Below are 115,343 nucleotides of genomic sequence, written 5' to 3' on the forward strand. Positions count from 1 at the left end.
ATCGTTGATAACTGTATGATGAGCATGAGCAAATCTGACTTTGTAATTACCGCCCATTTGGCAAATGATAAAGAGTTTGGCGCCTTTTGGACACAATTGCACAATGAGTTTGAACTTACCAAGAAAATGCTCCTTAAATTATCAGGTCAGGATGTTTTAATGGCCAACTATCCGGTTGATAAAAAATCTATAGCCACACGCGAGCGCATTATCCTTCCATTGGTTTTAATTCAGCATTTTGCACTGGAAAAATTGCAGCATGATCAAACCGAGAAAGATCAAACCGCTTTAGAAAAATTGGCGGTTCGTACCGTTTTTGGAATTGTAAATGCCGGAAGAAACCTGGCATAAAAATTTTAAAGATTTGTAAAAGGCTGTATCATAAACTTGGTACAGACTTTTTTATTTCGAGAACAAGGTGCCAGTAAAGAAGTTCTGCCAAATTATTTTTTTAATCCAAACTTTCTGGGGTAATAAGAGAATGTAACCATAAAATACTGTTGTAAAACATTCCTCGAACTTGTAGTAAAACTGTTTACACTAGCATAATTAGATATACTTCGATTTTGCCTTAGCAAATCCAGGGCAGAGAATTTTACTTCAGCATTGTTGCCTTTTGTAAATCGATAGGTAGCACTGGCATTCCAAATCGTAAAAGCTACCGTTTCGCCAAGAGAGGGGTTATTGTTATTGAATTTAAGGTTACTACTTAGCGATATCTTTCTAGTAAAATTGTAGTTTCCACTGAATGAGGTAGTTAAATTTATATTCTTGTAACTGGTTCCTAAAGCCTCTTGTTTTGCCGAACTGGTGTTAATGTGTTGACTGGTTTCGATGCCTAGCTTATCTTTATAAGTATAGGTGGCGCTTATAGCATTATTTGTATAAAAATTTTTTGAAAAAATAAACAACGAATTGGTATATGTTGGATTTGTAGTGTAACTCGAATAATGATTGTAAGCTAACTGCAATTCGCTCGTTTTCAGTTTGAAAGATTTGCGAATACTCCCATTTGCATTCACATATTTACTGCCATTTGCATTAGTTAAAAACACCGTTCTCCTGTTCTGCTCATCTATAAACGTGCTATCTACAATGTCGTTTTCGATTACCCCGGCCGAACTGCTTATATTGAAATTCAGTGTGTTTTTACTTTTCATATCGTCATGAGAAAAATAAAAATTCACCGATCGGGTTGATTCCGCTTTTAAATTGAAATTACCTCTTTGAATGTAATATTGGTTTGTACTATCTACCAAGGGCGCTAGTTGATAAATAGTTGGTGGTGTTACCTGGACTCGAAAATTTAAACTTAATTGTTCTTGATAACTCCCCGTTTGTGAGTTTACAAAATTTATATTGATAAAGGGTAAGAAGCTACTGTAGTCACGCTTAAAATTTTGAAAGGAGCGGTCTGATTTATTGTTCTGCGTAATAAGTTGCTGTGCTGCGGTAATGGAAATGTTTAAAGATTTATTATAGCGATTGCTTAGTCTTTTGTAAAAAGATTTGCTTAATGTAATAGCGGGCTTAAAGAAGACATCCTCAGTTTCTAAGCGATTGGTGAGATAACCATTTGGCTGGTACTTACCATTTACAAAATCTTCTACAATGTTCTCATCGTTCTTATTAACAAAGTCTAAATCCCCCCCAATTTCGAGGGCGAATCCTGTTAAGTTATCGTTACCAAAGAGTAGCGTTTTAAGGTTTGGAAATGCTAAAGACGCTCTTTGAGTTAAATTTTTGCTATTGGTTTGGTATTTACGATTGAAATCCTTGTTGTTGGCGGCATTTAATAGATCTCGAAATTCAGTAGATTCAATCCGATCATTATCACGCTCGGATACATTTAGGCTATATCTAGCACGCAATGAGTTGAAACGCTGTTTCCAGTTTTCGTAGTTATGGAGGTCGTAAGACGTGTTGAGTGTAAAATTCGAACCGATGTAATTACTCTGCGAAATACTGTTATTTGTACTTGTAAGTTTAAAGTCGTTATCTTGCGCATTCCTAATATTTGCATTAACATTTCCCCCGTCTTCAAACGAAAGAAGCTGGATAAAACTGAGCGTATGCTGTTTGTTTTGATAATTGTAAATGGAATTAAAACTATGCCTATTACTCGTATTGGATGAGTTGCTATTGCTATTAGAATAAACTTGTATATTATCTGCAATAGTGGTTGCGGTTTGCGAATCGTTAATGTTGGTCGACGCAATATTCCTGAAGTAATAATCTGCTGTTAAAGAACTTTTATTATTCCACTCTTTACTATCAGGTTTAAAATTGTAAGTCATCTGTGCGCCCGCTACATTAGCTTTATTCACTCCGGCCTGGCTAAAATCTGATTGGTATTCTACAGAAGTTCCAACGCCTTTATAGGTACTGTTCCTAATCAAAGTATTAATATCGTTCGAGATTTTATTGATATCATTAACTGCTGCAATAGCAGAAAGCTGCAGTTTCGGCGTAGTAAAGTTGAGGTTGCCATCAAGCTGATAATGATTATCTGTGCCATATCCAGCACTTATTTTGCCGAAATAAGATCGGTCTTTACCTTTTTTCAACTTTAAGTTGGCAACCAAATTACTATCTAAAGGCTTATTTCTATCGGCCGTATTAAATATCTGAATCTTCTCAAGGGCATTTTTGGGGATATTTTGAAGCGCAATCTTGTTGTCGCCACCAAAAAAACTTTTCCCATTTACGGTTAGTTGTTTTACTTCCTTTCCGTTTACCGTTATAATTCCATCACCCCAAACCGTAATATTTGGAACCTTTTTCAAAAGTTCTTCAACGGTAGCATTCGTATCAAGCTTAAATGCAATGGCATTTATTTCCAAGGTATCATTATTGTATGATATAGGCGGAACAGTAATAGTTACCTCTTTTAAATTAACGTCTTGTGGATTAATGATAATAGTCTTCAGATCCAACAATGTTTCTCCTTTTGGAATAATAATATTCTTTTGAATGGTTTGATAACCAACATTGCTAATATCTAAGCGAAGTGGTTTGTCTATTGGCAAGTTGCTAAATTTAAATTCGCCATAGTTATTGCTTAACTGGTAGTTGATAACGGTATTATCCGCTTTGTAAATAGAAACCGTTGCCGATTTGAGTACATATTTGTGTACGGTATCCCTAACAATTCCTTTAACCGATCCTAATGGGGTTGGCGCTTGGGTTTGGGCAAAAGAATAGCTTGTTCCTAAGCAAATAATGCTTAAAATGAGATAGAGGTGAGTGCGCATGGATTTAGTTTTTTCTTGGCTTCAGAATAATAATAATGGGATTGCTTTTTCTATCGTTAGTTTTAAAATAATTTTCAAGCAAAGCTGGATAATGTATGTTTTTATCCGCATTTCTTTCCTTAAATGTAAATAGCGCTAATGCAGAGTAGCTGGTATAAAATTGGTCGTTTTCATAGGCAAGAAATCCATGGTTGGCAAAATCGTACGAAAGGCCAGAGTCTATGATCGGTAGAAAGTTCGAAAGGCTATCCGGCTCCAGATCTTGAAGAGACAACAGCTCAGTTGTTTTAGTATTGTATATTAAATTTTTCTTCTGGTCTTTATCATAATTAACATTTAGTAGTCTTAGATATAGACAGTCTCCAACAAGATAACTGCTACCAATGCCATGTAAAATCTTTTGGTTGTTTCTAAAGAATTCAAATCTCTTTTTGACATAGATTGGATTAGTAATAAAATCCTTTGGAAGCGTATTTATGGCAGGAAAAATAAATTTGTAAGCTAATTCCATTTTATTTGGCATAAGCTTGTAAAGTTTGTAATCATAATACTTCGTGTAGAAAGCTTCAGTGTCCGAATATTTATTCACGTCCTCTTCGCCATACCAATCATCATCATCAAAGAATTTAGGCGGAAGTTTAAAGTAAGATAAAGTGTCTTTTGTTTTTTTATTAATGGTAGAGATACTATACATGGTACTATCTTTTCCGGTTTTAATAAAAGCAAAATGTTTAATTATTACCTCGCCTTTAGCCAAAGATTCTTCAGAACGAAAATCCTCAAACTTTTTACTCTTTTTTACGAATTTGCCATCTAGTGTAAATAATTGTATGTTGTTAGCCGTATAGATGGCAATGTATTCTATTTGGTTCTCTTTAAAAAGAGAAAATCCATGGTTTACAGCTTTCTCTTTATCATTTTCATCTGTCTGTAATTTAGTTGCATCGATCTTTGTTAGATATTTTCCATTGTCCGTAAAAACCAAAACCGATCGGGTATCATGATCATAAATTAAAAACTTGCTGCCCAAAATTTTCAGTTGAGAAATATTCCCGAACAAACTTTGTTTAGTTGTCTCTAGAGGAACAAATTTAACCTCGTCAAAAACTTGTGATACTGATGCACCACGGGCACTTTGAGGATCTATACGTAACGTTACGGTTTTTGAGCTATCAATTACACCGGTCTGCGAGAATGCGAAAGATGTAGTGAGAGAGAGAAGGCCTGAAAATGCCAGAGAGCGTGAGATTAGCATGAAAACGTATTCGATTTTTAGTTTCTATTGTAATTACTTTATCGTTAAGGTTTTAAAAATAGCAAAATTAGATTAAAAGTCATATAGACATTTATTTCGCTACCGTCTATTTCTTTGCAATCATTTATAAATGCGCTCAGATTATGCAATACGTTAATCACATTGCTTAGAATTATAATCGGCAGGTGCGCCTTCATTTTACCAAAGCAGTGGTTAAACGCACTTTTTCATTTCCCCCCGCTTCCAATTCAACAGGGATTTCTTTAACTTTGAGGTTCTTAAAAAAGTATTCAAATAGAAAATGGCAAAAGCATCTGAAGTAAAAAGCGGAAATGTTCTTCGTTTTAACGGAGAGTTGGTTAGTGTTGAAGAATATATTCACCGCACCCCTGGTAATTTAAGGGCATTTTACCAAGCCCGCATGCGCAACGTAAAAACAGGGAAAATTGTAGAGTATCGTTTCCGTACCGATGAAGAAGTAACCATTTGCCGTGTAGAAACAAACGATTACCAGTATCTCTACGAAGATGGCGATTATTTGGTTGTGATGGACAACAATACATTTGAACAATACAACATCCCAAAAATGTTATTTGGTAATAGCCTTAAGTTTTTAAAAGAGGGAATGAATGTTACCATTGCATTCGAGAGCGACGAGCCCATTGTAGCGCAACTCCCAAACAGCGTGGAGCTCGAAATTACCTATACAGAGCCGGCGGTTAAAGGCGACACTTCTACCAGCGCACAAAAATATGCCACTGTAGAAACCGGTGCAGAAATTAGAGTGCCCCTGTTTATCAATCAAGGCGATAAGGTAAAAATAGATACCAAAACAGGCGATTATATGGAGCGTGTAAAGTAGGCTCAATAGCGGTTGGCTTTATAGGTTTTTATCAAAATAATTTTACCTTTGCCAACACAAAAATCAGAATCAAAAATCCAACTTAGGATAACACAATATGGCAAAAGCATCAGAAATTAAAACAGGTAACATCCTGCGTGTAAACGGCGAGTTGGTTACTGTAGACGAATGGAATCACCGTACACCAGGTAAAGGTGGCGCTTTTTATACAGGCAAGTTTCGTAACATCAAATCGGGAAGAATTGTAGAAGCCCGTATGAATACAGATGAAGCAGTAGAAATTTGCCGCGTAGAAACCAACGATTACCAGTACCTGTACGAAGATGGCGACTATTTAGTGGTGATGGATAATAACACCTATGAACAATATAACGTAGATAAAGCATTATTTGGTTCGGCCATCAAATTCCTAAAAGAAGGCATGAGCGTAATCGTTTCTATGGAAAGCGAAGAAGCCATTATGGGCCAGTTGCCAAACTTTGCTGAGTTCGAAATTACTTATTCAGAGCCAGCTGTTAAAGGCGATACCTCTACAAATGCTTTGAAAGCGGCAACTTTAGAGAATGGAGTTGAGGTTAAAGTGCCCATGTTTGTAAACCAAGGCGATAAAATTAAAATAGATACACGTACCGGCGAATATGTTGAGCGTGTAAAATAAGCTATTTATATAGTTAAAAAGGCCTCTAGAGTTAAACTTTAGAGGTTTTTTTTGTTTTAAAAGGTATGGCAAAGTAGCAAGCTGACTAATTTTTTTGGAAATGAAAGTTTGTAATGCTTCGCTTACTGTAGCCCCGCTATTCGTTGCTGCCAATTGGATTTTTGCGTATTTTTAGCAACTTCGGTAACTGTCCAATTGGCATACACTGCTATCGGGTTTATTAATCAAGTTCCTGCAGCTATGTTCCATTCCTCAGCAAAAAGCCAAGCTAAAATCTATTGTTTATCTTTACAAAAACTTTAAAAAATGCTAAAAGCCGACGCTAGAAAACATGCCTTAAAGCAACGATTGCAGATTAATAATGTGGAATATGCATCGCTAAACAATGAACTTCTGCATCAATTTTCGACGTTGGATTTTAATAACATCTATGCTATTCATACCTTTCTACCCATCATCGAGAAAAAAGAACCCAATACTTTTCTGTTAATAAACTGGCTTCATATCAATTATCCAAATATTAAAATCATCCTGCCAAAAGCCGATTTCAAAACATCGTCGATCACAAACCACGAATATTTTGGCGTAGAAGCGCTCCAAGAAAGTGGCTATGGTATTCTAGAACCTCAAACCGATCAAATCTATCACGGAGAGGTGAATCTGGTACTAGTGCCACTTTTAGCGTTTGATAGACGTGGTTACCGCGTAGGTTACGGAAAGGGCTTTTACGATCGATTTCTTGGAAATTTAAATGCTAAAAAAATAGGCTTATCTTTGTTGCAAGCAATAGATTCAATAGATGATGTTGACCAGCACGATATTAAACTAAACTGTTGCATTACCCCAACACAAATTATTAAATTTTAATTTTGCAATCATGCCAGAAGAAATTGTAATCAAAACAGAAAAACAATACGAAGACAATATGATTGCCGTGTTCGAGTTGCAAGAGAAAGAAGAACCAACCGCTGCAGATTTAAAGCAAATTGAAATGATGCTTAAAGCCGGCGAGAAATATGAGGCAGAGCATTTATAACACCAACCTGTTGTAACCTAGGCACAACGAAACCTAGCTTATCTCTAGCAAAACAGGGCAGTGGTCAGAATGTATAGCGTCTGGTAAAATACGAACGCTTCTCAAGCGGTTTTCTAACGGTCGGGTAACCAAATGGTAATCAATACGCCAGCCTAAATTTTTACCCCGGGCACCGGCACGGTAACTCCACCAGGTGTAATGGTGCGGGTCTTTATTAAAATGGCGGAAAGCATCGATAAATCCGTTCTCTAAAAATAACTGCATCCATTCCCGCTCCTCCGGTAAAAACCCCGATGAATTTGCATTCGATTTCGGGTTATGAATATCCATCGGTGTGTGGCAGATATTGTAATCTCCGCTAACAATTAAATTCGGAATTTCCTGTCGCAATTGGCCAATGTACTGATCAAAAAAACGCATGAAGGCATACTTTTTTAGCTGCCTTTCATCGCCGCTAGAACCCGATGGCATGTACAGGCTCATTAAAGAAAAATCACCAAAATCTGCTCTTAATATTCTACCTTCCTGGTCAATCCATGATTCACCACACCCATAAACAACGTTATTGGGTTTAATTTTGGTTAATATTGCTACACCACTATATCCTTTCTTCTCTGCCGGGAACCAATAATGGTGGTAGCCTAATTGCTCAATTAAGGCAATAATCTCAGGGATTTGAACTGGTAATGCTTTTACTTCCTGCAGGCAAACCATATCTGCATTGGTAGCTTGGAGCCAACCAAAAAAATTCTTAGTGCTTGCCGCACGAATACCATTAACGTTATAAGAGATAATTTTCATTACGACTTCATTACCATATTATCTTTCAGCCCACCATTTTTAAGTTGCTTTTCCAACTTTCTGGCTGCACCTCTTTTTAATACTTTAATTTCCATTTTTACGTCCTCTTTCGGACGGTTGTTTTTATCTGTCGCCAACTCGGCAATTTTATCAACCATAGCCAAACCCACTACAATCTCGCCATAAACAGTATAGTTACGGTCTAAATGTGGCGCACCACCTATGGTTTTATACACTTCACGCTGCCATACCGGAATCTTAAAGTTAAGCCGGTTTTGTTCCACACTGTTCAACTGCTCATCAGTAAATATTTTTCCTTGCACCAGGTAAAACTGACTTCCACTCGATGCCTTTTCAGGGTTATTATCTCTCGCTGCGGCTAAAACCCCTTTTTTATGAAATAGGCTATCTCTAAATTCTGCAGGGATGGTATATTTTGGTCCGCCGTTTCCCAACAATGAATCGGGCTTCGCCTGCCTCGAATCCGGATCGCCACCCTGTATCATAAATGCTTTAATCACCCGATGAAATAATGTGCCATTGTAATACCCTGCTTTGGCCAATTTCAAGAAATTATCTCGGTGTAATGGTGTCTCGTTATAAAGCTTCACAATACAGGTTCCAAATGATGTTTTAATTTCAACATACTGGTTTTTTGGCTTGGCCGCGAAAACAGTAAGTGCAGAAAAAGTGCATAGAAAAAACAGTAATTTCTTCATTGTTGATAGTGTTTCGGGCTAAATTAACTTAAAAAATGAAATTGAATAAATATTGACTACTTATTCTTTAATTTTTTTTAACCTACCTTTGTGCTGATGAAGTTCAGACAAAAGATAGCACTTTCTTTGGCCGCATTCTATGCGGTTAGTGTGATGGGTTTGGCTTTAAGTCTGCACTTCTGTGGTGGTAAACTGGCAAACGTAAAGTTGTTTAGCAACGAAATTGCCTGCTCGCTGTGTAAAGATATCCCTGCAGAAAAAATTAAGGATGATGGCTGTTGTAAAAACACCCAAGTAACCGTAAAGGTTAAAGATAGCCACCAAACCGCAGCAAAAACAGAGATGCCAAAGTTATTTGCTATTCAGCTTTTTGTACATCCTCCTGTTTCCGCTTTTTTTGGCGATACCAGCTTAGCTTTTCCAAGTCAAATTCCCAATAAAGCACCCCCGCAATATATAAAGGTTGCCCTCCACGTTTTCAACTGTATTTTTCGGAATTAGGATTAATTATCGGCTTTGTTCGCGTTCTCTTGCGTGTAACAGAAGCTTGATAGTACATTTTTTCTTACACTCTAATTCAAAAAAATAATGAAAACCATTAATATATTCAGCATTATCATGCTTTTATTTGCCGTTCAGGTATCTGCGCAACAAATCTCAACTGCAGATTTACAGGTAACAGGTTTAACCTGCTCCATGTGTTCAAACGCAACTCAAAAATCACTAGAAACCCTTGGCTTTATCAATAAAGTTAAACCAGATTTAAATAAAAATTTATTTGTACTAACTTTTAAAAAAGGAGCCGACATTAATATAGATCTGATCCGTAAAAAGGTACAGGATGCTGGTTTTTCGGTAGGAGGACTTACCGCCGATTTCACGTTTAATCAGGTGAAGATCGATGATAAAGGGCAGGCCATTGTAGATGGAAAAGTATATCGGTTCGTAAACGCAAAAAACAAAACGTTAACAGGAACGGTAAAGGCAGCTGTGGTAGATAAGAACTTTGTATCTGGGGCTGTATTTAAAAAGCAAGCCGGGTCTATTAATTCTGATGCCTATGCCAGCGGTACAGCAATGGTAAATGGCAAAAAAATGCGTGTTTACCATCTAGTGCTTTCTTAAGATGAAACGGTTTCTAATACTAATGCTGGTTCTAGCCAGTATTTTTGGCCGTGTTTATGGACAAGAGCTTTACGTTTTTACCGAGCCTGCAAGTAATATGCCGACCAAGTCTATCGGGGTGCGCATTACCAATGAGGGTATGTTCAACAACCCGGGTTTTGTAAGTAGAACCATTCCCGAGGTAATGTTCGGGTTTAATAAAAACTTAATGATGCATGCGCAGGCATTTCTCTCTGATATGGATGGAACTTACCGTTTGGAAGGCGGTAGCCTATATGCTAAATACCGGTTTCTTTCTATTGATGATGCGCAAAGTCATTTCAGGGCTGCTGCATTTGGAAGGCTCAGCACAAGTAAGCGATCTACCTTTTTCAGGGATATTAATCTCGAAGGGGATAATAGTGGCATTCAGGGTGGTTTGGTTTTTACCCAGCTCTTGCACAAGTTGGCACTTTCAGCAACGTTAAGCTATGCACATGCATTTAAGGATTTAGATAAACAAATTATCGGTGCACCGCAGCCAAACAACATGCTATCTTATAGCCTTTCTTCTGGTTACCTGGTTTTACCAGTGGTTTATAAAAATTATACCGACCCTAATTTTAACCTGTATTTTGAAATGCTAGGCAAGACCGATCCAGGAACTGGTCAGAGTTATCTAGATTTAGCCCCGGCAGTGCAAGTCATCTTAAATAGCACCACACGCATTGATTTGGGTTACCGTTTTCAGGCATTTGGCAATATGGCCAATCGGTACACCAAAAACATGTACCTGTTAAGGGCAGAATTTAACTTTTTTAATGTTTTAAAATAATAAATAAAATGAAAAGAACACTATTGATGATGGTTTTAACCATTATAACCACAAACATTACCTTCGCTCAAAACAACACCAATAAGGCGTTTAATCAACTATTAGGCACTTATTATGATGTAAAAAATGCTTTAGCAGCAGATGATGCAGTTGCTGCCAAGGCGAAAGTAAAAACACTTTCGGCTAAAGTTGATGCCGTTCCGCATAAAAGTTTACCTGAAAACCAACACGCATTGTGGATGGAGCAGGCAAAAATAATGAAGGCAAAAGCAACTGAATTGGCTGCCGGGAAAGATCTAAAAGCACAGCGAAAATCTTTCGAGGGTATTTCTTATGCTATGATTAAAACCGTCAAAAACATCAAGTTTAACAACGCAACAGTTTACATACAGCATTGCCCTATGGCTAAGGCAAGTTGGCTAAATGAAAAGGAAGCAATTGAAAACCCATATTATGGAAGTATGATGTTCGATTGTGGGGATGTTTCGGAAACAATAACTTCGAAATAATGGAACTGCATATCAAAAATATGGTATGCAACCGCTGCAAAATGGTGGTTAAGGCCGAGCTCGAGAGGCTTGGCTTTAACCCTGTTTTAGTGGAACTAGGAGTAGTGTCGTTAAGTGAAGATTTATCTTTCCAAGAAAAGCGGCAAATAGCTGAGCAACTTAAATCATTTGGATTTGAACTTCTGGAAGATCGGAAAACGCAAATAGCAGAACAGGTTAAGACAACGATTATCAATTTAGTTCATTATTCCACCGGACAATTAAACGTTAATCTTTCAACATACCTCAGCCAACAGCTGCATATCGAATATCCCCAACTTAGTGCTGTGTTTTCTGATCTAGAAGGACAAACTATTGAGAAATATTTCATCGCTCAGAAAATAGAAAAGACCAAAGAAATGCTTACATATGGGGAATTAACGTTAAGCGAAATAGCATATCAGCTTCATTATAGTAGTGTGGCGCACCTCTCTGCTCAATTTAAAAAGATTACGGGTTTTACACCTTCGGCATATAAAATGCAGGCGATAGAAAAGCGTAAAACCTTGGATGAAATCTAAGCGAGTAGCTCAGCAATAGCTATCTAGAGGTTTCTTACCATACATCAATACAATGCCTTTCTAGATAATTGTACTTTTGAATTAAATAGACCAATGCTTTAGCTAAAGTGTGGTTACATTCTAATGTTTGTTTTATTCTTAAAATTTATAATATCATGAAAAAATTATTCCTATTTCTAGTTGTTTCTTCAATTAGTATTGCATCGTTTGCACAAACCAGCTGGAAGATAGATCCAATGCATTCCTTTGTTAACTTTTCGGTAAAGCACATGGGTATTTCTTTTGTAGATGGCTCTTTCAAAAAGTTTGATGGAACGATTACCGCAAGCAAACCAGATTTAACTGATGCCAAAATTAATTTTATGGTTGATGTAAACAGCATTACAACTGGCGTGGATATGAGAGATAACCACCTAAAAACCGATGACTTCTTTAACGCAAATTCATATCCTACAATGAAATTTGAAAGCACCTCTTTCAAAAAAGTAGCAGGAAAAGCCAATAACAACTATGTACTAACAGGAAAGCTTACCATTAGGGATGTAACGAAGGAAGTAAAATTCGACGTAGTTTATGGGGGCACAGCTAAAGACCAACAAGGAAATACAAAAGCAGGTTTTGGCGCAACTACCACCATTAATCGTTTAGATTATAACATTAAGTACGATCCAACTGGTGCGGGTGTGGCTAAAGATGTTACCATTAAATTAAACCTTGAATTTGTACAATCTAAATAATTTATAGGGTTAGGCCCAACATGTCAACATTATTTCAATTTAGAAACTTTACCCAGCATTTGCCGCAAACGGATTTAATGCCTACGGTTTTTATTGGGCATGGATCGCCGATGAATGGCATAGAAAATAATGCTTTTAGCCAAAGTTGGGTAGACTTGGCTAAACACATTCCTGTACCGAAAGCCGTTCTTGTTGTTTCTGCACACTGGTATACACACGGTACTTTTGTTACAGCGATGGATTTTCCAAGCACCATTCACGATTTTGGTGGCTTTCCACAGGCACTTTTTGATGTGCAGTACCCGGCACCTGGAGATGCAGTACTTGCGGCAACCATTCCTGCATTGGTGCACAGTACCGATGTAGGTTTAGACCACGATTGGGGCCTCGATCATGGAACATGGACGATTGTTCGCCACATGTACCCTCATGCTGATATCCCTGTACTGCAGTTGAGCATTGATTATACAAAATCGCCGAAGGCCCACTATGAACTAGCAAAAGAAATTTATGCCCTGCGCAAAAGGGGCGTTTTGGTTATTGGAAGCGGTAATATGGTGCATAACTTAAGGATGGTAAACTGGGATATGATTAACGGAGGCGGTTACGACTGGGCACACGAGATTAATGATCAATTTAAAAACCTAATTCTAAACGGCGACCATAAGCCGCTAATTGATTACCGAAACCTTGGACCGGCCGCAATGCTGGCTATTCCAACACCAGAGCACTACCTGCCACTAATTTACACTTTAGGGTTGACCACCGAACGAGATGAGGTATCGTTTTTTAATGATAATGCGGTTGGTGGTTCCTTAACCATGACCTCGGTTTTGGTCGGTTAACTTGGCCAAAACCTGCAAGCTGATGTTTCTAAACCCGATAGTACGGAAATCCTTTTTTATTACTGCCGCGTTTACGCCCCACACAGCATAGCCAACATAGCGATAGTAATAACGGCACACCAACTGCAAAAAAAGATTGGAGGAAAAGCGGGGCTACAATTGCCGAAGCGATATGAACCTTCATTTTCAAGAAAACATGCTGTAAAGTTTAAAATTTTACAACATTTAATGGTTATTCTGTAAGAAACATAGCAGGTTTAACACCTACATTTGTTTATGATGACACACCAATATCAGCTTACAGGGATGACTTGTGGCGGCTGCGAAAGCGCTGTTAAAAGCAAACTTTTGGTTTTGCCGGAGGTAACTGCCGTTGAGGTATCTAAAGAAAATCAAGCTGCCACAATTAGTATGAACAAACATATTGAGACGGCCGAGTTACAACGGGCGCTTGGCGGCGAGGAAAGCAAATACCAGATTTCTGCATTTTTAAAAGAGCAAGTAGTTGATGATTCGCAGACCTGGATAAGTACATATAAGCCCATTTTACTCATTTTTGGTTACGTAACGATGGTTTCACTCATCGTATCGTGGCAGAATGGGTCGATAAGTTTGATGCTTTTTATGCGGATTTTCATGGCAGGCTTTTTCTTAACTTTTTCTTTTTTTAAGCTCCTGAATTTGAAAGCCTTTGCAGAGAGCTACGCTATGTATGATGTGATAGCCAAGAAATTTGGTGCGTGGGGCTATGTTTACGCTTTTATTGAGCTTTGTTTAGGGATAAGTTTTGCGCTTAATTTGATGCCCGCCTTGGTAAACTGGATCACTTTAATTGTGATGTTTATCAGTATTATCGGCGTAATTGAAAGTGTTTTAAACAAGAAAAAAATTCAATGTGCATGTTTGGGGGCGGTTTTTAATCTCCCCATGAGTACGGTAACCATAGTAGAAGATTCGGTAATGATTGCCATGAGCGCTGCAATGTTGTTGTTAATGTAGCGCCTGCCGAAGTTGCGTCTGCTAACGTTTGGAAAGCGTTTGCGTAATGTGCGCCAGGTGGTGCTTACCGTGCCACGCGTACATACCCAACAGATATGCAAAACTAAAACTTTTGCCCGCCGCCGGATGAAAATAAGTGCGGGAATAGTCTTCCAGGGGGAGGTTTTTCAAAAACATTACCCAGCGGTTATGAATGCTTTTTAACAGTTCCACCGACATTTGGATATCGCCGGTTTTGGCCTCTTTTGTCTCTGCCCATAATGCTTCGTTATATGGCCTTATTGTTGGATGATCTTCTGTAACAATTAACTTTGAGCGTATATATGCGTTCATGTGGCTATCGGCAAGGTGATGTACTACTTGCCTCAAGGTCCAACCGCCTGGCCTGTAAACCTGGTTAAGGGCCTCCGCATTTTGGCTACCAGTCGCCTGGGCGATTTGAGCCGGCAACTCGGCAATTTCACCTATCCATTGCAAGGCCTGATGCATGTCGAAATGATCGGGCATGCTGAACTGACCAATTGGGTATTTGAGTTTTTCGATATCCATGGCACTAAAATACTTATTACAACAAAATCACTTGATCATTTACATGACTTTTTTTAGCCATTTTAACAAGGCCATGTTATACGGGGGATAAATTAGCTTAGTTAAGCCAAATTTAGACTGAAACATTACCGATCGTTCGTGGGTAAAATTTTTAAAGCCATAAATGCCGTGGCAACTGCCCATACCGCTACTATTTACCCCTCCAAAAGGTAGGTTAGGGTTGCTAATATGCACCAGTACATCATTTACACATGTACCACCGGCGCTGGTATGGGTTAAAATCTCATCTACATTCCCATTGTCTTCAGAAAAAATGTAAAGCGATAGCGGCTTATTTTTTGTGTTGATGAAATGAATGGCTTCATCCAAATGGTTATAGGTAATGATGGGTAATATCGGGCCGAAAATTTCTTCCTGCATCACGGCGTTGTTACCGTTAACTTGGGTTAAAACGGTAGGGTTAATCGTTAGCGTATCGGAATTGCGTTCGCCGCCAAAGGTAATCTTGGCGCCGTCTGCAATAGCGTTATTGATCAAATGATCGAGTCGCTGAAATTGTTTTTCGTTGATGATTTTGCCATAAACCGAAAGATTAATATCGCTCCCGTTGAAAAACATTTTCAATACTGCTATTTGGTAATGTTCAATAAATTGTTGCTCCAGTTCGGCGGGAATTAAAACATAATCTGGGGCAATGCAGGTTTGGCCAGCATTAACCAGCTTTCCCCAGGCAATTTTCTCTGCTGCTTTTTTTAAGTTGGCACTTCGATCGATCATGGCCGGCGATTTACCACCGAGCTCTAAGGTTACTGAAGAGAGGTTTTTAGCAGCCGCTTCCATTACAACTTTACCAATTGCAATACTGCCTGTAAAAAAAATATGGTCGAACGGCAGTTTAAGCAATGCGGTAGAAACTTCTGCATCGCCTTCAAAACAGGCTACCTCTTCTGGTTCAAAGGCTTTTTTAATTAATTTAGCAATTATCGCTGCGGTATGCAGACTAAGCTCTGAAGGTTTTATTATGGCACAATTTCCTGCGGCAATTGCAGAGATGAGCGGACTCATAATCAACTGGAAGGGATAGTTCCAGGGTGCTACAATCAGGCAAACACCTTTCGGCTCGGAGTAGATTCTGTTCCTGGCAAACAGATTTGTCATGGTTCTGCCGGCCGACTTAGGTTTCATCCAAGTCTTTACATTTTTAATTGCATGATCTAACTCTGCGTAGATAAAGTATAATTCGGTGACAGCAGTTTCAAACTTACTTTTCCGCAAGTCTTTCTCTAATGCCGCAAATATTTCCTCTTCGGCTGCAACTAAAACATGCTTCAGTTTTTTTAATTTACCTGCACGGATTTTAGCATCGGTTTCACGCAAGGTAAACTGATGTTGCTGTTGTAAGTTGAAAACAGATTTTATCGTATTTTCCATGTCAATTTATTTGCCAACCGTAACAGTCTCACTGGCGATCAGAAAACCCGGCTGGGTTGTGGCATTTAAATTTAGTTAAAATACGCTCAATTCATTAAAAATTCATTGAATTAAAGCATATTGCAATTTATTTTAACTTACAGTGATGAAGAAATTGTTTTTAGTTTTCGCATTCTTAATTCCATCGATTATTTATGCCCAAACCATTAAAACAGATGTATTGGTTATTGGGAACTCAGCGGCCGCTTTTTCGGCAGGTATGCAGGCTTCAGAATCGGGTGTAAAATGTATTGTATTAACACAGGGTGATGGATTTGATATACCAAATATTGAGCAACTGCCCAAAACCGGCCTGCAGAAAATTTTTGATAAGCGAGCTCGGAAAGCATTGAAACTTTCAGATAGTGCAGCGCTACCAAATATGAATAAACAGGTGCTTAATGCCGTTGTTAAAAAATGGTCAGACAGCTCCAAGCTTTTCAATGTAATCAATAACGCAAATTACGAGGAAATCAAGCGTTCTGGCAGTGGCTGGGAGGCAAGGCTAACTAAAGACAAGAGTATTAAAGCAAAAGTACTGATCATTACCGGGCAGTCTGCAAAAATACTTGCTGCATTGAAAACAACAACGTTGAATGCCGCTAAAAGTAGTCTGCTAAATTACGATGAAAACTCCTATCGTACCAGTATTGCGGGGATAGCTGGAACTACCAATTTTCTGTCTATGTACAACTTATTAATTCCCGACCAGGAGAATTTCTTGTATGTTAATGCTCAGGATTACGAAATTGGGCAGGCAGCAGGTGCTACTGCAGCTTATGCAGCATTTTTCGATACAAAAACCAGTCTATCTAACCTTAAGCGCATTCAAGGTGAATTATTGAGCTATAAATTGCCTTTGGTGCCTTTTCAGGATGTAAACCTGGCAGATTCGAATTGGCTTGCTATCCAGAAGATTGGTAACACTGGTTTACTAAAAGGAGACGTAAAAGATGGTAAATTGTTCTTTAATCCGGCACAGGCCGTAAGTTACAATGAGATAAAACAACCTATAAAAGACTATTACTATAAGGCACAAATCTGGTTTGATGATCATCAAAATGTTCCGATCAATTTGGAAAATACCATTTCTTTGGTTTCCTACGTGGGCAATAAAGCGATAGATGCTACACGGCTGGAATTGGAAAAGAAATGGAAGAAAAATTATGGGTTTTCTACAAGCTTCGATTTAAAACGCGTGTTAAGCCGCAGAGAATTTGCCGTAATCATCAATGAATATTTGAAGCCTTTTGACGTAGTGAATGTTGATAAAAGCGGCAAAGTAATTCGTTAGATTTATAATTACAATTAGCCTCTCAATAGGAAGTTGCGATAGCTATTAAAGTTTATTTGTCACTTAAATTGCTTTCTGGAAGAATATCAGTTGTAACATTTCCATTTCCTACGCCTTTTAGTTTATGCATTAACTAAATTGCAGCAAACAAACTCATTTTCATGAAGAAATATTTACTTTTCCTTTTGCTCTGCACAGGCGAATATGCCTTTGCGCAACAATTAGAACCCCTTACGGTTGAAAAGATTATGCGTGATCCGAAATGGATGGGCAGCTCGCCCGCAAATTTCCGATGGACGGCTGACAGTAAAACCTTGTACTTCGACTGGAACCCAGAAAATAAAGCCAAAGAATCACTATATAAAGTTACGCAAGGCGCAAATAAGCCCCTAAAGGCCGTTGATAAAGAAGACAAAAAGTTGCTAAGTGTAAACTATGTATATAATGCCGATAAGTCTGCCGGGCTTATGGAGAAAAGCGGCGATATCTACCTGCAAAACTTTAAAACTAATAAATCTACCAGGCTTACCAATACGCTAGAACGAGAGAGCAATCCGATTTTTTTAGGTAATGGCGACGTTGTTTACCAGTTAGCCGATAACCTTTTTCAGCTCAATTTAAAAACTGCCGAAACGAAGCAGATTACAAATTTTGTGAAAGGAAAAGGTGCGGGACGGACATCTGGTGGTGCTGTTTCTGAGCAAGACAATTGGTTAAAAGCGCAGCAAACGGATCTTTTCGATATCATAAAAAAAAGAAATACAGAAACACGCGGCGGCGAGCGACGAGGAAGGTTTAATGCCGCTGCCAGCGATGCTAAACCATTAAAGCCTTTGTACACCGATGATAGATTCTTGAATAGCGTAGCAATTAGTCCGGATGGACGTTTTGTAACCTACAAACTTACGGCACCAGCTCAAAACAACCACAACACAATTGTACCAAATTATGTTACCGCTTCTGGTTATACTGAAGATATTCCCGGTAGAACAAAGGTTGGTGAACGGGAAAACGTTGCCCAGGGATTTGTTTATGACACCCAAAAAGATTCTTTATATGCTATTCAAACGGCTTCTATTCCGGGAATAAAAGATCTTCCGGCATTCTATAATGATTACCCAAAAGCTTTAGACACCCTGAAAAAGAAGAATGCAGACAGGTTGGTTAACTTTTTTGGTCCCGTGTGGAATGAAAATGGTTCCACGGGGATTATGGTGGCTACTTCTGCCGATAACAAAGACCGTTGGATTTTAAAGCTGGATGCAACCACCGGTAAATTTACGCTTGTAGATCGGCAACATGATGAAGCCTGGATTGGCGGCCCAGGAATCAGCGGGTTCTTTCAGGGCAGCACCGGGTGGATTGACAATAACCATTTCTACTATCAAAGTGAGGCCACAGGTTATTCCCACCTATACGTAGCCGATATTAAAACTGGAGAGAAAAAGCAACTTACCACCGGTAACTGGGAAGTACAGTCGGTTCAGCTTTCTAAAGATAAGAGCGTATTTTACCTCAAAACCAATAAAGAGCATCCGGGTATAACCAATCTCTTCAAAATTAATGTAAATGGTGGTGCGCTGGTGCAAATCACCAACATGAAAGGCTTAAATGATTTCACCTTATCACCAGATGAAAAAAATATTGCCATTAGTTATTCGTATTTAAACAAACCTGGCGAATTATATCTACAAGCCAATAAGGTCGGTGCTAAAGCTGTTAAGGTAACTCAATCTACCACAACAGAATTTAACAGCTACAAATGGCGTGAGCCGGATATGGTTTCGTTTAAAAATAGATATGGTGCAGATGTATATGCCCGGGTTTACAAGTCTGAAAACCCACATCCAAACCATCCTGCAGTTGTATTTGTACACGGCGCCGGTTATTTGCAAAATGTTCATTTTGGTTGGAGCACTTATTTCCGTGAGTACATGTTTAATAATTTGCTAGCTGATAACGGGTATACCGTGATTGACATTGATTACACAGGAAGCTCTGGTTATGGTAGAGACCACAGAACTGGAATTTATCGCCATATGGGCGGAAAAGATCTAACCGACCAGGTGGATGGCGTTAAGTTTTTGGTAGAAAAATATGGTGTTAATCCTAAACATGTAGGTTTGTACGGAGGTTCTTATGGCGGTTTTATTACCTTAATGGCGATGTTTAATGAGGCTGATGTTTTTGCTAGCGGTGCGGCATTGCGTTCGGTTACCGATTGGGCACATTATAACCATGGTTATACCTCTAATATTCTTAATGAGCCTTTTAACGACCCGATTGCATATAAGCAAAGTTCGCCAATTTATTTTGCCGATAAACTCAAAGGCAAATTACTTATGGCACACGGAATGGTTGATGTAAATGTGCATTTCCAGGATATTGTGCGCCTTACACAGCGTTTTATAGAACTAGGGAAAAACAATTGGGAGTTGGCGGTTTACCCCGTGGAGGACCATGGCTTTGTTGAGCCAAGTAGCTGGACGGACGAATATAAACGCATATTTAAGCTATACGAAACTACATTAAAGAAATAGCCGCTAATATGGTTTCATCTGTATAGTTCAATTCATCAGATTTGGGTATTATCAGCCTGAGCTTGTCGCACGGCCTTCAAAGTCTCCGACAAGCTCAATGTGGCTTAACACATCTTTTAACTCGCTTTTGAAAAGCAACCTAGTTGAGTTGCAACTTAAAAGTAAGTCTTAAACTAGTCGGATCTCGTTTACGCGATAATTTTGTCTGTACAACAGGTATGGGTAAAATAAACCCGACAAGAGCGAAAATACTTTTGTAGCACATCCTTATTTATTAGCAATGCTTTTACGGGTTTGCCACCAACTTCCAAGCTCTGCAAAAAAGTATTCAAAAGATTGCAGCGTATGGCGGGACTGGACGCCGCCAAGCGGAACTTCAGTACGTTTTCTTGAAGATAGCTAACGGTGATATTGCGCAAAATGATTATAGTTTTTAACTATATCGTTATCGACAAATACGATTAACAATTAGTTAGTGTGGGTTGATAAAGCATTGATTTAGCCTTACCTTGTGCACCACAAAATCAAAAGACAAAAAATTATGGCAATAGTAGGTAAAAAATTCCCAAGTGTAAGTATTGATGCAATGTCTGACATAGGCGATGACATGAAGATCAATGTATTTGAAGAGGCTGTAAACAAGAATAGCAAAGTGTTATTATTCTGGTATCCAAAAGATTTTACTTTCGTTTGCCCCACAGAATTACATGCTTTCCAGGCCGCATTGCCTGAGTTTGAGCAAAGAAATACCATCGTTATTGGTGCATCTTGTGATACAAATGAGGTACATTTTGCTTGGTTAAACACACCCAAAGATAATGGTGGTATTGAAGGTGTTACATATCCAATCTTGGCTGACACACATAGACAATTATCTGGAATATTAGATATTTTAGACCAGGAAGTTAGTTACGATGAGGAAGGAAATGAATCATTCTCTGGTTCTAATGTGTCTTTCAGAGCAACATATTTAATTGATGAAACCGGCAAAGTTTTTCACGAAAGTGTTAACGACATGCCAGTTGGTAGAAATGTTAAAGAGTATTTGCGTTTAATTGATGCATATGCACACGTTCAAAAACATGGTGAGGTTTGTCCGGCAAACTGGGAAGAGGGAAAAGAGGCAATGAATGCAAACAGAACTGGTGTAGCTGAATACTTAGCCGCTAATTAATTTAATATAGCTATGTTTTTAGAGTTAACAGAGGATAATCTTCAGCAATATTTAGCAGACAACACAAAGGTTATGGTGCAATATGCAGCATCGTGGTGTGGTAACTGCCGTATTATGAAGCCTAAATTTAAAAAATTGGCAGCGGAAAATGAAGACGTTGCTTTCCTGATCGTGGATGCTGAAAAGTTTCCAGGTTCGAGGAAATTTGCCAACGTGGATAACTTGCCAACTTTTGCGGCATTTGAAGGTGGTAACTTGGTTGACCAAGTGCAGACTAACAAAGCAGAAGGGTTAATTGAACTTTTTAATAAAATTAAATAATGAAAATTCCTGTTATAAGACAATTGTTCCAAAACACAACGCCAGCACAGTTAGAAGCTACGCTCGAAGTGTTAGAAGCATTTTGTGAGTTTAGGGGTGTGAGCGAGCACGAAGTAGATGTGGCGGGCGAGATGATTACCAATATTTGCGGAGCGCTGGAAGTGCACCAGATGGTAAGCGACGGAGCTGTTGAGAAAGATGCACTCAATGCATTTGGACAAAAAGTGATGGGATCAATTGATCGATAATTAGTAAAATCATCCGTATTGACAGAGGCCCCTTGTGATTTTATTGCAAGGGGTTTTTTGTGCTAAAAAGTTGGATAGGGTCTATCAAGTTTAGTGATGGCAATTATTTAAAAGTTGATAAAAAAGAAATGCCTTTGGGAACCACTCCAAAGGCATAATCAACCTAAACCTCAAACTAAACTATGAAAAAATCTCTTGCCTAAATGGCGATATATTATTATCCTGATGAAAGGACTTTGTTTCTATTTCTTCCGCTGAAAAAAACAATATTTGTTTCTCTTTTTGGTGGTGCAAAGGTAATAACTATCTGTTAAATATAAAGTATTTATTTGAAAATATTTTTTTAATACATTTTCGTGACAATGTATGGCTGATTGTATGAAATTGACTCATGATCAACTTACTTATAGTCAGAGATTTGGACATGAGATGTGCAGAACTCATATTCTTGGATTTGGTTGGAACCAATTATGGTAAGTCGATCATGAGTATACTTTTCAATCAATTCTTGATACCAGTTTACCCCTTGAACGTCCAGATTGCTGGTGGGTTCATCTAAAAAAAGGATTGGGGAATTGGAACAGCAGGCCAATGCAAGTTTAGTTCGTTGCTTCATTCCTGAAGAAAAATATTTAATTTCTTTGTTGGCAGATTTTTCAAGTCCGAGAATGGATATTAAAGATTTTGAATCTACCCCAGGTGCAAAGCCCTTAAATTTAAAATGAAAATGGATGAGTTCTTTTAAGGTGAATGTTTCAACCAACTCTAAGTATGGCGCTGCTAGACTAACGTATTTATATATTTCCTCTACAGGGATATCTTTTTCATTGTGAAAAGAAATATTCCCTTCTGATGGAGAAAGGCTGCCCGTTAATACACTAAGTAGCGTAGACTTTCCAGAGCCATTCGGACCCAGGATTGCATAGCTGTTGCCAGATATAAATTCGGCGCTTAAGTTTCTGAAGATCCATTCCTTATTAAACCTGCGGCCGATATCGTTCAATACAATCTTCATCTCTATGTATTAGTCCTTAGGCCAGATTATGCTAATGTAGGCAACGATTTTGCCATACATACACTGTTTGTTACACCGATATATTGCCCATAGTTTGGCGTGATTTGATAACCTATTTTCTGGTAAAGGGATATGGCTTCAGGTTGTTTATTCCCAGTTTCTAAAACTGCCCGATTAAAATTAAGCGCTTTCGCCCAGTTTTCAAGCGCTGCAAGCACCTTTGCTGCAATTCCTTGTTTACGGTAGTTTGGTAGTACAAACATGCGCTTAATTTCAACGGTATCAGCTGCGAAAGGTTTAAATGCACCACATGCAACTGGTGTATCACCATCGTATGCGACGATCACTTCCTTAATAGTTTCTACCTTGTTAAACTGTGAATAAAAAGCATGGTCTTCACCATCCCTTATAGCTAAATCCTGGTCTAGCAACACTATCAGTTCTTTAAAGTCGGTGTCTTGGGCATTTGTTCTAACAAGCCTTACTTCACTCATCATATTATTTCTTGGTGTATAGTAATGCGCTTAAACATTTATTTCGAACTTAGCTTCCCATGCCAAAACCCTTCATTACGCCGCGGTTAGAATTACGGATGAAGTCTACAATTTCATCCCGAATTTCTGTTGGTTTAAATTCCGCTTCGATCATATCCAACGCTTTGGTTACGTTATTATGTTTTACAAAGAGTACTCGGTAAATTTCCTGAATTTCGTCTATCTGCTCGTTGGTGAAACCTCTTCTTCTTAATCCAACGGAGTTGATCCCTGCATAAGAAAGTGGTTCGCGTGCCGCTTTAACATAAGGCGGTACATCTTTACGCACCAAAGAACCTCCTGTTACAAATGCGTACGAGCCAACTTTTACAAATTGGTGTATGGCCACTAAACCAGCCAAAACAACATTATTGCCTATGGTAATATGGCCGGCTAAAGTGGTACTGTTAGAGAAGATACAGTTATTTCCTACTTCACAATCATGCGCAATATGCGAATAAGCCTGGATTAAGCAATTGCTGCCAATTACAGTTTTCCATTTATCTTTTGTACCACGATTTATGGTTACACACTCGCGGATGGTTGTATTATCGCCAATTTCTGCCGTTGTTACTTCACCAGCAAATTTTAAATCCTGAGGTTCGCCAGAAATAACGGCCCCAGGAAAAATGCGACAATTTTTTCCAATACGTGCACCATCCATAATGGTAACATTAGAACCAATCCAGGTTCCTTCTCCAATAACAACATCTTTATGTATCACTACAAAAGGTTCAATTACCACATTTTCGGCAATTTTTGCTTGGGGATGGATATATGCTAGAGGTTGTATCATAACTGAGCAGGTTCTGTTTGTTTAACTTTTGAAATTTGAGCCATCATTTCGGCTTCGACAACTATCTTTTCGCCAACCATGCCAACACCTTTCATTTGGGCAATGCCCCTTCTTATCGGCTCCAGTAAATCGCATCGGAACACGATGGTATCGCCAGGAAGAACCTGCGCCCTAAACCTAACATTATCTATCTTTAAGAAGTAGGTAAGGTAGTTACTAGGATCTGGAACGGTGCTTAATACCAGAATTCCTCCAACTTGTGCCATTGCCTCAATTTGGATTACACCCGGGAAAACAGGAGCACCCGGGAAATGGCCTTTAAAAAACTCTTCGTTCATGGTTACGTTTTTAACGCCCACAACATGGTTTTTAGATAATTCTAAAATTTTATCTACAAATAAAAATGGTTGACGATGAGGCAAAATGTCCATAATCTGAACAACGTCGTATAATGGCTTAGCGCTTGGATCGTACACCTTTTGTATTTTCTTATTTTTCTCTTTCTTTATTGCTGCTTTAATTTTTTTGGCAAAAGCAACATTGGCTGCATGGCCCGGACGAGCAGCCATGATATGCCCTTTCAGGTGCATACCTACAAGGGCCAAATCGCCAATCATATCTAACAATTTGTGGCGTGCAGGTTCATTCTGGTAACGCAACTCCATATTATTGAGGATGCCTTGCGGGGCCACATCAATATCTTTGCGGTTAAATAGTTTGGCCAAATGGCTTAACTCGTCTTTGGTTACCTCTTTATCTACAATAACGATGGCATTATTTAAATCGCCCCCTTTAATTAAATTATGTTGAAGCTGATATTCCAGTTCGTGCAGGAAGCAAAAGGTGCGGCAGGAAGCAATTTCTTTTTTAAACTCTGCAATGGTATTGATACCAGCATGTTGGCTACCTAAAACCGGAGAGTTATAATCAATCATGCAAGTAAAACGATAATCGTCTAACGGCATAGCCACGATTTCTACTTTTCGATCTGCTTCAGTGTAAGTAATGTTATGTGGAATGGTGAAATATTCTCGATCTGCATTTTGCTCTACTGAACCCACTTCCTCCAAAAGGTCGATAAAAAGAATTGAGCTTCCGTCCATGATAGGTGTTTCCGGGCCATCTAACTGGATCAAAACATTGTCTAAATCCATTCCAATCAATGAGGCCATCACATGCTCTACCGTGCTAACGCTCGCTCCATTTTGCGTAATGGTTGTACCACGGGAGGTGTCGGTTACATTATCTGCATCTGCATCGATAATCGGTTGCCCTTCTAAATCAATTCGCTGAAATTTAAAGCCATGATTTTCTGGGGCGGGGCAAAATGTTAGTGTAACATTTGCTCCGGTGTGCAAGCCAACGCCCGAGGCAGATATTTCTTTTTTAATCGTTTTTTGTCTAACGTTCATTGTGTATTGTATTCTTTTCCAATTCAGCGGTAAGCTTTTTCAATTCGTCTTCAAGCACGTTAATTCTTTTTTCTACATCAGGTAGATGCTTAAAAATTACCGATGCCCGCATCCAATTGCGCAAAGGTTGCGCCGGACTGCCATGCCACTGTTTATTTTCTTCTGTAATGTTAAAGTTTATGCCCGCTTGCGCACCAATCTGTGTGCCTTTAGCGAGTGTTAAGTGACCCGCTATGCCAACCTGGCCGCCAACAACACTGTTAGGGCCTATTTTCGTGCTACCAGATATGCCTGATTGTGCCGCAAGTACGGTATTTTCGCCAATTTCCACGTTATGTGCAATCTGTATCAGGTTGTCGATTTTAGCACCTTTTTTAACCACAGTAGATCCCATGGTTGCCCTATCTACAGTAGTATTTGCGCCAATTTCCACATCATCTTCAATAATCACATTTCCAATTTGCGGAATTTTATTGTAGGTACCATCTTTCTGTGGTGCGAAGCCAAAGCCATCGCTGCCGATAACAGTGTTGGCATGAATGACAACCTTATTACCGATAACAGAGTTATGGTATATTTTTACTCCAGGGAAAAAGGTGCAATTTTCACCAATTTTTGAGTTTGCACCCACAAAAGTTTGAGCGTTAAGTTTAGATCCATCGCCGATTATCACATTCGCTGATACGTAGGCAAAGGCATCGATAAAAACGTTTTTGCCAATTTTTGCGGTTGGATGTACAAATGCCAATTTATCAACGCCAGACTGTTGTGCCTGGGCATTAACGGCCTCATTGTACTTATCTAATAAGATTGTAAAGCCGCTATAAGGGTTATCAACACGGATTAATGTGCTGGTATAAGCTTGGGTAGGTACAAAATCTTTAGAAACAATTACAACCGATGCAAGTGTAGAGTACAAAAAGTTTTCGTACTTCGGGTTTGATAGGAAAGATAAGGATCCTTGTTTACCGTCTTCTATTTTAGAAAGCTCAGTAACTGCCACATCGGGGTTGCCGTCAATGGAACCATTTAGAAACTCGCTTATCTGCTTTGCAGTAAATTGCATCGTACAAAGGTATATGTTAAATTGATATGAACAAAAAAACCTGTCCAGGTTAACTCGTGTATATTTTTACACAATAGTAAGATTTAAAACGGCAGTAAAAGTTTAATATTTTGTTTACTAAGCTTAAATCCCCCTGGGGTAGCAGAGAATATGCTTCTCTACTGTTTTCTGCAACGATTCTAGATTGGATAAATCTGAGGCCTTTGCAATATCGACAATATCGTTATTTTTCATTAAAATCTTTATGTTGCCAACGCCGGCATTGTAAGCCCGGTTTTGAATAGCATCTGTAAAAACAAAGTATCTGGCTTCTGCCGGCCTAAGCCCCAGCAAATCTACCGCTGCATCTTTTAAAAATGTAACGCGATCTGGGTTTGCGGGCTCATTGCTCATCTCTACTTTATATAAATTTCTTGAAGTAAGCATTTCACACAGTGTTGCCAGTATTTTATCTGGGTGTTTAACCCAAACCTTTACGGCAGCGTAAATATCTTGATCGTCTAAGTTGGTAAAATGTGCTAAATTTTCCTGGCTGGAAAAAAAGTTACGCTGGTTAATGTCGTTCTTAAGAAAATGCGCTAGAGAAGGTGCAGCAAACAAATCATCGCCAGCTGCAGATAATTCTTTCGCCCTTTCTAGTATTTTCACCAGGATCATCTCTCCAGCTATAACAGTTTTGTGAAGGTAAACCTGCCAGTACATCAGCCGGCGGGCAATTAAAAACTTTTCTATCGAGTAGATGCCCTTCTCTTCTATAACGAGGTTATCATCAAAAACATTAAACATTTTGATGATGCGATCAAAACTGATTACGCCCTCGCTTACACCGGTAAAAAAGCTATCGCGGTTAAGGTAATCCATCCGGTCTAAATCTAACTGACCTGAAATAAGCTGATGCAAAAACTTTTTCGGGTACGTTCCATTAAATACCTCAATGGCATGTGTTAATTTTCCTTGGAAATGATGATTTAGATTCTGCATTAACCTGGCAGAGATATCTTCGTGCATGATTCCTGAAACCAGCGAATGCTCTAATGCATGAGAGAATGGCCCATGGCCAATATCGTGCAGTAAAATGGCCAGTATTGCTGCTTCTTCTTCACCTTCGGTGATGATGTGCCCTTTGCTCCTCAAAATTTCGATTGCCAAGCCCATGAGGTGCATAGCGCCGAGGGCATGATGAAACCGGGTGTGTAAGGCGCCAGGGTAAACCAAATGTGTCATCCCCAGCTGCTTAATATAACGCAGGCGCTGGAAATACGAATGTGAAATCACATCGTAAACTAGCGCCGAGGGAATACTAATGAAGCCGTATACGGGATCATTTATTATTTTCTTCTTGTTCAATCGTTAAAAATAGTTAAATGGATAGATACGGTACAAAAATTGCTATTTTTATTTATAGTTTGATTTACTGGTCTTAATTAAAAGACTGTACACATCTATTTTTACAAAAACATGCAAGAAACTAAAATATTGTGGGCCGATGACGAAATCGACTTGCTAAAACCTCATATACTATTATTAAATGATAAGGGTTACGATGTAACAACATTTACAAACGGAAACGATGCTTTGGAAGCCTTTGGCAAAGCACATTTCGATTTGGTTTTTTTAGATGAAAATATGCCGGGTATGAGTGGGATAGAAACACTGTCTGCCATTAAAAACCTGAATCCCGATGTGCCTGTGGTATTGATTACAAAAAGCGAAGAAGAAAACTTAATGGAAGATGCCATCGGCAGCAAAATAGATGATTATTTAATCAAGCCTGTAAACCCGAAACAGGTATTGCTAACGATAAAAAAGCTTATAGACAATAAGAGATTGGTAAGTGAAAAAACCTCTATGGCCTATCAGCAGGATTTTCGCCGCTTAGGGATGACTTTGAGCGACAGGCTTAGCTATGATGAGTGGATAGATGTTTATAAGAAAATTGTTTTTTGGGAGTTAGAACTCGAGAAATTAGACGATCCGCAGATGCATGAAATTTTAACCATGCAAAAACAAGAAGCAAATACCCAATTCTCTAAATTTATACAGGAAAATTATCTAGATTGGATCAAGAACAAAGACCAATCGCCGTTGTTGTCAAACGACTTGCTAAAGAAAAAAGCCTTCCCACATATCAACGATAATACACCAGTATTTTTCATTTTGATTGATAACCTGCGTTATGATCAGTGGAAAATTATTAATCCTTTAATTTCAGAATACTTCAGGGTTGATGAGGAAGACATGTATACGAGTATCTTGCCTACAGCTACACAATATGCCCGGAATTCAATTTTTTCTGGTTTAATGCCTCTTGAAATGGAAAAACGTTTTCCACAGCTCTGGCAAAATGATGATGATGAGGGAGGGAAAAATTTACATGAGGAGGCTTTCTTAGCAGATAACATTAAGCGAAGCTTAAGAAAGGATTGTAAATTTAGTTACCATAAAATTTTAACTTTCGAACAAGGCAAGGATTTGGTTGACCAGACCAACAATCTCCTGCAAAATGATTTCAATGCCATAGTTTTTAACTTTGTAGACATGCTCAGTCATGCTCGTACAGATATGCAAATGATTAGAGAGTTAGCCAATGATGATGCAGCTTACCGTTCGCTTACCCTATCTTGGTTTGAGCATTCACCACTTTGGGATTTGTTGAAGAAAATTGCACAGAAAAAAGTTAAGGTGGTAATTACAACCGATCACGGAACAATTAGGGTGAAAAAACCGGTGAAAGTAATCGGCGACAGGGCAACAAACACCAACTTAAGATACAAACAAGGAAGAAACTTGAATTTTAACGCGAAAGATGTTTTTCTGATTAAGAATCCTCACGATGCCATGCTGCCTAAGATCAATATCAGCAGTAGCTATATTTTTGCTCAGGAAGATAGTTATTTTGTATATCCGAATAACTACAATCAGTTTGTAAACTATTATAACGAAACTTTCCAACACGGCGGAATTTCTTTGGAAGAAATGATTATCCCGGTGGTAACCTATTCGCCAAGGTAGGTAGCGAATTTAAATACGGCCTATGTAAATGAACCAATGGTTCTCTTAGGCGTAATACAGCTGGTCGCTCCCAACCTGCAAAATAGAAGTAACTAATTTAAAGGCAAAAGCAATGCAATTATGTATTACTTTTGCCTTTATTTATTTAAGATGGATATAGCCGTTAACAATTTAACAGATTTACCTGAGGTAGCAAAACAGCTTTTAGCATTTGCAGGTGAGGAAAAAATTTTCATTTTCGATGGCGACATGGGTGCCGGAAAAACCACCTTCATTAAAGTATTTTGTAGCATTATGGGTATTGAAGATGTGGTATCTAGTCCAACGTATTCCATTGTTAACGAATATGGAAGTGCAAATGATTTGGTTTATCATTTCGATTTTTATCGCATTAAAAATATCCAGGAGGCATATGATTTAGGTTACGAGGAATATTTTTATGGAGGGGGCATTTGCCTGATTGAATGGCCGGAAAGAGTGGCAGAATTATTGCCGGATAGATATGTAAAGGTGGCGATAACCGTGGTTGATGAAAACAGGCGATTATTCCGCTTTTCGAAGGCAGAGAATTAGCATTCAATTAATTAACAGAATTTCCCTATCTTGAACAACCTAAAACTAAGACATTTTTAACATCATGGCTACAGGATTACGCGAAGGAATGGCCGATATTGCCCGTCAGGGTTTGTTGCAAACGCAAGAGGCAACTTTAGAAACCAGAAACAGGAAAAATAGCCTGAATATTGGAATACCAAAAGAGATTTCATTCCAGGAAAATAGAATTGCGCTAACCCCCTTATCTGTAGCGTTGCTTGTAAATAACGGCCATCGGGTTGTATTGGAAAGCGGAGCGGGTATTGCCGCTAACTTTTCTGATTCGGAATATGCAGAGCAGGGTGCTAAAATAGCCTATGATAAAAAGGAAGTATTTGATTCCGATATCCTGGTAAAAATTGCTCCTCCGATGTTAGAGGAAATTGAGTTAATGCACAAAGGACAAACCTTAATTTCTTCGCTTCAAACCGGAACCCTAAAGCAAGATTACCTCAAAGCTTTAATGCAACGCAAGATAAACGCACTATGTTTTGAAAATCTTCGTGATGAGGGAAACGTGTTAAGCGTGGTAAGGGCCATGAGCGAGATTGTAGGTTCTACCTCTATTTTGATTGCTGCAGAATATTTAAGTAATGTAACCGGTGGAAAAGGCTTAATGCTGGGCGGCTTTACCGGTGTACCGCCCACAGAAATCGTAATTTTAGGAGCCGGGACAGTAGGAGAATACGCCGCCAGAACGGCTTTAGCGTTAGGTGCAGAAGTTAAAGTTTTTGATAGTTCGATCTATCGTTTACGTCGTTTACAAAATAACTTGGGCAGCCGCGTGTTTACTTCTGTGATGCAACCCATTGTTCTAAATAAAGCCATCGTAACCTGTGATGTTGTAATTGGCGCTATTCGTGCCAGCCATGGCAGAAGTCCATGCATTGTTATGGAAGAAACGGTAGCAAAGATGAAGCCCCATTCAGTAGTTATTGATATTAGCATAGACCAGGGCGGTTGTTTTGAAACTTCTGAAGTGACCAACCATACCAATCCTATTTTTAGGAAATATGATGTGATTCATTATTGTGTGCCCAATATTGCCTCGCGTGTTCCACGAACAGCATCTTACGCCTTAACAAATATTTTTGCGCCGATTTTGTTAGATATTGGAGAATTTGGCGGGTTGATGAATATGGTTTGGAATAACCCAGGAATCCGCGAAGCGCTCTATATTTATCAAGGCAATTGTACAAATAAGGATTTGGCCGATATGTTTAATCTGCCATTTAAAGATTTGGAGTTGTTGGTGGTTTCAAACCAGTAATCAGTAACGACAAATATCCCTTAATTCTCTACTACAAATCGCTGCTTAATGAAAAATTTGTATTTCATTTTACTGTTGATATACAGTTTGCCTGCCTCTGCTCAAAAGAGTCCTTCTCCAATTAAGAAGCTGGAGGTCATCAGCTCCTATGCCGGATATTTACAAACCGTAAAAGATAATCGCAATAACGAGCTGGTTGAGTTGAAAAAGGAGATTCCAAACATTAAGCTTGATATTAAGTATGCTACGACACAGAACTTTATGCATCAGGTAATGTATCAGCAAGCAAGGGCCTTTGCCCGCCGTCCTGTAGTAGAAGCTTTAAAGAAAATTCAAAAAGAGCTTAGTAAGAAAGGATTAGGGTTGAAGATTTTTGATGCTTATCGGCCATACGCCATTACGGTAGCCTTTTATAAGAAGGCGAGTGATAAAAATTTTGTGGCGAATCCGGCTAAAGGATCTAAACATAACCGTGGTTGTGCAGTAGATCTTACCCTCATCAATCTAAAAACAGGAAAGGAGCTAGAGATGGCTACACCTTATGATAGCTTCTCTGCTGCTGCGGCAGCAAACTACGAGCCTGTAAATCCTACCGTTCGAAAGAATAGAGCATTTCTAATGGCAACTATGCAAAAATACGGTCTTCATGTTCTGGCAAATGAGTGGTGGCATTACGATTTCGTAGGTTGGGAGAATTATAAGCTGATGGATATCCCGTTTCAGCGGCTATAAGTTGCGGCGGAATATTTTTGGATGGATGGAACCCTGCCCATTAATTCAATGATCAACGCGAAGTTAAATTCGTTATTAGCGAATCACATCATTTAACTACCTATAAATGATGTGGCCTCCCAAACTGATCCATCTTTACCCGGGCTTTATCATCCTTTACTGTCAATCGAAAAATATAGTCGTAATCATCATCTGTTAGCAATTCCTTAGGCCTCTTGCCACCAAATGCCTCTATAATTTCGAGCACGGTATTAGAATGGCCTGCAACAATAATGGTTTGGCCTATATAATTCTTCTTTACTGAATCAACCAGGCTTTTAGTATCGCTATAATTGATAATCTTCGCAATAATTAGGGAGTCTAAAGTTTGATGTGTGCGTTTGTAAGGCGTGGAAAAACCCACGTCTATTTTTACTTTTTTGAGATAAGAAGCTAAATCTCCAGCTCTAATTCTTCCCTCGTCGGTAAGATTGGGGTCTTTATCTTGTGGATCTGATTTATCTTTTTCTGCATGTCTCACCACCCAAATTTCAGTTGTTTGGGAAAATGCATGTGCGAGGGTTAATGTACACAGTGCAACAAGCAGGATTATTCTTTTCATCCCATAAAGATTGAAAAATAAACTGTTAATTAAAAACATGATGTTGCACAACTGCACAGTACAGCCAAGAGGTTAACATGCGATTTGGAGTAATGAAGAAAATTTATACTTCCTCGTCGCTGTGATCTATCCCTTTAATTTTAGCAAGACAATCAATAAAAAGATCGAGATCTGCTGTTGTATGCCAGCTACTTAAAACAATTCGATTTATTGGTGGGCTATCTTTAGTAGGATATGGGAATGATGAAATAAGCATTTGATAGCTGCTCAGTTTTTGAGCAATATTTTCCTGCTTCGTTAAGAAGGCTGGAAAGTTGGGCGCACCATGCCACGAAGAACTTAAATTTTGTTTCAGGTGGCTGATGTTCTGTTGAAGCTTAACCCAAGCTGTGTTATAAATTTCCGCTGCATGAATAAATGCAAATAACCCAGCCGCTGTGGGAGGAGATGCGCCAACAAATATATTTGTATTTTTTAATTGTGCTATAACGGCCTTATCAGCTAAAACTAAACCTGCATCAATTCCTAACGCTTTAGCCATCGATGCCACAACAACAGTTTCTACGTTTTTGAGCTTAGGTAGTTCGCTAAACGCACCTAATCCATTATTGTTTACGCCAATTCCGTGTGAGTCATCAACAATAAGTACAATGTTTTTGTCTGGTTTAATTTCTTCCAGGAAATCGAAATCATAAACTTCTGGAAAGAGATTATTCATCGAGTTGCTGATTAGCACATAGTTTTGCTCCTGCGATGAATTTATAGTTTCAATGGTGTGATGCTTCCATTGGCTAAATGAATTACTGAAGGTATCAGGTTGTCCGTTTAACCAGAGTGCCGGATGCGTTGCTGGCGCATAGATCACCTTTCCAAATGCCGACAGTGATTTAACAGTGAGCTGTGCTGCTAAATAACCGCTTGAGGTAATCAATGCATCATTGGCTAGAAACCTTGTTGCCGCTTCTTGTTCTGCTGCATCATAAATGCCCAGCTGAATATTATTGCTTCGACTGGTTCCATTATTTAGGCCAAATTTCTTTATTCCTTCAAGGTATAAATGAATGAACGCCTCATTTTGTGGGATGCCTAAATAGGCTGTTCCGCCAAAATAGAGGTAAGTTTTTCCATCAACGATAACTGTATTTGAAAAAGGTTGATTAATCGATCTAAAATCGGTATTCATTTTTAATTGTAATTTCGGCCCAGCTCGTCATTTGCCGCCCTTATGATTGATTTACTGCCATTATCATCATGATAAAATTCCCAGAACATCACGCCATTGGCGGTTTCTTTTGCAAGTTTAGATTTTTTCTTCGTGGTTAAAATACCATTAAAATAATATTGGACGCCATCAATGATACCATAATCCAGATTCACATCTGCATTCGCTGCAACGAAATCGCGGTAGGCTTTCGATGCATTTGCCGCACTTTTACCATATGCAGGAATTCCTAATACCGCCTTCTGCTTAGGCATGCCGCGGGTACCTATCCAATAATTTAAACTTGCAACCGCCATGTTATAAGAAGCATGTTGAATTGGTTCATCTTTGTCCCAGCCAATGCCATCGTAAACCATAATGTTAAAAAAATCAACTGAAGGAAAAACTTCAGATTTTAAGCCATCACGAATACTTCCGGCGTAAACACCCGGTGTGATGGCGGCACTTAAAAATTTATTGTATTTGTGCAGCGAATCAGATAGTTCTTTCATCAATAAAACATAATTGTCTGCAGAACCATCGGCCGTGCTAGGATATTCCCAATCCATATCAACACCATCTAAATTATTGGTTCGGGCGAAGCCAAGCACATTTTTAACAAATAATTTTCTTGCTGATGCTGAGGCTGCCATTTCAACGAAAATGCTACGTGTACCCGAAACTGAAATACCCGTTTTAACACCATTAGCCCTCGCCTTTTGCATTACAGCCGCAAAGCGGGAAGGTTGTTCTAAATTGGCTAATGAACCGTCGGTGTTTGGATTAAGAAAAGCATAAAACAGATGGGTAACCATCTTAAATTTTGCGTCGGCAATGCCATTCGGATCGCGATAGCTTGGAAAGTACGCTATAACTTTGAAACTATTGTCTGGCACATAAGGTTTTGGTGATTCAACCGGAATTGGTAGATCAGTGATGCCATCGTTTTTTTTACAGGAAGAAATTCCGATTACCAAAATTGCAGCGAACAGAAAGTAAATTTTTTTCATAGGATTAGGAGTTACCGTAGGTTTACAGAATATCGCTATTAAAATTATTATGCTTTGCTAGAAATTCTCGTGTATGTAAGTCATAATCCTAACCATTTCTGCCCGTACCTCTGAAGTGGGATTAACATAGTTATTATTCATAAACGAATAGATATAAGTTTTGCCTTTCTTCGTAATTACGTAACCGCTTTGGTTATGCACCCCGCCCAGGGAACCAGTCTTTCCAAATACAAAAGGCTGATCTGTTTTAGGATAAGCATTTCTAAGCGTTCCCGTTTTTCCGCCTGCTGGCAGCATATCAAATAAGGCCACCCTGTTATTCACTAGTTTGTACAAAGAATCGAGTAAGTAGATATTATCCCTTGGGGTGAATAAATTTTGACGAGATAGGCCAGAACCATCAGCCCATTTCACTTTGTCTGGTAAGAATGAAAGATAATTTTTTACAACATAATCAATGGCTTTGGTTGTGCTCAATGTGTCGCTAATTTGATTAGCGCATACCAGCAATAAGTGTTCTGCTATAAAATTGTCGCTAGGTAACAACATGTGTTTCAATACCGAGTCTCTTTTGGCGCCAGGTAGGGTCTTCGCATTAGAAGGGATTTTCATACTTACCACACCTACGCTTTTGTGTAAGGTATCGGTTAATACTTCAACGGTAGTTCTTATGCTTGTTTTATAAGGGTTTTGCTGATTGTAACCTGGCTTAATCGCTACTGCCGGATATTTGAAATGATTGGTTAAAAAATCTCTTTTTACTTGAAAATTGCCAGTTGTTATATTCGAATCGATTTCAAAGCAGGGTGCAAAAACTTTTGGTTCGATATTAATCTTACTTGTACTGGCATAGGTGGAAGTTACCATGTTATCCATAATTGGCATCTCTGTAATTTCCGGTTGATAGTAATAATCGTAGTCATCCCAGCTCCACCCATCACCGAAAAATGTACCACTATACCTTCCAGGAGCAAAAAACAGCTTTTTGTTAGATGCTTTTAGAAAGTTGTAAGCAGATTTGTCTTTTACTCCAAACTGTAGAAAAGATGGATCGCCTGTTCCCCAAAATATAAGTGAGTCGTTTCTTTCAATGTATTTTAATGCAGGCATAAATTCGGGGATCATCTTTAAACTTGCATAAAAAGTATAGAGCTTAGTGTTGGAGGCGGGTGTAAAATACTTATCTGCATCCTTACTATAAATCATTTTACCGGCTTCCATATCGTAAAGTGCAAAACCAACTTGGTATTGCTTAATAACGGCAGATTGTTTAAACACACTAGCTACCTTTTTGGCTATTGTTTTATTAGTAGAACAACTTGTTAAACCAGCGATGATTATAATTGCAAGGGCGCAGACGAGGGATTGGGCTTTTTGATAAAACATGGTTCGGAAATAGAATGGTAATTGCCAACTAATTTATTAAATTTAATTTAATGTTAACCAAATATGCTACCGTAACAATTCAGGTTTGCTCCAAAATGCTTATCTACCTGGTTTTATGTTTGAGTTTTTCTGAAGTGCATGCACAAGATTTCGAGTTTCCAGGTAAGCGGAAAAAACAATCGCTGCAGTTTAAATGCATTAAGAATCTGATCATCATCCCAATGTTGGTTAATGGTAAGGGCCCTTATGATTTTGTACTAGATACCGGTGTAGGGCCACTAATTATTACTGAACCCAGCATTATAGATTCTTTAAATTTTGCCCAGATGAGGAAGATTACCCTCACTGGTTTGGGTGTAGAAAATGTAGAGGCTTTCGTGTCTCAAAATGTAAACGTACAAATTGGCAGAGCTAAAATAAAGTATATCCCCACGGCCATCTTAAAAGAAGATCTTTTTAACCTTTCAGGGCACCTTGGCGTTAAAATATATGGGTTAATCGGATTTGATTTCTTCAATAGCTTCCTGGTTGATATCCGTTATAGCGAAAACAGGCTGCTGTTTACCAGTATGGAAACGAAAATAAAGTACAGAGGTAAAAAAATCCCAATTTTTTTAGAGAAACAGAAGCCCTATGTAGAGGCAATTGTGATGCTAAATGATTCTTCCAGAATTAAAACCCGCCTCTTGATGGATACAGGCGCTAGCCACGCATTATCTATGGAGATGTTCGATGGTGGGGCCTTCCCCTTACCAGCCCAAAAAATTAAAGCCAATTTAGGCATGAGCATCAGTGGCCAAATTAAGGGATACATTGGCAGAGTAGCCCAGTTTTATTTGGGAGATTACCACTTTAAAGAGGTTGTTAGTGGTTTTCCCGAATATGAAACGATCTCCAAAAAAATAGATCTGACAGCCAGAAACGGCAACTTAGGCGCAGAAATTTTGCGAAAATTTGATGTTCAGCTTAATTACCAAGAAGGCTTTATGTACCTTAAGCCCAATGTAAATATTAAAAAACCATTTCAACATGATATGGTAGGTATGGTTGTATTTCTAGATCAAAACGAATACAAACGTGTAATTGTAGGGGAAGTTGACGAAAACTCTCCGGCAGAAAAAGCAGGGATAAGATCTCAAGATGAAATCATCGCAATCGATTTTAAACCGGTTAGTTTTTATTCTTTGAATGATATTAACGAGATGTTTAAATCTCGCCCAGACAGAACAATCATTTTTGAAATCTACCGGGATGACCAGGTTTTTTTTAAAATCGTTCGCCTGGAAAAAAGAATTTGAAAAAGCTGCGTAATTTTCTAGTTACAACGGCTTTATGCAGTAACAAGGTAATAACTTCGGGCTCTTATTACTCATAAAACCATATAAACAAATACATGAAGAATCAAGTGAAGGTACTTGCATTGGCGGGTATTGTAATGCTAGGTCTGGCAGGATCGACGGCTTCCTATGCACAAAAAAAACCGAAAAAGGGATCAACTAACCCAACAACACCTGCGGCAACGCCAGCAGCTGCGCCAAAAAAAGAGGGCATCAAACCTTTTTCTGAAGTGATAACGGCCAAAGCTAAAACCACAAATGGTTTATTTAAAACGCATAAGGTAGATGATAAATGGTATTTTGAAATCCCCGATAGCTTAATAAACCGTGAAATGCTGGTCGTTACCCGTCTTGCAAAGGCGCCCGTAGGTATAAAAGTAGGCAACCAGCAGTACGGTGGTGAAGAATTGAATGAACAAGTATGGAAATGGGAACGTAAAGGAAAGCAAGTTTATATCCGCGTACCTAGTTTTGCAACAAGGGCAGAGGCAAATAGCGATATGTACGAATCAGTACAAAATTCTAATCTTGCACAAATTCTAGCTGGATTCGAAATCAAAGCTTATAATAAAGATACTACAGGTGTAGTGATTGATGTTACTGATTTTTATAATGGCGACATTATGGCCATTGGCGCAACAGATCAGATCCGTAAAGCATACAAAGTAACCGCTTATGATGCCGGCCGTTCTTACATCGATACTGTCAAAACATTTCCTATCAATATCGAAGTTAAAACAGCAAAAACTTATCGTGCAGCAGAATCACCAACAGATAGCAGCAATGGGGCGGTAACATTAGAATTCAATACTTCAATGTTGTTATTGCCAAAAACACCTGTTAAAGCCAGAATTATGGATAACCGAGTTGGTTTTTTTGGTCAATCGCAAATTGACTACGGTACCGATGCACAGAAAGCAGAGCGCACAGCATATATTCACCGTTGGAATTTGGTTCCGAAAGATACCAATGCTTATAAACGCGGCGAATTGGTAGAGCCAGTAAAACCAATTATTATCTACATTGATCCGGCTACGCCAAAAAAATGGGTCCCATATTTAATTCAGGGTATTAATGATTGGCAAGTTGCATTTGAGGCAGCAGGATTCAAGAATGCCATTATGGGCAAACAAGCACCCACTGCCCAAGAAGATCCCCAATTTAGCGTAGAAGATTCCAGGTATTCGGTAGTGCGTTATTTCGCTTCCGATATTGCCAACGCTTATGGACCACACGTGAGCGACCCACGCACAGGCCAGATATTGGAAACACATATTGGCTGGTACCACAACGTTATGAACTTATTACGCAACTGGTACTTCGTTCAAACTGCTGCAACTAACCCAGAGGTACGTAAGGCGAAGTTTTCTGATACACAAATGGGTGAATTGATCCGTTTTGTGTCATCACATGAAATTGGCCACACTTTAGGTTTACCACACAATTTTGGTTCTAGCTATGCTTATCCGGTAGATTCTTTGCGGTCTAAATCTTTTACAGACAAACACGGTACAGCACCTTCTATTATGGATTATGCCCGTTTCAATTACATCGCACAGCCTGGCGATGGTGTTACCAAACTACACCCTCAAATTGGCGAATATGATAAATGGGCTGTTAAATGGGGATACTCTTGGATTCCGGGTAATAAAACAGCAGAGCAGGAAAGGGAAATCTTAAATCAATGGACATTAAAGAACGCCGGTAAACCTTTATACTTCTACGGCCGCCAGGGTACCAGTTTAGATCCTCGCTTACAAAGTGAAGATTTAGGTGATAATGCAATGAAAGCTAGTACTTATGGTATTGCCAACTTAAAACGCATTTTACCAAATGTAGAAAAATGGACTTACCAAAAAGGGAAAGACTATAGCGATTTGAAAGAAATCTATAATGAAATAGTTGGTCAGTTCAATCGCTATATGGGCCATGTTACCGCAAATGTTGGTGGCTTAAGCGAAAATTTCAAAACTTATGATCAAGCAGGAGCAGTATACAGCTATTTGCCAAAAACAAAACAGAAAGAAGCCATCTCATTTTTTAACCAGCAGTTATTTACTACGCCACTTTGGTTAATTAACAATGAGCAGTTGAATAAATTTGATAATGGCGTTTTATTGAACCGCATTAAAGCTGTACAAACCAATACACTAAATAATTTGTTGGCAGCACCGCGTATTGCCCGTTTGTTGGATAATGAAACTAAAAACGGCACCGCTAAAGCCTATACCTTGCCAGAACTTTTTAAAGATTTAAGATCTAATGTTTTTGTAGCAAGCAGGCCAGATGCTTTCAAACGTAACTTACAGCGTGCTTATGTAGATCAGTTATCAGATTTAATGACTAAAGAGAATGATCTTCCAGCAGGTTTCCCGGTTGATTATGCAGCGAGTTATGGCTTAACGCCGATAAATGTTTCTTTATCTGATATCAGACCGTTAGTAAGGGCCGAACTTAAAACTTTGTTAGCTACTACTAAAGCCAGAGCAGCAGCAGGAGATGCCATTACAAAAGCGCACTACGACGATTTAAATATCAGAATTAAGGATATTCTAGATCCGAAAAAATAGGATTTTCGGTATTCTTTACTTCTTACCAAGCGGAGCAATTCATTCAACGAATTGCTCCTTTTTTTTGTTCAATTTTCAATGGTCCGGTTTTGTATAATTCTTGTGGGGTTAGCGCTGAAATTAAATCGTTTACTAATTTTAGCATCAAAATAATTTCGATGTTTAAAAAATCAATTTCGGCACTGTTGCTTTCATGCCTTACAGTGCTGTGTTATGCACAACAAACCGATTCTTTAACGGTCGTAAAAGCACGGTGGAAGAAAACGAAAATCTCTAACCAGGTAGCGCTTTTTCAGCATCATTTCGACCAAAAAAATCTGTTTGGTGCAAATGAAAATATCTCATTTGTAGAAGTAAAGAACACTGGCAGAAAAGCCATTTTTGCTTTTGATGCCGAACCACAAAAGCTGATTACTACGAGCGATTTTGGTAAGAGAAATACGGCAATTGTAGCCATAAACGGGAACTTTTTCGACGTTAAAGATGGGGGTTCGGTAGATTTTGTTCGGGTTGATGGACAAGTGATCAATACCAACAGGCTGGCAGAAGACGGATCGAGAGCAAGACACCAGCAAGCTGCTGTTGTTATAGACGGTGGTAAATTGGCTATTAAAAAATGGAATGGTTCTGCTACCTGGGAAAGCGATTTGCCCGAAAAACATGTATTGCTCAACGGACCCTTGCTAACTTTCGAAAATACTAACGAAATTTTAGATACAACATCTTTTACCAGATTACGCCATCCACGCACTTGCATTGGCATGAAACCTAACGGAAAAATAATTATGCTTACTGCCGATGGAAGGAATGACAATGCTGCCGGCATGAGTTTGTTGGAGCTAACGAAAGTAATGCGGTGGCTGGGTTGCAGCAGTGCCATTAATTTTGATGGAGGTGGTTCTACTACGCTGTGGGTAGATGGACAGCCAGACGGAGGAGTGATTAATTATCCCACAGATAATAAGCTGTGGGACCACAATGGGCAGCGCAAAGTTGCCAATGTGCTGTTGGTAAAAAAGAAATAATTATTTTAGCCACAAATGATTAAACATATTATAAAGCTTTTCTTTTTGGTATTAATGCTATCTGCATGTAATTCCCGGTCGAAAAAGGACGATGCTACCTTAAGGGATTTTACTTTTGCGCCAGTTAAGGGAATCAGGTATGAGGAGGTAAAACGGCGGTTTAGCAATAACCTGTCTTTTAACCCAGAAGGATTTATGCAGCAACCCTCGTGGATTATTGAAGTGGCCGCCGAAGATACCATGATGGCCTGGAGTCCGCAGAAACAAATGATGCAGAAGTTTTATTTGCAATACGACCATGGCAATGTGTACAATTTTGCGGAAGAGTTTTTTAAGGTGAAGCACATCAGTAAGGACAGTTTGGTTTTTCAACGGATTCAGGTTGATGGAAAAGTAATTGCAGATGATATCCGCTCGGATGTTAACATGACTTTTTATGCCCAGCGCTATATTAAGGATAAACTAAAAACAACTGCCCAGAAGTTGCAAGCACCAACCCAGGCAGATACTTTGTTTATTAAGAAAAGATCTGCGGAAGTGAATAGGAATGACACCACAGCCTTTGCAGCGAGGGTACCTGTGCAGTTTATTCCGAAAAGTAAAATAGTAAAAGTAGAAAAATTCAGCACAGTAGATAAATTACAGAAACGAACTTCGGCTTACGATTATATGTTTCCGCAATACCGCATTGAAATAGACAGGGCTTATAAGGACTTTGCCTATGAATGTGCTGCCATTGTAGACTACAGCGGAAACATGCATATTTTAGCGGTAAATGGTGTATTGCCAGAAAGTGCCGAAGGTAAAAAACGCATGATGCAAGGCGTTGCCGATATTTACGTTAGGAACCTGTTCACTATTGTACCAGGTACCACATTGGGGATTCCCCACAATAGCCAAATAACTGTGAATATTGTAGGCAAGGCAATTAAAAAGCCTTAGTAATCTGCTATTTACAAATTTTTAACGTTAAAAAAATGTTAAAAATTTATTTTGATTTTAAAAATTAAAACTTACCTTGCACACTTAATTTTAATATTTAATACAATGCAAGAAGGCACAGTAAAATTCTTCAATGTAACTAAAGGTTTTGGCTTTATCATCCCAGCGAACGGCGATAGCGAAATTTTTGTTCATTCAACAGGTCTTATCGACGAAATCCGTGAAAACGACAAAGTACAGTACGAAGTTGCTAACGGTAAAAAAGGCTTAAACGCCGTTAATGTGAAAGTAATTTAATTAACTATCATATTTACAACAAAGCCCCGGTTGCATAAATCGGGGCTTTTTATTTGGAAAAATTTATGGGTTTTGAGATCATCAGACGAATACCTGCATCATGCTCATATTCATCCGATGATTGAAAGTTTAATAGTTATAGTTAAGAATTATTTAATCATAAACATTCAGATCATGAATCGAGATAAAAGGGTATAAATAAATCATTTCGTAAGATTTAGGTACAATATCTCTTTTCCAATCTGGAACTTGCAGGGCAGCAGCACTTTTGTCTTTTTGATTGTAAAATAGGCTTTTAATCTTTTCTATAACCGCTAAGCTCTCCATTTCTTTATTATGTATAGATCCATAAGTACCTATTAATATCGGGATAATTAAGTCTATTTCTTTTCTATTGCCAACAAAAAGTGAATTGTAATTTATAGAATAAAGTGACTTAATTTTAGGAAACCATATAAATGCAAGACTATCATTAGATGATATATCAACAAGAGTTTTATTTTTCAGCTTTTTGATATGTAGTTTAAAGGCAAATGAATACAGTGTTGTGGTGTCTTTAAACTTAATAAGCTTAATTGATTTAGATAAAAAATCATCAATTTTAGCCTTCTCATCTTGGAAAGAACTAGGTTGACCAAATGAATTGCCTGCCAACATTATTAAAATAAAAAGTATTATTATTCTCATTTGTAAATTAGTTACAAGGTTTTTTTCCAACATTGTCAAGACGCAAATAATATTCAGTCCCACGGAAAGATAAGTCTGATTTGGTTACAGAAATTTTATTCACACCAGAACCAATATCGAAAGTTGTAGAGTTTTTATATGCATTAGTTTCTTTAAGCCCTTCCCATACAATAGCTGTTGCATCATAGAGAGTAATATTAAAGAGATCTCTTAAATATTCAGCCATAGGTAATACGTAGTTGTTTGCCATCTGGTTGTGATCCATCTCGTTGATTGCTTCTGCTTTTCCTTCTTTATCCCTAAAATAAGCGTGTAGTACTTCATGGATAATTGTACATACTATAAACTCTTTGCTTGCATTTAGTAAAATATTTTTGTTTAATGTAATATCTGTTGAAAATATTCCGTTCTCCCAGTGCCCTCCAGAAGTTTGCCCTGGTTTATTACCAGATAGGGTTTCAGCATCATATACATTGATTTGAACACTAACATCTTTATTAAGTTTCTTTAATATAGAGTCCATTTTACCAGTTATATTTTTTACTTTTAATAGAGAGTCTACAATTTTGGTTAGGCAAGGGTCGATCGTTTTATTGTGTATGTCTTTTTTAACATATGTTGTTCCCGAACCACTTCCCCAAGGAAGTCCCTGCCAAGGATCGGTTTGATATCCTGTTCCACAAATGGTTTGGCTACCAACATAGTTGCTGTAGGTACTTTCACAGTAGGTAAAATTAGAGCCTACATCAACACAATTGTAACCCATAATCTGATAAATATAGATCTCCCTACAATTATCAGGCACGGCGATGCTAACCTTCCGATCTTTTACAGGTGATAATGACAGTTGTTTATCAAGTTCATTTTGCATTTTTCCGAATTTTTTACCTGCAACATAATCGCCGTTAAGATTATGATAAATAATCAGTCCTTCAAAATTGGCTTGTTGTTTAAGGTAGGTATTGTTTTCTGGTTTGGCGTCGGTGTTAGCCAAATAATCGGCTGACGATATTATTGTCATAAAACAAGCTTCTTTATAATCATTCGTTTCCGAAATCAGAAGTCTGGTTATACTTTTATCTTTTTTAATTTGATTATTCTCTTTCGTGAGTGGCTCGGTATCAAACATAAAAATACCCGCTGTTAATACCGGTACTTCAATAATGGTTCTATCCTTACTTTCATAACTTTTGGCATTTGCCCAATCAATCTTTAATTCCTGTTCTGCTGCTGTCGGAATCTTTGCGTCAGATGTGGATCCCTTCCTAAAGATGGCAGAGGTAATTGGATTTTCTCCAATTTGCACTTCATACCAAGCCTGTAGATGAGCAATCGTATCAGATTCATCTTTAATTGGGTTTCTATCCTTTTTACAAGAATAAATAATAACCGATGTTGCAACTAATAAAGTGAAAGCCAAAGTATAGGCTTTCAACTGAGCATAAAAATTTCTCAATGTTAATTTAGATTAAAAATGTTAATGATTGTTGTGAGAGATGATAAGGCAAAAATATAATTAATATTTAATGCTACAAATTTATTTTACAGAAGATAAAGTTTTCAACTACATTATAGATACGCAAAAATCATTAGTTAATCATACCTAGGCCTAGATAATTCAATCATCGGATGAATATCTGCATCACGCTCATCCAATGACTAAAAAATTTATTTATGTGTCAATGTTTTCCTTAACAAGTAATCAAGGAAAACCAATCCAATAACTAAATCAGCAAAAAGGAAACTATAAAGAATGGTTGGGGTAATGTATTTATTCAGATTAAAATCCGTGTTCGATTTTATATAAAAGTTGACAGAGTTAAAATCTATATGGAAAAGCGCATAGCCAAATAATGCCAATAATGAAATGATAAAAAAACCACCAATACCATAAATAATACGGGTATTTACTCTTGTTTTTAAGGCAACAGGAGCTGGTGCATGTGCTACGCTTTCCATGATGTTCCTGGTGAAAGACATAGATGGTGCATCTATCTCGAGCTTGCCAAAAAAACCATCAAGCTGCAATATTTGTTCGTATAGTAACTTAACGCTTCTATCGGCTGCTATTTTTTCTTCGATGGTTTTTGCCTGTTTGGCAGTTAAATTTCCATCGATGTAATCCCAAAGTTGTTGTTCTATTGTATTCATAGTAACTCCTTTACTTCATCTTTTAACAAATATTGTAATTTTTCTTTAAGCCTCTGTCTTGCCCGGTGCAGTTTAACCTTAATGGTATTGGCTTCCATATTTAATGTTTGGGCTATTTCTTCTAAACTTTGTTCGCCTTGGTAAAATAAGGTGATGATTGCGGCATCATCTGGCTGAAGTTGTCCAATAGCTATATTTAAATGTTTATGGCCGTCTTTTTTCTCATATCCGTTTGCGTTAAACCCTGAAATGTGGTTTTCTAACTGTAACGCGGCATCCTCATCATTTAAAGAAGAGGTAATTAAACGGTTTTTGCGTAAAAAAGTCATGGCGGTGGTATAGGTAATGGTATATAGCCAGGTGCTAAATTTCGAGTTTTGCTTAAAAGTTCCGAGTGCTTTGTAAGCTTTAATAAAACAATCTTGTGCTACTTCTTCGGCATCTTCTCTGTTTTTGGCAAAGCGCATGGCCAGCGTAAAAACAAACCGTTGATGCCGCCTTACGAGCAATGCATACTGATCGGTTTGCCCGTTCAATACATTTTGGATCAGTGCTATATCCGTAAGTTTTTCCTGCATGCTTAGGCATAAGACTACGGATGCCATAAACAGGTTACATCAAGAAGAAATTTAGCATTTTTTTCGCCTGCCGGATTTGTTGCACTAACCATCGGTTTAGCCCCGGGTGAAGCGGCTACCCTGCAGGGGCAAGGCACGCTGCCCCGAAGCGTAATAGCGTAACACGGGAAGAAATTTGTTGTGGTGTAGTGCCTTTGCGCTTCTAATTAATTAGTGAGAAGCAAAGAATTTTAAACCGGCAATAGAACCAATTAGTGTGCAGATAAAAAAGATGCGCCAAAAGGTTGCGGGTTCGTTAAAGTAAACTATGCCTATAATAACAGTTCCGACGGCACCAATGCCGGTCCACACGGCGTATGCCGTACCCATGGGTAATGTTTGCGCCGCTTTGTTAAGCAAGATGAAACTTAACGAAATACAGATAAAAAAGGCTACACTCCATTTTAAGTTGGTAAAATTGTTCGATAACTTAAGGCAAGTGGTAAAACCAACTTCGAAAAGGCCGGCAACAATTAAGATGATCCAGTTCATATTGGCAAAGGTATAAATCTATTGTAACCTGCGGGAAGATAAAATATTTAGATTACCCTGTAACCTGGTTTTGAAATGCATCGTCATAGCTTGTAGAACACGGTTCGAGTGATTACAATTTAAGAAATTTATAAAAAATTTAATATTATGGAAGGTGTATTAGTTCCAATTTCGCTCTTTTTGGGCGCATTTGCAATGGTTTTTGGCATTCGTTATTTATCTAACAAAGAAAAAATGGCGATGATAGAACGCGGGATAGACCCGGGGATAAACAAGGCAACGCCAAAGCCTTTTTTAAGCTTGAAGTTTGGCCTTTTACTGGTTGGCCTAGGGTTAGGATTAATTGTGGCCTTATTTACGGTGAGGAGTATATTTGGTGATGATATGACCCACAATGAGGAATCGCAATCGGTAGCGGTATATTTTGGTTGCCTGGGTATTTTCGGCGGCTTAGGTTTGATCATTTCTTATGTTATAGAGAAGAAATGGCTAGACCAAGATAATAAAAGTTAACCATTGGAGTAAAGGCATCCTGCAGATATTTGTGTTTAAGACACAGAGATTTGCAGGTTTCTTTACATCGGTTTGTTAATTACCGCAACTGTTAAGCGACTGATGCAGCTCATTTTTCCTCGATCATCGTAAAGTTTAATATCCCAGATATGGGTTTTCGCACCACGATGAATTACGGTACAGATGCCCTTTACCAAACCATTTTTAACGGGGCGTAAGTGGTTTGCGTTTACTTCCAAACCTACAGCTACATACTTCTCTGGGTCGATGCACATATAAGAAGCGATGCTGCCGAGTGTTTCGGCTAGAACCACCGATGCACCGCCATGCAAAATTCCTGCAGGCTGATGAGTGCGCTCATCTACAGGCATAGTGCCTACAATATAATCGGCACCAATTTCGGTAAAGCGAATATCTAGCAATCCACCAATGTGGTTCTTAGGCCGATTGTTTAACTCATCTACCGTGAAATTTTTAAACCACATGGTAACGCTCTTTTAAGATGGAAACATGGTGGTTAACGTGGCCTGCCGAAATGAAAAGAATCGCCTTAACACTAATTTCCCTTTCAGATGCGGTGCCTTTACGGTTTAATTCTGCATCGTTTAGAGATTTATAAAAGTAAAGGTTAGCTTTCCTTAGGGTGGAGAATTCTTGAATCATGTCTTCGTAATTCCTTTCGCCAAAGTGTGCATTGGCAACATAGGCATCTTCATCGAATCCAGGCAGGTGTTGCATTTCGTTGCGTGCAAAACACATCATACGGAACGCAAATACGCGTTCGCAATCGATAATATGGCCGAGCATTTCTTTCAGCGTCCATTTTTCTGGCGCATAGGCATAATTTTCTTTTTCTTTATTGGTTTCGAACAGCGCAGGGATGCTGAAAACTTGCTCTTCTAAGATTTCCAGGATATCGCCATCAACTTTGCTGATGTACGTTTCTGCCCAGGCAGGATATTCGTTAGGCTGTGGTCGGTTCATAGGTTAAACTACTTTTTAATATAATTCTAAAGGTTGTGCCTTTACCAAGTTCAGAATCTTTTACAAAAATTTCTCCGCTATGGTAATTTTCTACAATACGCTTGGTAAGTGACAAACCCAAGCCCCAGCCGCGTTTGCGTGTGGTATAGCCTGGTTGGAAAACAGCATCGAATTTCGATCTGGGAATGCCTTTGCCGCTATCAGTAACATCGATAAACACCTGCTCTTTGGCTAAGTTTTCGATGATGTTGATGGAGATGGAACCTTCGTTTTCAATAGCATTTGCAGCATTTTTTAATAGGTTTTCAATCACCCAGTCGAACAAAGGGATATTTAACATGGCCCTAACTTGTTCATCGCCGGAAATGCTAAACTTTACTTTATCTGAAGTGCGGACTTTAAAATATCGAATAAAATCGCTGATAACGATGTAAACGGTATGGTCTTCCAGGATAGGTTTGGAGCCAATTTTAGAGAAGCGGTCGGTAATAATTTCCAAGCGTTTAATGTCGTTTTCCATCTCGGCGATGAGTGGATCGTCTTCTGCATCGAACTTGGATTTCATGAGCTCTGTCCATGCCATGAGCGAAGATATTGGCGTGCCAAGTTGGTGTGCAGTTTCTTTCGCTAAACCTACCCAAACATGATCTTGTTCGTCTCTTCGAGCAGAACTAAAAGCGGCATAGGCTGTTAGCAGGAAGAGAAAAATCACACCCATTTGTATGTAAGGAAAATAACGGAGTTGGGTAAGGATAAAGGAATCCTTGTAGTAGGCTAGCTTTTGTTGACCCATGATATTCATCATTACCGGAAGATGTTGTTTCTTCATCATACTCAATTCCCTCACGAAATATAGACTATCGTAAACTAATTTATCATTGTCTGGATACCATGTTTTAGTGCTGTCTAAACCACTCGAAGATAAAATTGTACCATCATTGTTAACTACGATAACCGGCATTTTTGTGTTTTCGCGAACATCTTCTACAACACTGGTAAAATTATCATTGTCATACAGCAGCATTGATCGTTCCGTGATTTTCACCCAAAGTTGAAATTGATTGGCCTCTTCTCGTTCCATTTTTTTCACGAAAGAATCGGTATAAAATACCGATGCAATGCCGATAAGGATGGCGAAGATGAGAAGAAAAAACTTCCAGCGGCGTTTCTTTTGATAAGGGTTCATGCTTTACAGAGGCAAATTACAACAACAAAACGGAAAAAAACCAAAACGATTATGCTTTTTCGCAAAACCATAAATGAGTTCTCTAAAAAAACGCAGGTCTTCATCACATCAAATCATATAAAACAGATGAAAAACATATCTTTGTGGCGTCTTGTGTAAGCTAGGCCATAGTTATGCTCGAAAGGCAAAAATGGCATACAGCGCCATAAACAGACCAATTATGGATAGAAAAGTTAGAGTAAGATTTGCGCCAAGTCCAACTGGTGGATTGCATTTAGGCGGTGTGCGTACCGCCTTGTTTAATTATTTGTTCGCTAAAAAAAATAACGGAACGTTTGTTTTGCGTGTAGAAGATACCGATCAGAACCGTTTTGTAGCAGGCGCCGAAGAATACATTGTAGATTGCCTAAACTGGTGCGGAATTATGCCAGACGAAAGTCCGGGTAACCCAGGTGCTTATGGTCCTTACCGCCAAAGCGAACGCAAGCCGAGTTATAGAAAATTTGCCGAGCAATTAATTGGCGATGGCTATGCTTATTATGCTTTTGATACGCCAGAGGAACTAGACGCTAAACGTAAGGAAATTTCCAACTTTCAATACGGGCAGGCAACACGTATGCAAATGCGCAACTCACTTACGCTAACCATTAGTGAGGTGGAAGATCTTTTGGCAGCAAAAACGCCTCATGTTATCCGTATTAAAGTGCCTGAAGATGAAATCGTTCATTTTAATGATCTAATCCGCGGCGATGTGAGTTTTGAAACAAGCTTGGTTGATGATAAAGTTTTATTAAAGGCGGATGGCATGCCCACTTATCATTTAGCGGTTGTAGTTGACGATAAGGCCATGGAAATTTCTCACGCTTTTCGTGGTGAAGAATGGTTACCATCTGCACCTGTACATATCTTGTTGTGGAAATATTTGGGTTGGGAAACTGATATGCCGCAATGGGCCCATTTACCATTAATACTAAAACCTGATGGGCACGGAAAATTGAGCAAACGCGATGGCGATCGCTTAGGTTTTCCAGTTTACGCTATGAATTGGACAGATCCAAAAACCGGAGACATTACCAAAGGGTTCAAGGAAATGGGTTTCATGCCAGATGCTTTCATCAATATGCTGGCATTACTAGGTTGGAATGATGGTACCGACCAGGAGTTATTCTCGCTGTTAGAATTGGAAGATAAATTCTCGATAGAAAGGATTAGCAAGGCTGGTGCAAAGTTCGATTTCGAAAAAGCAAAATGGTATAACCATGAGTGGATCAAACAATCGACCGCAGATACATTACAGCAATTGGTTAGCACTGAATTACATAAAGCGAGTATCGAAGCGGGCGACGTACAGTTTTTAAAAACCATAATCGATTTGATAAAAGACAGGTGCACCCTATTGCCAGATTTTGTAGCCCAAAGCAGTTACTTTTTTGCACCACCGGCTGAATATGATATAAATTCGGTTAAACCCAAATGGACTGCAGAAAAAGCTGCTTTCTTTAATGATTATGCAGATAAGCTTAGACTAGTTGATGCCGTAAGCGAGGAAGCTGCTTTTAAAGCCTTAGCAGAAGAAAAGGGTTTCAAGCCTGGAGAACTTATGTTGCCTTTTCGCATTATACTGGTTGGTGGCAAGTTTGGTCCTGGTGTTTTTGATATCGCTGTTCTACTGGGCGTAGCGGAGACCAAAGCTAGGATCGAGAAAGCGGTGATGTTGTTTAATAGCTAACATTTTATAATGACTATTACAAGCTAGGATATTTATCCTGGCTTTTTTTATGGCTATAAAACCTAAAAGAATAAATCAGGAAAAATATTTCTACTTTAGTCTAACAATTGTCCCATGATTATAGTTATCCATTCAGTTTAAAAATTTAGAATTATGCAGTGGTTTGGTAAAGGCAGTAATAATGTAGAAGATGGTAGAAGTGGAGGTGGCGGCAGAACCGCAATAGGCGGTGGCATCGGAATTATCGTAGTGGTATTGGGTTTAATTTTTGGAAAAGATTTAACCGGAGTCGTTAGTCAGTTGCCCACAAATGCAGGTACCGAAGAAGTTAAACAAGGCGTCCCGGCCAACGACCCTCAGGCTGTTTTTGTTTCAGGCGTATTGGAGTCTACAGAACAAGTTTGGGATAAAGAATTTGAAACCATGGGCAAACAATACGAATATCCAAAAATGCGTTTGTTCAGAGAAGGTGTACAAACCGCTTGTGGTTACGCACAATCTTCAGTTGGGCCATTTTATTGCCCAGGTGATCAGAAAGTGTACATCGATTTATCTTTTTATGATGAATTAAAAAACCGATTTGGTGCAGCAGGCGACTTCGCTCAGGCCTATGTAATAGCGCATGAAGTTGGTCATCACGTCCAAAATTTATTGGGTATTTCTGAAAAACTAGACCAAGCCCGGGGGCAGGTTAGTGAAAAAGAATATAACCGTTTATCTGTCAAATTAGAGTTACAGGCAGATTTTTTTGCAGGCTTGTGGGCTCACCACGCACAAAACTTGAAAGATTTTAAGTTAGAGGCTGGTGATATTGAAGAGGCTTTAACAGCTGCAAATGCCATTGGCGATGATAAATTACAGAAACAAGCTACCGGAGAAGTACAACCAGACTCTTTTACCCATGGTACATCTCAACAGCGGATGTACTGGTTTAAGAAAGGCTTCGAAACAGGAGACATCAGTCAGGGCGATACCTTTAACGCCAACAATTTGTAAAAAATTAAAACTTTTTTAAAACCGCTTTGTTTGTATACACCTAAGGGATATTTTGTATCCCTAACCAAACACAATTATCTCAAGCTTCTCATTTGTACAATAAAAAATGATCCTTATAGTTGATGATAGGCCTGAAAACCTGATTTCGTTGCAAAAAGTTCTACAAGCACACAATTTTGAGGTTGATACTGCATCATCAGGAGAAGAGGCGCTAAAAAAAGTCTTAAAAAATAATTATGTGCTCATCATTCTGGATGTTCAAATGCCAGATATGGATGGGTTTGAAGTTGCCGAAGCCATATCGGGGTTTAGTAAAGCAAAAGACACAGCCATTATCTTCCTATCAGCCGTTAATACAGAACTAAAATTTATTACCAAAGGCTATCTGAGTGGAGGTTTGGATTACATTACAAAACCAGTAGACATTCATGTACTGCTGCTGAAAATTAAAACCTTTTATCGCATTTATGAGCAAAGCAGGAAACTAAATGAGGTACAAGAAAAATTATTGGAAGAAATAGAGTACAGAAAGCTAGCCGAGAATAAAAAGGATGAGTTTATCAGTATTGCAAGTCATGAGCTGAAAACGCCATTAACAAGTGTAAAAGGATATTTGCAATTGTTGCAACGGAGCTTAACCAAAGACGATAAAATTACCGCACAAAACCACCTTGCCAAAGCAAGTGTACAGTTAGACAAACTAAACGAACTTATTGTAGACCTTCTTGATATTTCGAAAATTGAGAGTGGCAAAATGAAGTTCAACATGAAGCATTTTTGTGCCGATGAGATGGTAAACAATGCCATTGAAATGCTGCAACAGTCCAATCCCGATTTTCAGATTAATAAACTGGGCAAAACAGAAGAAACCATTTATGGTGATGAGATGCGGTTAGAGCAGGTAGTGATCAACTTTATTACCAACGCCATAAAATATGCACCCGGAACCAACCAGGTAAATGTAACCATTAGCCTAAGGGATGGTAAGCTTTACCTGGCAGTTAAAGATTTTGGTATCGGAATTTCCAAAGAACAACAAGCTAAAATCTTCGATAAATTTTATCGGGTTGAAGAGCATAGCAATAGATTTAACGGACTGGGTATTGGCCTGTACATTTGTGCTGAAATTATTAAAAGGCATGGAGGCTCCATTGGCGTAAATAGTGTTCCGGATGAAGGTTCGGAGTTTTATTTCATCGTACCCATTACCGAAGAAGAGATAGCCATCAATCAAGCATAATATCCCTAAAAAATATTAATGAAAACAACACTAAAAAATAATTTGCGTTTGGGCTTAGGCTTATCGCTAATTATTCTCATTATCAGCTCGCTTGCCTCTTATGTAAGCATCACTAACTTAATAAAAAGTACAGAACTTGTAAAGCATAGCGATGAAGTTATTCTTAAGGCTGAAAAAGTAATTTCTACGCTTAAGGATGCGGAAACCGGGCAAAGGGGATTTCTTTTAACGGGTAATAAATTGTTTTTAACACCCTATAACGGTGCAACAGAGTTGGCCCTAAAAACTTTAGACAGTGTATCGGCTTTAACCCGCGATAATCCTGCACAGCAAAAAAATGCCAGTCAACTTAAAGAAGTATTGGTTAAACGGTTCGGTATTATCACTTCCACCATTGAAATTAAATCGCTGGGCGGAATGATAGATCCAACAGTATTAATTCAGGGAAAAACCTACATGGATCAGGCTCGTGCAGCTGTTAATGCCATTGTAAAGGAAGAAAAGCGCCTGTTAGAAGAACGTACGGCGGCCTTAAATAAACTCATATCTTACACGCCGATACTTATTTTAATCGCAGCCTTTCTGGCTATTCTTATCACCCTTTTCTTCTATAGAAAGGTGTCTGTAGATTTTGATGAACGCGTAAAACTTCAGCAAGAAATTGAAGATAAAAAGCTGGAAATGGAAAAACGCATTACGGCTATCAAAGAAATTGCTTATCAGATTTCGAAAGGTAATTACGGCGTTACGCTTGATAGCCAATCGAGAGACGATATCGGAGAACTATCCGGATCGTTGAACGCCATGTCCTTATCACTGAAAAAATCTTTTGATACGTTAGCCGATAATGAGTGGTTGCAAACAGGTGTTGCCAATTTAAATGTGAAAATGGTAGGTGAAAAAGATGTTTTTCACCTTGCTGATGATATTATTGAATTTTTGGTAACCTATACCAAAAGCCAAATTGGCGCCATTTATTTATTTAAAGATGATGGATACCTGCATTTAAAAGGAAAGTTCGCTTTAGAAGGACAGAATTTATCGCCGGTATTAGAATTAGGACAAGGTTTAGTTGGCCAGGCAGTTAAATCGGGGAAAACTATTATTATTGATGATGTACCGCAAAACGGTTTAACCATTACCCATGCAACCGGAAATATAAAACCCGCTCAATTGGTGGTAATGCCGATAGTTAGAAACGGCATTTCTATTGGAGGGTTAGAGATGGGCGCTGTTAGAGCACTTACAGATCTACAACTTCATTTCTTGAATTTGGTTATTTCTGATGTGGGTACTGCCCTTTTGGGTGCACAGAATAGGCTTAAGTTGCAGCAACTGTTAGAAGAAACGCAGGCGCAATCTGAAGAATTACAAGTGCAACATAACGAGCTCGAGGGAATGAATGCGGAGCTTGAAGCTCAAGCACAGAAGCTACAGGCTTCTGAAGAAGAACTTCGTGTACAGCAAGAAGAGTTGCTGCAAAGTAACCAGGAGCTAGAAGAGCGAAGTAGTTTATTGGAAGAAAAAAATGAACTTATTGAAGAAAGAAATGTCGAAATTCAACAGAAAGCCGAAGCACTTGAACTAAGCACCAGATATAAGTCGGAATTTTTGGCAAACATGTCTCACGAATTGCGCACACCGCTAAATTCCATTTTGTTACTGTCTAGATTAATGGCAGAAAATGAGGATATGGATAAAGAGCACCAGGAATACGCTGAAGTAATTCAGAGCTCGGGCCAGGGTCTACTTAGTTTAATCGATGAAATTCTCGACCTATCGAAAATAGAGGCGGGTAAGATGGAGCTTGACAGAACCAATGTTAAGATTAGCGATATCGCATTAAATATGCGTTCATTATTTAATCCATTAGCGAAAGATAAAAACCTGGAGTTGATTATCGCGAAAGGGGATGATGTACCCGAATATTTTCATACTGATAACATGCGGTTGGAACAAATCCTGAAGAATTTGCTATCCAATGCGCTGAAATTTACTTCAAAAGGTTCAGTAAAATTTGATATCACTAAAGATGAGAAGCTTAAAGCCCTCATATTTAAGGTTACCGATACGGGTGTTGGTATCGCACCAGATAAGCAGGCAATGGTTTTTGAAGCGTTCCAACAAGCGGATGGATCTACGCGTAGGAAATTTGGTGGTACCGGTTTGGGCTTATCTATCAGCAGAGAATTAGCTAAACTATTGGGTGGATACATCGATCTAAAAAGTAAAGAAGGTGAAGGAAGTGTGTTTACCTTAACACTGCCGATAGATAAGAACAAAAGTTTGGAAAACGGGGCAGATCCAGAGGAGAAACCCATCACAATAGTTGCCGAACCGGTGGCAAAAGTGAGCCCATTAACTGTTACCAACATTCCACAAGAAATCGAGGATGATCGGGATAACATCACTGCCGATGATAAGGTGATTTTAATTGTTGAAGACGATACGCCCTTTGCAAAAACGTTATTAGATTTTACACGTAAAAGAAACTATAAGGGCCTTGTGGCTGTACGTGGAGATGTTGGCATTGAAATGGCAAAAACCTTTAAGCCACTGGCTATCCTTCTGGATATACAGTTGCCAGTTAAGGATGGTTGGCAGGTTATGGAAGAGCTTAAGGCCGATCCAGGCACCCGGCCAATTCCTGTACACATCATGTCGTCTTTGCAGGTAAAAAAAGAAAGTTTGCTAAAAGGAGCAATCGACTTTATTAACAAGCCCTTTGCTTTCGAGCACATGCAAGAGATTTTTGCGAAACTGGAACATGCCCTTAGCAGGCATCCAAAGAAGGTGCTCATTGTAGAAGAAAACGAACAGCATGCCAAAGCGCTCAGCTATTTTTTAAGCAACTTTAATATCCAGACCGAAATTGTAAACCAGGTTAATGAAAGTGTTTCTGCGTTGCACAGGCCAGAAGTTAACTGTGTTATTTTAGATATGGGGATTCCTGATAAACATGCTTATGAAACGTTAGAAGTGGTTAAGAAAACCCCGGGGTTAGAAAACCTACCTATCATTATCTTCACTGGAAAGAACCTTTCTAAAGGTGAAGAAAACAGAATTAAGCAATACGCAGATTCGATCGTTGTTAAAACTGCGCACTCTTACCAAAGAATTTTAGATGAAGCTGGTCTATTTCTTCACCTTGTAGAAGAGAAAAGCAAAGACAAACCCAAGGTTTCTAAGAAATTTTCTGAACTGCAGGATGTGCTTAAAGGTAAAACAGTACTGGTGGCAGATGACGATGTAAGGAATATCTTTTCGCTAACAAAAATGTTAGAGCAACATCAAATGAAAGTTCTTGCAGCAACAGATGGTAAAGAAGCATTAAAGTTGCTAGATGAGCAAGCAAAAGTTGATGTTGTACTCATGGACATGATGATGCCTGAACTGGACGGATACGAGACGACGACTGCGATAAGGCAAAACCCCAAATATCGATCGCTTCCTATACTGGCAGTAACCGCCAAAGCCATGATGGGCGATCGCGAAAAATGTATCGCAGCAGGAGCATCAGATTACATTAGCAAGCCGGTAGATATGGATCAGCTGGTGTCGCTGCTACGCGTTTGGTTATACGAAAATCACTATAAATCTTAGCCCATTTTATTTTATATGCCTCAAAAATTAATTCTTATAATTGATGATGATAACCGAAACATTTTCGCTTTAAAAGCTGTTCTAAAGGCGAAAGGTTTTGAATGTTTATCTGCAATTAGTGCCCGCGATGGTTTTTCTATTATGGAAGAAAAGGAAAAAGTCGACGTGGTATTAATGGATATGATGATGCCAGACATGGATGGTTACCAAGCCATGGCAGCGATGAAAAAATCGCCAAAAATGCAGAATATTCCTGTACTTGCCGTAACGGCACAAGCCATGGTTGGCGATAAAGAACGCTGCCTGAGTGCAGGTGCTTCCGGTTATGTATCTAAGCCTATTAATGTAGATGAATTATTGGTTCAAATTGAAGAAGTAACAGCATAAAGTGATAATCGATGCCATTGATAATGAACAGGTAACAACGCTCCTAAACGACGTGCTGGAAGTGCATGGTTACGACTTTCTGGAGTATTCTGAAGCATCTATCAAACGACGAATTTTACGTTTGTATATGCTCGATAATTTTGTAAGTTTCGCTGAATTTAGATACGCAATCAGAAATGATAAGGCGTATTTTAAGCGGTTCTTAGAAGAAATCACGGTCAATGTTACAGAAATGTTTCGCGATCCGACTTTCTATTCTTCATTGAGAAACGATGTTTTACCAGTGTTGGGTACCTACCCGTTCATCAGAATTTGGGTGGCAGGTTGCTCTACGGGAGAAGAAGCATATTCTTTAGCTATTGTTTTAAAGGAGTTAAATTTGCTCCACAAATCACTTATTTACGCTACCGATATCAATCCCTCGGTTCTAGAAAAAGCCAAAAGAGGCATGTTCCCTTTACATTATCTAAAGGGATATTCAGAAAACTACGTTCAAGCGGGCGGCACAAAAGATTTCTCTTCATATTATGCTGCAAACTATTCTCTTGCAAAGTTTGATGAATCATTAAGTAGCAAAATGATTTTTTCTACCCATAACCTGGTGTCTGATCATTCTTTTAATGAATTCCAGCTGATTCTGTGCCGCAATGTTTTAATCTATTTCGATAAAGAATTGCAACACAAGGTTTTCCATCTTTTTGATAGCAGCTTAGAAAAATTAGGCTATTTAGCATTAGGCAGTAAAGAAAGCTTAGATTTTTGGAGCAACGCCAAATACTATAAACGCATTAAAAGCGAAAAGATATGGCGGAAGATTTAGCATTTGGAAAGTGTGGAGCACTCGTAATTGGAGGCTCAGCAGGGAGTTTAGATGTGCTTCTGGAAATGTTTCCGAACCTAGATAAAAACATTAACTTTCCAATCATCGTAGTTACGCATCGAAAAGCAGGTAATGATTCATTATTGAGCGATCTTTTACAAGGCAGAACACCTTTAAAAGTGATGGAAGCTGAAGAGAAAGTTGCTTTGAAACCAGGTTGTGTATACATCGCACCAGCAGATTACCACTTGTTGGTAGAGCAAAACCATACCATTTCGTTAGATTATTCAGAAAAAATAAATTACTCACGGCCTTCAATAGACGTAACCTTCCAATCAGCAGCAGAGGTGTTTAAGGAACAATTGGTGTGCATTTTGCTTTCGGGGTCTAATGCAGATGGTGTAGAAGGATTAAAAATGGTAAACAAATATGGGGGTTTGGTGGTTATACAAAACCCGGATACCGCCATTATGCCTTACATGCCGCAACAAGCAATTGAGCATGTTAAAGTTCACATTTCGGTAGACAGTTTTAAGATGGCCGGTTTTGTAAATAAATTAATTAAAAATAGTTATTAAATTTGCCTTTGGGAGATAGACTTATGGCCGATGTGAAAAAAGTTTTCGTTTTTGATGATAACAGGGATATTTTAGACCTCTGCACTTTCATTCTGGAAGATGCTGGTTATGAAATTAAAACATCAGAAAGTGCCAATGAAATCGAAGATCAGGTTTCTGCTTATATGCCCGACCTTATTTTTATGGACAATTGGCTGCCAGACTTGGGCGGAATCCAGGCTACCAGGGCCATTAAAAGCAATCCCCATTTAAAGCACATCCCTGTAATCTACTTTTCTGCTAATAATGATATCTCATCACTCGCCGATCAGGCCGGTGCAGACAGCTACCTTTCTAAACCTTTTGACATTGCGGCCCTAGAAGATATCGTAAAAAAACACTTAAGTTAGCTCTTGCCCCAAATGCGGGTGTTTAAATCTAATTCCTGAACAATATCGCACATAAAGTTTATCGCATTGATATCGTCATTTAAGTTTTCCATTTTAAGTAGAGATTTAAATACTGGCGCTTCGAAATAGTTCCTGTCAAGCGGGAAGGCGATATACATCCTTGAATCTAGAAAAGATAGCGAAATTTGATATTTCGAATTATCGTTCAGCTTTAAAATTCTTTCCATTAACATCGGCGTTAAAATGTAACGCGATCCAACCTGGTCGTTGCCGTAGGTAATAAAGGCTTTGTCAAAATCTGGGTTTTCTAATTTCACTACGCTTCCACCATCAGAAGAGAACACGTTAGTCAGCCATGATCCAAGTGCGCTGCCAAAATATTTTGGGCGAATAATCATCTTATTGGTGAAATTTTTGTTGAAATCTGCCGCAAAAATAATTCCTTTAAAAATATCGTGCCATTGCGTTTGAGTTCCGTTTTTTGTTTGAGTAGTTGTTTTGTATTCCGCATGTACCTCGGCAAAGAAAAAAGCCGTTTTATCTATCTTACCTTTTACTAAGTCTTCAGAATGATAACGATCTGGCGTAGTTTGAAAAAGCTGCGTATACGCAAATTCAGTTTCGTAGATGCCATTGCCAGGGCTTATGGTTAGGCTTTCGTTAATTGATTTCAGTGAAGCACCTATTACATCTCTTTTATAGGCCTGTTTGTAGGCTTGTAGGTCGTCGTCTATTTTATATAGAACAATACCGCCATAAATTATCGGTCCTAAAGCTGCAATTACAGCCGGCACCACCATGTTAAATGAAGCACCTAATATAAACAATAAGATGCCTGACCCTAAAAACAAATAACCATTGGTTTGTGTAGACGCAATTTTTTTGCGCTTCTCTTCCATAGCAGCCAAAACACTTTGTAGGGCTGCCTGGTTGCTCAAATTTAACGGTGGCATTAGCTATTAAAAAGTGCTTTAGCACTGATGTTTTGTCTTTCTGCTTCTGCTGCAGCTAATACAGGCATGGGTTGAAAATTAAGCATTCCGGCAAATAGATTTCCTGGGAACATCATGATGCTGTTGTTGTAGTCTGTTACTGTAGAATTATACGTCCTTCTCGCTGCGGCAATTTGTTCTTCGCTTTCGGTCCAGGTAGTTTGTAAATTTATAAAGCTACTATTGGCTTTCAAATCGGGGTAATTCTCGATATTAACCATTAAACCCTTCACAGTGCTGCTTAACTCGGTGTCTAAAGCAGCTTTCTCAGTATCAGAGATAGTTCCAGATGCGGCCTGTGCTCTCAAACCTACAATTTTGGTTAAGGTTTCTTGCTCATAAGTCGTATACTGCTTAACAACTTCAACCAGGTTCGGTATCAGGTCGAAACGTTTCTTAAGCATTACATCAATGGCAGAAAAAGCATTAGTAACCTGGTTTTTCTTACCAATAATGCTGTTGTAGAAAAATAGGGCAAAGAGTGCGATGGCGATAACAATAATTGCAATAATCATATAGCGTGGTTTAATTTAGTCTTTTAAATATAGCAAAAGATATCAAAAAGCGCTATTTCCTTTCGTTTGATCTTTCTTGCCGCTCTTTTAGTGCTCGTCTTTCTTGCCGTTTTTGCTTTCTAAGACGATGGCTCTCTTGCATTTCTTTAAACTGGCTTATATGTTGTTTAATTTCGTTTTGTTTTTCTTCCGTTATGCCTACACTATGCTTAATGCCTAAAAATAATGCACGCCAGATTAGGCTAAAAAAAGAAGTGTTTTCTGGTTTTTCATAAACCACATGAGCAGATGTAAATTTCCCTGCCGGATTTGGATTTTCTGAATTAATGATTAAAGCGTTCGCTAGGATGGAAATTAATCCACGGGTAACCAAATGGTCCTTATCTGGATCATTACGCATTAATGCCACTGATAGGTCGTAGTAGTAGAAATCTACATTGCCCTCTGCACCGCTTTCGTTCGCTTTGAAATTAAATTTAAGCTGATCTACGATGCCACGATTTATCCTAACCAGCCCTAACGGTTTGGTAATTTGATTTAATACCCGGGCATTAAAACTATGCAACTTACCGTTGTAATTAAAATCACCTTTAGGTGCGGTGAGGTCGAACTTAAAATTTAAATCGAGCTTGCCCTGGCCGAGTAGGTATGTATTTAGGCTAATCTCCATATTTGGATTTATGGCTTTGATTTTTGGAAGATTAGTTACATTTTTAAAAACACCCGAGGTATGTTCAAAAGAGATTCTACCTCTTTGCTGGCTTTCGCTGTTGTAAACGCCATAACTCACATCAACATCTTTAATATGAATTTTTTCTATCAATACAGGCGGGGCAACTTTTTGTAGTAATTGGTGCGGAAAGCGGCCAATCTTTTTCTCGCTAACATTGCCCGCAATTGCTCCGTTACTAAAAACCGAAACCAAACCGTTGGCAATGTTCATCTCTTTGGCCATGAGTACCTGTTTACTAATGTATACCGGTAGATCGATCCCATTCATTGTAATGTCACTCATTTGAATGTGAAACCGATCTGTGGCATGGCCAGCTACGGCTGCAAACTTCATCTCATCATAGCGAGGTGCTAACTGAAATTTATTTACCCTCAGTTTACCTGTAGATGCCCTAAAATCTAGCTGATTCAGCTTAATATTATACATCTTATTGGGCGTAGTATACTGGTAGTCTTTTAAATTGATGATTACATCCTTAAGCAAATAAAAGCGGGTTGGATCGTCTGAAGATGTAGAATCTACCAATAAATCTGTTAAGGTAATGTTGAGATCATCGATGCTGAAAGCCGTAGCTTTTGAAACATTATTATTGATGTATTTGAACCCTATATCCTTAAAGCGAATAGTGTTAATTCTAAATTCCTTTAAGCTTTTTGATATAAATGCGTACGGCGATTTAATTGGCCGAGGTGGGCGACCTTCATTAAAAGCAAATTGTCTATTCACCATTACCACTTTCGGTTTATCGAATACCAGTTCTTCAATTTGAAGCTTTCTTTCCCGATATAGTGTAATTGGATGAAAGTGTTTAATCACTAACTTATTTAATGAAACTGTATAAAGGTTATTGGGGGCTCGTTCGAGCTTGATAAGTTCTTTAAAACGTGTGCTATCCGGTATAATTTTTACATTCTCAAGCGTTGCACTTCCCGTAAGGATGTTTGTAGAGACTTTAGAGAAAGTAATTTTGTACAAGCTATCGGTAGACGTATAGAGCAGTGTTTTTATTTGTGAAGTAAGCAGTGGACGAGATTTTACATTTAAAACCCAGGCTACAATCACCAAAACTGTTAAGATAAAAAAGATGATTGATGATATCCATTTTAAGGTCTTGTATTTGCTTGTCTTGATTGTAGGCATTTAGCAGGAACGGCTTGATTTTACAGCAATATACATAATTATAAAAAAGATGTATTAATTTTTCTCTTTACGTGCAGCTTTCCGGTCGGCCCGCTTTTGCTCGCGAATTTTTTTAGCAATAACCTTTTGTTGCTTAACCGGATTTTTTTCTGGTACAATGCCAACACCTACAATATCTTTAATACCAACAAAAAGTGTTTTCCACATCAGGTTGAAGAAAGACGCAGATGCGATACGGTTATTGGTCATGGTTGCTGTACGTGGTGCATCGCCCTTGGTAGGGTTCTCATCTTTAACCAAAAGCGTATTCGCCAGGAAGGAAAGTAATCCTTTTTGCTTTGTTCCTTCGCCATCAATGTTATCTGAAAGCAAATTAACCTTCAAATTGTTATAAAGCATATTCATCGAACCATTTGCTCCCCTCAAATTTCCTGTAGCCTTAAAATCAATGTGCTGTAAGTTTCCACTTTCTATTTCTACCAATCCAAGTGCTTTAGATAGCGGATTAAGATTCCGAAGATCAAACTTGCCCAGACTACCATTATAGGCAAACGCACCCGTGCTGCTGGTGAGGTTAAAATCAATAGACAGGTTCAGTTTGCCAGAGCCCATTAACAAAGTGTTTAGGTTAGCCAATGCATGGCTCTTTTTAGAAAGCTGAGTGCTGTCATTAGTCACATTTAAAATATTTCCGCCGAGCGAATTAAATGTGATGCGACCCGTTTTCTTGCTTGCGGGATTGTACTCTGCATATTTAATATCGATGTTCTTAAGCTTGATGGTATCTATAAGGGTGCTTATTTTTAGCCGCTGCAAGGCCATATGCGGAAAGTTTTTTCCTTTATCAAGACCTGCCGGAGGTCCAGATTCCCTGCTCATAAATACTTCTACCGTGGCCCGACCAATTTTCAATGATTTGGAGTGAAGTTTTTCATCGCTGTTGAGCTTATTAAAATCTACGCCATTGAAGATAACCTCGTTAAAAATGAGATTGTAACGATCTTTTTGGGAATTGTACTTTCTGGCAAATGTTAATTCGGGGTAGAGGGGCGTAAGCTTGAAACCCTTAATGGCAATTTTTTTTGATGCTGTTGAACCACTCAGAGTATCTACACGCATGGTATACATTTTATCTTTGGTAGTCGATTTGTAGCCCGCAATGTTGAAGGCAATATCTTTCGTGTAATAAAACCGGCTGGTATCGGCACCGGAAAGCGAATCTAACAGAAAATCATTTACAGTAATATCGAGGTGCTTAATTGCATTCTTAGTTTTTACTGAAGTGCTTTTGTTGACGTAATCGAAATCTGCATCGATCACTTTTATAGAACGTACCCTGGCCGATTTAAAAGTTTCGGAAATTTGATCGTAAAGCGATTTTTTAACGGCGGAAGTATCTGCCTTTTTTGGCACTTTATAATAAGTTACGTTAATCGATGGCCTGTCGAGGATGATTTCCCTTATGTTTAGCTGCTTTTTAAAATAGGCAGTAAGAATCCCTGCACGTGTAATCTGCAGTTTTTTCAGTTTGAGCTCGAATACATGAGCAGGGGCAAGGCTTTGTTGTTTTAAACTGTCAAAAACAGCGGTATCTGCCTTCAACGTTACATCTCTCAAGGCCAGGCTCCCCGTAATTAAATTTAAGTTGATACTTTTAAAATCTATTTGATACAGGTGGTTCGAACCATTGTATACGCCCTGCTTAATTTTCTCGGTAAGTATAGGTTTCCATTTTGCACTCAAAAACATGGCAGCAAAGGATACAACTAAGATTAGTCCGCCAAGAATACTTCCAATCCAAATCCATATTTTATTTTTATGCTGTGCTGTCATTTTTAGGGCTTATCGGTATAGAACAGATAAGTGATAGAAAGGTTTTTTAAGGCATTATGCATTAGGGCACAGCCCTTTGTGTTTAAACCGGATATTAGCGGGCACGACGCCCCAAAATTTTTCGGTTTAGAGTGCTATGTAGTAATTTGGGTGAAGCAATTGCTGTTGGGGCGGAGTAAAGCGGTTAGCCGGACTATACTTAAACAATGTTGCCGGCTTTGCTTTCCAAATTAGTTTACAAGTCATTAAGATCAAGGTTTATATCACTAAGCAACTGATGATTTAAGCATAATATGCGCTTAATAATAATTTGTGAATTAACATTAACTTAACATTGAGCTTGTAGCTTTGTAGCATATTAAGAATTAACATGAACAATATTTTTAAGTTCTTTACCCCACAAGATAGAAAGTTTCATCCGCTTTTTGAGCAAGCTGGCAGTAATGCATTAAAGATTGCAGAGGCGCTTTTAGAGATGGTTAGTACAGCCGACGCTGAAAACAGGAAAACTGTTTTTAAAGAAATTGAGCGTTTAGAGCATGTAGGCGATGATATTACCCATTCGATTTTTCTGGAGTTAAGCAGGAACTTTATTACCCCTTTCGATAGAGAGGATATACACGCTCTAGCTACTGCAGTTGATGATGTAGCCGACTATATTTATGGTACGGCTAACCGCATGCAGATGTATAACATGAACGAAATAAGCGAGCCAATTGTAAAAATTGCCGAACTTTTGGTAGAAATGTGTACAGATATTGATAAGGCAATTAAAGAATTACGCAGTTTTAAAAACATTCGTGTAATTGCTGACGCATGTATTCGTATCAATAGCGGCGAAAACCAGGCCGATTATGTATTTACCTTGGCGGTTGCCCGTTTATTTGAATACGAAACCAATGCAATTGAATTAATTAAACAAAAAGAGGTTTTACAAACGATAGAAAAAGCGACAGATAAGTGTGAGGATGTAGCAAATGTGCTTGAAACTATCTTAGTTAAAAACGCTTAATAATACACAAACATGGTAACTACCTTATTGGTTGTTGTTGTAATTCTGGCCATTGCTTTCGATTACATTAATGGCTTTCATGATGCCGCTAACTCGATTGCAACGGTTGTTTCTACAAAAGTACTTACGCCATTTCAGGCGGTTTTGTGGGCAGCGCTTTTCAACTTTGCTGCCTATTTCTATTTTACCGACCATAAAGTTGCCAATACAGTGGCTAAGACGGTAATAGAAAACTATATTACATTGGAGGTTATTTTGGCTGGCCTGGTTGCCGCCATTATCTGGAATTTGTTGACCTGGTGGTATGGAATTCCTTCAAGCTCTTCGCACACTTTAATTGGTGGTTTTGCAGGTGCAGGGATGACGCATGCCATGCTTACAGGTGCTAGTGCTTTGGATGCCGTAAACACGGGTTATGTAATTAAAATTGTTTCTTTTATCGTGTTGGCACCGATTATTGGTATGTTAATTTCGGTGGTTCTAACTTTAATTATTATCAATATCTGTCGCTATGCTAAGCCTGCTACTGCAGAGAAATGGTTTAAACGTTTGCAGCTTTTATCTTCTGCCGCGTTGAGCTTTTACCATGGAGGGAATGATGCCCAGAAGGTAATGGGGATTATTGCAACCGCTTTGATTGCTGCTAAAGTAATTCCAGATTTCGAAGCCATGCCTGGCTGGGTGCCAATTGCCTGTTACTCCGCAATCTCTTTAGGTACCATGAGTGGTGGCTGGAAAATTGTTAAAACAATGGGTTCTAAAATTACCAAGGTAACTGCGTTAGAAGGCGTAGCTGCTGAAGGTGCTGGTGCAGTAACGCTAGGTATAACCGAACATTTTGGTATCCCGGTTTCTACCACGCATACCATTACCGGATCTATTGTAGGTGTGGGTGTAGTTAAAAGTGTTTCGGCAGTGCGTTGGGGCGTTACCATTAATCTAATTTGGGCTTGGATTTTAACCATTCCGGTTTCTGCCACATTAGCCGCGATTATTTACGGCGTTATTTATTTATTTAAGTAGGGCAGCCTAAAAACATATTTATCAAAAAAAAGACTAAGGCATTTGCTTTAGTCTTTTTTGTTTTACAACTTTAAAAGTTCATTAATAATTGCAGTTAGGCCTATACCCAAAAAAATTAACGGCAAGAGAAGAAGGTTTAGGCCTGTTAAAAATAGTGTATCATACCAATTTAGGGGCTTGATTTGATAATAATATTTTCTAATTAACAAAAAGCCAACAGCAGTTCCCAATATGCCCATTATAAGTGTGGTAAAATCCATCGTACTACTTCTTCTTCATGTTTCTGGCTACGTCATGCGCTAACAAATCTTTACTTTGTTCTAAGTCTTTGATGATGGAATCTTGATTTGAAGCGGAATGGTTTTGACTTAATTTAAATACGTGCTCAATTTCATTTACAGCAATCTCGAACCCGGTGATGGCTTTGAGGTGTTTTTGAATATAATCTTCGCCTAATTGATTAAATGCGGCAGGGCTGGTTGCAGGGTTTTCATACTTATCGGTTAAATCCTTTATTACTTGATAAGTCTCTTCCGGCTGCATTAGCCTTATTGTTCCCTTTGCTTGAACTGTTTTATAATTCCAGGTAGATGCTGATTTAGGATTTTCGTAAACAGATGCACTTACATAGGCATGTGCGCCTGAGAAGATGGCCAACACATTCGGATTTTTTGAAAACGCAAGGCAATGATCTGTTTTTGTCATGACATGACCAATCAATTTTAGAGTATCACCGGTCTTAGCTATACTTACCGGAATTTGGGTAGCTACCGGATACACGCCATCGAAACCCACCAAAGTGATAAAAGGATGTTGTTGCATAAAATGCAAAACTTCCTGTGCACCAGCAGTTGAGAAATAGGAAAGTTTGTACATGGCTGTTACATAAAAGAATGATGATCGGTAGCGCTGGGTGTTAAAATTTAATGCTCATTTCGACAATATTATTGCCGTTTTTCGGTAGCACCCAATCTGGCCCATTTAAAACAAGTCTCCTGGCTTCGGCATCTGTTTTATTGTTGATGGATTTTATAACCTTAATATCTGTAGGCCGGCCATCTTTCTTTACCTTAAAACGAAGTACCACATATTGCTCGGGCCCTTTCGGGTTGTAACGCTTGTTGTTATTTTCGAGATATTGTTTATAGTCTATTGTAGCAACCGGAACGGGTTTTGTAATTTCTTCGGTTGGCTTACCGTTAAGATTTTGCTCTGCCCGCAGCAAAATTTTCGGGGCTGGAATGTTCTCTTTCTTCCGTCCGTTACTTCCGGTAATTAAAGCAATTTCGTTTAACGATTTATTGCCACTTAATGCCTCTCTAATAACCCTTGGGTCTTGAGCGCCCACTACTGGTTCTTCTTTAAAACCAAGCGCATTGATGATAAGGTCTTTGTCTTTAGCGCTACTATCTGCAGGAAGTGCAAAATAGCCGTTTACATTCGTTGTGGTTATTTTGTCAGAACCAGCCAGTTTTACCACCGCACCTGGAATGGGGTTGCCGTTCCTTTGGTCTACAACACTTCCAATAAATACCATTTTTTCACCCATTGGTGCTGCTGCACGGGCAACCACTACCTCGCTAAGCTGTGGGGCACCAGGGTTCGACTTTCGATCGTCGAGATTTGCAGTAGCTTTAGCTTTGTTAAAACGAGTAAGATCTTCAACGGTTTCGCTCTCCGCGCTTTCGAATGCCGGACGTTGCGCAAGCGGTGCTTTCTTTGTGTTTATTGCCAGCTCATTTGTTTTAGCATTTCCAATTGCCTGATCAATTATTGCAGCTTTTCTATCTTCAATCGCATTTGCCGCTGTATCAGTCGGTTTTGTTGTAGCTACTGCCGTGCTTGTATCCAACCGAACAATAACACCATTGGCCTTCCGAGCGGCAGTTTCTGCATTTCTGCGATTGCTTTCACGCATAAAAAATAAGATGCTTACCGCAATAAAAGCTACTGTTGCTGTAGCAGCAATGCTTAAACGTTGTGTGGTAATGCCCCAAAGTTTACGTCTTATTGGCTTTTCTGCAATCCTATCGTGCAACTGTTTTTGGAGAATAGATAATGTTTGCTTGCGCTTTGGCGATTGTTTTAGCCCCTCTAGTGCTTCTGCCACAAATGGATCTTCTAATGCCTGCTTTTCTACAAAGTGCATAGCTTTGGCATCAAGCTTACCATCCAGGTAATCTTCCAATACATCAATATCTAACCAATCGTTATTCACCACTATTCTTCTCTATACAGATTTTTAAATTCCGCTTACCATTTTGGATGTAGCTCTTTACCTTTAGCATGTCGTAGCCGGTGATATCGGCTACCTCTTTATAGCACTTTTCCTGTAGATAAAATAAATCTACGCTTTTTCGCTGTTCTTCGGTTAAAGTTTCCATGCACTTTTCCATAATGGTAAGTTGCGTTTCTTTTGTGTTGTCGATATCTAGATGCACCAGGTCTGTATTTTCCACAAAAGTATCATCGATGGAAACATGGCTATGTTTTGCCGATTTCCGCAAAGCCATTAAACAATGGTTACGCGTTAAAACGTGCAACCAGCTTTTGAAATTTTGTACCTCGTGTATTTTTAGCTTGCCTACCAGTTCCTCGAAAATTTGCATTACAGCATCTTTGCTTAGTTCTTCATCCTTAAAATAATTAAGGCAAACCCCAAAAACAAGGTGCATATATTTGTTATAAAGTGATCCCAATGCATCTAAATTGCCAGTATTTTTATACTCGGCAATTAGTTTGGCATCATCTTGCTGCGTGTTTCCAGCTGTATACTTTATAAACTTCAAAAAAAGGGGAGCTAAGTCAAAATTTCATTCAAGTATAAAAAATATTTCTGAGTGATGTGGCATAGGCCGATGATTTACCTTTGGCAATTTAACATTCTTAGCTTTCAGCCCTAAAAATGCTATATTTATTTTGTAAACCATGCCAGATTATGGCAGCTGATTTGCTTAACAAAACCAAACACACACAGATGACTACAATTAAAATGTTAACCGCATCGCTGGCTATTTGCTTTGCGCTTGCTCCAAAAGCAAATGCCCAAATTAACCTTGGCGATATTTTTAAAAAGGTAATTGAGAAGCAAGGCGCTTCTACCAATGCAACGGGAACGCCCACTACATTCGAAATAGGACAAGGTATAAAGGAGGCTCTACAAATCGGAGTATCTGCAGGGGCAGATCGATTATCGGTTAAAAATGGCTTTTTAGGGAACTTAGCTGTGAAAATTTTAATGCCTCCTGAAGCACAAAAAGTGGAAAGAACTTTAAGGGGTTTAGGCTTTAATAAGCTTTGCGATAATGTGATTACCAGCTTGAACAGAGCAGCGGAAGATGCCGCAACAGAAGCAAAGCCTATATTTATTTCGGCAATTAAGCAAATGACTTTAACCGATGCAACAAACATATTGCTTGGAAAGAAAGATGCCGCTACCGAGTATTTTAAACGTGTTACAACGGCGCAGTTGATGCAAAAGTTTAGTCCAATTGTTACCGCAAGTTTAAATAAAGTAAATGCCACGAAGTATTATACCGACTTAACCACGCAATACAACAGGTTGCCTTTAGTAAAACCGGTAAATACCAACCTAACAGAATACGTAACTCAAAAAGCCATTGATGGTTTATTTATTGAAGTGGCGAAAGAGGAGCTCAAAATCAGGGATAATTTTAGTTCGAGAAGCTCTACCTTATTGCAAAAAGTTTTTGGCTACGCTGATAAAAAGAAAGGATAAGTCTTGCTAAAATAATAAAGCTAAAAAGATCTGGGTTTGGAAACTCCCCGGATCTTTTTGTTTAAAAACAATTCGTAAAATTGCACATGATGAAATTTCGGGTGCCATTTTTATTCGCTTTTAGTGTTTGTATCACTTTGTTTTTCGGATGTAATTCGGGCAACCAGACCGCAACTAAGTCTGAAGCTGTTTTGGATACCGTATCGTTAAGCAGCAAAAGTTACGCTTTGGCCTATCAGGATGGCGACAAGATTGTAGCCACGAGCATTGATACCATGAAGCAGATATCATTTGGCGGCGCAACAGACCCTGCAATTTCACCCGACGGAAACATGTTTGCTTACACAGTGCCCGATTCTTCTGGCGGGCGGAGCATTTGGATTGCAGATTTAGAAAACAAGAGTCAGTTGCAATTACAAACCAACAGCAATAACTTTTACGGGGCAACCTGGGCGCCTGATGGTCATTTAGTGGCCTTTAGTATTTCTAATAAAGACGGTGTATGGAAAATTGGGCTAATGAAACCCGATAATACCGGTTTTGTAATTTTGGATAACCACTCGAAAGTGAGTTACAATGCCCCAACATGGAAGGGCAATAAAGAACTCGTTGCCCACAATTTAGATACACTATTTACTTTCGATGCTACCGGAAAATTATTAACTACCCAAGATATAAGCGAGTTAATAAGCAAAGATTATGGTTTATCTAGTAGCAGCAAATTCTTTTTTACGCAGGATGGAAATACATTGGTTTTTAACGCAACCCATGGTGAAAGTGTAGCAGAATTAAAGTCGAGACTGGAATCTGTATTCTCCTTAGATTTAAAAACGAAAAAGATTACAAGAATCTCGCCTGCGGGGATTAATGTACCTTATCTTTTTGTAACTGCCGACGACCGGATATTTTTCAGTGGCGCAGCAGTGCCTTTTACCAATCAGAAAGTTTATTTTGCGGATTTGGAAGGAAACGTTAAAACGCTGGTAGAGCGGGGCGCAAATCCAAATGCGAATTAATGTGCTTTCTTGCCAAATTTTAAACTTTGACAGGTTGAATGTTGACAAAGGACCAATTGTAGTGCAAAATAAACCCGATTGCAGCGTAAAGCCCCGCATTCCTGATTTTTTATCGGGGCGGGCTTGAAGTGTAAAGCGGGACCGAACCCTGCCGAAAAGCATCACCAATACCTTTTCAAAAATAAATGCCATTTAGAAGGCTGGTCATTCTGCCAAGCTGACACCTTCTATTCTTGATTTGTTTTGATTTTGACAGTACAGGTGCAAATTTGTCCCTGAAAACCTATTGGCATAAAAAGTGTTAATTGTATGCTTAGTTAAAAAACTTAAATCAAAATAAAAAATAATAAAAGTTATGGCGTTAAACCTTAAACCAATTGCTGGCAGTTCGAACAGAGTAATAGTTGAACCGGCTGCGGCAGAAGAGAAAACTGCATCGGGTTTGTATATCCCTGATACTGCGAAAGAAAAACCATCTAAAGGAACTGTAGTTTCTGTTTCTGAAGAGGATGCTGACGGTAAAAAAGCTAGTGTAAAAGTTGGCGATGTTGTTATTTATGGTAAATATGGTGGTACCGAATTTCCTTATGAAGGAAAAGACTACTTAATTATGCGTGAAACAGATATCTACGCGGTAGTTGGGTAATTCTTTAAGTTAAAAATAGAAGTTAAAATGATAAGATGATGCGGTTTAACAGATCGTAAGTCGTAATTCTAAAAATAAAAACAAAAATGTCAAAACAAGTAAAATATAATGTAGAAGCCCGCGACGCCCTGAAACGTGGCGTTGATATCTTAGCTAACGCAGTAAAGGTAACATTAGGCCCGAAAGGCCGTAACGTAATTATCGACAAGAAATTTGGTTCTCCGGCAATTACTAAAGATGGTGTAACTGTTGCAAAAGAAATCGAATTGAAAGATGCGGTTGAAAACATGGGCGCTCAAATGGTTAAAGAAGTAGCTTCTAAAACAGCAGATATTGCTGGTGATGGAACTACAACTGCTACGGTTTTAGCACAAGCCATTATTACTACAGGTATTAAAAATGTTGCTGCGGGTGCAAATCCAATGGATTTAAAACGTGGTATAGACAAAGCTGTTGCAGCTGTTGTAGAGAACCTAAAAACGCAATCGCAAACGGTTGGTGAAGACAACAACAAAATTAAGCAAGTAGCTTCTATCTCAGCTAATAATGATGAGGTGATTGGTGCATTAATTGCCGAGGCAATGGGTAAAGTGGGTAAAGATGGTGTAATTACTGTTGAAGAAGCAAAAGGTACTGAAACTGAAGTGAAAACAGTAGAAGGTATGCAATTTGATAGAGGTTACTTATCTCCATATTTTGTTACCAATGCTGATAAAATGGAAGCAGAATTAGATAATCCTTACATTTTAATTTACGATAAAAAGATCAGCAACATGAAAGAATTGTTGCCGGTTTTAGAGAAAACAGTACAAACTGGTAAACCATTGGTTATCATTTCTGAAGATTTAGATGGTGAAGCATTGGCTACTTTAGTGGTAAACAAAATCCGCGGTTCATTAAAAGTTGTTGCTGTTAAAGCACCAGGATTTGGCGATAGAAGAAAAGCAATGCTAGAAGATATCGCAATTTTAACAGGTGGTATTGTTGTATCAGAAGAAAGAGGTTACAAATTAGAAAACGCTGATTTAACTTACCTAGGTTCTGCTGAGAAAGTTGTTGTTGATAAGGATAACACTACTGTAATTAATGGTGCCGGTAATTCTGATGACATTAAATCTCGAGTGAGCCAAATCAAAGCTCAAATTGAAACCACTACATCTGATTACGACAAAGAAAAATTACAAGAGCGTTTAGCTAAATTAGCTGGCGGTGTTGCGGTTCTTTATGTTGGTGCAGCAAGTGAAGTTGAGATGAAAGAGAAAAAAGACCGTGTTGATGATGCTTTACATGCGACCCGTGCAGCAGTAGAAGAAGGTATTGTTGCAGGTGGTGGTGTTGCTTTCATCCGTGCGGTAGCGTCTATTGCTGATTTGAAAGGCCTTAACGAAGATGAAAATACTGGTATTCAAATCATCCGTCGTGCTATCGAAGAGCCATTACGTCAAATCTGTGAAAATGCAGGTGTTGAAGGTTCTATCGTAGTTCAGAAAGTTAAAGAAGGTACGGCAGATTATGGTTACAATGCCCGTACTGGTGCTTACGAAAACTTAATCGGTGCAGGTGTTATTGATCCAACTAAAGTATCTCGTGTTGCTTTAGAAAACGCAGCGTCAATTGCAGCTATGTTATTAACTACAGAAGTTGTTCTTGCAGATGATCCTGAAGAAGCAGCTGCGCCAATGCCTCCAATGGGCGGTGGCGGTATGGGTGGCATGATGTAATCCGTATTGAAACCATATTCGCGAAACTATTTCGTGTAAAAAAAACCTTGGGATAATTTATCTCAAGGTTTTTTTTTGTGCCTTTAAATTCTACTAAACCGATTTTATTCCTAAAACGTGAAGTGGTTGATTTGTATTGGTGTAAATATTTATTTGTGTAATAGAAAGATTACGTTCTTTGACTTTAGATGTTGAACGATGAGTATGAGAGCTCAATACTCATAACTAGGTAGGTGTTAATCAGACAATGGTACACCCGATTGATTTAGCATATTATTATTGTCCCGAAGTGTTTGAGATTAAGAAGCCCCGTTAGATGAGGAGATGGCCGTTTTTCCCCCTGTTTTTAGGGTTAATTTTGTTTACGTCTTTTTGTTTTGGCCAGATTACCATTGGAACCGTTGATAAAGGTCCATTCGCACCTGGAAGCACCATTGCAGCGCCATTCAAAATTGCCAACGGTTGTACTGAAAAAGGCAACATCTTTCAGCTTTATCTGTCTGATCAGAATGGGAATTTTGGCTCGGAAAAGTTGATTGGAACTTATACGGGTTTCTATAGCACATATGTCAATGGTGTTATCCCAACTTCGGGTATTGTGCCAGGTGTTGGTTATAAGCTCCGCATTAAGACAACAAGCCCAGTTTCAGTAAGTACAGAATCCGCTGCATTCGAAATTAAGGCAGCCTCGGCTGTAGAGGCGAAACTTACATCAAATTACTTAAATGCCGCAAATACCGAGACTTTTGGTACTTGTATTAGTAAAGCCAACAATCAGTTTTTCATCAACAATGAGTCCACTAACTCTGCTTCCGTTACAGCAAGCATTACCAATGAGCTTTTAGGGGGTACAACCGCGTTAAATTTTCCTACACCCATTCAAAGTTTTGTTGCCGATCAGGCGCATTATACAATTCTTGCAAAGGCGGTAATGCCCGATGGTACTGTCGGCACAAAGGCTTATCTCTTAATTAACAATAGAACAATAACCGCCTTCGGAACTTCGGGAAATAACATTGTTTGTTTACCTGTTGGGCAATTGGAGTTCAATGTTGATTTTACCTCGGTTTCTGGAATCCAAAACAACTTTCCCGGCGATATTTATACTATTGTGTGGGGCGATGCAACTTCAACAGAATATACCCTTTGCGATATCAAAAACAATGGAGGTAAGGTTGGGCATGCTTATAACAGGTCGTCTTGCGGAAGTACCTCGATAACCAGTGCCGGTACTATTTTCAATGCCTTTCCTGTAACGATAAATGTTTCTAATACTTTCTGCGGAACGGTAGGTACACCCGTATCTTCTTCTGCAAAGGTGGTTGTAAAACCCACCAATTCGTTTGCTTTTACCTCTCCGGGATGTACAAATACCAACATAACTTTCGAAAACACTTCTGTTTTAGGAGAAAACCCCGACACCAACACCCCTGAATGTTCGCCCAATATTATCACCTATAATTGGTTTATTGATGGTGTAATCACTGCTGTTAATAAGCCACGATCTTTTAACCTGGTTACCAAATTCTTAACGCATGGCGAACACATCATTAGGCTCGAATCTACAAGTTCGGGTGCCTGCGATGCTGATCCTGTGGAGATGAAAATCTGTATTCAAGATCCACCAAAACCTATTTTTACATTACCCCAAACGACCATTTGCTCGGGTAGTATTTTGAAGCCAACAGATCTTTCTATTGTTGACAATATCTGTGATGCTGCAAATGTTTACTCATGGAGTGTAACACCCGCTGTAGCTTATGCGAATGGTACCAATGCCGCTAGTAAATCTCCCGAATTTAATTTCGCCACTCCGGGAGTTTATACTATCACTTTAAACATTACAACGCCCTCCTGTGGATCGGTGGTATCATTGCCTCAAACAGTAATTGTTAATTCATCTCCAACTGCCACGCTTTCGCCAGATTTAACACTTTGTAACCTGGCCACTTACGATTTCAATAACACAACATCCAGTCCTACTAAAACCATAATCTCCGGAACTGCCCAGGAAAGCTCCGATACATATACCTGGGTTGTTGTGCCTTCTGGTCCTGGTACTTATAGTTTTGCATCAGGAAGTAATAACAAATCCAAATATCCTTCAATAAAATTTGATAGCTACGACACCTATACTGTTAGTGTAACGCATAAAAACAACTGCGGATCGGTTACTGCTACCCAAAAACTCACTTTTACAACGGCACCTGTTGTTAATGCAGGTCCGGATCAAACCATTTGTTTCACAGAAGCGGGCTTTAACCTTTCGGGAGTTATTACTGGAACCACAAGTACGCAAACCTGGGTTGGTGGCAGCGGTACTTTTACGCCAAATAGAAATGCACTGAATGCCGTTTACACGCCTACGGCTGCAGAAAAAAAGCTTGGCACAGTTACCCTAAGGCTACGGGCTACAACTGCGCTTGCCGCACCTTGTAATCAGATTGATGATGACCTGATCCTTACAATTAAGCCAGATTTAGGATTGACCTCCTCCTCTTCTATTACCATCTGCAGTGGAAATAGTGTAGCCTATACGCCTGCCAGTGCTGTGAGTGGTACAGTATTCAACTGGACCGCTAGTGGAACTTCAAATGTGACGGGGTTTACATCTTCAGGAACTGGCAATATTAATGATGTGTTGACCAACACAAATCTCGCAGCCAACGGTACGGTAACCTACGTTATTACACCGAGCAAAGATGGTTGTACAGGCACTCCTTTTAATCTGGTAGTTACGGTAATACCGAAACCTAATGTAACAGCTAGCGCCGTAAAAATGAGCATTTGCAATAACAGCGGAACTTTCATCACATTAACATCGAACGCACCAAATATCAATTACCTATATAACAGTAGTGTGACGGGTAGTATCACTGGAAACACAGATCGCCCGGTTGCAACTTCTTCAAATCAAATTGATGATATTCTTATCAATACCAGCAATGTTTCCGGATCAGTTACGTACACTATTACCCCGGTAACGGCAGGAGGATGTGTGGGTATTCCAACTTCCATAACAATTAGCGTAATGCCAAGCGCTACGCTAGCCAATGCGGGGGCAGACGAACGCATCTGCAATGCCACAAGTTATACCCTTAAAGGCAATGCTGCCATTATCGGGAACGGAAAATGGACAATTGTTAATGCTCCAAACCCTGTAACTTTTTCTGATGACACTAAAAGCAACGCTATAGTTTCAGGTTTACTTCCTGGCAACACTTATGTGCTTAGATGGACAATTAGCGATGGCATTTGTAGCAGTAGTAATGATGATGTACAAATTACTGTTAACCAGCCAAGCTTTGGTGGCACTTCTGGTACGGATTTAGACCTTTGTTCGGGGATTAATACCGGAATAATATCCTTAACAGGGCAGGTAGGCGACATTGTAAGATGGGAGAAATCAATCGACAATGGAACCACATGGTCTACAATATCCGCTACAACAAATCCTTTAACATTCAATAATTTGATTGTAACTACCAAATTTAGGGCTGTAGTTCAGAATGGGATATGTTCAGAAGCGGTGTCATCTGTTACTACCATTACAATTAACCCAGCTACCGTAGTAGCAGATGCTGGGGCTAACCAAAACATTTGCAGTGGTAATGGTGTGGCGCTAAGCGGAAATAATCCAGCACCAAATAAAGGATTATGGACGCTGGTATCAGGACAAAATGGAGTTTCCTTTGCCAATCCAACGTTGTTTAATACGGGTGTATCTGGTTTAGTTTCTGGTGAAGTATATACTTTCAGATGGACAATTTCCGGCTTTGCGGGCTGTCCACCTACATCATCTGAAACTACAATAACTTATTTATCTCCAATTACAAACACCATTGCATTGTCGCCTTTGCCAATCTGCAGTGGTCAGAGTGTTACCATTAGCGGCGATATACCTACCGGTGGATCAGGTGCATTCACTTATCAATGGCAAAGTAGCACCGATGGAACTACCTTGATAGATATTTCTGCTGCCAATAATAAAGATTTAACAGTTTCGAATTCGGTTTCTACCTTTTACAGAAGATTGGTAAACAGTACCATATGTACTTCGGTTAGTAACGAAGTTAAGGTAATTATACTTCCTCCAATTGGAAACAATCTGGTTTCTGCCGACCAGGCCATATGTTTGGGAAACCCCATTACACCTTTAAGGGGCACCACTCCAACAGGAGGAACAGGTATTTATAATTACCAATGGCAATTAAGTATAGATGGATTAAACTACACAGATATTCTGGGTGCAATCTCCATCAATTATACACCCCCGCAACCAACGGTAACTCAACTTTACAGGCGTGTAGTAACCAGCGGATCTTGTGGCACAGATACAAGTGCCGCAGTTAAAATTATTGTAAATCTTCCGGCGAAGGCCGCATTTACTGTAGCAACAGACCAATCTTGTGCGCCATTTGTAATCAATGCAACTAATGTTGTAGCCACCCCATATCCAGACCGGAATGCTACCTACACCTGGTTTGCTAACAATGTGCAGATTGGCACGGGCGTAGATTTTCCAGGTTATACCATTGCAAATCAAAATCAAACTGTTGTAATCAAACTCGTGGTAAGTAGTAGCCTAGGATGTAGTGGTGATGAAATTTCGCATACGTTTTCTACACCACAAAGTGTAACAGCTTCTTATACCCAAAATACTACGCAAGGCTGTGGCCCACTAAATGTGCGCTTTACAAACACCTCTAACTCTTTAACTGCAGCAACCTTTAAATGGGATTTTGGGAATGGCACTACCTCCAACTTAGCGCAACCTCCTGCTGTTATCTACCAGCCAGATGCAAGTGGCAAAGATGTTACCTATACCATAACCTTGACGGCAATAACCTCTTGTGGTGTTACCACCCAAACATCTGAAGTGTTTGTAAAGGCTTTGCCGGTAGCTATTTTTTCACCAGATAAAACAGCAGGATGCTCTCCATTTACGGTAACTTTCAGCAATACCTCACCTGGCAATAGCGGCACTTATACTTTCGATTTTGGAGATGGTACAACGATAACCAAAACAGATAAAAGTAGTGTTTCGCATACGTACACAACATTGGTGGTTAAAGATTATGTGGTGAAAATGGTTGCAACTAACGAATGTGGTACGAACGAATCGTCTTACACGATCAATGCTTCTCCAAATAATATTGTGGCCGAGCTCGTTGTAAATAGTAATCAACTTAAAGGCTGTGCGCCGTTTAAAGTAGATTTTTATAACAATACCAAAGGCGGAAACAATTTTGTTTATGATTTCGGCGATGGAAGCACTGCGTTAACCCACTCGGCTCCGGAAGTTGTATCACATACCTTCTTGAAGGCTGGAAAATACAAAATCATACTTTACGCATCAAACGGCTGTTCCAATGCGCAAACAGAAGAAGAAATAGAAGTTTTGGTGCAGCCCACAGTGAGTTTTACCGCCGATAAAATAAGTGGCTGTGATGGGGTAGAAGTGAAGTTTAAGAATAGTACCAAAGATGCCATTGCTTATTTGTGGGACTTTGGTGATGGCACCACCTCAACAGCTTTCGAACCTACACATAGCTTCAAAGGCGTAGGCAAGAACTTTGTAGTGAGCCTAACCGCTATTAATAGTTTCGGTTGCAGCAATACCGTAACCTTACCACAAACCATATTTGTTGTTCCTCCGCCAACAGCTAACTTCTCAGTAACGCCTGGCAATGAAACAGCTATACCAAACTACACCTTTGGTTTTAAAGATGTAAGTATTGGCGCCGCCACATGGGAATGGAACTTTGGTGATGGTGCTGTTTCTACCCTGCAAAACCCTAGTCATACGTACGCTAACGAAGGCACATACACGGTAACACTAAAGATCTTAAACAAAGAAGGCTGCTCTGCCACCACCACCCAATCGGTAAGAATTATTGGCGTACCTGGAAACCTGAATGTACCCAATTCTTTTATGCCAGCCAGCGCTAAAAACGAAATCAAGACTTTTAAGGCTAAGGGTCGGGGAATTAAAGAATGGAAAATGTCAATTTTTAACAAATGGGGACAGCTTTTATGGGAAACCACAAAGCTTGATGATGGGGCGCCCTTAGAAGGATGGGATGGAACCTATAACGGACAGGAACAACCCCAAGGTGTTTACTATTGGAAAATTGAGGTGAAATTTATTAATGGGTCCGATTGGAAAGGCATGACATATGATTCGTCTGCTCCACGAAAAACTGGTGTAATATATTTAATAAGATGATGAAGAGGTTGATATTCTGTTTGCTGCTTTCCATATTGTCTATCATTTGTTTTGGGCAAGACCACATCTATTCGCAATTTTATAATGCGCCAATATACCTTAACCCGGCTTTAACCGGCCAATTTGAAGGCGATATCCGGCTGAATGCACTTTACCGCAATCAATGGACAGGTTTAGCAAGCGATTTCTCCTATATCAGCGCATCTGCAGATTTAAACTTACACCAAATCAATAGTGGTATCGGGCTGATTTTTAATAGAAGTAGTGAAGGAACAGCTTATCTGCTTAAGAACAATATCGCCGCTAGCTACTCCTACATTATCGGGGGAGACGATTTTGCAATATCTTTTGGCCTGCAGGCAGGTATCACCAACCAAACCTTAAATTGGGACAGACTGGTATTTGGCGATCAGGTAGATATAAATACAGGGTATCTGCCTGGAACTATCTCTGGAGCTGAACGGCCAAATGTAGATAGCCGTTTTTACCTCGATGCCAACGCGGGCGCAAACCTCGTATACGGCAATTTTATGATGGGAACGGCTGTACATCACCTAAACAAGCCCGATGAATCGCTTTCTGGGTTTCAGGCAAAACTACCAATGCGTGTTTCTGCCAACATGAGCTATAAGCTTACTCTCATACCAGATCAATACGATCGGGATGGGAGTTACCTAATCCCTTCCATAGTAGCATACAAACAAGCAAACGTGTTTTCATTTAGCTTAGGCACCCAGTACAAATATGCAGGTATTAACGCCGGAGTTTGGTACCGTAATGATGGTGGTACCAATGGAAACGATGCCATCGTTTTCTCTGTAATTTTTGATATTTTCAATCGGAGAACCAATGGTGAAAAAATAAGATTGGGTATTAGTCATGATGCTACAACTTCTAAAATAAACTATACCAATACCGGTGGAACCTCAGAAATAGGCGTCGGCTATGAGAAATATTTTCCAAATAGTTCTAATGGCGGTCGGGCAAACGGGTTAAGATGTTACGATTTTTACTAATTTGCCTTAATAAAACAAGGCAATGAACGAGATCATCGATAATAGTCATTTCATCACACAAAGTGAAGTAAATAAATTTCTTTTAGCCACGTTGCTTTGCGGGTTAATAGGTGCCGAACGTGAATACAGAAGCAAATCTGCTGGCTTAAAAACCATGATGATGATTGGTTTAGGTGCTACATTGTTCACTATCTTGTCCATCAAAATTGGACATAGCAGTCAAGACCGTATTGCATCCAATATTGTTACAGGTATTGGTTTCTTGGGCGCCGGTGTAATTTTTAAAGAAGAAAATAGAGTTAAGGGCTTAACCACAGCTTGCATTATCTGGATTGTAGCGGCTATTGGAATGGCTATTGGTTCGGGTTATTACGAGCAGGCCATTGGTGTAACTGGAGTGGTTTTGCTAGCGCTTATTGTGTTTCCATTTTTAGAAGAAATTGGCGACAGGCGGTTTACCAAACGCGTATATCGTATTGTTAAGAAACAACATACCCATGCCGATTTAGAAAGCTACGAGGAAGTGTTTAAAGAAAACAAGTTAAAGCCACAGCGGGGAAAACACCAATTGGTAAACAACATCATTACAGGCAACTGGACGGCCACAGGCACGCCCAAAAATCACCAGAAGTTTGTAGAACAAATGCTTAAAGACGATCAGATTTTGGAATTCGATTTTTAACGATTAATATCTTTCCTAACCGAATTAAACAATGCTGTTCTTTTTATTTGCAACGCCAATTTCTTTTCTTCAATTACCATAGTATCCGATAGCTTGTCGTGCCAGGGGTTGCATGGTGTTCCATGTGCGCTGAGGAAATTTAAAGGAATTGCCCGCATGATATTTCTGCTAAATGATTGTACGACATTAATGTCGCTACCATCTAGCTTTACTGCTTTTGTTTTGGTGATGAGTTTACCAATAGACTTGCCATTAGATGCCACTTCTATAAACGTCATCAATATACCGTAAAGAATTAAACTAATTAAATGGTCAGAAATTCCATTATCAAGGTGTTGAAGTAGATCAGGTTTGAGTAATCCAATTACCAACATAAAAGAATACATCAAACAGTAAAAGAAGATAATATCTATGAAGTAGTTGATGAATCTTAAGGTAGTACGAGCACGACAATATTCTAGATCCAGATTATAGTAAGTACTGTTGGAATCCATTTTCAAGCGGTGTTAAATTTAGATTAAGGTAAAGAATTTAATTAGTTTCCAGAGATTAATTTAGATGAAATCCTCAAAAACAATCATAGCTTTGTATAACTAACTTGCTTCATGATTAAGGAACAAATTTCAGTTTTCGATATTTTTAAAATCGGTATAGGTCCATCTAGCTCACATACGCTTGGACCATGGCGTGCTGCCCAACAATTTACAGCATCGCTAACCCAACAAAATTTTATCAGTGAAGTAGAAGGACTAAAAATTTTGCTTTACGGTTCGTTGGCCAAAACCGGCAAAGGGCATGGTACTGATGTAGCAATCCTGCTTGGGTTAACAGGTGCTGATCCGGTTACGTTCAATGTAGATGCCGTTACGCCAACATTCGAAGGGATCCAAAGGGATAAAAAACTAAATCTGGCAGGTAAATTAATTATCGATTTCGATTACAATAGCGACCTTTTGTTCCTCTTTGCTGAGAGTTTACCCTTCCATCCTAATGCGGTAACCTTCCAGGCATTTTTAAAAAGTGGGAAAGCTTTTTCTGAAACCTATTACTCTATTGGTGGTGGTTTTGTAGTTAAAGAGGGTGAAGATAACAGTCAGAAGCTTCAGGTAGATTTACCTTTCCCGGTAGAAAAAGCAAACGAACTATTGCATTGGTGTAAGTCTACAGGTTTAAAGGTAAGTGAAATTGTATTAGAGAATGAACTGGCTTGGCGACCAGAAGCTGCAACAAAAGCTGGTATTTTACAGCATTTCGAAGTGATGAGAGACTGTATTTATCGCGGTTGCCACACCACGGGTTTTCTACCGGGCGGTTTAGATGTTGCCCGAAGAGCCTTCCCGCTCAATAAAAGGTTAATCAAGAATGTAGGCTATCATGATTATAACTCTTGGGTAGAAGCCATTAGAAAAGGAGGCAATGGGTTCAATTATATTTTAGATTGGGTAAGTTGCTTTGCATTGGCCGTTAACGAAGAAAATGCTTCGTTCGGTAGAGTGGTAACCGCACCTACAAATGGCGCTGCAGGTGTTATTCCTGCAGTTTTGCAATATTTTATTACCTTTTGCGATGGCTACTCCGAGCAAAAGATTATCCAGTTTATTGCCTGTGCTTCAGAAATTGGCAGCATATTCAAAAAAGGTGCAACCATTTCTGCCGCAATGGGTGGTTGCCAGGCAGAAATCGGTGTTTCATCGGCCATGGCTGCTGCGGCATTAACCGAGTGCCTGGGTGGTTCGCAGAGGCAGGTGCTTATGGCTGCAGAAATTGCCATGGAACATCACCTGGGTTTAACCTGCGATCCAATAGGTGGTTTAGTTCAAATCCCCTGCATTGAGCGCAATACCATGGGTGCAATAAAGGCCATCACAGCAAGTCAGCTTGCGCTTCAAAGTAACCCCGATAAGGCAAAAGTAAGTTTAGATGCCGTGGTAAACACCATGTGGGAAACAGCTTTAGATATGAATGCAAAATATAAAGAAACATCAGATGGTGGTTTGGCCACCAACATTCCCATTAGCTTGCCAGAGTGTTAATTTATTGTTGTACTATACCAACCTTGAATAGGTTAAAACCATCCACCAAATTCCAGTTGTTATAAATGACAATACTATCCCAATACCTACCACTAAATTAGAAACCTTTGGGTTTAAGTTATATTGTTCGGCCACAACACCTGCTGTCAGGAGCGTTGGCATGGCCATTTCGAAAATGGCTATTTTGGTAATCATCCCATTAAGGCCCAAAAACAAAGCAATTGCTGCAACCACAGCTGGCGCCAGCATTAGCTTATATAATAGCGCAAAGCTAATGTGTTTTAACTCGCTAAACCAACCACCAAATTTTAACTGCAGGCCAATGGAAAATAAAGCCAAAGGACCAACAGTACCCGCTAATTTATCAAACAAAACATTCAATGGATTAACATCTATATAATGTGGTATGATTAAGGCCAAAATACAGCCAATAAGCGGCGGAAAGGTTAACAGTTTTCTCAAAACCAACTTAGGGCTTAACTTTTGTTGCTGCGAAGAACGAATCGCTACAATTATTCCGATAGTAGATAACAATGTAAATGTAACCTGATCGCAAATGATGGCTATTGCAAGTTCTTTCTCGCTAAAGTATGCCACAATAAGCGGGAAACCGATAAAAGAGGTGTTGCTTAAACCACTTACAAGTTTCAACCCGCCAGAGGTTGCCTTACTTATTTTAGTTAATCTGCCATACACGGTAATAAATAACCACCCTAATAGCCAGACACAAATAGGCGCTAAAGCAGGGAAGAGTAAATCCTTTGTCCAGGCAATATGAGGTAAATACTTAAAAGAAACTGCAGGCAGTGCAATATAAATAATCCAGGCATTAATGCCTCTATGTGCATCTTTAGGCAGCGTTTTACTTTTTCTAAATAAAATCCCGGCTATTATGCATATGCCAATAAGTATAAAGTTTGCCATTCAGCCTGTAAATTTAACTGATAAAAGAAAACGCCAATAAAAAATTTATCAGCGTTTTAAGTGGTTATGCAGTTGGTTTTGGTTTTTTCTTAAACCAGACCTTCTTTTTGCCATTATTTTTTTGTGGTGGTCTTTTCTCTTCTACATGGGTAATTTCTATCCCGGCAATATGTTCTGGTAAAGGCATCCGTTGTACGGGTTTCTCTATTAGTTTTTCAATATTGTCAAATTTCCGCTTATCTCTACTATTTACGAGGGTAATGGCAGTGCCCTTTGTTGCTGCCCTGGCCGTTCTGCCAATACGGTGCACATAATCCGCAGGATCGCCAGGTACATCGTAATTAATTACCAGGTCGATTCCCTCCACATCAATTCCCCGAGACAACACATCGGTGCCAATCAAAATTGGCAACCTTCGGTTTTTAAAAGCAAGCAAAATATCTTCGCGTTCTTTTTGCCCAAGGTCAGAGTGGAAAGCCTCGGCTTTTATTCCCAAACTTTTAAATGTTTTATAAAGCGCCTTTACTTTCTCTTTAGTAGAAGCGAAAATAATGCTGCTTTTGTATTTATCGTCTTTAAAAAGATCTGTTAATAATGCCTGCTTTTGTTGGTCGTGCAGGTTATAGGCCTGTTGGTCAATCCCCTCGGCAGGTTTAGCTATCGAAATGGTAATTTGCTGCGGGTTATGCAAAATTTTGGCCGCCATGTTTCTTATTTTCGGCGCCATTGTTGCCGAAAATAAAAGCGTTTGCCGTTTTTTAGGCAAATAGCTAATAATGCGGATAATGTCGTCATAAAAACCCATGTCTAACATGCGGTCTGCCTCATCTAAAATTAAATGTTGCAGATGCTCTAGTTTTAACACGCCAGAAGAAAGGTGTGCCATTAAACGCCCGGGGGTAGCAATAATGATATCAACCCCTTCACGCATCGATCTTTTCTGTTGTTCGTAAGCAATGCCATCCCCGCCGCCATACACCGCAAGCGAGCTAATGTTGGTAAAGTAAGCCAAAGCCTCTACTTGCAAATCAATTTGTTGCGCAAGCTCACGCGTAGGTGCCAAAATCAGCGTATTATTATGTCTATCCGCGGCCCGGCTAATCTTATCCATTACAGGCAAAAGATAGCTTGCCGTTTTTCCTGTTCCGGTTTGCGCACAGGCAATTAGGTCATGGTGATCCAAAATTACCGGTATGGCTTGTTCTTGTATAGGAGTAGCGCTTTTATACCCCATAGCCATCAGGCCTTCGTATAAATCGGGGTTAAAGTTAAAGTCGTTAAAATTCAATCTGTTATATTTATGTATTTTAACAAAAGTACCTCAAATTAAGGCCAATAGCAAACATGATTTAACTTCTATAATGGGTAAAGCAAGTTCCCAAGTAAATCGGCTGCGCTAGTCCTGCTTTTTGCTGCAATCTTTTTGTTAAAGTTTGGTGCTAATTGAGCTGTTAGGTACAAAAAGTATTTTCGCGGCAATCAGGTTTATTGTACGTACAACAGTGCTGCTATTTGGCCACCTAAACCCGACCGTAGCGAGATGCCCCAAAATGCTTACCAAGTTCGATTTTAGTATTGCATAACACCTAGCAGAAAACTTGGGGCAGCAGCGGGGGCGGGAGCAAACTTAGCTATGAGCCACCGTCACTGCTTTCCAAAAAATGGTTAATCACGCTTATGGCATTTTGGATGCGATCCTCGCCCAAGCCGCTAATAACTTTATACTTTGCTTTCAGGCTTGTAAGTTCTTTGTGCCAAACCTCCATAAAATACTCACGTTGATTAGGGAAATCGCGTAGCGGGTCATCTTGCCAAGGCAAATCGATATCCATCAATAGGTATAGATCGTAAGGGCGTTCTGGCAGCGCATCTAACACCAGCTGAGGCGTTTCTCCCAGCATCTCATCGCTCCATATTTTCACCGTAACAAAGGTGGTATCACAAATAATAAATCCCTTTTCATTAGTTGCCAGTACAGCATCCTCTAGTGCTAGCTGACCATAATACATATTTATTTCATCTTGAAGTGTATAAGGTGCTGCAAGGTTTTCGCAATAATAACGGGCATATTCTGGCACCCAAGCTACTTTATAATGTTTCGCCAATTGTTTAGAAAGGGTAGACTTGCCAGTACTTTCAGGGCCTACAATGGCTATTTTTCTAACAGGAATATTCACATCAAAAATTATGAACCCAAATGTAAGTGAAAAAGGAGTAAAAGAAAAAATCCGGTTGAGGAGGGCTCCTCTAACCGGATAATAAACCAAACAAACTATTTATGAAGAAAATCCTCATGGCGGTTAACTACTCCGCGGAGGAAGCTTTAGATCTTTTTCTAAAGTATATACAAAACGCATATATGTTCTGCTTATTACAACATTATTGCCAATAATATGGCGCCAACGCTTTCATGACGAAAACATGACTTCGTGTGTAAATAACACTATAGAAATGTTACATTTATCCAAGACATTTTTGGGAATGATGCACGTATAACCAATAGTTGTCTAGAAACTATGTAGTGCTGTGTATGGAAATAAAGACAAAAAAAACTTAAATATATATACAGTGTTCTGTTTCTACGACAAAACAATATGTTTTATTATGCGTTGTTAAATAGCAGTGAGTAATAATCTAAATTTAATAAAATGAAAAAGTTAGGGCTTTATATAATCATGTTGGTGTGTTCATCGGCGCTTTTTGTCGCTTTTACACAAGTTAGGGTTGGTGGTATTATAGGGAGGGTAGCGCCTTCAGATGCGATTGTAAGCGTTTCGCTTGCTGGTAATGCAGATACCGTTAAGGCAGAATTGAGTCAGGGTGCTTTTACGTTTACCAATTTAAAAGAGGGAGTATACACACTGTGGATCAAGGCTAATGCGCCGTATAAAGATACCATGATCGAAAAAGTTGCTGTAAAAGATAGCGCCACAACAGACTTAGGTGAGATTAAATTACAACAATAAGCAACATCAACTCAAGGCTAGATAAAAACTCCGGTTCGTATGGTACAACTGCGTTAGCGCTACAGCAGTGCCTCTATAAATTTCTTTTTCGCTTTTAAAATATTCAAGATTAAATCTCTTCTGGCAATAAATTCTTCGCTAATCATCAAACTTCGCTTGTTTTTCCTTTTTATATAGTGCTTACACTGCAATTTTGGTTTAAACTGAGATCGTTTTTTTACAGTCGAAACGAGGTTTTTAAATTTTAAAAAAATAGGCTAAAAACCACTTCAAAAAACCTATCTTTGCATCCCGACAGAACAGTTGGGATTTTCATCTTTCAAAAAGCAAAAAACCTACTTGCTTCTTCGCCGTAAAAGGCCAAAAACTTTAGAATTTTAATTATTTGTATTAAGCTTATTATGCCTAAAGACACTTCCATTCGCTCAGTATTAATTATCGGATCAGGACCTATTATTATCGGTCAGGCTTGCGAATTTGATTACTCGGGCTCTCAAGCAGCGCTATCTTTAAAAGAAGAAGGTATTACCGTTTCAATTATTAACTCCAATCCGGCTACAATTATGACGGATAAAGTTATTGGCGACCATGTTTATCTACGTCCGCTTTCAGTTGATTCTATTGAAGAAATTCTGCAGGAGCACATTGCTTCTACTGATTTACCGAAGATTGATGCTGTATTGCCAACAATGGGCGGCCAAACAGCGCTAAACCTCTGTAAAGAAGCAGAAGAACGCGGCGTTTGGGAGAAATACGGCGTAAAAGTTATCGGTGTGGATGTAGATGCAATTGAAAAAACCGAAAATCGCGAATCTTTCCGCCAGTTAATGGTAGATATAGGTGTTGGTGTAGCAGAATCAAAAATTGCCAACTCTTTTTTAGAAGGTAAGGAAGCGGCACAACAAATTGGCTTTCCATTGGTAATTCGTCCGTCTTATACTTTAGGTGGTTCTGGTGGTGGCTTTGTACATAGAAAAGAAGAATTTGATGCCGCTTTAAAACGTGGTTTAGAAGCTTCCCCAACCCACGAGGTATTGGTAGAGAAAGCGGTTTTAGGTTGGAAAGAATATGAATTAGAGTTATTAAGAGATAGCAACGATAATGTAATTATCATTTGCTCAATCGAAAACTTCGATCCGATGGGAATCCATACCGGAGATTCAATAACTGTGGCACCTGCAATGACTTTATCAGATCGTTGCTACCAGGAGATGCGCAACCAGGCCATTAAAATGATGCGTGCCATTGGTAACTTTGCTGGCGGTTGTAACGTACAGTTTTCAGTAAATCCGGCAGATGATGCGATTATTGCAATCGAAATCAATCCAAGGGTATCACGTTCATCGGCATTGGCAAGTAAGGCAACTGGTTATCCAATCGCGAAAATTGCAGCCAAACTAGCCATCGGCTATAATCTCGATGAGATTGAAAACCAAATTACAAAAACAACTTCAGCATATTTCGAGCCTACTTTAGATTACGTAATCGTAAAAGTTCCACGTTGGAACTTCGATAAATTTAAGGGCGCTAACAAAGAGCTTGGTTTGCAAATGAAATCAGTTGGCGAGGTAATGGCCATCGGTCGTACCTTTATTGAGGCATTGCAGAAAGCCTGTCAGAGTTTAGAAATTAACCGAGCAGGTTTAGGCGCTGATGGAAGACAAAATCGCAACATCAACGAAATAATGGATGGGTTGGAACATGCTTCATGGAACCGTTTGTTTTTAATTAAAGATGCGATGACAATGGGTGTGCCGTTAGAATCAATCCGTAAAGTAACCAAAATCGATAAATGGTTTTTAAATCAAATTCAGGAGTTGGTTGCCCTAGAAACAGAACTTAAAAGATATTCGTTAAATAACATTCCGCAAGATTTCTTCTTTACACTTAAGCAAAAAGGTTTTTCTGATATTCAGATTTCCTGGTTGTTAGGTAACGTAACGGAAGATGAAGTTTACGATAGGCGTAAAGCGCTCGGCATTAACCGGGTGTATAAAATGGTAGATACTTGTGCTGCAGAATTTCCAGCACAAACACCATATTACTACTCATCATTTGATGAAGAAAATGAATCGGTACCAACCGACAATAAAAAAGTAATTGTTTTAGGCTCTGGACCAAACCGCATTGGCCAAGGTATAGAGTTTGATTATTCTTGTGTACATGGTTTGTTAGCGGCAAAGGAATCGGGCTTCGAGGCAATTATGGTAAATTGTAATCCAGAAACTGTGTCAACAGACTTCAACATGGCCGATAAGCTTTACTTTGAGCCGGTTTTTTGGGAGCATGTTCGTGAAATCATCGAGCTGGAAAAACCAGTAGGCGTAATTGTGCAGCTAGGTGGACAAACAGCACTAAAAATGGCTGAGAAGCTTACCGAAAAAGGAATTAAAATTATTGGTACCTCTTTCGAAAACATGGATATCGCTGAAGATCGCGGTCGCTTCTCAGATTTATTGAAAGATTTGGATATTCCGTACCCGAAATATGGGGTGGCAGAGAATGCTGAAGAAGCCATTGTGGTTGCCAACGAAGTAGGCTATCCGGTATTGGTTCGTCCGAGTTATGTTTTAGGCGGGCAGGGAATGAGTATTGTAATTAATGACGAAGACCTTGAGAAAGCTGTAGTTAAACTATTGGGCGATTTGCCAGGAAACCGCGTGCTGATTGATCACTTCTTAGATCGTGCAGAAGAGGCAGAGTCCGATTCTATTTCAGATGGTGATGAAGTACACATCGTAGGAATGATGGAGCATATTGAACCTGCAGGAATTCACTCTGGAGATTCGTTCGCAGTGTTACCTACATTCAGCTTATCAGAAAAGGTTACTCAGGCAATGGAAGCATATTCAATTAAAATCGCAAAAGCTTTAGATGTACGCGGTCTATTAAATATTCAATTTGCCATTAAAGATGAAAAGGTTTATGTGATAGAGGCTAACCCACGAGCCTCTCGTACGGTGCCTTTCATCGCCAAAGCATACGACGTGCCTTACATTAACATTGCAGCGAAAATTATGTTAGGTGTAGCCAAGTTGAAAGATTTCACCATTACACGCAAGTTAAAAGGCTATGCAATTAAGGAACCTGTTTTCTCTTACGAGAAATTCCCGGAGGTAACAAAAGAACTCGGACCTGAAATGAAGTCGACAGGTGAAGCAATACGTTTCATTAAAGATTTGGAAGATCCTTACTTCCGCAAGCTTTACAAAGATAAATCGATGTATTTAAGTAAATAAATAAAAGCCCGATGAATTTCATCGGGCTTTTTGCTGCAATCAACTTTAGGTCGGTAAAAGTATTTAGCCACCTGTGCATGCTTAATTTTTCATTCTTCCCTGCTCAGTTTCTGTTCCCGTTGTACGGCGTCGGGCAGGTTTAATTTCATTTTTACCAAAACGGTATGTGAAGGTAAGGCGGGCTATACGGGTTTCATTTTTTTGATTTACACTATAACTTAAACCAGGAAAAGCGCTAGTAAGGTTATTTTCTGAAATGTTAAAAATATCAGAAAAAGCAAATTTTAAGCTGGCTTTCTTGCTTAATAATGATTTACTTAATGCTGCATCTATATAATACCTCGCTTTTAAATTAAGTACACCATAATTAAGGGACGATTCATAACTGCCATTTAATTCTGCAGTAAAACCATTAGCAATGGTAAAGCTCTGTTGCGATTTAAATTGAAAGGATGTTTTTCCTGTTTTTAAAGCGCTTCCTGCTAAATTGGGCGACTCGAAAGCCAAATAAAACACCGTTAAATTATTATTCGTTTGCCACCACTTGGTTAATTGTACCGGAACGTTGAGGTTAGCGGTATAATTATCATTTTTGGCAATATTCGCATTGGTTTGGTAGAGTGCTTTCTGTGCTTCATCAGGCAAAATAACCTCTGTAATCACATCGTTTACACGACTATAACCCAGTGTTAACATGTATTTCTGTAACAAGGTATAGCTCAACTCGAAGTTATGCGTGTATTGTGGATTTAGAAATGGGTTTCCTTTGCTATAAGTGTACTGATCCAAATAATAAATAAAGGGGTTCAATGCATCATAACTAGGGCGATCAATTCGCCTGCTGTATGAAATGCCAATTTGATTATTTTTATTAAGGTTTTGTTGTACAAATAAGGTGGGGAAGAAATTCCAATAGCTACGTTCAACTACAGTGTTGTTGGTAATAAGGTTGCCTTTAGAGTTAGTTTGCTCTACCCGCAAACCCAATTGCAAGCTTGTATTTTTAAATTGCTTGTTAACATTGGTGTATGCGGCATTTACATTTTCATCGTACACAAACTGGTTGCTTCGGCGCACATCGTTTTGCCAACTATTGTTTACCAGTTCTTCTGCTTGTAAATTATTATCTGTTTTTACCCAACTGCTTTTTAAACCTGCCTCTAGTTTAACACTTTTGCTTAATGCTACATTGTAATCTACCTTAAATGCTTTAATATCGATTTTAGAGGGGGTATTGTTACGGATGTAGTTTTTAGGGCGAATGCTGTTACCATTAGCAAAGAGGTATTCGTTTTCATAGTTAGAGCCATCGTTTCCAGTATATTTTGAATAGTCAAGATCTGCCGATATTTCTGAACCAGCCGTATCTAAAACAGATTTATAGTTTAGGTTGTAGGATAGATTATTATATTTATTAGTTTGTAAACTATTAGATAACAAGGTAGAATCTGTGTTTACGAAAGAAGAACCGATTAAAGTATGGTTTGTTGCGTTTTCTGTTCCATTGTTAAGGTAGCCATTTACCAACACACCGATTGTATTTTTGCTATCAATGAAATAATCTAAACCAGTTTTAAAATTATTGTTTTGCTGCTTTCTAACACTAGTACCAGATTGCATAAAATAAGTATCTGGCGATCCATTGGAAATCCTGTCGATGGCAATGTAGTTTTCTCTTTCCACTCTACCATAATTGTAGTTTCCAAACACGTTAAATTTTTGCGTTCTATGGTTAAGGTTTAATCCCGTATTTCCACGAAAATTTTTACCGTAGCCCAAGGTGGCAGTTGCACTTCCATTGGTGCCTCCATTTTTGCTTTTTTTGGTTTTAATATTGATGATTCCCGAATTACCAGCAGCATCGTATTTGGATGAGGGATTAGTAATCAGCTCAATCGTTTCTATTTCTGAACTTTGCATGTTCCGCAATAAATTGGCCACATCGGCACTGCTCATATAGGTTTGTTTTCCATCTAGCTGAATCAGTACACCTTGTTTGCCCATCATCGAAATTTTATCATTTTGATCGATGCTAACACCTGGCGCTTTCTGTAAAACTTCTAACGCCGTAGAGCCCGTCATGATGGCGCTGTTGGAAACGTTCATTACCATTTTGTCCATTTTTCTTTCGATTAAAGGAACCGTTGCCGCTACCGTAACTTCTTTTAGGTTTTGAGCGTTTGCACTTAGTATGGCCGTTCCAAAGTTAATGTTGCTCGCTAAATTATTAACGGTAATTGTTTTACTTTTCAAGGTTTGATAGCCCATGCTACTGGCTTTATAAAAATACTGTCCACTTTGAGCTATTAAAAACGAGAAGGCACCATTTTGATCTGTCAGTGCGGTTTTTACCACACTAGAATCGGTTGCGTTAAAAAGTACAACAGTGACAAAATCAGCAGGTTTGTGGTTTTCATCGGTAATGGTGCCAACTAAGTTTGTTTGTGTTATTGATTGCCCGAATGATTCACCAGCAAGAAGTATGCTGAAGAAGATGAGCAAAATGGCGTATAGTTTTTTCATAATTTAATCTTTACCTATTCAAAATTTTGGGCAAAAGCAAACCCGGCACGCCTCTTCAGCGTATTTGACTGCTTACCCTTTGTTTAAAGCTTTTTTTGGAAACGACGCGTTCCCCGGTGTTTAGTTATGAATAAGACGAGGACAGTTTAAAAAGGTTACAAAAGACGAGAAAATTTGCTTCTGCTATCGGTAACCAGGTGATTGTAAGACAAAAAAAAACCGCAGAAATGTTAGTATATCCAACTTTTCTGCGGTTAGCAATCGATTTTTCAGGTTTATTTCATGCCTAAAATGTCAACCCCTTGTTCGAAAACAATATCTACCGGAATACTTTTTTTTGTTAAACGATCTAAATCTTTTTGAAGCAAGACCGGAATCATAGCCTTTTCTTTTTGTGCTTTTTCTACTGCTGCTTTATCGCCGTTTCCTTGCAAGGTGATAATGAATGCGCTTAAATCATTCATTGCTACGGCAAACTTATCAAAGTTTACTTTGTATGTTCCGTTTGCGGTACGTTCGAATGCACCTTTTTCTTGGAAATAATTAAAACACTGCATATTGGCTTTGCCATGCGCTTCAGAAACACCAAACCTTACCGAGCGCAATATGCCCGCCATAAAGGTGGTGTAGTAATCTTTAATGTCTCCAGTAAGTTCTCCCTTCTTCAATAATCCAGTTACCATATACAAGCCCAAAACATCTGCTTTCCCTTCTTCCAACCAGCTGTATTGCTCTTTAAGTGCTTCGCGAACATAGCCTTTTCCGCTTATTGTCTTTTTAATTCCTAAACCATGTGCAACTTCATGAAACATTACATTCGCAAAAAAAGCGTCGAATTTAATGTATTGCTGTTGGTCAGCATCTATCAATTCTTTTGCGATGGGCACCAGAATTTTATCAAACTTGGCTTGCATCGCGTTCTTTAACTGCGAACGGCGGGTGCCTTTTTCTTGTTGAATTTTTTCGTCGTTTGGCAAATTTACGGCAATCGTTTTCGATCCGGCATTGCAATCGCCAGCATAGTAAACTACATCGTAAGCATTAAGTTCAGCATCGGTACCTGGGGTTTCAGTTTTGTATTTGGCGGGCACCGGAAGATTTTTTTGCAGTTCAGGTAGCATTTTAACATACTTGGCCAGGCGCTTGCTCCATTCTTTATCCTTAATTAATACATAGGCTTCGTAGCTGGTACGGGCGTTGAAAAGTTTATCTTCATAATTTTCTATCGGACCAATAATAATATCCAACCCGTTGGTTTTCATGTCTAACCACGCATAATCACTCGCTGTAAAATTATCGCTCACCAAAGCATCAGCCCTTAAGTTTAGGTACTTCTTAAGGCCTGCATCTTCTGCAATTAAAGCTGCCTGTTTTAGCAATGAACTGGCTCTTTGCAGTTCGGCGGCGAATAACACGTGGTACGGAACTGTAGTCAACTTGCCGGTGCTATCCTTCTGAATTACGGAGTAAGCACCGAATTTATCGGCTAATTTTGAACTTTCAATTTCTTCTTTTTTTATCCCGTAAGGATAAAAAGATGCGCCCTCTGGTTTATTGCCAACGCCTGCAACAAATGGTTTATCATTGTTTAATCTATCCCACGGGCCGTAGTTAATGTTCACAAATTCGCGTGTTTTCTCATCCTTTATGGTAGCGAGCAAACTATCTCTTTGTGGATAGGTTTGTCTCCAATACAATTCGTCCATTATTTCTGCAGCTTGTATCAGCAAGGGTAAAATCTTCCTGTCGCTTACGCTTAAGTCGTTTATATTGGTGGTTAATTTTATCCGCTCATAAATGGGTAACCTTGCTGCAACGTAATCCGCAAGGGTGTCTTTTTGCACCACTGTGGTTTCGTTACTCGTTGGTTTATTGTTATTTGTACATGCCGAAATTAACACCGAGCTTAATGCGGCGGCGGTAATTAAGAACGTCGATTTGTAAATCTTTCTCATGATAATAATATTGATGCTAAATTAGTAAAATTTGAAAGGTTTATAGAAAGTTTGATGTATTGCTTCATTTTCGCCTAACTTTGCAAATCAATTTCAATCCAAACCGTTAATATGTTTTTAGCAAAGTTTCCTCTTTTTAAAAGTCTTTCTATTGCAGCCTTTGTATTTTTAGTGGCTGGATGTGGATCAAATAAGTATGCAGCTACAGAGAAAATCTATAAGCAGAAAAGTAAAGATTTTTCAAAAATCATTCGTTCTACACCTCCTCAAGGCCAGCTTTATGATACCTTAAACCCCACCAATCAGCTTTGGGTTGGTTCCGTAAATTTTGGGATCAGAAAACCAAACTTCGTAATTATCCATCATACGGCGCAAGATAGTTTAATGCAAACCATTAAAACTTTCCATTCTACGAGAGCGGGTACCAGTGCGCATTATGTAATTGGCAGAGATGGAAAAGTGGTGCACATGGTGAACGATTATTTGCGCTCTAACCATGCCGGCGTAGCAAAATGGGGAAAGGATACCGATTTAAATTCTTCATCTATTGGAATAGAATTGGATAATAATGGTACTACAGACCCGTGGCCTGATGCGCAAATCTATAGCTTGGTTAAATTATTAGCTACGCTGAAAAAAACTTATAATATTCCAACTGCGAACTTTATCGGCCACGCAGATATTGCACCTAAACGCAAGCCAGATCCAAATAATTTTCCATGGAAGAAACTGGCTTTAAAGGGCTTTGGTTATTGGTATGATGATGTGCTAAAAAATCCGCCTGCCGACTTTGATGGTGCAAATGCTTTAAAGCTAATGGGTTACGATACCAGCGATTTGGGCGCTGCAGTAACTGCATTTAAACGTCACTTTATCCAGACAGACTTAACGCCAAAGCTTACACCTGTAGATTTATTGGTGTTGTATAATGTTTACACAAAATATTAAAGCACATTCAATCAACTCCATACGTCATACCTTATTCAAGTTTTAGGAAAAATCAAAAAAAACACGGATGAATCTCGATTCACCCGTGTTTTTTTTAAAATATCGATGCTATTAGTTTGGTTTCTTAAAAGTATCTTTCAACGTTACCGTTCTGTTGAAAACCAAATGATCGGCTGTAGAGGTTTTATCTAAACAAAAATAGCCTTTACGTATAAACTGATAGCGGCTATCTAGATTTGCATCTGCCAAAGCAGGCTCTATATAGGCTTGTGGAATTACCTTTAAACTTTCCGGATTTAGATAATCTTTAAAATCGCCTTCTTCTGCATCTGGCGTTTCAGAGGTAAATAAGCGGTCGTACAAGCGGATTTCAGCGGTTCTGGCGTGTGCCGAACTTACCCAGTGAATGGTACCTTTAACGTTGATGCCACTGGTATCGTTTCCACTTTTTGATTCCGGGATGTAAGTACAATGAATTTCGGTAACATTGCCATCTGCATCTTTAACAAAATCTTCACATTTCACGATGTAAGCAAATTTAAGACGCACCATTGCTCCAGGCGCCAAACGGAACCATTTTTTAGCGGGTACTTCCATAAAATCTTCACGCTCTATCCAAAGTTCTTTGCTAAAAGGAATCATTCGGGTTCCGCCACCATTTTCTGCTTCAGGATTATTTTCGCCAGTTAACATTTCCGAATCTTGTTCATAATTGGTAATAACCAATTTAATTGGATCCAACACGGCCATTACACGGCTGGAGGTTTTGTTTAAATCTTCACGAATACAAAATTCCAATAAGCTTAACTCAATAAGATTTTCGCGTTTGGCAATGCCAATTCGTTCACAAAATTCTCTCACACTTTTAGGTGTAAACCCTCTTCTCCGTAAGCCAGAAATGGTTGGCATCCGTGGGTCATCCCAACCATCAACTAAATTTTCGTTTACCAACTGAAGCAATTTGCGTTTGCTCATTACCGTAGAGGTAAGATTTAAACGGGCAAATTCGTATTGTTTAGAAGGAAAAATGTCTAATTTTTCAATAAACCAATCGTAGAGTTCGCGGTGAGAAACATATTCTAATGTACAGATGGAATGGGTGATGTTCTCGATGCTGTCGCTTTGTCCATGTGCAAAATCATACATGGGGTAGATGCACCATTTATTTCCTGTACGGTGATGCTCGGCATGTTTTATGCGATAGATAATAGGATCACGCATTAACATATTCGGACTAGCCATATCTATCTTAGCCCTTAAAATATAAGCACCGTCAGCAAAATCGCCGTTTTTCATTCTGGTAAAAATATCCAGGTTTTCCGCAACAGAGCGATCACGGTACGGGCTATCTTTTCCTGGTTCTGTAGGGGTTCCCTTCAAGGCTGCAATTTCATCAGCTGTACTTTCATCAACATAAGCCAAACCTTTTTCAATTAGCCTGATAGCGAAAGCATAAAGCTCGTCGAAATAATCTGAAGCGTATAATTCATTCTTCCAGTTAAATCCCAGCCATTTTATATCTTCTTGTTGGCTATTTACATACTCTGTTTTTTCAGTTACCGGATTGGTATCATCAAAGCGTAGATTGGTGTAGCCGCGGTATTTTTGTGTTAGTCCGAAGTTTAAGCAAATGGCCTTTGCATGGCCAATGTGTAAATACCCGTTAGGTTCTGGCGGAAAACGTGTAACTAACGTTTTATACTTGCCACTATTAAGGTCGTTCTCAACTATTTCTTCTATAAAGTTCAATGACTTTTCTTCACTCATAAAAACCTGTAAATTAGGAATGCAAATGTAAAAAGATTGGGCGGATTTAAGTAATGAATAATAAATTGAAATACAGGGGCACTGGAAACTTAAAATCTGGCGTTCTACCTCTTCAAATAATTTATTCAATACACGATTAATTATTCTAAAGATTGGGAACAGCGTATATCTATTTCGATCGCCTTGTAATTCTGTATTCCTTTGTGTTTTCGTATTCCGTCAAAATCGATACATTTACATCAACTTAATATTCATTATGAAATTATTAAATAGACCAATACGCGTTTTAGTGGCTAAAGTTGGACTAGATGGACACGACCGTGGTGCAAAAGTTATTGCAACTTCGTTAAGAGATGCGGGGATGGAAGTTATTTATACAGGCCTGCGCCAAACGCCAGAGATGGTGGTAAATACGGCTTTGCAAGAAGATGTAGATGCTATTGGGATTTCAATTCTTTCGGGTGCGCACATGACGGTTTTCCCTAAAATTATTCAATTTATGAAAGACAAACAATTAACCGATGTGCTGCTAACCGGAGGAGGGATTATTCCAGAAGGAGACCGTAGAAAACTTTCTGATATGGGCGTAGGAGAACTATTTCCACCTGGAACAACTATGGCAAGCATCGTCGCATACATCGAAAACTGGGTCGCAGAAAACAGAAATTTTTAAGCTATGTCATATCAGAATCTAATAACAGAACTTACAGACAATATTTTACACATTACCATTAACCGCGAGAAAGCATTAAACGCCTTAAATAGCGCCACGCTTTCCGAATTGGCCGAAGTGATTGAGTTTGCCGGGGAAAACAACGAGGTGCGTGGTGTACTGCTAACAGGCGCAGGTGAAAAAGCTTTTGTAGCAGGTGCAGACATAAAAGAATTTTCAGACTATGATGCCAGGCAAGGAACTGAATTGGCAAAAAATGGGCAGGCAAAGGTGTTCGATGCGATTGAGCATTCAAAGAAACCTTTTATTGCTGCTATAAATGGTTTTGCTTTAGGAGGAGGTTTGGAGCTTGCCATGGCTTGCCATATTCGTATTGCTGCCGACCATGCTAAATTAGGCCTACCTGAAGTAACGCTTGGGCTTATTCCGGGATATGGGGGTACGCAACGTTTAACACAATTGGTTGGAAAAGGAAAAGCGATAGAGTTGATTATTACAGCTAACATGATTGATGCTACAGAAGCACAAAAAATTGGTTTGGTTAACTACGTGGTTCCACAGGCTCAGCTACACGCAAAAGCCCACGAGCTTTTCGCGGCGATTAAACAACGTGCTCCATTGGCAGTATCTGCAGCAATTAAGGCTGTAATTGCATCTGTAAATGGTGCTGAGGGGTACGCAGTGGAAATCGAAGCTTTTGGAAAATGTTTTGACACAGGAGATTTTAAAGAAGGCGTTTCCGCATTTGTAGAAAAAAGAAAACCAAATTTTAACGGAAAGTAGTTGTTTTGTCTAATTAATTATCAAACTGGAAAAAAAATGTGTAGAAAAAATTTCCCAAATAGATTTTTTTTTGCTAATTATGTGTGTCTATTTCAGATTGCTCATCGCTAGTCCCCTTCATCATTAAAAGCTGGAGCTTTCTCTTATTAGAAGAATTGACCCAAACCAGATGAAAAAGAAAATACTAATTGTTGATGACGAAGTAAACATTGGTTTACTACTTTCAAAATTTCTCACGAGAAATGGCTTTGATGTTGCTAACGCGATAACCGGTAGTTCAGCACTCGACAATCTAAGCAAGCAGTCATTTGATTTGGTACTTTGCGATTATCGGCTTGATGATACAGATGGGCGAGAGATGTTAATTAAAATTAAAGATCTCTATCCCACTACGGGAGTTATCATTATTACAGGCTATTCTGATATTAAGCTTGCGGTGGAACTTATTAAACTCGGTGCTTACGATTATATTACTAAGCCCTTGTATCCCGATGAGATTTTAAATACCATAAACAAAGCACTTGAAACACAAAGGGCTTTAAACGAAAACAAAAGCCGTCGCTCTAAAAATAGTAGCAGTAACAGCGAAGGAGAATTTATTAGTAATACAGAATACATCGATGGAAGGAGCGAAGCTTCTTCGAGCCTGCTTAAACAAATACAACTAATATCCCCAACTTCATACAGCATTATCTTAACCGGAAAAAGCGGTACGGGCAAAGAGTGCGTGGCCAAAACCATTCACCTTAATAGCTTAAGAAAAGATAAGCCTTTTGTTGCCATGGACTGTGGGTCGCTAACCAAAGAACTTGCAGGGAGTGAGTTCTTCGGCCATGAGAAAGGAGCCTTTACCGGCGCACTATATACTAAAATCGGGCATTTTGAGCAGGCGAATGGGGGAACGCTTTTTTTGGATGAAATAGGAAACCTTTCTTACGAAATACAGGCGGTACTTTTAAGAACGGTGCAGGAAAGAAAAGTAAAACGTATTGGTAGTACCAAAGAAATTGATTTAGATGTTCGCATAATTGTTGCAACGAATGAAAATTTAGTCGATAACATTGCAAAAGGAACCTTTCGGGAAGATTTATTTCATCGTTTTAATGAATTTAACATACACTTACCATCTTTAAAAGACAGGGGTAAAGATATTTTAATTTTTGCTGATAAATTTCTGGCAATTGCCAATGCAGAACTCAATAAAAATATAAAAGGATTTTCTGCGGGTGTAGAGGAAGCGTTTTTGAACTACGGCTGGCCTGGTAATGTGCGTGAGCTGAAAAATGTGATTAGACGGGTAGCTTTACTTACAGATGGAAGCGAGATTCAAGTTGATGTACTGCCACTAGAGCTTTCCAACTTTGTGAAAAACTATCCTAAAGTTATCGCAGAGGAGCAATATGCTAACCATTTTACAGAAGTACCCAAAGATTTGAAGAATGCCGCACAGCAGGCAGAATATACCACCATTCTTGGCGTGCTGAAAGAGGTAAACTTTAATAAAACGAAAGCTGCAAGCATTCTTCAGATAGACAGGAAAACGCTCTACAATAAAATAAAAGCGATAAAGATAGCTGGTGTACAATAATTATAAAATCCCTAAAACAAATTAAGAGGTTAAGTGCTTTAAGGAATACCAAGCGTAATCAAAAATATGTCAGTATTTTCTTATAAACAGCGCAATAATATTAACCTCGTCATTATTATAGCGCTAGGTTTATTAATTGCATACTCATTACAAGAAATCTTTTCGGCAATATTGAGTACCCTGGTGCTTTATACCATCATGAGACCTGCCTATATTCATATGGCAGAAGTTAAAGGCTGGAACAAAAGGCTGGTTGCAATATTGTTAATTTCAATTAGCATTATCCTAATTATACTTCCTTTTTATGGCTTAAGTAGCATGGTCATCAGCAAAATTTCGGAGCTAAAAAACAACGAAATTTTCTTTAGAAACTTGCTCGTTAAAGTACAGCACCTTATTCCCATAAAAATTAATGAAGAGCTGATTCAGGAAGGACTTAATCGGCTGGGCAACTGGGCTACGCAGCTCTTTCCTTCGCTCATATCTAGTGCGGTGAACATTGTGTTAAGTCTGCTGGTAATGTATTTCCTACTTTACTTCATGCTAATAGAAAGGGTTAAGTTCGAAGAATCGCTGATAAAATATGCGCCATTTAGAGAACAAAATGCGCTTAGATTCGGTGATGAAATGAAAAACACCACCTATGCTAATGTGCTTGGCCAGGGTTTAATTTGTCTTGTTCAGGGCTCTCTGGTAAGCATTTCCTTTTATGTACTTGGATACAAAGACCCGGTGTTCTGGGGGGTAATTACTACATTTATTTCCTTCGTTCCAATTTTGGGTCCGCCGGTAGTGTTTGTGCCTGCAGCTATTTTACAAATCGCCAGCGGAAATAATTTTGAAGGATGGGCCATGTTAATCTTCGGTTTTGTAGTGATTATTAACATCGATAACGTTTTGCGCTTTATCATTGCGAAAAAAGTTGGAAATATTCATCCAATCATCACTGTTATTGGCGTAATTATTGGTATCCCATTGTTTGGAATATTAGGGCTGGTTTTCGGCCCGCTACTATTATCTTATTTTATTTTGCTCGTTAGAATTTACGAATCCAGTACTTTAGCATCAGAAAGATTGGAAAGAATTAAAACAAATAATGAGCTTAACGAGTTATAAATATAGCTTAACAATAAAATAATATAGTATGCTTATATTGTAAACGTTAAACCCTTAAAATACATTTATTATGAATGATAACTCAAAAGTTGTAGTTGCTCTTTTAGCAGGATTAGCCGCAGGTGCTGCACTAGGTATTTTGTTTGCGCCAGATAAAGGTGAAGAAACACGCGATAAATTAAGTCAATCTTTAAAAGATTTAGGCGATTCGATTAAAGATAAAGCTGCTGACGAAATTAATAACTTATCAAGTTTAAAAGAGAAAGTGGTAAGCTCGATTAAAACAAAATTGAGAAGTGTAGAAGAAGAATACAGCGACGACGTAGAGCACGCTTAATACCAAATAATAACTGGGCGTTTAGCTACGCTCAGTTACATCCCCATCTAAACTATGCAAGAAAATAAAGAAAAAAGCATTGAAGATATTGTAGAAGATGCCAAAGGCTACCTCGATGCCAGAGTAGAGTATACCAGGCTTTACCTGGTAGAGAAAGTATCGAAAATTTTTGCGGATTTGGTAACCAATACAACAGTTATTGTTTGCTTCATCCTTGCATTTCTTTTAGGATCTGTAACCCTGGCGCTTTATTTAGGAGAGGTATTGGGAAGTTATGCTGGTGGCTTTGGTTGTGTATCGTTATTTTACATCTTAATAGCGGTAGTTGTTTACCTTACAAAGGATAAATATATCGAGAAAGCCATTATCAATATGGCTATAAGGAAGTATTTTGATAAACTTGCAGATAAGGAGGAAGAAGATGAGAAGCTATAAAACCATCAGAAACCTTGAAGACCTCCAGGCAAAAAAATTAGAGTTGAAGGTTGAATATACTCTTAAGCAGACCTTACTTATTGCAGGAGCAAAAGGTTATGTTAAACAATTTACTTTAGGCGCATTAATTAAGAAATATGCAACGCCGAGCAATTTGTTTAAAGCAGATGATAAGCTGAACCTAAGTGGTACAGCAATGTCGCTTTTGTTGCCAATGGTAATGAACAAAACCCTTTTTAGGGGAGCCGGATTTTTAACAAAAGCTGCCGTGGGTCTAGTTTCCGGAAAAGTAGGAAAATCTCTTGATGCTGAGCACTTGTCGGCAATTTTTAACTCGGTAAAAGGATGGTTTGGTAAGCGCCAGGATAAAAAATCGAAAAAATTTATTGATTACGGCATTCCGCCGGATAGCGAAACTTATTAGTTTAGTGGTTCATTAGCCATTAGTTTAACAGTGAACATGAGATCCAAATGGTCTTGATAACAAAAGAGCCTCAGAATTTTAAAATTCTGAGGCTCTTTTGTTATTGCTCGTAGGTAGATCATCGCTCCTGGCTATGAACAAACCATCGATCTTTTCTAAAACCCTTAATGTTAAATTTACAAATCTGTTTTAATTTTCAATTCTTTCAGCTGCTTTTCGTCGATTGTACTTGGGCTATCAATCATCACATCTCTACCAGAGTTATTTTTTGGGAAAGCAATTACATCGCGAATTGAATCTAGACCGGCGAAAATGGATGTTAACCTATCGAAGCCAAAAGCGATACCACCATGTGGCGGGGCACCAAATTCGAATGCATCCATTAAGAAACCAAATTGTTTTTGAGCTTCCTCTGCACTAAAGCCTAAATGTTTAAACATTAACGCTTGTAATTCCCTATCGTGGATACGGATAGAACCACCACCAATTTCAGTTCCGTTAATTACCATGTCGTAGGCATTCGCACGAACATTTTTCGGATCAGTATCTAGCAACGCGATGTCTTCTGGTTTTGGAGAAGTGAAAGGATGGTGCATTGCATGGTAGCGCTCCGTTTCTTCGTCCCATTCTAAAAGCGGAAAATCCAACACCCAAAGTGCTGAGAACGTATTTTTATCGCGTAAGCCTAAACGGTTACCCATCTCTAACCGGAGTTCGTTTAGCTGCTTGCGTACTTTATCTGTAGAACCGGCAAGCACTAAAATTAAGTCGCCTTTTTCGGTTTCGAAAGCATCGCTCCATTGTTCTAAATCGGCCTCATTAAAGAACTTATCTACTGATGATTTTATTGTTCCGTCTTCGTTATGGCGGGCGTAGATTAAACCGGTTGCACCAATTTGCGGGCGTTTAATAAAATCTGTTAATTCATCTAGCTGCTTGCGGGTATAGCTTGCGGCACCTTTGGCATTAATACCAACCACAAGTTCTGCATTATCAAAAACAGGAAAACCCTTGCCCATTACTATATCGTTGAGCTCCACAAACTTCATGTCGAAACGGGTATCTGGTTTATCAGATCCGTATAAACGCATAGCATCTGCATATTGCATACGAGGCACTTCGGGTAAATCGTAATTGCGTACTTCTTTAAACAGTGTGCGGATTAAACCTTCGAAAGTATTTAGGATGTCTTCTTGTTCGATGAAAGACATTTCGCAGTCAATCTGAGTAAATTCTGGCTGGCGATCTGCTCTCAAATCTTCATCTCTAAAGCATTTCACAATTTGAAAGTACCTATCAAAACCCGAAACCATCAGCAATTGCTTAAAGGTTTGTGGAGATTGTGGGAGTGCGTAAAATTCGCCCTCGTTCATGCGGCTTGGTACCACAAAGTCTCTTGCACCTTCTGGGGTTGATTTAATTAATACTGGTGTTTCAACCTCTATAAAATCTAAACCATCTAAATATCTACGTACCGATTGGGCCATTTTATGACGCAAAACCAGGTTGTTTCTTACCGGGTTGCGGCGCAAATCCAGGTAACGATATTTCATCCGTAATTCATCACCACCATCGGTTTCATCATCAATCATAAATGGTGGTAATTTAGCAGCGTTTAAAATCTCCAATGCAGTAATTTTAATTTCTACATCGCCGGTAGCCATTTTCGGATTTTTGTTGCTGCGCTCTACAACGGTACCTGTAGCTTTAATTACGAACTCGCGACCTAAAGCACGGGCAGATTCGCAAAGCTGACGATTATCATCCATGTTAAAAACAAGCTGGGTGATGCCATAACGATCGCGAATGTCTATAAAAGTCATCCCGCCCAAATCTCTGGATTTTTGTACCCAACCACACAAGGTTACACTTTCGCCTAAATTAGCAAGGGTAAGTGCACCGCAAGTTACTGTTCTTAACATATGTTGTAATCTAAATTGAGCGGCAAAAATACCGATTTTGTTTGAAAGTTTAGAGGAGAAGATTCTATGAAATTTATGTTAACATTTTGGTTGCCAAAGAAGGAAGAACCATGCTCCATTTGAGATTAATATTTTTCTTCGAGCACTATTTCAACGGCTGTAGCTTTCCATGCGCCACCAACATTTTTCCAATGGTAAAGTTCTTCAGTTTGAATGGTTTGCTTTTTAGCAAAAAGTAGTCCTTTAACATAAACTACAGATTTTCTGGCAATTTTTTCTTCGAATACATCGTTTTCAAATGAAGATTTTATGCGATAGTATGTAGTAGAGATCGCTTTTGTTTTTTGAAAGAGTTTTTCGGTTTGATATAGCAACTCTTTCCTATCATAAACGGTTGCATCAGCATTAGTATATTTAAGGTCTTCATCAAACTGGTTGATGTAAAGTGCTACATCTTTATTTTCGAATGCGGAATTAAGTTTGTGGTGTAGCGCATCTATTTCTGCTGTGATTACATCGTTTTGCATGGGTTTAAGTTAAGGTTTTGTAGACTACTTTTAAAATTATTGTAGATTTCTATTGTAAAGATAAACACGTAAGCGCCGTTAGGGTTTGGGTTTTGTAGCACAATGCCTGTGTATAATAAACCAGATTGATGTTGAAATACTTTTTGGAGTAACTGCTTTAAAAGCCCTTGCACTTTCACAAAAAGATGGAAACGAAAGCGGGACTATCGTAGCCGAAGCGCAACTGAACTTGCTTTTCTAATTATAGGCAATTTGCAACAAAAAGAGATTTAGACAAATTTTTCTAACTTGATGCAACGTTTTAAAATCAGTTATGTCTTATTATCAGAATATTCGAAAAAATTTTGGAAGCGGTATACATCGATAAAAATCTTTTACTGGTTAAAGCGTGCATGCAGGGCAGCAGGGCGGCACAATTTGAATTGTACAAATTGTATGCTAAGGCGATGTATAATGTGGCGTTACGCATTTTAAATTATGAAGAAGAGGCAGAGGATGTGTTGCAGGAGTCGTTTCTTGATGCATTTACAAGAATTGTGGATTTTAGGCAGGAAACTACTTTTGGGCTTTGGCTGAAGCAAATTGTAATAAATAAATCGATTAACTATTTGCGCAAAAGAAAGATGGAGTTTGTGGGTACTGATGCGCTTGAGGAGCTGCCAGAGGAAACAAATTTTGATGATGAGCACAAAGAATTACGGGTAGAAGAAATAAAAAATGGAATTGCAATGCTGCCAGACGGCTACAGGGTAGTGCTCAGTTTATACCTGTTAGAAGGTTATGACCACGAGGAAATTGCACATATTTTAAAGATTAGTGAGAATACCAGTCGAACGCAATACATGCGGGCAAAGAAAAAATTGAAAAGCATTTTAGAACAGAAAGGGATGAGAGATGAATAACAGATTAGAAAATTTCGTGAAGGAAAATAGGAGGGGTTTCGATTTTATGGAACCACCTGCGGGCCTTTGGGATAAGATTGAAAAAGAGCTGGATAGCAAAAAACAAAAGAAACCATTGAAGCTTCATTTATGGTTTAGCGCTGCGGCGGCAGTGGTTATTGTTTTGGGTTTAGGTTGGTTTTATACGCAAACGATGCAACAGAATGACTTGGAACTTGCTGATGTGAACGCTGCCTATGCAAAAAAGGAGGTTCATTTTGCGGGATTGATTACTGAAAAAAGGGATAGCCTGGCCATATTTGCTGCTGCAAACCCTGAATTATACCGAAAATTTACTGCCGATTTGAGAAAATTGGATGAAGAATATGAACGTCTGAAAAATGAGTTGCCCGTATCGCCAAATCAAACTTTTGTGGTAAAGGCTATGGTAAAAAACCGAGAGATACAGTTGCAACTTCTTAAGCAACAGCTTTTAATTATTAACCAGGTTGATGATTCTAAAAGGGTAAATCAAATTTAAATGGTGCAACAGGCAAAATGCGGATGCCTGGTTGATAAGAATAACGCATGCTCACAACATTTAAGGTTCAGTGCCGGTCGGCAGGTACGAAAACTTAAAGTGTTAAATAATTTGAAAACATGAAATCGAAAACTTTTATTGCCGTTTTGGTATTAACTACCACACAAATTTTGGCACAGCAGAATGTTGCTGTGTTACCGGTTGCTCCCGAAAGCTACGCGATAAATACGCGTGTAGAAGCTACAACAAGTAAGCCACAGGCAGAAGCAGAAACAACCGATGCAGAAAGAGTGAAATCTTTTAGCAAAAGTTTTAGTGCTGATGTAAATGATAAGATTACCTTTAATAACCAATATGGTTCCATTATAATTAAAACGTGGGATAAGAAGGAAGTTAAAGTTGATATTGACGTTAAAGCCTACAGCAACTCGGATAGCGAGGCGCAAAAATTAATTGATGCGGTAAGTATTGATGCAGCCAAAACTGGCGATGCCATTTTAGTGAAGACGAACATGGGAGAAAGAAATGGCCGATATGGACGTGGAGTTAAAAATGGTGTAACCACCTGGCGGAGAGAAGTGAAAATTAATTACGTGGTTTATATGCCCGCAGTTAATTCACTTACTGTGTTGCAGCAATACGGCAATGTTGAAATGGGAAATTTTTCCGGACCAACATCGCTTAAAGTACAGTATGGCAATTTAACCGTAGGTAATTTAAGCCACAGTAATAATTACATTAATGTGCAATACGGTAAGTGCGATATTCAAGACCTAAATACAGGGGTGGTAAAACATAGCTACAACGGGCCCGTAACTATTGGTAGCGCAGGAACTTTAGAGCTTGATGCAGAATACGTGGATGTGAATATTAATAACATCCGCAAGTCTGCTGATATTAAAGTTCAATACGGTAAGGGTTTAACGATTGGTACTATTAGTGGTAACCTTTTGCTAAATGCCGCCTATGCAAAAGTTAACATTAATACCGTAAAAGGTAACGCGGTTATTAAGCAGGCTTATGGAGATTTGAACATAGCTTCTGCCGGGAAACTTGGGGTAAGTGCATCATATACAAACGTAGTTATTGGCACCTTAAATGGCGATGGCAATATTAAGCTGGATTACAATAGGTTAAGAGTAAACGAAATTACCGGAGCTTGCAAGAATTTTAATTTTGATGGCGACTACGCAGCTGTTGATTTAGGTTTTGAAGAACGATATAACGCAAATTTTAGTGTATCTACCTCATACGCCGGGTTTAAATATGGAGAGCATGTTGCGGCTAGCTTGGTAAGCAAAAATGATAATGAGAAAAAATATGAGGGCAAGATTGGCAATGGGGGTTCAGCGAACGTGAGTGTAAAAAGTGAATATGGCTCCATTACCTTTAAATAGCATAAAAACCGGTAAATGAGCTAGTCTCGCCGGTTTTTGCCGAGACTTTTTTATATTTAACCCTTGATGAGAATCTTATTTCTATTTTTCCTTTTGACAATTTGCTTCGGCCTGCACGCCCAAGATGCACCTGTTAGATGGGCAACACAGGAAACCTTTTTTGAAGATTTGATTGGTAAAAGATTGCCCAATTTTGTAGGAAAGAAAACAAATGGAAAGCCATTTAATAGCGAGGAGTTAACGGGCGAAGTAGTTATTATTAATTTTTGGTTTGAAAAATGTCCTCCCTGCATAGCCGAAATGCCAGAACTTAACGAGCTGGTGCATCGGTATAAAAATAAGCATGTGCGCTTTATTGGTATCACTCACGATTTGCCCATGCAAGCCAAAAGATTTCAGCAGAATAAAGAATATCTGTATGAAATCGTCTCCCTAAAACCCGATGTGATCCGGAAGTTGAATATTAACCATGGCTTTCCTTCAAATCTTGTTGTTGGAAGCGATGGAAGAATTTTATTCGCAACCTCCAACGTTTCTTTTAAGGATGATAGCTTAAAACCGAAGGCAATAATGTTTGAAAGTGCAATAAAAACAGCCCTTGAGGCTTTGAAATAGAAGCTTACTCAATTACCGTTGTACGACTGGATTTCAATTCTGCCTTTTAAAGAATATATTCTTCATTAATGGGTTTAATCGGCTCGGGAATATCTGTCTCCTCCAACATCTGCAAAAGATTGATCTCAATTGTGCGGGTAATCTGGTTTAAAGGCACCCCTGCAGAATTGTTTTCGAAAGGATTTACCAGGCTCATTCCGTTGATTTGGGTAGATACAAATACAAAGCCAATTAGCCAGCCCAGGAAAATAGCCCAAGGTCCTGCAGACTGGCTGATTACCAAAGTAAAAGTTACTACAAAAAGCCAGATAAATACTTTGGTTAAATAAGTGTAAGTGGTGGGAAAAATTGTGTTTTTAATTCGCTCACTCATTCCCATCGAATCAGAAAAGCGAACCAGCATTTCGTTTATCTCCATAAACCGAAATCCATCAATTTTATTCGCTTTAGAGAGTTTTTGTAAATCTCTGGATTGAATATTTAAAATGGCATTATGAAAGTTGTTGTGTTTTTCAATTTCCTTCAGGTCATCATCGGTAAGGTACTTGATGTATATCTCATCTACGGCACCTCTCAGGCTTGCTTTTAAAGCATATAAAAACGCAATATGACGCAAAATCATTCTTTTAGAAGTCGCCTCATCTTCATCAACGTAGTTGATTAACGCCCTTGCGAAAGACCTGGAATCGTTTACCAACGCTCCCCAAACCTTTCTTGCTTCCCACCACCTATCGTATGCCTGGTTATTATTGAAACCTATAAAAAATGCGATTGCGGTACCTAACAGCGTAGGTATTATTGATGGAATTTCGAAATGGTGTGCTATTAAGTAAGCCCGAACAAAATATGCTGCTGTACAAGATGCGATCATAATTAGATCTACATGCCAGGTGTTTCTTAGAATTCTACTTAGTCTGATATTCTGAATTAATAGCATAAATTTTTTTTTCGTATCAAATACAATTTTTAAGCCGAAATGTTTCTTTGGTAACAATTTAATTTGCAACGGATAAGCCTTACTGTTTTAAGGTTCAAATGTTTATATTCGAAATCCAAATATTGAAAACCTTATGAGCGAAACGTTACCGAAGAATAACATTTTCAAAGTTATTGGTGCATCATCTTTAGGCACCCTGATCGAGTGGTACGATTTTTATATCTTCGGTAGCTTAGCTGTAATAATAGGCAGCCAGCTTTTCCCAGAAGATGCAGGTGCTTCAGCACTTATTAATACATTGGCAATTTTTGCTGCCGGTTTTATTGTACGACCTTTTGGTGCGTTGGTTTTTGGTAGATTAGGCGATCTAATTGGTCGTAAATATACTTTTTTGCTCACGCTTGTGCTTATGGGAGGCTCTACGTTTTTTATTGGCCTAATTCCATCTTACAAGAGCATTGGCTATGCGGCACCTATTTTAGTGCTGCTATTACGCCTTATACAAGGTTTGGCCCTCGGTGGAGAGTATGGCGGAGCTGCTACTTACGTGGCCGAACATGCGCCAACAAACAGGCGTGGTTTTTTCACCAGCTGGATTCAAACCACTGCTACATTAGGCCTATTCCTTTCACTCGGTGTTATCGTAATTACAAAGAATATATTGGGCGCTAGTGCCTTTGGAGATTGGGGCTGGCGGATTCCTTTCTTGCTATCCATCCTACTTGTAGTGGTTTCCATTTACATCAGAATGAAGATGCACGAATCGCCAATGTTTTCGAAGTTAAAAGCTGAAGGAAACATATCTAAAAATCCATTAAAGGAAAGTTTCAATAATAAAGCTAATTTTAAAATGGTTTTACTGGCTTTATTTGGTGCAACAATGGGGCAGGGGGTAATTTGGTATACCGGCCAGTTCTACGCACAATCTTTCCTCGAAAATACCTGTAAACTTGATTTCAACGACTCCAGATACATTTTACTGTGGGGAATAGCATTTGCAACGCCGTTTTTTGTAATATTTGGCGCATGGAGTGATCGGGTAGGACGCAAATGGATCATGCTCAGCGGCATGTTGTTAGGGATTATTTTTTATCGCCCCATCTATCAAACGTTTTTAGATGATACTGATTTTACTAAAATAACGCAGAGCGATGTATCTGCATCACTTGTTCAGCCGGCAAAAGCCTTAGTAATTGTAAATAGTTTAGATAGCATCAGAACGCAATCAACTAAAGTAACGTTAACTAATGGAGGCTCATACAATAAAATCCAAACCGACACCATTTCAGTTAGTAGAGGTATTGTACCGGGTTCAGAGGTAATTAAAGATAAAGTGTTGCCTACTGCCGTTTTCTGGAAATTTGTCGGATTAATATTTTTCCAAATCCTGTTGGTTACTATGGTTTATGGCCCAATTGCCGCTTTCTTAGTAGAGCTTTTCCCAACTAAAATCAGGTACACCTCAATGTCTCTACCTTACCATATTGGTAACGGCGTATTTGGTGGATTGGTGCCATTCATCGCAACCTTGATTGCAAGCTTTTCTGGCTCTACACCACTTTCAGGCTTATGGTATCCTATTGGGATTGCTACCTTAAGCTTAATCATTGGCGCATGCTATCTCACAAATAAAAAAGACGACAACATAAACGACTAAATAATGAACGGAATTAAAAAAATTTTAGGTTTGGTTTGGATGGCTTTAGGTCCAGTAGCAATGATTTTCTTATTTATGCAGGCTATTGATAAGGTGGGCTTGACCCATACCGAAATTGAAAAAACCAATACGATCTTACAATGGGGAATTATTTTGTTCATCTTTTTCCCCATTAGTTTGGGCCTGATGATCTTTGGCTATTACGCTTGGAAAGGTGAATACGATAGATTAACAGATTGATCTTAGTGAGCAAAAAATAAAAAAACCCCTATGCGATGCATAGGGGTGGATATATAATGACCTCATAGGTAGAGGGTATAATGTACGATTATCCTTGTTTCTTAGCCGTGTCTTTTAAAGCCTCGTTTGCAACAATCACAATCTCTACACGGCGGTTAGCTGCACGTCCAGCATCTGTTTCATTATCGGCAATTGGCTCAGAGAAACCTTTACCAAGTGTTACCAATCTGGTAGATGGAACGCCTTGTGAAACTGCATATGCTTTAACCGCTGCAGCTCTTCTTTCAGATAAGCCTTGGTTGTATTGTTCGGTACCTTTGCTGTCTGTATGCCCAATGATTTTAATATCTGTATCAGGATACTGGTTTAAAGATGAAGCCAAACTCTGAATATTGCTTTTCGCAGCATCTTTTAACGCTGTTTTATCGAAATCAAAAAGAATACCGCTATCAAATTTTACAATAATTCCTTCACCTTCACGGATAACCTCTGCATTTGGAATTGCTTTTTGAATCTCAGCTGCTTGTCTATCCATCCTACGACCGATAAAAGCACCCGCGGTACCACCAATAGCGCCGCCAATTAATGCACCTACTGCAGTATTACCAGCTTTCTTACCAATTAGTGCACCAACAACACCACCAGCTGCAGCACCAATACCAGCGCCTTTTTGTGTCTTAGTTAAACTATCACAACTTTGCAACGCCATCGATCCAACTGCTAACCCTATACTTAATGTTGCTATCCTTACTTTTGAAATACTCATAATAATCTAGATTTTTAAATTCTAATGGTTCGTATTCAAACACGATGCCAAAAAATTATGCAAGCGAAATTTATTTCCATTTGCCAGTAAATAGTAGCGATAAACGCATATTGATTCATAAAAAAAGGATATGCTATCGCATACCCCTTTAAAATGTATCATTCTTAGTACAAAGCTATGCCGAGAAATAGTTTTCTAATTCCTTAAGTGTATTTTCATCGGTTCTGAAATCTTTTATAACCCTTCCTTTTTCTACCAGGATAATGCGATTGCAAACATCGGTAACATGGTTTAAATCATGACTGGAAATAAATGTTGTCATTTTTCCAGGATAATCTTTCAGTATTTTTTTCAAGCGAATTTGTGTAGTTGGATCTAAGTTTGCGAACGGTTCATCCAAAATTAATAACTCTGGTTGCTGCATTAGCGCTGCTGCAATGCCTACTTTATTTTGGTTTCCTTTGCTAAAATCTCTAATGTACTTGCCACTGTTTAAAATTTCACCATTAAAAAAATCTGTATACTGGCTTATGTAAGCGGCAACATCTGCAACGCTAAGGTTATTTAAGCTTCCAATAAATGTAAAATACTCTTCTGGTGTTAAGTAATCTATAAGAAAGCCCTCGTCTAGAAAAGAGGCGGTGTATGCTTTCCATTTATCATTTGACATTACATTTTCACCTTTGGATAATATTTCACCCTCACTTGGGCGAATTAAATCCAGGATCATTCTGAAAAATGTTGTTTTGCCGGCTCCATTGTTTCCAACCAAACCAATGGTTTCTCCCGGTGCAATTTCAATACGATCTATGTTTACAACAGTTTTATCGCCGTAAACCTTTTTCAAATTTTTTACTTCTAAAATCATAACTTATTCTCTAAAGCCTTCGGCTATTTTATAACGTTTCTGTTCAAATTTTTTTACAATGAAGTTTACCCAAAAGTTGCGCATTAACAGCATTATGGTACCGAATGTACCCACAGCCGCCAAGCCCCAATAAGGCATGCCTAGTATTCCGAAAGGAAGATACATTAATATTGGGGTTAAAGCATAAGGGAACATCAGTAGCCATTGTGTGGCGCCTGTACCCTGCCAATTGAAACTTGCAGCCTTGGTAATGTCTAACCGTTTATAATTAAATGTTGCAAGATAAAGAACGATTACCGTACCGAAACCAATGTTATATAGGTAGCAAGCCAAATGCATCAACAATAATTTTGGGCTTAAAAATCCATAAAAGGTTGATAAAAGTGTAATCAATGTCGATGCTATGGTAAATAGCAAAAACTTCGCTTTTATAAAGTCTTTTGTGTTGATTTTATTGCTAAGCAAGCCATCAAAATGAGTACTTTGCCAGGCGAACATAAACTGACCATAAATGATGATGGAAACCCCTGTCATAAATATGCCTGCGAAAATCATCTTTCCGAAAGAATTAGACTCAATCATTGGTTGTTTGTAGAAAAAAAACCCGTAAGCGAGGAATATTAGACCCATTGTTAAGGACGAACGAGATCTTTTGTGGCGCAAAATAAGCTTTAATTCCAATGCCGCTAATTCGCCAATTTTTCCAAAGCGATTTAAGAAGGCATAATCTGTACTTACCTTTTTCTCTTGTTTAGTTCCAAGTTCTTCTATGTAAAGGTTTTTAAGCAAAAATGTAGTGTTCAACTTGAAAACGGCTAGGGCCAATATTGGAAAAGCAAAGCCTAAATAAGGACGATTGGCAATGCCTCTGAATACGAAGTCAGATGCAGAAGCTACGGAGATAATTTTAAAATATTCCAATGCAGCACAAGCGCCAATAATTAAAAATCCAGCGAATGTGTATAGCACATTTGTTATAGATTTACGTTTGATGTACAATATCAAATAATTGTTGAGCAGGGTAATCGAAACGATAGAAACGATATACATGATGGTTGGAAAAGCCCCATATTCATCTGTAATTTCTATAAAAATAAAAGGCAAGAAGATGAATAGCGGCCAGATATTGAAAGCAGAAAAAAGTGCCTTAATATTTAAAAAATCTACTATTTTGCCTTTTTGGATTTTGAGATGCAGGTAGGGAATAATACTTAATGTTGGTAGTTCCTGGAGCTGGAGCCTCATCACAAAGTCGAGTGCAAAATAAAATAAGATAATTCCGTTGAAACTTTTTAGCACATCTTGCCCAGGGAATATCTTCGATAAGAATAAAGCCATCCCAAAGCCAATCCCGATAGCAACGGCAAGAAAGTAGAGCATAAAAAATCCCAGCAAAACTTGTGTAGCGATGCTCCCTCCACGGTTTCTGGATCGCCAAAAAGATTTTCTCTGATGGCTTAAAAAAGTAGTCAGCATATTAGTTTAGTTTATAGGTTTAGTATTTAGTATCTCCCGAAGGAAAAATGTTACAATCAATAGTGGTATTTATCTTTCCAGTTTTGCCTAAGCTTCTCGCGAAGTTTTTCTTCCGCAACATTTTTTCCAGGATCATACAGCTTGGTTCCGCTTAATTCATCGGGAAAATACTCTTGCGGCTCAAAATTTCCGTTATAGCTATGCGAGTACTTGTAGTCTTTTCCGTAACCAATATTTTTCATCAGTTTGGTGGGTGCATTGCGAATGTGTAGCGGAACGGGGAGGTTTCCAGTTTGTTTTACCAGTGCCTGTGCTTGGTTTATAGCCTCATAAGATGCATTGCTTTTAGGTGAGCTGGCGAGGTATGTAACACATTGCGATAAGATAATCCTTGCCTCGGGATATCCGATTACATTTACGGCAGTAAAACAATTGTTGGCTAAAAGCAAGGCGTTAGGGTTTGCGTTGCCAATATCTTCTGATGATAAAATGAGTAGTCGCCTGGCAATGAATAAAGGGTCTTCCCCACCTTCTATCATCCTTGCCAACCAGTAAACCGCAGCATTT

At 38.9% G+C, this 115,343-nt stretch carries 107 protein-coding genes (2 of these 107 running past the window's edge); 62 read left to right on the plus strand and 45 right to left on the minus strand.

All coding sequences use genetic code 11. The features are described 5' to 3' along the window. Window positions 1-351 carry the end of a phosphoenolpyruvate carboxylase gene (locus OQ268_RS04390; protein WP_265854884.1) on the plus strand. It extends 2,235 nt beyond the left edge of the window, so 351 of the gene's 2,586 nt are visible here — the last part of the coding sequence; its start codon lies off the left edge, out of view; the stop codon is at window positions 349-351. Window positions 352-443: 92 nt separating this feature from the next. On the opposite strand, the gene OQ268_RS04395 is transcribed toward OQ268_RS04390, so the two are convergent. Then, on the minus strand, window positions 444-3,254 hold the full coding sequence (locus OQ268_RS04395) for a TonB-dependent receptor (protein WP_265854885.1): 2,811 nt from the start codon (window positions 3,252-3,254) through the stop codon (window positions 444-446). A gap of 4 nt (window positions 3,255-3,258) precedes the next feature. After that, complete coding sequence (locus OQ268_RS04400; protein WP_265854886.1) at window positions 3,259-4,509, minus strand: 6-bladed beta-propeller; 1,251 nt, start codon at window positions 4,507-4,509, stop codon at window positions 3,259-3,261. A gap of 301 nt (window positions 4,510-4,810) precedes the next feature. Between OQ268_RS04400 and efp (OQ268_RS04405) the strand changes: the two genes are divergently transcribed. From efp (OQ268_RS04405) to OQ268_RS04420, 4 genes are all read left to right on the plus strand, one after another. Continuing rightward, window positions 4,811-5,371 (plus strand): elongation factor P, encoded by a 561-nt coding sequence (gene efp / locus OQ268_RS04405; protein ID WP_265854887.1) that lies wholly within the window; start codon window positions 4,811-4,813, stop codon window positions 5,369-5,371. Between the two features lie 97 nt (window positions 5,372-5,468). Beyond that, window positions 5,469-6,029, plus strand: a complete 561-nt coding sequence (gene efp / locus OQ268_RS04410) for an elongation factor P (protein WP_265854888.1) — start codon at window positions 5,469-5,471, stop codon at window positions 6,027-6,029. A gap of 306 nt (window positions 6,030-6,335) precedes the next feature. Then, on the plus strand, window positions 6,336-6,896 hold the full coding sequence (locus tag OQ268_RS04415; RefSeq protein ID WP_265854889.1) for a 5-formyltetrahydrofolate cyclo-ligase: 561 nt from the start codon (window positions 6,336-6,338) through the stop codon (window positions 6,894-6,896). A gap of 10 nt (window positions 6,897-6,906) precedes the next feature. Next, window positions 6,907-7,065, plus strand: a complete 159-nt coding sequence (locus OQ268_RS04420) for a hypothetical protein (protein ID WP_265854890.1) — start codon at window positions 6,907-6,909, stop codon at window positions 7,063-7,065. A 33-nt stretch (window positions 7,066-7,098) separates the two neighbouring features. On the opposite strand, the gene OQ268_RS04425 is transcribed toward OQ268_RS04420, so the two are convergent. Then, the gene (locus tag OQ268_RS04425) at window positions 7,099-7,866 is read right to left on the minus strand and encodes an exodeoxyribonuclease III (protein WP_265854891.1); all 768 of its coding nucleotides are present in this window, start codon (window positions 7,864-7,866) and stop codon (window positions 7,099-7,101) included. Continuing rightward, window positions 7,866-8,585: a peptidylprolyl isomerase gene (locus OQ268_RS04430; RefSeq protein ID WP_265854892.1), complete on the minus strand. Its 720-nt coding sequence runs from the start codon at window positions 8,583-8,585 to the stop codon at window positions 7,866-7,868. The genes OQ268_RS04425 and OQ268_RS04430 overlap by 1 nt, the downstream gene beginning before the upstream one ends. 96 nt (window positions 8,586-8,681) lie before the next feature. Between OQ268_RS04430 and OQ268_RS04435 the strand changes: the two genes are divergently transcribed. The 8 genes from OQ268_RS04435 to OQ268_RS04470 all read left to right on the plus strand — a co-directional run bounded on the left by OQ268_RS04435 (window position 8,682) and on the right by OQ268_RS04470 (window position 14,174). Next, the gene (locus OQ268_RS04435) at window positions 8,682-9,086 is read left to right on the plus strand and encodes an HYC_CC_PP family protein (RefSeq protein WP_265854893.1); all 405 of its coding nucleotides are present in this window, start codon (window positions 8,682-8,684) and stop codon (window positions 9,084-9,086) included. 87 nt (window positions 9,087-9,173) lie between these two features. Then, window positions 9,174-9,710 (plus strand): heavy-metal-associated domain-containing protein, encoded by a 537-nt coding sequence (locus OQ268_RS04440; RefSeq protein WP_265854894.1) that lies wholly within the window; start codon window positions 9,174-9,176, stop codon window positions 9,708-9,710. Between the two features lies 1 nt (window position 9,711). Then, window positions 9,712-10,524, plus strand: coding sequence for a hypothetical protein (locus tag OQ268_RS04445; protein ID WP_265854895.1), 813 nt, complete (start codon window positions 9,712-9,714; stop codon window positions 10,522-10,524). A gap of 8 nt (window positions 10,525-10,532) precedes the next feature. Continuing rightward, a complete protein-coding gene (locus OQ268_RS04450) occupies window positions 10,533-11,033 on the plus strand; it encodes a DUF3347 domain-containing protein (protein WP_265854896.1) in 501 nt (166 codons plus the stop codon). Next, window positions 11,033-11,593 carry a helix-turn-helix domain-containing protein gene (locus OQ268_RS04455; protein WP_265854897.1) on the plus strand — a complete coding sequence of 187 codons (561 nt, stop codon included), beginning with the start codon at window positions 11,033-11,035 and terminating at the stop codon, window positions 11,591-11,593. The genes OQ268_RS04450 and OQ268_RS04455 overlap by 1 nt, the downstream gene beginning before the upstream one ends. A 155-nt stretch (window positions 11,594-11,748) precedes the next feature. Further along, window positions 11,749-12,330 (plus strand): YceI family protein, encoded by a 582-nt coding sequence (locus tag OQ268_RS04460; RefSeq protein ID WP_265854898.1) that lies wholly within the window; start codon window positions 11,749-11,751, stop codon window positions 12,328-12,330. Window positions 12,331-12,350: 20 nt separating this feature from the next. Next, window positions 12,351-13,175 carry a 4,5-DOPA-extradiol-dioxygenase gene (gene ygiD, locus OQ268_RS04465; RefSeq protein WP_265854899.1) on the plus strand — a complete coding sequence of 275 codons (825 nt, stop codon included), beginning with the start codon at window positions 12,351-12,353 and terminating at the stop codon, window positions 13,173-13,175. Between the two features lie 276 nt (window positions 13,176-13,451). Beyond that, window positions 13,452-14,174: a MauE/DoxX family redox-associated membrane protein gene (locus OQ268_RS04470; RefSeq protein WP_265854900.1), complete on the plus strand. Its 723-nt coding sequence runs from the start codon at window positions 13,452-13,454 to the stop codon at window positions 14,172-14,174. 21 nt (window positions 14,175-14,195) lie between these two features. Here the strand turns inward: OQ268_RS04470 and OQ268_RS04475 are convergent, their stop codons facing one another. Further along, window positions 14,196-14,723 carry a YfiT family bacillithiol transferase gene (locus OQ268_RS04475; protein ID WP_265854901.1) on the minus strand — a complete coding sequence of 176 codons (528 nt, stop codon included), beginning with the start codon at window positions 14,721-14,723 and terminating at the stop codon, window positions 14,196-14,198. A gap of 39 nt (window positions 14,724-14,762) precedes the next feature. Then, window positions 14,763-16,154 carry an aldehyde dehydrogenase family protein gene (locus OQ268_RS04480; protein WP_265854902.1) on the minus strand — a complete coding sequence of 464 codons (1,392 nt, stop codon included), beginning with the start codon at window positions 16,152-16,154 and terminating at the stop codon, window positions 14,763-14,765. Window positions 16,155-16,299: 145 nt separating this feature from the next. Between OQ268_RS04480 and OQ268_RS04485 the strand changes: the two genes are divergently transcribed. The 5 genes from OQ268_RS04485 to OQ268_RS04505 all read left to right on the plus strand — a co-directional run bounded on the left by OQ268_RS04485 (window position 16,300) and on the right by OQ268_RS04505 (window position 21,770). After that, window positions 16,300-17,487: a hypothetical protein gene (locus OQ268_RS04485; protein ID WP_265854903.1), complete on the plus strand. Its 1,188-nt coding sequence runs from the start codon at window positions 16,300-16,302 to the stop codon at window positions 17,485-17,487. Window positions 17,488-17,648: 161 nt separating this feature from the next. Next, window positions 17,649-20,027, plus strand: a complete 2,379-nt coding sequence (locus OQ268_RS04490) for a S9 family peptidase (protein ID WP_265854904.1) — start codon at window positions 17,649-17,651, stop codon at window positions 20,025-20,027. 541 nt (window positions 20,028-20,568) lie between these two features. Further along, entirely contained in the window at window positions 20,569-21,201 is a 633-nt protein-coding gene (locus OQ268_RS04495; protein ID WP_265854905.1) for a peroxiredoxin, read from the plus strand. 12 nt (window positions 21,202-21,213) lie between these two features. Continuing rightward, window positions 21,214-21,522 (plus strand): thioredoxin family protein, encoded by a 309-nt coding sequence (locus OQ268_RS04500; RefSeq protein WP_265854906.1) that lies wholly within the window; start codon window positions 21,214-21,216, stop codon window positions 21,520-21,522. Next, a complete protein-coding gene (locus OQ268_RS04505; protein WP_265854907.1) occupies window positions 21,522-21,770 on the plus strand; it encodes a DUF6952 family protein in 249 nt (82 codons plus the stop codon). The genes OQ268_RS04500 and OQ268_RS04505 overlap by 1 nt, the downstream gene beginning before the upstream one ends. Window positions 21,771-22,170: 400 nt before the next feature. On the opposite strand, the gene OQ268_RS04510 is transcribed toward OQ268_RS04505, so the two are convergent. The 6 genes from OQ268_RS04510 to OQ268_RS04535 all read right to left on the minus strand — a co-directional run bounded on the left by OQ268_RS04510 (window position 22,171) and on the right by OQ268_RS04535 (window position 27,939). Continuing rightward, complete coding sequence (locus OQ268_RS04510) at window positions 22,171-22,785, minus strand: ABC transporter ATP-binding protein (RefSeq protein ID WP_265854908.1); 615 nt, start codon at window positions 22,783-22,785, stop codon at window positions 22,171-22,173. Between the two features lie 26 nt (window positions 22,786-22,811). After that, complete coding sequence (locus OQ268_RS04515) at window positions 22,812-23,282, minus strand: GNAT family N-acetyltransferase (RefSeq protein WP_265854909.1); 471 nt, start codon at window positions 23,280-23,282, stop codon at window positions 22,812-22,814. 46 nt (window positions 23,283-23,328) lie between these two features. After that, window positions 23,329-24,114 carry an acyl-ACP--UDP-N-acetylglucosamine O-acyltransferase gene (lpxA, locus tag OQ268_RS04520; protein WP_010599175.1) on the minus strand — a complete coding sequence of 262 codons (786 nt, stop codon included), beginning with the start codon at window positions 24,112-24,114 and terminating at the stop codon, window positions 23,329-23,331. After that, window positions 24,111-25,526: a bifunctional UDP-3-O-[3-hydroxymyristoyl] N-acetylglucosamine deacetylase/3-hydroxyacyl-ACP dehydratase gene (locus OQ268_RS04525; protein WP_265854910.1), complete on the minus strand. Its 1,416-nt coding sequence runs from the start codon at window positions 25,524-25,526 to the stop codon at window positions 24,111-24,113. Before OQ268_RS04525 ends, lpxA begins: the two co-directional genes overlap by 4 nt. After that, window positions 25,516-26,592, minus strand: coding sequence for a UDP-3-O-(3-hydroxymyristoyl)glucosamine N-acyltransferase (lpxD, locus tag OQ268_RS04530; RefSeq protein WP_265854911.1), 1,077 nt, complete (start codon window positions 26,590-26,592; stop codon window positions 25,516-25,518). Before lpxD ends, OQ268_RS04525 begins: the two co-directional genes overlap by 11 nt. A 123-nt stretch (window positions 26,593-26,715) precedes the next feature. Beyond that, window positions 26,716-27,939 carry an HD domain-containing protein gene (locus OQ268_RS04535; RefSeq protein ID WP_265854912.1) on the minus strand — a complete coding sequence of 408 codons (1,224 nt, stop codon included), beginning with the start codon at window positions 27,937-27,939 and terminating at the stop codon, window positions 26,716-26,718. Window positions 27,940-28,050: 111 nt separating this feature from the next. Between OQ268_RS04535 and porX the strand changes: the two genes are divergently transcribed. The 4 genes from porX (at window position 28,051) to OQ268_RS04555 (ending at window position 32,200) form a co-directional block, all read left to right on the plus strand. Further along, complete coding sequence (gene porX / locus OQ268_RS04540) at window positions 28,051-29,604, plus strand: T9SS response regulator signal transducer PorX (protein ID WP_265854913.1); 1,554 nt, start codon at window positions 28,051-28,053, stop codon at window positions 29,602-29,604. Between the two features lie 150 nt (window positions 29,605-29,754). After that, a complete protein-coding gene (gene tsaE / locus OQ268_RS04545; protein ID WP_265854914.1) occupies window positions 29,755-30,177 on the plus strand; it encodes a tRNA (adenosine(37)-N6)-threonylcarbamoyltransferase complex ATPase subunit type 1 TsaE in 423 nt (140 codons plus the stop codon). Window positions 30,178-30,241: 64 nt separating this feature from the next. Beyond that, entirely contained in the window at window positions 30,242-31,468 is a 1,227-nt protein-coding gene (locus tag OQ268_RS04550) for an alanine dehydrogenase (RefSeq protein WP_265854915.1), read from the plus strand. Window positions 31,469-31,516: 48 nt separating this feature from the next. Beyond that, complete coding sequence (locus tag OQ268_RS04555) at window positions 31,517-32,200, plus strand: M15 family metallopeptidase (protein ID WP_265854916.1); 684 nt, start codon at window positions 31,517-31,519, stop codon at window positions 32,198-32,200. Between the two features lie 100 nt (window positions 32,201-32,300). Here the strand turns inward: OQ268_RS04555 and OQ268_RS04560 are convergent, their stop codons facing one another. The 4 genes from OQ268_RS04560 to OQ268_RS04575 all read right to left on the minus strand — a co-directional run bounded on the left by OQ268_RS04560 (window position 32,301) and on the right by OQ268_RS04575 (window position 36,398). Continuing rightward, window positions 32,301-32,801 (minus strand): SixA phosphatase family protein, encoded by a 501-nt coding sequence (locus OQ268_RS04560; protein WP_265854917.1) that lies wholly within the window; start codon window positions 32,799-32,801, stop codon window positions 32,301-32,303. A 103-nt stretch (window positions 32,802-32,904) separates the two neighbouring features. Further along, on the minus strand, window positions 32,905-33,984 hold the full coding sequence (locus tag OQ268_RS04565) for an aminotransferase class I/II-fold pyridoxal phosphate-dependent enzyme (RefSeq protein ID WP_265854918.1): 1,080 nt from the start codon (window positions 33,982-33,984) through the stop codon (window positions 32,905-32,907). A 2-nt stretch (window positions 33,985-33,986) separates the two neighbouring features. After that, on the minus strand, window positions 33,987-35,012 hold the full coding sequence (locus OQ268_RS04570) for a glycosyl hydrolase family 18 protein (protein WP_265854919.1): 1,026 nt from the start codon (window positions 35,010-35,012) through the stop codon (window positions 33,987-33,989). Window positions 35,013-35,069: 57 nt separating this feature from the next. Continuing rightward, window positions 35,070-36,398, minus strand: a complete 1,329-nt coding sequence (locus tag OQ268_RS04575) for a D-alanyl-D-alanine carboxypeptidase/D-alanyl-D-alanine-endopeptidase (protein ID WP_265854920.1) — start codon at window positions 36,396-36,398, stop codon at window positions 35,070-35,072. 50 nt (window positions 36,399-36,448) lie between these two features. Between OQ268_RS04575 and OQ268_RS04580 the strand changes: the two genes are divergently transcribed. From OQ268_RS04580 to OQ268_RS04600, 5 genes are all read left to right on the plus strand, one after another. Next, entirely contained in the window at window positions 36,449-37,696 is a 1,248-nt protein-coding gene (locus OQ268_RS04580; RefSeq protein WP_265854921.1) for an aspartyl protease family protein, read from the plus strand. Window positions 37,697-37,791: 95 nt separating this feature from the next. Further along, window positions 37,792-40,305 (plus strand): zinc-dependent metalloprotease, encoded by a 2,514-nt coding sequence (locus tag OQ268_RS04585; protein ID WP_265854922.1) that lies wholly within the window; start codon window positions 37,792-37,794, stop codon window positions 40,303-40,305. A gap of 158 nt (window positions 40,306-40,463) precedes the next feature. Continuing rightward, window positions 40,464-41,330 carry a phosphodiester glycosidase family protein gene (locus OQ268_RS04590; protein WP_265854923.1) on the plus strand — a complete coding sequence of 289 codons (867 nt, stop codon included), beginning with the start codon at window positions 40,464-40,466 and terminating at the stop codon, window positions 41,328-41,330. A gap of 15 nt (window positions 41,331-41,345) precedes the next feature. Then, window positions 41,346-42,272 carry a hypothetical protein gene (locus OQ268_RS04595; RefSeq protein WP_265854924.1) on the plus strand — a complete coding sequence of 309 codons (927 nt, stop codon included), beginning with the start codon at window positions 41,346-41,348 and terminating at the stop codon, window positions 42,270-42,272. 105 nt (window positions 42,273-42,377) lie between these two features. Next, window positions 42,378-42,569 (plus strand): cold-shock protein, encoded by a 192-nt coding sequence (locus OQ268_RS04600; RefSeq protein WP_010599196.1) that lies wholly within the window; start codon window positions 42,378-42,380, stop codon window positions 42,567-42,569. A gap of 153 nt (window positions 42,570-42,722) precedes the next feature. Here the strand turns inward: OQ268_RS04600 and OQ268_RS04605 are convergent, their stop codons facing one another. The 5 genes from OQ268_RS04605 to OQ268_RS04625 all read right to left on the minus strand — a co-directional run bounded on the left by OQ268_RS04605 (window position 42,723) and on the right by OQ268_RS04625 (window position 46,516). Continuing rightward, window positions 42,723-43,256, minus strand: coding sequence for a hypothetical protein (locus OQ268_RS04605; protein ID WP_265854925.1), 534 nt, complete (start codon window positions 43,254-43,256; stop codon window positions 42,723-42,725). Window positions 43,257-43,263: 7 nt separating this feature from the next. Next, complete coding sequence (locus OQ268_RS04610) at window positions 43,264-44,712, minus strand: SprT family zinc-dependent metalloprotease (RefSeq protein WP_265854926.1); 1,449 nt, start codon at window positions 44,710-44,712, stop codon at window positions 43,264-43,266. Between the two features lie 212 nt (window positions 44,713-44,924). Further along, window positions 44,925-45,407, minus strand: a complete 483-nt coding sequence (locus OQ268_RS04615; RefSeq protein WP_265854927.1) for an anti-sigma factor — start codon at window positions 45,405-45,407, stop codon at window positions 44,925-44,927. Next, entirely contained in the window at window positions 45,404-46,012 is a 609-nt protein-coding gene (locus OQ268_RS04620; RefSeq protein WP_265854928.1) for an RNA polymerase sigma factor, read from the minus strand. The genes OQ268_RS04615 and OQ268_RS04620 overlap by 4 nt, the downstream gene beginning before the upstream one ends. A 183-nt stretch (window positions 46,013-46,195) precedes the next feature. After that, entirely contained in the window at window positions 46,196-46,516 is a 321-nt protein-coding gene (locus OQ268_RS04625; RefSeq protein ID WP_265854929.1) for a DMT family transporter, read from the minus strand. 147 nt (window positions 46,517-46,663) lie between these two features. Here OQ268_RS04625 and OQ268_RS04630 point away from each other — a divergent pair, with 147 nt between their 5' ends. Further along, entirely contained in the window at window positions 46,664-47,029 is a 366-nt protein-coding gene (locus OQ268_RS04630) for a DUF6249 domain-containing protein (protein WP_265854930.1), read from the plus strand. A gap of 62 nt (window positions 47,030-47,091) precedes the next feature. Here the strand turns inward: OQ268_RS04630 and OQ268_RS04635 are convergent, their stop codons facing one another. Genes OQ268_RS04635 through OQ268_RS04645 form a run of 3 tightly spaced genes read right to left on the minus strand, consistent with a single transcriptional unit; the run spans window position 47,092 to window position 49,199 of the window. Beyond that, window positions 47,092-47,514, minus strand: a complete 423-nt coding sequence (locus OQ268_RS04635; RefSeq protein WP_265854931.1) for a hotdog fold thioesterase — start codon at window positions 47,512-47,514, stop codon at window positions 47,092-47,094. Beyond that, window positions 47,504-48,013, minus strand: a complete 510-nt coding sequence (locus OQ268_RS04640) for a DinB family protein (RefSeq protein WP_265854932.1) — start codon at window positions 48,011-48,013, stop codon at window positions 47,504-47,506. The genes OQ268_RS04635 and OQ268_RS04640 overlap by 11 nt, the downstream gene beginning before the upstream one ends. Continuing rightward, a complete protein-coding gene (locus OQ268_RS04645) occupies window positions 47,994-49,199 on the minus strand; it encodes a sensor histidine kinase (RefSeq protein ID WP_265854933.1) in 1,206 nt (401 codons plus the stop codon). The genes OQ268_RS04640 and OQ268_RS04645 overlap by 20 nt, the downstream gene beginning before the upstream one ends. 220 nt (window positions 49,200-49,419) lie before the next feature. Here OQ268_RS04645 and gltX point away from each other — a divergent pair, with 220 nt between their 5' ends. The 8 genes from gltX to OQ268_RS04685 all read left to right on the plus strand — a co-directional run bounded on the left by gltX (window position 49,420) and on the right by OQ268_RS04685 (window position 58,941). Further along, entirely contained in the window at window positions 49,420-50,928 is a 1,509-nt protein-coding gene (gene gltX / locus OQ268_RS04650; protein WP_265854934.1) for a glutamate--tRNA ligase, read from the plus strand. A gap of 153 nt (window positions 50,929-51,081) precedes the next feature. Then, window positions 51,082-51,924, plus strand: coding sequence for a KPN_02809 family neutral zinc metallopeptidase (ypfJ, locus tag OQ268_RS04655; RefSeq protein WP_265854935.1), 843 nt, complete (start codon window positions 51,082-51,084; stop codon window positions 51,922-51,924). 106 nt (window positions 51,925-52,030) lie between these two features. Then, the gene (locus OQ268_RS04660; protein ID WP_265854936.1) at window positions 52,031-53,164 is read left to right on the plus strand and encodes a sensor histidine kinase; all 1,134 of its coding nucleotides are present in this window, start codon (window positions 52,031-52,033) and stop codon (window positions 53,162-53,164) included. Between the two features lie 18 nt (window positions 53,165-53,182). Continuing rightward, window positions 53,183-56,767, plus strand: a complete 3,585-nt coding sequence (locus OQ268_RS04665) for a response regulator (protein ID WP_265854937.1) — start codon at window positions 53,183-53,185, stop codon at window positions 56,765-56,767. A gap of 15 nt (window positions 56,768-56,782) precedes the next feature. Continuing rightward, window positions 56,783-57,154 (plus strand): response regulator, encoded by a 372-nt coding sequence (locus OQ268_RS04670; protein WP_265854938.1) that lies wholly within the window; start codon window positions 56,783-56,785, stop codon window positions 57,152-57,154. A gap of 1 nt (window position 57,155) precedes the next feature. Next, the gene (locus tag OQ268_RS04675) at window positions 57,156-57,974 is read left to right on the plus strand and encodes a CheR family methyltransferase (RefSeq protein ID WP_265854939.1); all 819 of its coding nucleotides are present in this window, start codon (window positions 57,156-57,158) and stop codon (window positions 57,972-57,974) included. Further along, entirely contained in the window at window positions 57,959-58,552 is a 594-nt protein-coding gene (locus OQ268_RS04680) for a chemotaxis protein CheB (protein ID WP_265854940.1), read from the plus strand. The genes OQ268_RS04675 and OQ268_RS04680 overlap by 16 nt, the downstream gene beginning before the upstream one ends. A 23-nt stretch (window positions 58,553-58,575) precedes the next feature. After that, complete coding sequence (locus OQ268_RS04685; RefSeq protein WP_265855160.1) at window positions 58,576-58,941, plus strand: response regulator; 366 nt, start codon at window positions 58,576-58,578, stop codon at window positions 58,939-58,941. Here the strand turns inward: OQ268_RS04685 and OQ268_RS04690 are convergent. From OQ268_RS04690 to OQ268_RS04705, 4 genes are read right to left on the minus strand one after another with little or no spacing between them, the layout of a single operon-like run. After that, on the minus strand, window positions 58,938-59,894 hold the full coding sequence (locus OQ268_RS04690) for a DUF3137 domain-containing protein (RefSeq protein ID WP_265854941.1): 957 nt from the start codon (window positions 59,892-59,894) through the stop codon (window positions 58,938-58,940). The two genes, OQ268_RS04685 and OQ268_RS04690, sit on opposite strands and share 4 nt — an antisense overlap. Next, window positions 59,894-60,448 (minus strand): LemA family protein, encoded by a 555-nt coding sequence (locus OQ268_RS04695; RefSeq protein ID WP_265854942.1) that lies wholly within the window; start codon window positions 60,446-60,448, stop codon window positions 59,894-59,896. The genes OQ268_RS04690 and OQ268_RS04695 overlap by 1 nt, the downstream gene beginning before the upstream one ends. Before the next feature lie 52 nt (window positions 60,449-60,500). Continuing rightward, window positions 60,501-62,321, minus strand: coding sequence for a hypothetical protein (locus OQ268_RS04700; protein ID WP_265854943.1), 1,821 nt, complete (start codon window positions 62,319-62,321; stop codon window positions 60,501-60,503). A gap of 54 nt (window positions 62,322-62,375) precedes the next feature. Next, entirely contained in the window at window positions 62,376-64,154 is a 1,779-nt protein-coding gene (locus OQ268_RS04705) for an AsmA family protein (RefSeq protein WP_265854944.1), read from the minus strand. Window positions 64,155-64,524: 370 nt separating this feature from the next. Between OQ268_RS04705 and OQ268_RS04710 the strand changes: the two genes are divergently transcribed. Then, a complete protein-coding gene (locus OQ268_RS04710; protein WP_265854945.1) occupies window positions 64,525-65,166 on the plus strand; it encodes a DUF47 domain-containing protein in 642 nt (213 codons plus the stop codon). A 12-nt stretch (window positions 65,167-65,178) separates the two neighbouring features. Beyond that, on the plus strand, window positions 65,179-66,189 hold the full coding sequence (locus tag OQ268_RS04715) for an inorganic phosphate transporter (protein ID WP_265854946.1): 1,011 nt from the start codon (window positions 65,179-65,181) through the stop codon (window positions 66,187-66,189). A gap of 264 nt (window positions 66,190-66,453) precedes the next feature. Here OQ268_RS04715 and OQ268_RS04720 read toward each other — a convergent pair whose 3' ends face one another. The 3 genes from OQ268_RS04720 to OQ268_RS04730 are packed head-to-tail and all read right to left on the minus strand — an operon-like array spanning window position 66,454 to window position 68,978. Continuing rightward, on the minus strand, window positions 66,454-67,065 hold the full coding sequence (locus OQ268_RS04720) for an FMN-binding negative transcriptional regulator (RefSeq protein WP_265854947.1): 612 nt from the start codon (window positions 67,063-67,065) through the stop codon (window positions 66,454-66,456). 40 nt (window positions 67,066-67,105) lie between these two features. After that, window positions 67,106-68,407 carry a carboxypeptidase-like regulatory domain-containing protein gene (locus tag OQ268_RS04725; protein WP_265854948.1) on the minus strand — a complete coding sequence of 434 codons (1,302 nt, stop codon included), beginning with the start codon at window positions 68,405-68,407 and terminating at the stop codon, window positions 67,106-67,108. Next, complete coding sequence (locus OQ268_RS04730) at window positions 68,400-68,978, minus strand: RNA polymerase sigma factor (RefSeq protein ID WP_265854949.1); 579 nt, start codon at window positions 68,976-68,978, stop codon at window positions 68,400-68,402. The genes OQ268_RS04725 and OQ268_RS04730 overlap by 8 nt, the downstream gene beginning before the upstream one ends. Window positions 68,979-69,166: 188 nt before the next feature. On the opposite strand from OQ268_RS04730, the gene OQ268_RS04735 reads away from it, so the two are divergent. From OQ268_RS04735 to OQ268_RS04765, 7 genes are all read left to right on the plus strand, one after another. After that, entirely contained in the window at window positions 69,167-69,928 is a 762-nt protein-coding gene (locus OQ268_RS04735; RefSeq protein WP_265854950.1) for a DUF4197 domain-containing protein, read from the plus strand. Between the two features lie 86 nt (window positions 69,929-70,014). Beyond that, a complete protein-coding gene (locus OQ268_RS04740; RefSeq protein ID WP_265854951.1) occupies window positions 70,015-70,944 on the plus strand; it encodes a TolB-like translocation protein in 930 nt (309 codons plus the stop codon). Between the two features lie 355 nt (window positions 70,945-71,299). Next, complete coding sequence (locus tag OQ268_RS04745) at window positions 71,300-71,590, plus strand: co-chaperone GroES (protein ID WP_029281770.1); 291 nt, start codon at window positions 71,300-71,302, stop codon at window positions 71,588-71,590. A gap of 86 nt (window positions 71,591-71,676) precedes the next feature. Further along, window positions 71,677-73,311: a chaperonin GroEL gene (groL, locus tag OQ268_RS04750; RefSeq protein ID WP_265854952.1), complete on the plus strand. Its 1,635-nt coding sequence runs from the start codon at window positions 71,677-71,679 to the stop codon at window positions 73,309-73,311. A gap of 358 nt (window positions 73,312-73,669) precedes the next feature. Further along, window positions 73,670-79,540: a PKD domain-containing protein gene (locus OQ268_RS04755; RefSeq protein ID WP_265854953.1), complete on the plus strand. Its 5,871-nt coding sequence runs from the start codon at window positions 73,670-73,672 to the stop codon at window positions 79,538-79,540. Beyond that, window positions 79,537-80,556, plus strand: coding sequence for a PorP/SprF family type IX secretion system membrane protein (locus tag OQ268_RS04760; protein ID WP_265854954.1), 1,020 nt, complete (start codon window positions 79,537-79,539; stop codon window positions 80,554-80,556). The genes OQ268_RS04755 and OQ268_RS04760 overlap by 4 nt, the downstream gene beginning before the upstream one ends. 22 nt (window positions 80,557-80,578) lie before the next feature. Next, window positions 80,579-81,238: an MgtC/SapB family protein gene (locus OQ268_RS04765; RefSeq protein WP_265854955.1), complete on the plus strand. Its 660-nt coding sequence runs from the start codon at window positions 80,579-80,581 to the stop codon at window positions 81,236-81,238. Here the strand turns inward: OQ268_RS04765 and OQ268_RS04770 are convergent. Continuing rightward, window positions 81,235-81,732 carry an RDD family protein gene (locus OQ268_RS04770; protein ID WP_265854956.1) on the minus strand — a complete coding sequence of 166 codons (498 nt, stop codon included), beginning with the start codon at window positions 81,730-81,732 and terminating at the stop codon, window positions 81,235-81,237. The genes OQ268_RS04765 and OQ268_RS04770 overlap by 4 nt on opposite strands. A 111-nt stretch (window positions 81,733-81,843) precedes the next feature. Between OQ268_RS04770 and OQ268_RS04775 the strand changes: the two genes are divergently transcribed. Further along, the gene (locus OQ268_RS04775) at window positions 81,844-83,271 is read left to right on the plus strand and encodes an L-serine ammonia-lyase (protein ID WP_265854957.1); all 1,428 of its coding nucleotides are present in this window, start codon (window positions 81,844-81,846) and stop codon (window positions 83,269-83,271) included. Window positions 83,272-83,283: 12 nt separating this feature from the next. On the opposite strand, the gene OQ268_RS04780 is transcribed toward OQ268_RS04775, so the two are convergent. The 3 genes from OQ268_RS04780 to OQ268_RS04790 form a co-directional block, all read right to left on the minus strand. Then, the gene (locus OQ268_RS04780; protein ID WP_265854958.1) at window positions 83,284-84,195 is read right to left on the minus strand and encodes an AEC family transporter; all 912 of its coding nucleotides are present in this window, start codon (window positions 84,193-84,195) and stop codon (window positions 83,284-83,286) included. Between the two features lie 64 nt (window positions 84,196-84,259). Continuing rightward, entirely contained in the window at window positions 84,260-85,483 is a 1,224-nt protein-coding gene (locus OQ268_RS04785) for a DEAD/DEAH box helicase (RefSeq protein ID WP_265854959.1), read from the minus strand. A gap of 343 nt (window positions 85,484-85,826) precedes the next feature. After that, window positions 85,827-86,372, minus strand: coding sequence for an ATP-binding protein (locus OQ268_RS04790; protein WP_265854960.1), 546 nt, complete (start codon window positions 86,370-86,372; stop codon window positions 85,827-85,829). 471 nt (window positions 86,373-86,843) lie between these two features. On the opposite strand from OQ268_RS04790, the gene OQ268_RS04795 reads away from it, so the two are divergent. Together OQ268_RS04795 and carB are read left to right on the plus strand one after the other, a co-directional pair. After that, complete coding sequence (locus tag OQ268_RS04795; RefSeq protein WP_265854961.1) at window positions 86,844-87,161, plus strand: carboxypeptidase regulatory-like domain-containing protein; 318 nt, start codon at window positions 86,844-86,846, stop codon at window positions 87,159-87,161. Window positions 87,162-87,562: 401 nt separating this feature from the next. Next, window positions 87,563-90,400 carry a carbamoyl-phosphate synthase large subunit gene (gene carB, locus OQ268_RS04800; protein ID WP_265854962.1) on the plus strand — a complete coding sequence of 946 codons (2,838 nt, stop codon included), beginning with the start codon at window positions 87,563-87,565 and terminating at the stop codon, window positions 90,398-90,400. Between the two features lie 81 nt (window positions 90,401-90,481). Here the strand turns inward: carB and OQ268_RS04805 are convergent, their stop codons facing one another. Together OQ268_RS04805 and OQ268_RS04810 are read right to left on the minus strand one after the other, a co-directional pair. After that, window positions 90,482-92,923 carry a TonB-dependent receptor domain-containing protein gene (locus OQ268_RS04805; protein ID WP_265854963.1) on the minus strand — a complete coding sequence of 814 codons (2,442 nt, stop codon included), beginning with the start codon at window positions 92,921-92,923 and terminating at the stop codon, window positions 90,482-90,484. A 275-nt stretch (window positions 92,924-93,198) separates the two neighbouring features. Next, on the minus strand, window positions 93,199-94,878 hold the full coding sequence (locus tag OQ268_RS04810; RefSeq protein ID WP_265854964.1) for a dipeptidyl-peptidase 3 family protein: 1,680 nt from the start codon (window positions 94,876-94,878) through the stop codon (window positions 93,199-93,201). A gap of 111 nt (window positions 94,879-94,989) precedes the next feature. Between OQ268_RS04810 and OQ268_RS04815 the strand changes: the two genes are divergently transcribed. After that, window positions 94,990-95,826 (plus strand): N-acetylmuramoyl-L-alanine amidase, encoded by an 837-nt coding sequence (locus OQ268_RS04815; protein ID WP_265854965.1) that lies wholly within the window; start codon window positions 94,990-94,992, stop codon window positions 95,824-95,826. Between the two features lie 111 nt (window positions 95,827-95,937). Here OQ268_RS04815 and OQ268_RS04820 read toward each other — a convergent pair whose 3' ends face one another. Further along, on the minus strand, window positions 95,938-97,593 hold the full coding sequence (locus OQ268_RS04820; RefSeq protein ID WP_265854966.1) for a glutamine--tRNA ligase/YqeY domain fusion protein: 1,656 nt from the start codon (window positions 97,591-97,593) through the stop codon (window positions 95,938-95,940). Between the two features lie 256 nt (window positions 97,594-97,849). Between OQ268_RS04820 and OQ268_RS04825 the strand changes: the two genes are divergently transcribed. The 7 genes from OQ268_RS04825 to OQ268_RS04855 all read left to right on the plus strand — a co-directional run bounded on the left by OQ268_RS04825 (window position 97,850) and on the right by OQ268_RS04855 (window position 102,949). Beyond that, window positions 97,850-98,266 (plus strand): cobalamin B12-binding domain-containing protein, encoded by a 417-nt coding sequence (locus tag OQ268_RS04825; RefSeq protein ID WP_265854967.1) that lies wholly within the window; start codon window positions 97,850-97,852, stop codon window positions 98,264-98,266. 3 nt (window positions 98,267-98,269) lie between these two features. After that, window positions 98,270-99,049 (plus strand): enoyl-CoA hydratase/isomerase family protein, encoded by a 780-nt coding sequence (locus OQ268_RS04830; protein WP_265854968.1) that lies wholly within the window; start codon window positions 98,270-98,272, stop codon window positions 99,047-99,049. Between the two features lie 169 nt (window positions 99,050-99,218). Then, window positions 99,219-100,637, plus strand: a complete 1,419-nt coding sequence (locus tag OQ268_RS04835; protein ID WP_265854969.1) for a sigma-54-dependent transcriptional regulator — start codon at window positions 99,219-99,221, stop codon at window positions 100,635-100,637. A gap of 66 nt (window positions 100,638-100,703) precedes the next feature. Further along, window positions 100,704-101,753, plus strand: coding sequence for an AI-2E family transporter (locus OQ268_RS04840; RefSeq protein WP_265854970.1), 1,050 nt, complete (start codon window positions 100,704-100,706; stop codon window positions 101,751-101,753). 70 nt (window positions 101,754-101,823) lie between these two features. Then, window positions 101,824-102,090 carry a YtxH domain-containing protein gene (locus tag OQ268_RS04845; protein WP_265854971.1) on the plus strand — a complete coding sequence of 89 codons (267 nt, stop codon included), beginning with the start codon at window positions 101,824-101,826 and terminating at the stop codon, window positions 102,088-102,090. 54 nt (window positions 102,091-102,144) lie between these two features. Further along, complete coding sequence (locus OQ268_RS04850) at window positions 102,145-102,525, plus strand: phage holin family protein (protein ID WP_265854972.1); 381 nt, start codon at window positions 102,145-102,147, stop codon at window positions 102,523-102,525. Continuing rightward, complete coding sequence (locus tag OQ268_RS04855) at window positions 102,512-102,949, plus strand: hypothetical protein (protein ID WP_265854973.1); 438 nt, start codon at window positions 102,512-102,514, stop codon at window positions 102,947-102,949. The genes OQ268_RS04850 and OQ268_RS04855 overlap by 14 nt, the downstream gene beginning before the upstream one ends. A 176-nt stretch (window positions 102,950-103,125) precedes the next feature. Here the strand turns inward: OQ268_RS04855 and aspS are convergent, their stop codons facing one another. Next, a complete protein-coding gene (gene aspS / locus OQ268_RS04860) occupies window positions 103,126-104,871 on the minus strand; it encodes an aspartate--tRNA ligase (protein WP_265854974.1) in 1,746 nt (581 codons plus the stop codon). 125 nt (window positions 104,872-104,996) lie between these two features. Then, window positions 104,997-105,398, minus strand: a complete 402-nt coding sequence (locus OQ268_RS04865; protein ID WP_265854975.1) for a nuclear transport factor 2 family protein — start codon at window positions 105,396-105,398, stop codon at window positions 104,997-104,999. A 392-nt stretch (window positions 105,399-105,790) separates the two neighbouring features. On the opposite strand from OQ268_RS04865, the gene OQ268_RS04870 reads away from it, so the two are divergent. The 4 genes from OQ268_RS04870 (at window position 105,791) to OQ268_RS04885 (ending at window position 108,832) form a co-directional block, all read left to right on the plus strand. After that, window positions 105,791-106,300, plus strand: coding sequence for an RNA polymerase sigma factor (locus tag OQ268_RS04870; RefSeq protein ID WP_407673994.1), 510 nt, complete (start codon window positions 105,791-105,793; stop codon window positions 106,298-106,300). Continuing rightward, the gene (locus tag OQ268_RS04875; protein ID WP_265854977.1) at window positions 106,293-106,820 is read left to right on the plus strand and encodes an anti-sigma factor; all 528 of its coding nucleotides are present in this window, start codon (window positions 106,293-106,295) and stop codon (window positions 106,818-106,820) included. The genes OQ268_RS04870 and OQ268_RS04875 overlap by 8 nt, the downstream gene beginning before the upstream one ends. 119 nt (window positions 106,821-106,939) lie before the next feature. Then, complete coding sequence (locus tag OQ268_RS04880; RefSeq protein WP_265854978.1) at window positions 106,940-108,217, plus strand: DUF4097 family beta strand repeat-containing protein; 1,278 nt, start codon at window positions 106,940-106,942, stop codon at window positions 108,215-108,217. Between the two features lie 66 nt (window positions 108,218-108,283). Further along, complete coding sequence (locus OQ268_RS04885) at window positions 108,284-108,832, plus strand: TlpA family protein disulfide reductase (protein WP_265854979.1); 549 nt, start codon at window positions 108,284-108,286, stop codon at window positions 108,830-108,832. A gap of 46 nt (window positions 108,833-108,878) precedes the next feature. On the opposite strand, the gene OQ268_RS04890 is transcribed toward OQ268_RS04885, so the two are convergent. After that, window positions 108,879-109,769, minus strand: a complete 891-nt coding sequence (locus tag OQ268_RS04890; RefSeq protein ID WP_265854981.1) for a bestrophin family protein — start codon at window positions 109,767-109,769, stop codon at window positions 108,879-108,881. A 133-nt stretch (window positions 109,770-109,902) separates the two neighbouring features. Here OQ268_RS04890 and OQ268_RS04895 point away from each other — a divergent pair, with 133 nt between their 5' ends. Further along, window positions 109,903-111,426, plus strand: a complete 1,524-nt coding sequence (locus tag OQ268_RS04895; protein WP_265854982.1) for an MFS transporter — start codon at window positions 109,903-109,905, stop codon at window positions 111,424-111,426. A 3-nt stretch (window positions 111,427-111,429) separates the two neighbouring features. Then, window positions 111,430-111,666, plus strand: coding sequence for a DUF6814 family protein (locus tag OQ268_RS04900; protein WP_265854983.1), 237 nt, complete (start codon window positions 111,430-111,432; stop codon window positions 111,664-111,666). An 88-nt stretch (window positions 111,667-111,754) separates the two neighbouring features. Here the strand turns inward: OQ268_RS04900 and OQ268_RS04905 are convergent, their stop codons facing one another. The 4 genes from OQ268_RS04905 to OQ268_RS04920 form a co-directional block, all read right to left on the minus strand. Continuing rightward, a complete protein-coding gene (locus OQ268_RS04905; protein WP_265854984.1) occupies window positions 111,755-112,432 on the minus strand; it encodes an OmpA family protein in 678 nt (225 codons plus the stop codon). 175 nt (window positions 112,433-112,607) lie between these two features. Further along, on the minus strand, window positions 112,608-113,300 hold the full coding sequence (locus OQ268_RS04910; RefSeq protein WP_265854985.1) for an ABC transporter ATP-binding protein: 693 nt from the start codon (window positions 113,298-113,300) through the stop codon (window positions 112,608-112,610). Between the two features lie 3 nt (window positions 113,301-113,303). Beyond that, a complete protein-coding gene (locus OQ268_RS04915) occupies window positions 113,304-114,776 on the minus strand; it encodes a DUF5687 family protein (RefSeq protein WP_265854986.1) in 1,473 nt (490 codons plus the stop codon). Between the two features lie 56 nt (window positions 114,777-114,832). Next, window positions 114,833-115,343, minus strand: the final stretch of a protein-coding gene (locus OQ268_RS04920; RefSeq protein WP_265854987.1) for a replication-associated recombination protein A. Its footprint extends 770 nt past the window's final position; 511 of the gene's 1,281 nt are visible here — the last part of the coding sequence; its start codon lies off the right edge, out of view — the gene reads right to left on this strand; the stop codon is at window positions 114,833-114,835.

It is taken from the genome of Pedobacter sandarakinus (assembly GCF_026240095.1).
Lineage (GTDB): Bacteria > Bacteroidota > Bacteroidia > Sphingobacteriales > Sphingobacteriaceae > Pedobacter > Pedobacter sandarakinus.

Coding starts and splice junctions, on each gene's coding strand:
- OQ268_RS04805 (WP_265854963.1), bottom strand. CDS start 92,923: ATGAAAAAACTATACGCCATTTTGCTCATCTTCTTCAGCATACTTCTT.
- OQ268_RS04400 (WP_265854886.1), bottom strand. CDS start 4,509: ATGCTAATCTCACGCTCTCTGGCATTTTCAGGCCTTCTCTCTCTCACT.
- OQ268_RS04875 (WP_265854977.1), top strand. CDS start 106,293: ATGAATAACAGATTAGAAAATTTCGTGAAGGAAAATAGGAGGGGTTTC.
- ygiD (WP_265854899.1), top strand. CDS start 12,351: ATGTCAACATTATTTCAATTTAGAAACTTTACCCAGCATTTGCCGCAA.
- carB (WP_265854962.1), top strand. CDS start 87,563: ATGCCTAAAGACACTTCCATTCGCTCAGTATTAATTATCGGATCAGGA.
- efp (WP_265854888.1), top strand. CDS start 5,469: ATGGCAAAAGCATCAGAAATTAAAACAGGTAACATCCTGCGTGTAAAC.
- OQ268_RS04420 (WP_265854890.1), top strand. CDS start 6,907: ATGCCAGAAGAAATTGTAATCAAAACAGAAAAACAATACGAAGACAAT.
- OQ268_RS04720 (WP_265854947.1), bottom strand. CDS start 67,065: ATGTACAAACTTTCCTATTTCTCAACTGCTGGTGCACAGGAAGTTTTG.
- porX (WP_265854913.1), top strand. CDS start 28,051: ATGCAAGAAACTAAAATATTGTGGGCCGATGACGAAATCGACTTGCTA.
- OQ268_RS04825 (WP_265854967.1), top strand. CDS start 97,850: ATGAAATTATTAAATAGACCAATACGCGTTTTAGTGGCTAAAGTTGGA.
- OQ268_RS04525 (WP_265854910.1), bottom strand. CDS start 25,526: ATGAACGTTAGACAAAAAACGATTAAAAAAGAAATATCTGCCTCGGGC.
- OQ268_RS04880 (WP_265854978.1), top strand. CDS start 106,940: ATGAAATCGAAAACTTTTATTGCCGTTTTGGTATTAACTACCACACAA.
- OQ268_RS04600 (WP_010599196.1), top strand. CDS start 42,378: ATGCAAGAAGGCACAGTAAAATTCTTCAATGTAACTAAAGGTTTTGGC.
- OQ268_RS04830 (WP_265854968.1), top strand. CDS start 98,270: ATGTCATATCAGAATCTAATAACAGAACTTACAGACAATATTTTACAC.
- OQ268_RS04425 (WP_265854891.1), bottom strand. CDS start 7,866: ATGAAAATTATCTCTTATAACGTTAATGGTATTCGTGCGGCAAGCACT.
- OQ268_RS04775 (WP_265854957.1), top strand. CDS start 81,844: ATGATTAAGGAACAAATTTCAGTTTTCGATATTTTTAAAATCGGTATA.
- OQ268_RS04710 (WP_265854945.1), top strand. CDS start 64,525: ATGAACAATATTTTTAAGTTCTTTACCCCACAAGATAGAAAGTTTCAT.
- OQ268_RS04770 (WP_265854956.1), bottom strand. CDS start 81,732: ATGGATTCCAACAGTACTTACTATAATCTGGATCTAGAATATTGTCGT.
- OQ268_RS04820 (WP_265854966.1), bottom strand. CDS start 97,593: ATGAGTGAAGAAAAGTCATTGAACTTTATAGAAGAAATAGTTGAGAAC.
- OQ268_RS04460 (WP_265854898.1), top strand. CDS start 11,749: ATGAAAAAATTATTCCTATTTCTAGTTGTTTCTTCAATTAGTATTGCA.
- OQ268_RS04905 (WP_265854984.1), bottom strand. CDS start 112,432: ATGAGTATTTCAAAAGTAAGGATAGCAACATTAAGTATAGGGTTAGCA.
- OQ268_RS04435 (WP_265854893.1), top strand. CDS start 8,682: ATGAAGTTCAGACAAAAGATAGCACTTTCTTTGGCCGCATTCTATGCG.
- OQ268_RS04740 (WP_265854951.1), top strand. CDS start 70,015: ATGATGAAATTTCGGGTGCCATTTTTATTCGCTTTTAGTGTTTGTATC.
- OQ268_RS04745 (WP_029281770.1), top strand. CDS start 71,300: ATGGCGTTAAACCTTAAACCAATTGCTGGCAGTTCGAACAGAGTAATA.
- OQ268_RS04890 (WP_265854981.1), bottom strand. CDS start 109,769: ATGCTATTAATTCAGAATATCAGACTAAGTAGAATTCTAAGAAACACC.
- OQ268_RS04685 (WP_265855160.1), top strand. CDS start 58,576: ATGGCCGATGTGAAAAAAGTTTTCGTTTTTGATGATAACAGGGATATT.
- gltX (WP_265854934.1), top strand. CDS start 49,420: ATGGATAGAAAAGTTAGAGTAAGATTTGCGCCAAGTCCAACTGGTGGA.
- OQ268_RS04560 (WP_265854917.1), bottom strand. CDS start 32,801: ATGAAAAGAATAATCCTGCTTGTTGCACTGTGTACATTAACCCTCGCA.
- OQ268_RS04835 (WP_265854969.1), top strand. CDS start 99,219: ATGAAAAAGAAAATACTAATTGTTGATGACGAAGTAAACATTGGTTTA.
- OQ268_RS04865 (WP_265854975.1), bottom strand. CDS start 105,398: ATGCAAAACGATGTAATCACAGCAGAAATAGATGCGCTACACCACAAA.
- OQ268_RS04590 (WP_265854923.1), top strand. CDS start 40,464: ATGTTTAAAAAATCAATTTCGGCACTGTTGCTTTCATGCCTTACAGTG.
- OQ268_RS04845 (WP_265854971.1), top strand. CDS start 101,824: ATGAATGATAACTCAAAAGTTGTAGTTGCTCTTTTAGCAGGATTAGCC.
- OQ268_RS04690 (WP_265854941.1), bottom strand. CDS start 59,894: ATGCCACCGTTAAATTTGAGCAACCAGGCAGCCCTACAAAGTGTTTTG.
- OQ268_RS04440 (WP_265854894.1), top strand. CDS start 9,174: ATGAAAACCATTAATATATTCAGCATTATCATGCTTTTATTTGCCGTT.
- OQ268_RS04580 (WP_265854921.1), top strand. CDS start 36,449: ATGTTAACCAAATATGCTACCGTAACAATTCAGGTTTGCTCCAAAATG.
- lpxA (WP_010599175.1), bottom strand. CDS start 24,114: ATGATACAACCTCTAGCATATATCCATCCCCAAGCAAAAATTGCCGAA.
- OQ268_RS04765 (WP_265854955.1), top strand. CDS start 80,579: ATGAACGAGATCATCGATAATAGTCATTTCATCACACAAAGTGAAGTA.
- OQ268_RS04645 (WP_265854933.1), bottom strand. CDS start 49,199: ATGAACCCTTATCAAAAGAAACGCCGCTGGAAGTTTTTTCTTCTCATC.
- OQ268_RS04640 (WP_265854932.1), bottom strand. CDS start 48,013: ATGAACCGACCACAGCCTAACGAATATCCTGCCTGGGCAGAAACGTAC.
- tsaE (WP_265854914.1), top strand. CDS start 29,755: ATGGATATAGCCGTTAACAATTTAACAGATTTACCTGAGGTAGCAAAA.
- OQ268_RS04570 (WP_265854919.1), bottom strand. CDS start 35,012: ATGAAAAAAATTTACTTTCTGTTCGCTGCAATTTTGGTAATCGGAATT.
- OQ268_RS04605 (WP_265854925.1), bottom strand. CDS start 43,256: ATGAGAATAATAATACTTTTTATTTTAATAATGTTGGCAGGCAATTCA.
- OQ268_RS04885 (WP_265854979.1), top strand. CDS start 108,284: ATGAGAATCTTATTTCTATTTTTCCTTTTGACAATTTGCTTCGGCCTG.
- OQ268_RS04555 (WP_265854916.1), top strand. CDS start 31,517: ATGAAAAATTTGTATTTCATTTTACTGTTGATATACAGTTTGCCTGCC.
- OQ268_RS04485 (WP_265854903.1), top strand. CDS start 16,300: ATGAAGAAATTGTTTTTAGTTTTCGCATTCTTAATTCCATCGATTATT.
- OQ268_RS04630 (WP_265854930.1), top strand. CDS start 46,664: ATGGAAGGTGTATTAGTTCCAATTTCGCTCTTTTTGGGCGCATTTGCA.
- OQ268_RS04695 (WP_265854942.1), bottom strand. CDS start 60,448: ATGATTATTGCAATTATTGTTATCGCCATCGCACTCTTTGCCCTATTT.
- OQ268_RS04680 (WP_265854940.1), top strand. CDS start 57,959: ATGGCGGAAGATTTAGCATTTGGAAAGTGTGGAGCACTCGTAATTGGA.
- OQ268_RS04915 (WP_265854986.1), bottom strand. CDS start 114,776: ATGCTGACTACTTTTTTAAGCCATCAGAGAAAATCTTTTTGGCGATCC.
- OQ268_RS04815 (WP_265854965.1), top strand. CDS start 94,990: ATGTTTTTAGCAAAGTTTCCTCTTTTTAAAAGTCTTTCTATTGCAGCC.
- OQ268_RS04895 (WP_265854982.1), top strand. CDS start 109,903: ATGAGCGAAACGTTACCGAAGAATAACATTTTCAAAGTTATTGGTGCA.
- OQ268_RS04575 (WP_265854920.1), bottom strand. CDS start 36,398: ATGTTTTATCAAAAAGCCCAATCCCTCGTCTGCGCCCTTGCAATTATA.
- OQ268_RS04900 (WP_265854983.1), top strand. CDS start 111,430: ATGAACGGAATTAAAAAAATTTTAGGTTTGGTTTGGATGGCTTTAGGT.
- OQ268_RS04700 (WP_265854943.1), bottom strand. CDS start 62,321: ATGCCTACAATCAAGACAAGCAAATACAAGACCTTAAAATGGATATCA.
- OQ268_RS04395 (WP_265854885.1), bottom strand. CDS start 3,254: ATGCGCACTCACCTCTATCTCATTTTAAGCATTATTTGCTTAGGAACA.
- OQ268_RS04490 (WP_265854904.1), top strand. CDS start 17,649: ATGAAGAAATATTTACTTTTCCTTTTGCTCTGCACAGGCGAATATGCC.
- OQ268_RS04565 (WP_265854918.1), bottom strand. CDS start 33,984: ATGAATACCGATTTTAGATCGATTAATCAACCTTTTTCAAATACAGTT.
- ypfJ (WP_265854935.1), top strand. CDS start 51,082: ATGCAGTGGTTTGGTAAAGGCAGTAATAATGTAGAAGATGGTAGAAGT.
- OQ268_RS04550 (WP_265854915.1), top strand. CDS start 30,242: ATGGCTACAGGATTACGCGAAGGAATGGCCGATATTGCCCGTCAGGGT.
- OQ268_RS04505 (WP_265854907.1), top strand. CDS start 21,522: ATGAAAATTCCTGTTATAAGACAATTGTTCCAAAACACAACGCCAGCA.
- OQ268_RS04625 (WP_265854929.1), bottom strand. CDS start 46,516: ATGAACTGGATCATCTTAATTGTTGCCGGCCTTTTCGAAGTTGGTTTT.
- OQ268_RS04415 (WP_265854889.1), top strand. CDS start 6,336: ATGCTAAAAGCCGACGCTAGAAAACATGCCTTAAAGCAACGATTGCAG.
- OQ268_RS04635 (WP_265854931.1), bottom strand. CDS start 47,514: ATGTGGTTTAAAAATTTCACGGTAGATGAGTTAAACAATCGGCCTAAG.
- OQ268_RS04705 (WP_265854944.1), bottom strand. CDS start 64,154: ATGACAGCACAGCATAAAAATAAAATATGGATTTGGATTGGAAGTATT.
- OQ268_RS04850 (WP_265854972.1), top strand. CDS start 102,145: ATGCAAGAAAATAAAGAAAAAAGCATTGAAGATATTGTAGAAGATGCC.
- OQ268_RS04715 (WP_265854946.1), top strand. CDS start 65,179: ATGGTAACTACCTTATTGGTTGTTGTTGTAATTCTGGCCATTGCTTTC.
- OQ268_RS04455 (WP_265854897.1), top strand. CDS start 11,033: ATGGAACTGCATATCAAAAATATGGTATGCAACCGCTGCAAAATGGTG.
- OQ268_RS04470 (WP_265854900.1), top strand. CDS start 13,452: ATGATGACACACCAATATCAGCTTACAGGGATGACTTGTGGCGGCTGC.
- OQ268_RS04495 (WP_265854905.1), top strand. CDS start 20,569: ATGGCAATAGTAGGTAAAAAATTCCCAAGTGTAAGTATTGATGCAATG.
- aspS (WP_265854974.1), bottom strand. CDS start 104,871: ATGTTAAGAACAGTAACTTGCGGTGCACTTACCCTTGCTAATTTAGGC.
- OQ268_RS04615 (WP_265854927.1), bottom strand. CDS start 45,407: ATGAATACAATAGAACAACAACTTTGGGATTACATCGATGGAAATTTA.
- lpxD (WP_265854911.1), bottom strand. CDS start 26,592: ATGCAATTTACTGCAAAGCAGATAAGCGAGTTTCTAAATGGTTCCATT.
- OQ268_RS04760 (WP_265854954.1), top strand. CDS start 79,537: ATGATGAAGAGGTTGATATTCTGTTTGCTGCTTTCCATATTGTCTATC.
- OQ268_RS04855 (WP_265854973.1), top strand. CDS start 102,512: ATGAGAAGCTATAAAACCATCAGAAACCTTGAAGACCTCCAGGCAAAA.
- OQ268_RS04430 (WP_265854892.1), bottom strand. CDS start 8,585: ATGAAGAAATTACTGTTTTTTCTATGCACTTTTTCTGCACTTACTGTT.
- OQ268_RS04515 (WP_265854909.1), bottom strand. CDS start 23,282: ATGATGAGTGAAGTAAGGCTTGTTAGAACAAATGCCCAAGACACCGAC.
- OQ268_RS04500 (WP_265854906.1), top strand. CDS start 21,214: ATGTTTTTAGAGTTAACAGAGGATAATCTTCAGCAATATTTAGCAGAC.
- OQ268_RS04510 (WP_265854908.1), bottom strand. CDS start 22,785: ATGAAGATTGTATTGAACGATATCGGCCGCAGGTTTAATAAGGAATGG.
- OQ268_RS04840 (WP_265854970.1), top strand. CDS start 100,704: ATGTCAGTATTTTCTTATAAACAGCGCAATAATATTAACCTCGTCATT.
- OQ268_RS04665 (WP_265854937.1), top strand. CDS start 53,183: ATGAAAACAACACTAAAAAATAATTTGCGTTTGGGCTTAGGCTTATCG.
- OQ268_RS04445 (WP_265854895.1), top strand. CDS start 9,712: ATGAAACGGTTTCTAATACTAATGCTGGTTCTAGCCAGTATTTTTGGC.
- OQ268_RS04450 (WP_265854896.1), top strand. CDS start 10,533: ATGAAAAGAACACTATTGATGATGGTTTTAACCATTATAACCACAAAC.
- efp (WP_265854887.1), top strand. CDS start 4,811: ATGGCAAAAGCATCTGAAGTAAAAAGCGGAAATGTTCTTCGTTTTAAC.
- OQ268_RS04810 (WP_265854964.1), bottom strand. CDS start 94,878: ATGAGAAAGATTTACAAATCGACGTTCTTAATTACCGCCGCCGCATTA.
- OQ268_RS04870 (WP_407673994.1), top strand. CDS start 105,791: ATGCAGGGCAGCAGGGCGGCACAATTTGAATTGTACAAATTGTATGCT.
- OQ268_RS04585 (WP_265854922.1), top strand. CDS start 37,792: ATGAAGAATCAAGTGAAGGTACTTGCATTGGCGGGTATTGTAATGCTA.
- OQ268_RS04780 (WP_265854958.1), bottom strand. CDS start 84,195: ATGGCAAACTTTATACTTATTGGCATATGCATAATAGCCGGGATTTTA.
- groL (WP_265854952.1), top strand. CDS start 71,677: ATGTCAAAACAAGTAAAATATAATGTAGAAGCCCGCGACGCCCTGAAA.
- OQ268_RS04795 (WP_265854961.1), top strand. CDS start 86,844: ATGAAAAAGTTAGGGCTTTATATAATCATGTTGGTGTGTTCATCGGCG.
- OQ268_RS04620 (WP_265854928.1), bottom strand. CDS start 46,012: ATGGCATCCGTAGTCTTATGCCTAAGCATGCAGGAAAAACTTACGGAT.
- OQ268_RS04480 (WP_265854902.1), bottom strand. CDS start 16,154: ATGGAAAATACGATAAAATCTGTTTTCAACTTACAACAGCAACATCAG.
- OQ268_RS04595 (WP_265854924.1), top strand. CDS start 41,346: ATGATTAAACATATTATAAAGCTTTTCTTTTTGGTATTAATGCTATCT.
- OQ268_RS04735 (WP_265854950.1), top strand. CDS start 69,167: ATGACTACAATTAAAATGTTAACCGCATCGCTGGCTATTTGCTTTGCG.
- OQ268_RS04475 (WP_265854901.1), bottom strand. CDS start 14,723: ATGGATATCGAAAAACTCAAATACCCAATTGGTCAGTTCAGCATGCCC.
- OQ268_RS04910 (WP_265854985.1), bottom strand. CDS start 113,300: ATGATTTTAGAAGTAAAAAATTTGAAAAAGGTTTACGGCGATAAAACT.
- OQ268_RS04660 (WP_265854936.1), top strand. CDS start 52,031: ATGATCCTTATAGTTGATGATAGGCCTGAAAACCTGATTTCGTTGCAA.
- OQ268_RS04670 (WP_265854938.1), top strand. CDS start 56,783: ATGCCTCAAAAATTAATTCTTATAATTGATGATGATAACCGAAACATT.